General features: G+C 68.4%; 111 protein-coding genes and 1 tRNA gene (2 of these 112 running past the window's edge). 38 read left to right on the top strand and 74 right to left on the bottom strand.

Features of this window, described 5'->3' with window-relative positions; all coding sequences use genetic code 11:
* The 16 genes from OYT95_RS34110 to infC form a co-directional block, all read right to left on the bottom strand.
* A protein-coding gene (locus OYT95_RS34110) for an acyl-CoA synthetase (RefSeq protein ID WP_037237502.1) crosses the window boundary here: on the bottom strand, positions 1–37 show its 5' portion. It extends 2,924 nt beyond the left edge of the window; only the first 37 of its 2,961 coding nucleotides appear in the window; its start codon is at positions 35–37; its stop codon lies beyond the left edge, outside the window.
* A gap of 136 nt (positions 38–173) precedes the next feature.
* Positions 174–1,592: an argininosuccinate lyase gene (gene argH / locus OYT95_RS34105; RefSeq protein ID WP_037237325.1), complete on the bottom strand. Its 1,419-nt coding sequence runs from the start codon at positions 1,590–1,592 to the stop codon at positions 174–176.
* A 2-nt stretch (positions 1,593–1,594) separates the two neighbouring features.
* Positions 1,595–2,794, bottom strand: a complete 1,200-nt coding sequence (locus OYT95_RS34100; RefSeq protein ID WP_005247359.1) for an argininosuccinate synthase — start codon at positions 2,792–2,794, stop codon at positions 1,595–1,597.
* 47 nt (positions 2,795–2,841) lie between these two features.
* Positions 2,842–3,384 (bottom strand): arginine repressor, encoded by a 543-nt coding sequence (locus OYT95_RS34095; protein WP_037237329.1) that lies wholly within the window; start codon positions 3,382–3,384, stop codon positions 2,842–2,844.
* The gene (argF, locus tag OYT95_RS34090) at positions 3,381–4,328 is read right to left on the bottom strand and encodes an ornithine carbamoyltransferase (protein WP_112300733.1); all 948 of its coding nucleotides are present in this window, start codon (positions 4,326–4,328) and stop codon (positions 3,381–3,383) included. The genes OYT95_RS34095 and argF overlap by 4 nt, the downstream gene beginning before the upstream one ends.
* Positions 4,325–5,524 (bottom strand): acetylornithine transaminase, encoded by a 1,200-nt coding sequence (locus OYT95_RS34085; RefSeq protein WP_037237339.1) that lies wholly within the window; start codon positions 5,522–5,524, stop codon positions 4,325–4,327. The genes argF and OYT95_RS34085 overlap by 4 nt, the downstream gene beginning before the upstream one ends.
* The gene (gene argB / locus OYT95_RS34080; RefSeq protein WP_037237341.1) at positions 5,521–6,447 is read right to left on the bottom strand and encodes an acetylglutamate kinase; all 927 of its coding nucleotides are present in this window, start codon (positions 6,445–6,447) and stop codon (positions 5,521–5,523) included. Before argB ends, OYT95_RS34085 begins: the two co-directional genes overlap by 4 nt.
* Complete coding sequence (argJ, locus tag OYT95_RS34075; RefSeq protein WP_052033461.1) at positions 6,444–7,688, bottom strand: bifunctional glutamate N-acetyltransferase/amino-acid acetyltransferase ArgJ; 1,245 nt, start codon at positions 7,686–7,688, stop codon at positions 6,444–6,446. Before argJ ends, argB begins: the two co-directional genes overlap by 4 nt.
* Entirely contained in the window at positions 7,685–8,740 is a 1,056-nt protein-coding gene (gene argC, locus OYT95_RS34070; RefSeq protein WP_037237343.1) for an N-acetyl-gamma-glutamyl-phosphate reductase, read from the bottom strand. Before argC ends, argJ begins: the two co-directional genes overlap by 4 nt.
* 68 nt (positions 8,741–8,808) lie before the next feature.
* Positions 8,809–9,207: a hypothetical protein gene (locus OYT95_RS34065; RefSeq protein ID WP_037237345.1), complete on the bottom strand. Its 399-nt coding sequence runs from the start codon at positions 9,205–9,207 to the stop codon at positions 8,809–8,811.
* A gap of 44 nt (positions 9,208–9,251) precedes the next feature.
* Positions 9,252–11,738, bottom strand: coding sequence for a phenylalanine--tRNA ligase subunit beta (gene pheT, locus OYT95_RS34060; protein WP_268790145.1), 2,487 nt, complete (start codon positions 11,736–11,738; stop codon positions 9,252–9,254).
* A gap of 67 nt (positions 11,739–11,805) precedes the next feature.
* Entirely contained in the window at positions 11,806–12,891 is a 1,086-nt protein-coding gene (gene pheS / locus OYT95_RS34055; protein ID WP_037237508.1) for a phenylalanine--tRNA ligase subunit alpha, read from the bottom strand.
* A gap of 94 nt (positions 12,892–12,985) precedes the next feature.
* Positions 12,986–13,795: a TrmH family RNA methyltransferase gene (locus tag OYT95_RS34050; RefSeq protein WP_037237361.1), complete on the bottom strand. Its 810-nt coding sequence runs from the start codon at positions 13,793–13,795 to the stop codon at positions 12,986–12,988.
* Between the two features lie 41 nt (positions 13,796–13,836).
* A complete protein-coding gene (gene rplT / locus OYT95_RS34045; RefSeq protein WP_005247385.1) occupies positions 13,837–14,226 on the bottom strand; it encodes a 50S ribosomal protein L20 in 390 nt (129 codons plus the stop codon).
* 63 nt (positions 14,227–14,289) lie between these two features.
* A complete protein-coding gene (gene rpmI / locus OYT95_RS34040; RefSeq protein WP_005247390.1) occupies positions 14,290–14,484 on the bottom strand; it encodes a 50S ribosomal protein L35 in 195 nt (64 codons plus the stop codon).
* A 57-nt stretch (positions 14,485–14,541) separates the two neighbouring features.
* Positions 14,542–15,198, bottom strand: coding sequence for a translation initiation factor IF-3 (gene infC / locus OYT95_RS34035; RefSeq protein ID WP_081792551.1), 657 nt, complete (start codon positions 15,196–15,198; stop codon positions 14,542–14,544).
* A 377-nt stretch (positions 15,199–15,575) separates the two neighbouring features.
* Here infC and OYT95_RS34030 point away from each other — a divergent pair, with 377 nt between their 5' ends.
* On the top strand, positions 15,576–15,959 hold the full coding sequence (locus tag OYT95_RS34030; RefSeq protein ID WP_005247396.1) for a DUF1844 domain-containing protein: 384 nt from the start codon (positions 15,576–15,578) through the stop codon (positions 15,957–15,959).
* A 1-nt stretch (position 15,960) separates the two neighbouring features.
* Positions 15,961–16,374, top strand: a complete 414-nt coding sequence (locus OYT95_RS34025) for a DUF1801 domain-containing protein (RefSeq protein WP_037237365.1) — start codon at positions 15,961–15,963, stop codon at positions 16,372–16,374.
* A 7-nt stretch (positions 16,375–16,381) separates the two neighbouring features.
* Here the strand turns inward: OYT95_RS34025 and OYT95_RS34020 are convergent, their stop codons facing one another.
* The gene (locus OYT95_RS34020; protein ID WP_037237368.1) at positions 16,382–17,083 is read right to left on the bottom strand and encodes a helix-turn-helix transcriptional regulator; all 702 of its coding nucleotides are present in this window, start codon (positions 17,081–17,083) and stop codon (positions 16,382–16,384) included.
* Positions 17,084–17,202: 119 nt separating this feature from the next.
* Here OYT95_RS34020 and OYT95_RS34015 point away from each other — a divergent pair, with 119 nt between their 5' ends.
* Positions 17,203–17,949, top strand: a complete 747-nt coding sequence (locus OYT95_RS34015; RefSeq protein ID WP_037237376.1) for an alpha/beta fold hydrolase — start codon at positions 17,203–17,205, stop codon at positions 17,947–17,949.
* Between the two features lie 6 nt (positions 17,950–17,955).
* Here OYT95_RS34015 and uvrA read toward each other — a convergent pair whose 3' ends face one another.
* Positions 17,956–20,952, bottom strand: coding sequence for an excinuclease ABC subunit UvrA (uvrA, locus tag OYT95_RS34010; RefSeq protein WP_176572849.1), 2,997 nt, complete (start codon positions 20,950–20,952; stop codon positions 17,956–17,958).
* Between the two features lie 151 nt (positions 20,953–21,103).
* Between uvrA and OYT95_RS34005 the strand changes: the two genes are divergently transcribed.
* From OYT95_RS34005 to OYT95_RS33990, 4 genes are all read left to right on the top strand, one after another.
* Entirely contained in the window at positions 21,104–21,793 is a 690-nt protein-coding gene (locus OYT95_RS34005) for an MBL fold metallo-hydrolase (RefSeq protein ID WP_037237381.1), read from the top strand.
* Between the two features lie 168 nt (positions 21,794–21,961).
* Complete coding sequence (locus OYT95_RS34000; protein ID WP_037237383.1) at positions 21,962–22,924, top strand: DoxX family protein; 963 nt, start codon at positions 21,962–21,964, stop codon at positions 22,922–22,924.
* A gap of 159 nt (positions 22,925–23,083) precedes the next feature.
* Complete coding sequence (locus OYT95_RS33995; RefSeq protein WP_268790144.1) at positions 23,084–25,366, top strand: HelD family protein; 2,283 nt, start codon at positions 23,084–23,086, stop codon at positions 25,364–25,366.
* Positions 25,363–25,749: a DUF732 domain-containing protein gene (locus OYT95_RS33990; RefSeq protein WP_037237385.1), complete on the top strand. Its 387-nt coding sequence runs from the start codon at positions 25,363–25,365 to the stop codon at positions 25,747–25,749. Before OYT95_RS33995 ends, OYT95_RS33990 begins: the two co-directional genes overlap by 4 nt.
* Positions 25,750–25,761: 12 nt before the next feature.
* Here the strand turns inward: OYT95_RS33990 and OYT95_RS33985 are convergent, their stop codons facing one another.
* From OYT95_RS33985 to uvrB, 3 genes are all read right to left on the bottom strand, one after another.
* Entirely contained in the window at positions 25,762–26,214 is a 453-nt protein-coding gene (locus tag OYT95_RS33985; protein ID WP_005247414.1) for a universal stress protein, read from the bottom strand.
* A 188-nt stretch (positions 26,215–26,402) separates the two neighbouring features.
* On the bottom strand, positions 26,403–27,275 hold the full coding sequence (locus OYT95_RS33980) for an SCO6745 family protein (protein WP_037237386.1): 873 nt from the start codon (positions 27,273–27,275) through the stop codon (positions 26,403–26,405).
* Positions 27,276–27,305: 30 nt separating this feature from the next.
* Complete coding sequence (uvrB, locus tag OYT95_RS33975) at positions 27,306–29,468, bottom strand: excinuclease ABC subunit UvrB (RefSeq protein ID WP_005260403.1); 2,163 nt, start codon at positions 29,466–29,468, stop codon at positions 27,306–27,308.
* A 77-nt stretch (positions 29,469–29,545) separates the two neighbouring features.
* On the opposite strand from uvrB, the gene OYT95_RS33970 reads away from it, so the two are divergent.
* Positions 29,546–30,064: a DUF402 domain-containing protein gene (locus tag OYT95_RS33970; protein WP_037237387.1), complete on the top strand. Its 519-nt coding sequence runs from the start codon at positions 29,546–29,548 to the stop codon at positions 30,062–30,064.
* A gap of 1 nt (position 30,065) precedes the next feature.
* On the opposite strand, the gene coaE is transcribed toward OYT95_RS33970, so the two are convergent.
* Positions 30,066–31,280 carry a dephospho-CoA kinase gene (gene coaE, locus OYT95_RS33965; protein ID WP_268790143.1) on the bottom strand — a complete coding sequence of 405 codons (1,215 nt, stop codon included), beginning with the start codon at positions 31,278–31,280 and terminating at the stop codon, positions 30,066–30,068.
* A 170-nt stretch (positions 31,281–31,450) separates the two neighbouring features.
* Between coaE and OYT95_RS33960 the strand changes: the two genes are divergently transcribed.
* Positions 31,451–31,669: a hypothetical protein gene (locus OYT95_RS33960; protein ID WP_005260399.1), complete on the top strand. Its 219-nt coding sequence runs from the start codon at positions 31,451–31,453 to the stop codon at positions 31,667–31,669.
* Between the two features lie 146 nt (positions 31,670–31,815).
* Here the strand turns inward: OYT95_RS33960 and rpsA are convergent, their stop codons facing one another.
* Positions 31,816–33,300, bottom strand: coding sequence for a 30S ribosomal protein S1 (gene rpsA, locus OYT95_RS33955; protein ID WP_037237394.1), 1,485 nt, complete (start codon positions 33,298–33,300; stop codon positions 31,816–31,818).
* 250 nt (positions 33,301–33,550) lie between these two features.
* Between rpsA and OYT95_RS33950 the strand changes: the two genes are divergently transcribed.
* Entirely contained in the window at positions 33,551–34,444 is an 894-nt protein-coding gene (locus OYT95_RS33950; protein WP_037237397.1) for a class I SAM-dependent methyltransferase, read from the top strand.
* Between the two features lie 39 nt (positions 34,445–34,483).
* Here the strand turns inward: OYT95_RS33950 and OYT95_RS33945 are convergent, their stop codons facing one another.
* The 4 genes from OYT95_RS33945 to OYT95_RS33930 all read right to left on the bottom strand — a co-directional run bounded on the left by OYT95_RS33945 (position 34,484) and on the right by OYT95_RS33930 (position 38,418).
* Positions 34,484–35,245 carry an amino acid ABC transporter ATP-binding protein gene (locus tag OYT95_RS33945; RefSeq protein WP_037237400.1) on the bottom strand — a complete coding sequence of 254 codons (762 nt, stop codon included), beginning with the start codon at positions 35,243–35,245 and terminating at the stop codon, positions 34,484–34,486.
* Positions 35,242–36,225, bottom strand: a complete 984-nt coding sequence (locus OYT95_RS33940; protein WP_037237404.1) for an amino acid ABC transporter permease — start codon at positions 36,223–36,225, stop codon at positions 35,242–35,244. The genes OYT95_RS33945 and OYT95_RS33940 overlap by 4 nt, the downstream gene beginning before the upstream one ends.
* 20 nt (positions 36,226–36,245) lie before the next feature.
* Positions 36,246–37,175 carry an ABC transporter substrate-binding protein gene (locus OYT95_RS33935; RefSeq protein WP_052033462.1) on the bottom strand — a complete coding sequence of 310 codons (930 nt, stop codon included), beginning with the start codon at positions 37,173–37,175 and terminating at the stop codon, positions 36,246–36,248.
* Positions 37,176–37,323: 148 nt separating this feature from the next.
* Positions 37,324–38,418 (bottom strand): isocitrate/isopropylmalate dehydrogenase family protein, encoded by a 1,095-nt coding sequence (locus OYT95_RS33930; RefSeq protein ID WP_037237410.1) that lies wholly within the window; start codon positions 38,416–38,418, stop codon positions 37,324–37,326.
* Between the two features lie 19 nt (positions 38,419–38,437).
* Between OYT95_RS33930 and OYT95_RS33925 the strand changes: the two genes are divergently transcribed.
* Positions 38,438–38,959, top strand: coding sequence for a 2'-5' RNA ligase family protein (locus OYT95_RS33925; RefSeq protein ID WP_037237412.1), 522 nt, complete (start codon positions 38,438–38,440; stop codon positions 38,957–38,959).
* Here OYT95_RS33925 and OYT95_RS33920 read toward each other — a convergent pair whose 3' ends face one another.
* On the bottom strand, positions 38,960–39,865 hold the full coding sequence (locus OYT95_RS33920) for a DMT family transporter (RefSeq protein WP_037237414.1): 906 nt from the start codon (positions 39,863–39,865) through the stop codon (positions 38,960–38,962).
* Positions 39,866–40,059: 194 nt separating this feature from the next.
* On the opposite strand from OYT95_RS33920, the gene OYT95_RS33915 reads away from it, so the two are divergent.
* Positions 40,060–41,058 (top strand): helix-turn-helix domain-containing protein, encoded by a 999-nt coding sequence (locus OYT95_RS33915; protein ID WP_037237510.1) that lies wholly within the window; start codon positions 40,060–40,062, stop codon positions 41,056–41,058.
* A 73-nt stretch (positions 41,059–41,131) separates the two neighbouring features.
* On the top strand, positions 41,132–41,500 hold the full coding sequence (gene trxA / locus OYT95_RS33910) for a thioredoxin (protein ID WP_005247443.1): 369 nt from the start codon (positions 41,132–41,134) through the stop codon (positions 41,498–41,500).
* Positions 41,501–41,519: 19 nt separating this feature from the next.
* Here the strand turns inward: trxA and polA are convergent, their stop codons facing one another.
* Positions 41,520–44,264: a DNA polymerase I gene (gene polA / locus OYT95_RS33905; RefSeq protein WP_037237416.1), complete on the bottom strand. Its 2,745-nt coding sequence runs from the start codon at positions 44,262–44,264 to the stop codon at positions 41,520–41,522.
* Positions 44,265–44,490: 226 nt separating this feature from the next.
* Between polA and OYT95_RS33900 the strand changes: the two genes are divergently transcribed.
* The 4 genes from OYT95_RS33900 to OYT95_RS33885 are packed head-to-tail and all read left to right on the top strand — an operon-like array spanning position 44,491 to position 48,657.
* The gene (locus OYT95_RS33900; RefSeq protein WP_037237418.1) at positions 44,491–45,861 is read left to right on the top strand and encodes a branched-chain amino acid ABC transporter permease; all 1,371 of its coding nucleotides are present in this window, start codon (positions 44,491–44,493) and stop codon (positions 45,859–45,861) included.
* Between the two features lie 3 nt (positions 45,862–45,864).
* A complete protein-coding gene (locus OYT95_RS33895; protein ID WP_037237420.1) occupies positions 45,865–46,854 on the top strand; it encodes a branched-chain amino acid ABC transporter permease in 990 nt (329 codons plus the stop codon).
* Positions 46,847–47,866, top strand: a complete 1,020-nt coding sequence (locus OYT95_RS33890; RefSeq protein ID WP_037237424.1) for an ABC transporter ATP-binding protein — start codon at positions 46,847–46,849, stop codon at positions 47,864–47,866. The genes OYT95_RS33895 and OYT95_RS33890 overlap by 8 nt, the downstream gene beginning before the upstream one ends.
* The gene (locus tag OYT95_RS33885; protein WP_037237427.1) at positions 47,863–48,657 is read left to right on the top strand and encodes an ABC transporter ATP-binding protein; all 795 of its coding nucleotides are present in this window, start codon (positions 47,863–47,865) and stop codon (positions 48,655–48,657) included. The genes OYT95_RS33890 and OYT95_RS33885 overlap by 4 nt, the downstream gene beginning before the upstream one ends.
* A gap of 69 nt (positions 48,658–48,726) precedes the next feature.
* Here the strand turns inward: OYT95_RS33885 and OYT95_RS33880 are convergent, their stop codons facing one another.
* Together OYT95_RS33880 and OYT95_RS33875 are read right to left on the bottom strand one after the other, a co-directional pair.
* The gene (locus OYT95_RS33880) at positions 48,727–50,049 is read right to left on the bottom strand and encodes an ABC transporter substrate-binding protein (RefSeq protein ID WP_037237430.1); all 1,323 of its coding nucleotides are present in this window, start codon (positions 50,047–50,049) and stop codon (positions 48,727–48,729) included.
* Between the two features lie 166 nt (positions 50,050–50,215).
* Positions 50,216–50,776 (bottom strand): TetR family transcriptional regulator, encoded by a 561-nt coding sequence (locus tag OYT95_RS33875; protein ID WP_037237433.1) that lies wholly within the window; start codon positions 50,774–50,776, stop codon positions 50,216–50,218.
* Positions 50,777–50,888: 112 nt separating this feature from the next.
* On the opposite strand from OYT95_RS33875, the gene OYT95_RS33870 reads away from it, so the two are divergent.
* On the top strand, positions 50,889–51,728 hold the full coding sequence (locus tag OYT95_RS33870) for an oxidoreductase (protein WP_037237436.1): 840 nt from the start codon (positions 50,889–50,891) through the stop codon (positions 51,726–51,728).
* 38 nt (positions 51,729–51,766) lie between these two features.
* On the opposite strand, the gene OYT95_RS33865 is transcribed toward OYT95_RS33870, so the two are convergent.
* On the bottom strand, positions 51,767–52,396 hold the full coding sequence (locus OYT95_RS33865; protein ID WP_005260374.1) for an ANTAR domain-containing response regulator: 630 nt from the start codon (positions 52,394–52,396) through the stop codon (positions 51,767–51,769).
* A gap of 100 nt (positions 52,397–52,496) precedes the next feature.
* On the opposite strand from OYT95_RS33865, the gene OYT95_RS33860 reads away from it, so the two are divergent.
* Positions 52,497–52,570 (top strand) — tRNA-Leu (locus tag OYT95_RS33860).
* Between the two features lie 84 nt (positions 52,571–52,654).
* Here the strand turns inward: OYT95_RS33860 and OYT95_RS33855 are convergent.
* Positions 52,655–53,110: a carboxymuconolactone decarboxylase family protein gene (locus OYT95_RS33855; RefSeq protein WP_037237439.1), complete on the bottom strand. Its 456-nt coding sequence runs from the start codon at positions 53,108–53,110 to the stop codon at positions 52,655–52,657.
* A gap of 97 nt (positions 53,111–53,207) precedes the next feature.
* On the opposite strand from OYT95_RS33855, the gene OYT95_RS33850 reads away from it, so the two are divergent.
* From OYT95_RS33850 to OYT95_RS33840, 3 genes are all read left to right on the top strand, one after another.
* Positions 53,208–54,083, top strand: a complete 876-nt coding sequence (locus OYT95_RS33850; protein ID WP_037237443.1) for a sigma-70 family RNA polymerase sigma factor — start codon at positions 53,208–53,210, stop codon at positions 54,081–54,083.
* A 105-nt stretch (positions 54,084–54,188) separates the two neighbouring features.
* The gene (locus tag OYT95_RS33845) at positions 54,189–54,692 is read left to right on the top strand and encodes an SRPBCC family protein (RefSeq protein ID WP_005260370.1); all 504 of its coding nucleotides are present in this window, start codon (positions 54,189–54,191) and stop codon (positions 54,690–54,692) included.
* A gap of 25 nt (positions 54,693–54,717) precedes the next feature.
* Positions 54,718–55,743, top strand: coding sequence for a DUF4185 domain-containing protein (locus OYT95_RS33840; protein ID WP_037237446.1), 1,026 nt, complete (start codon positions 54,718–54,720; stop codon positions 55,741–55,743).
* A 1-nt stretch (position 55,744) separates the two neighbouring features.
* On the opposite strand, the gene OYT95_RS33835 is transcribed toward OYT95_RS33840, so the two are convergent.
* The 13 genes from OYT95_RS33835 to OYT95_RS33775 all read right to left on the bottom strand — a co-directional run bounded on the left by OYT95_RS33835 (position 55,745) and on the right by OYT95_RS33775 (position 74,023).
* The gene (locus OYT95_RS33835) at positions 55,745–57,532 is read right to left on the bottom strand and encodes an ABC transporter ATP-binding protein/permease (RefSeq protein ID WP_037237449.1); all 1,788 of its coding nucleotides are present in this window, start codon (positions 57,530–57,532) and stop codon (positions 55,745–55,747) included.
* 199 nt (positions 57,533–57,731) lie between these two features.
* Positions 57,732–57,980 (bottom strand): hypothetical protein, encoded by a 249-nt coding sequence (locus OYT95_RS33830; protein WP_037237452.1) that lies wholly within the window; start codon positions 57,978–57,980, stop codon positions 57,732–57,734.
* A 104-nt stretch (positions 57,981–58,084) separates the two neighbouring features.
* On the bottom strand, positions 58,085–58,963 hold the full coding sequence (locus tag OYT95_RS33825) for an acyl-CoA thioesterase (RefSeq protein WP_037237454.1): 879 nt from the start codon (positions 58,961–58,963) through the stop codon (positions 58,085–58,087).
* Positions 58,964–60,382, bottom strand: coding sequence for a pyruvate kinase (gene pyk / locus OYT95_RS33820; RefSeq protein WP_009473661.1), 1,419 nt, complete (start codon positions 60,380–60,382; stop codon positions 58,964–58,966). It lies immediately after the preceding gene.
* A gap of 37 nt (positions 60,383–60,419) precedes the next feature.
* Positions 60,420–61,922, bottom strand: coding sequence for a glutamate synthase subunit beta (locus tag OYT95_RS33815; protein ID WP_037237456.1), 1,503 nt, complete (start codon positions 61,920–61,922; stop codon positions 60,420–60,422).
* A complete protein-coding gene (gene gltB / locus OYT95_RS33810) occupies positions 61,915–66,498 on the bottom strand; it encodes a glutamate synthase large subunit (RefSeq protein ID WP_037237458.1) in 4,584 nt (1,527 codons plus the stop codon). Before gltB ends, OYT95_RS33815 begins: the two co-directional genes overlap by 8 nt.
* A 275-nt stretch (positions 66,499–66,773) precedes the next feature.
* A complete protein-coding gene (locus tag OYT95_RS33805) occupies positions 66,774–67,610 on the bottom strand; it encodes a TM2 domain-containing protein (protein WP_081792552.1) in 837 nt (278 codons plus the stop codon).
* Positions 67,603–68,661, bottom strand: a complete 1,059-nt coding sequence (gene lgt, locus OYT95_RS33800) for a prolipoprotein diacylglyceryl transferase (RefSeq protein ID WP_037237460.1) — start codon at positions 68,659–68,661, stop codon at positions 67,603–67,605. Before lgt ends, OYT95_RS33805 begins: the two co-directional genes overlap by 8 nt.
* Complete coding sequence (trpA, locus tag OYT95_RS33795) at positions 68,658–69,461, bottom strand: tryptophan synthase subunit alpha (RefSeq protein ID WP_005247486.1); 804 nt, start codon at positions 69,459–69,461, stop codon at positions 68,658–68,660. The genes lgt and trpA overlap by 4 nt, the downstream gene beginning before the upstream one ends.
* Positions 69,458–70,777: a tryptophan synthase subunit beta gene (gene trpB / locus OYT95_RS33790; protein WP_005247488.1), complete on the bottom strand. Its 1,320-nt coding sequence runs from the start codon at positions 70,775–70,777 to the stop codon at positions 69,458–69,460. Before trpB ends, trpA begins: the two co-directional genes overlap by 4 nt.
* 62 nt (positions 70,778–70,839) lie before the next feature.
* On the bottom strand, positions 70,840–71,649 hold the full coding sequence (trpC, locus tag OYT95_RS33785; RefSeq protein WP_005247490.1) for an indole-3-glycerol phosphate synthase TrpC: 810 nt from the start codon (positions 71,647–71,649) through the stop codon (positions 70,840–70,842).
* An 86-nt stretch (positions 71,650–71,735) separates the two neighbouring features.
* Complete coding sequence (locus OYT95_RS33780) at positions 71,736–72,440, bottom strand: TIGR02234 family membrane protein (RefSeq protein ID WP_037237462.1); 705 nt, start codon at positions 72,438–72,440, stop codon at positions 71,736–71,738.
* Positions 72,437–74,023 (bottom strand): anthranilate synthase component I, encoded by a 1,587-nt coding sequence (locus tag OYT95_RS33775; RefSeq protein WP_112300754.1) that lies wholly within the window; start codon positions 74,021–74,023, stop codon positions 72,437–72,439. Before OYT95_RS33775 ends, OYT95_RS33780 begins: the two co-directional genes overlap by 4 nt.
* A gap of 59 nt (positions 74,024–74,082) precedes the next feature.
* On the opposite strand from OYT95_RS33775, the gene OYT95_RS33770 reads away from it, so the two are divergent.
* Positions 74,083–74,547, top strand: a complete 465-nt coding sequence (locus OYT95_RS33770) for a peroxiredoxin (RefSeq protein WP_037237464.1) — start codon at positions 74,083–74,085, stop codon at positions 74,545–74,547.
* Here OYT95_RS33770 and OYT95_RS33765 read toward each other — a convergent pair.
* Positions 74,535–75,314 (bottom strand): dioxygenase family protein, encoded by a 780-nt coding sequence (locus OYT95_RS33765; RefSeq protein ID WP_037237466.1) that lies wholly within the window; start codon positions 75,312–75,314, stop codon positions 74,535–74,537. The genes OYT95_RS33770 and OYT95_RS33765 overlap by 13 nt on opposite strands.
* Positions 75,315–75,492: 178 nt before the next feature.
* Here OYT95_RS33765 and OYT95_RS33760 point away from each other — a divergent pair, with 178 nt between their 5' ends.
* Positions 75,493–76,002 carry a MarR family winged helix-turn-helix transcriptional regulator gene (locus OYT95_RS33760; RefSeq protein ID WP_037237468.1) on the top strand — a complete coding sequence of 170 codons (510 nt, stop codon included), beginning with the start codon at positions 75,493–75,495 and terminating at the stop codon, positions 76,000–76,002.
* A gap of 78 nt (positions 76,003–76,080) precedes the next feature.
* On the opposite strand, the gene OYT95_RS33755 is transcribed toward OYT95_RS33760, so the two are convergent.
* From OYT95_RS33755 to OYT95_RS33690, 14 genes are all read right to left on the bottom strand, one after another.
* Positions 76,081–76,260, bottom strand: coding sequence for a tautomerase family protein (locus OYT95_RS33755; RefSeq protein ID WP_005260336.1), 180 nt, complete (start codon positions 76,258–76,260; stop codon positions 76,081–76,083).
* 145 nt (positions 76,261–76,405) lie between these two features.
* Complete coding sequence (gene hisI / locus OYT95_RS33750; protein WP_037237471.1) at positions 76,406–76,750, bottom strand: phosphoribosyl-AMP cyclohydrolase; 345 nt, start codon at positions 76,748–76,750, stop codon at positions 76,406–76,408.
* Positions 76,747–77,520: an imidazole glycerol phosphate synthase subunit HisF gene (hisF, locus tag OYT95_RS33745; RefSeq protein WP_037237474.1), complete on the bottom strand. Its 774-nt coding sequence runs from the start codon at positions 77,518–77,520 to the stop codon at positions 76,747–76,749. The genes hisI and hisF overlap by 4 nt, the downstream gene beginning before the upstream one ends.
* Positions 77,517–78,350: an inositol monophosphatase family protein gene (locus tag OYT95_RS33740; protein ID WP_037237477.1), complete on the bottom strand. Its 834-nt coding sequence runs from the start codon at positions 78,348–78,350 to the stop codon at positions 77,517–77,519. The genes hisF and OYT95_RS33740 overlap by 4 nt, the downstream gene beginning before the upstream one ends.
* A 9-nt stretch (positions 78,351–78,359) precedes the next feature.
* Positions 78,360–79,094: a bifunctional 1-(5-phosphoribosyl)-5-((5-phosphoribosylamino)methylideneamino)imidazole-4-carboxamide isomerase/phosphoribosylanthranilate isomerase PriA gene (gene priA, locus OYT95_RS33735; protein ID WP_005247511.1), complete on the bottom strand. Its 735-nt coding sequence runs from the start codon at positions 79,092–79,094 to the stop codon at positions 78,360–78,362.
* Positions 79,095–79,113: 19 nt separating this feature from the next.
* Positions 79,114–79,371, bottom strand: a complete 258-nt coding sequence (locus OYT95_RS33730; protein ID WP_005247513.1) for a membrane protein — start codon at positions 79,369–79,371, stop codon at positions 79,114–79,116.
* Positions 79,368–80,003 (bottom strand): imidazole glycerol phosphate synthase subunit HisH, encoded by a 636-nt coding sequence (hisH, locus tag OYT95_RS33725; RefSeq protein ID WP_037237479.1) that lies wholly within the window; start codon positions 80,001–80,003, stop codon positions 79,368–79,370. Before hisH ends, OYT95_RS33730 begins: the two co-directional genes overlap by 4 nt.
* A 9-nt stretch (positions 80,004–80,012) precedes the next feature.
* Positions 80,013–81,194, bottom strand: a complete 1,182-nt coding sequence (locus OYT95_RS33720; protein WP_037237483.1) for an MFS transporter — start codon at positions 81,192–81,194, stop codon at positions 80,013–80,015.
* Entirely contained in the window at positions 81,194–81,346 is a 153-nt protein-coding gene (locus tag OYT95_RS33715) for a hypothetical protein (RefSeq protein WP_007297398.1), read from the bottom strand. Before OYT95_RS33715 ends, OYT95_RS33720 begins: the two co-directional genes overlap by 1 nt.
* Before the next feature lie 13 nt (positions 81,347–81,359).
* A complete protein-coding gene (hisB, locus tag OYT95_RS33710) occupies positions 81,360–81,974 on the bottom strand; it encodes an imidazoleglycerol-phosphate dehydratase HisB (protein ID WP_005247522.1) in 615 nt (204 codons plus the stop codon).
* Entirely contained in the window at positions 81,971–83,113 is a 1,143-nt protein-coding gene (locus tag OYT95_RS33705; protein ID WP_037237486.1) for a histidinol-phosphate transaminase, read from the bottom strand. Before OYT95_RS33705 ends, hisB begins: the two co-directional genes overlap by 4 nt.
* Positions 83,110–84,432, bottom strand: coding sequence for a histidinol dehydrogenase (hisD, locus tag OYT95_RS33700; protein WP_037237488.1), 1,323 nt, complete (start codon positions 84,430–84,432; stop codon positions 83,110–83,112). Before hisD ends, OYT95_RS33705 begins: the two co-directional genes overlap by 4 nt.
* Positions 84,433–84,538: 106 nt before the next feature.
* The gene (locus tag OYT95_RS33695) at positions 84,539–85,600 is read right to left on the bottom strand and encodes a zinc-binding metallopeptidase family protein (protein ID WP_037237490.1); all 1,062 of its coding nucleotides are present in this window, start codon (positions 85,598–85,600) and stop codon (positions 84,539–84,541) included.
* 111 nt (positions 85,601–85,711) lie between these two features.
* Entirely contained in the window at positions 85,712–87,655 is a 1,944-nt protein-coding gene (locus tag OYT95_RS33690; RefSeq protein ID WP_037237492.1) for an acyl-CoA dehydrogenase family protein, read from the bottom strand.
* 87 nt (positions 87,656–87,742) lie between these two features.
* Here OYT95_RS33690 and OYT95_RS33685 point away from each other — a divergent pair, with 87 nt between their 5' ends.
* The 3 genes from OYT95_RS33685 to OYT95_RS33675 all read left to right on the top strand — a co-directional run bounded on the left by OYT95_RS33685 (position 87,743) and on the right by OYT95_RS33675 (position 90,957).
* On the top strand, positions 87,743–89,020 hold the full coding sequence (locus OYT95_RS33685; RefSeq protein ID WP_037237494.1) for a glycoside hydrolase family 1 protein: 1,278 nt from the start codon (positions 87,743–87,745) through the stop codon (positions 89,018–89,020).
* 37 nt (positions 89,021–89,057) lie between these two features.
* Positions 89,058–89,687: a LysE family transporter gene (locus tag OYT95_RS33680; protein WP_037237520.1), complete on the top strand. Its 630-nt coding sequence runs from the start codon at positions 89,058–89,060 to the stop codon at positions 89,685–89,687.
* Between the two features lie 133 nt (positions 89,688–89,820).
* Positions 89,821–90,957: an IS481 family transposase gene (locus tag OYT95_RS33675; RefSeq protein ID WP_037246031.1), complete on the top strand. Its 1,137-nt coding sequence runs from the start codon at positions 89,821–89,823 to the stop codon at positions 90,955–90,957.
* A 70-nt stretch (positions 90,958–91,027) separates the two neighbouring features.
* Here OYT95_RS33675 and nadC read toward each other — a convergent pair whose 3' ends face one another.
* The 3 genes from nadC to nadA are packed head-to-tail and all read right to left on the bottom strand — an operon-like array spanning position 91,028 to position 94,499.
* Entirely contained in the window at positions 91,028–91,897 is an 870-nt protein-coding gene (gene nadC / locus OYT95_RS33670) for a carboxylating nicotinate-nucleotide diphosphorylase (RefSeq protein ID WP_037240780.1), read from the bottom strand.
* Entirely contained in the window at positions 91,897–93,465 is a 1,569-nt protein-coding gene (locus OYT95_RS33665; RefSeq protein ID WP_037240778.1) for an L-aspartate oxidase, read from the bottom strand. The genes nadC and OYT95_RS33665 overlap by 1 nt, the downstream gene beginning before the upstream one ends.
* Positions 93,462–94,499: a quinolinate synthase NadA gene (gene nadA / locus OYT95_RS33660; protein ID WP_005247541.1), complete on the bottom strand. Its 1,038-nt coding sequence runs from the start codon at positions 94,497–94,499 to the stop codon at positions 93,462–93,464. The genes OYT95_RS33665 and nadA overlap by 4 nt, the downstream gene beginning before the upstream one ends.
* Before the next feature lie 78 nt (positions 94,500–94,577).
* Here nadA and OYT95_RS33655 point away from each other — a divergent pair, with 78 nt between their 5' ends.
* Positions 94,578–95,303, top strand: a complete 726-nt coding sequence (locus OYT95_RS33655) for an NUDIX hydrolase (protein ID WP_037240775.1) — start codon at positions 94,578–94,580, stop codon at positions 95,301–95,303.
* A 19-nt stretch (positions 95,304–95,322) separates the two neighbouring features.
* Here OYT95_RS33655 and OYT95_RS33650 read toward each other — a convergent pair whose 3' ends face one another.
* Positions 95,323–95,922 (bottom strand): TetR/AcrR family transcriptional regulator, encoded by a 600-nt coding sequence (locus OYT95_RS33650; protein WP_037240771.1) that lies wholly within the window; start codon positions 95,920–95,922, stop codon positions 95,323–95,325.
* 83 nt (positions 95,923–96,005) lie between these two features.
* Here OYT95_RS33650 and OYT95_RS33645 point away from each other — a divergent pair, with 83 nt between their 5' ends.
* Positions 96,006–96,818 carry an SDR family NAD(P)-dependent oxidoreductase gene (locus OYT95_RS33645; RefSeq protein ID WP_037240768.1) on the top strand — a complete coding sequence of 271 codons (813 nt, stop codon included), beginning with the start codon at positions 96,006–96,008 and terminating at the stop codon, positions 96,816–96,818.
* Here the strand turns inward: OYT95_RS33645 and OYT95_RS33640 are convergent.
* From OYT95_RS33640 to bioB, 3 genes are read right to left on the bottom strand one after another with little or no spacing between them, the layout of a single operon-like run.
* Positions 96,808–97,365, bottom strand: a complete 558-nt coding sequence (locus tag OYT95_RS33640) for a DUF2567 domain-containing protein (RefSeq protein ID WP_037240765.1) — start codon at positions 97,363–97,365, stop codon at positions 96,808–96,810. The two genes, OYT95_RS33645 and OYT95_RS33640, sit on opposite strands and share 11 nt — an antisense overlap.
* Positions 97,366–97,375: 10 nt before the next feature.
* Complete coding sequence (gene bsaP, locus OYT95_RS33635) at positions 97,376–97,621, bottom strand: biotin synthase auxiliary protein BsaP (RefSeq protein WP_409372239.1); 246 nt, start codon at positions 97,619–97,621, stop codon at positions 97,376–97,378.
* On the bottom strand, positions 97,618–98,631 hold the full coding sequence (bioB, locus tag OYT95_RS33630) for a biotin synthase BioB (protein ID WP_037240763.1): 1,014 nt from the start codon (positions 98,629–98,631) through the stop codon (positions 97,618–97,620). Before bioB ends, bsaP begins: the two co-directional genes overlap by 4 nt.
* 154 nt (positions 98,632–98,785) lie before the next feature.
* On the opposite strand from bioB, the gene OYT95_RS33625 reads away from it, so the two are divergent.
* From OYT95_RS33625 to OYT95_RS33610, 4 genes are all read left to right on the top strand, one after another.
* A complete protein-coding gene (locus OYT95_RS33625; protein WP_005260290.1) occupies positions 98,786–99,415 on the top strand; it encodes a TetR/AcrR family transcriptional regulator C-terminal domain-containing protein in 630 nt (209 codons plus the stop codon).
* Between the two features lie 77 nt (positions 99,416–99,492).
* Positions 99,493–100,623: a lipase family protein gene (locus OYT95_RS33620; RefSeq protein WP_037240761.1), complete on the top strand. Its 1,131-nt coding sequence runs from the start codon at positions 99,493–99,495 to the stop codon at positions 100,621–100,623.
* A 59-nt stretch (positions 100,624–100,682) separates the two neighbouring features.
* Entirely contained in the window at positions 100,683–101,420 is a 738-nt protein-coding gene (locus OYT95_RS33615; RefSeq protein WP_081792676.1) for a FadR/GntR family transcriptional regulator, read from the top strand.
* Positions 101,417–102,088 carry a sterol desaturase family protein gene (locus OYT95_RS33610; RefSeq protein ID WP_037240757.1) on the top strand — a complete coding sequence of 224 codons (672 nt, stop codon included), beginning with the start codon at positions 101,417–101,419 and terminating at the stop codon, positions 102,086–102,088. The genes OYT95_RS33615 and OYT95_RS33610 overlap by 4 nt, the downstream gene beginning before the upstream one ends.
* A 43-nt stretch (positions 102,089–102,131) precedes the next feature.
* On the opposite strand, the gene OYT95_RS33605 is transcribed toward OYT95_RS33610, so the two are convergent.
* Genes OYT95_RS33605 through OYT95_RS33590 form a run of 4 tightly spaced genes read right to left on the bottom strand, consistent with a single transcriptional unit; the run spans position 102,132 to position 105,947 of the window.
* Positions 102,132–102,884, bottom strand: a complete 753-nt coding sequence (locus tag OYT95_RS33605; protein WP_037240754.1) for a succinate dehydrogenase/fumarate reductase iron-sulfur subunit — start codon at positions 102,882–102,884, stop codon at positions 102,132–102,134.
* 1 nt (position 102,885) lies between these two features.
* Positions 102,886–104,820 carry a fumarate reductase/succinate dehydrogenase flavoprotein subunit gene (locus OYT95_RS33600; protein ID WP_037240751.1) on the bottom strand — a complete coding sequence of 645 codons (1,935 nt, stop codon included), beginning with the start codon at positions 104,818–104,820 and terminating at the stop codon, positions 102,886–102,888.
* A gap of 21 nt (positions 104,821–104,841) precedes the next feature.
* Positions 104,842–105,666: a hypothetical protein gene (locus tag OYT95_RS33595; RefSeq protein WP_037240749.1), complete on the bottom strand. Its 825-nt coding sequence runs from the start codon at positions 105,664–105,666 to the stop codon at positions 104,842–104,844.
* Positions 105,663–105,947, bottom strand: coding sequence for a hypothetical protein (locus tag OYT95_RS33590; protein ID WP_037240747.1), 285 nt, complete (start codon positions 105,945–105,947; stop codon positions 105,663–105,665). Before OYT95_RS33590 ends, OYT95_RS33595 begins: the two co-directional genes overlap by 4 nt.
* Before the next feature lie 171 nt (positions 105,948–106,118).
* Here OYT95_RS33590 and OYT95_RS33585 point away from each other — a divergent pair, with 171 nt between their 5' ends.
* Entirely contained in the window at positions 106,119–106,505 is a 387-nt protein-coding gene (locus OYT95_RS33585) for a VOC family protein (protein ID WP_037240744.1), read from the top strand.
* A 22-nt stretch (positions 106,506–106,527) separates the two neighbouring features.
* Positions 106,528–106,902, top strand: a complete 375-nt coding sequence (locus OYT95_RS33580) for a VOC family protein (RefSeq protein ID WP_037240741.1) — start codon at positions 106,528–106,530, stop codon at positions 106,900–106,902.
* 7 nt (positions 106,903–106,909) lie between these two features.
* Here OYT95_RS33580 and bioD read toward each other — a convergent pair whose 3' ends face one another.
* Both bioD and OYT95_RS33570 read right to left on the bottom strand, forming a co-directional pair.
* A complete protein-coding gene (gene bioD, locus OYT95_RS33575) occupies positions 106,910–107,605 on the bottom strand; it encodes a dethiobiotin synthase (protein WP_037240738.1) in 696 nt (231 codons plus the stop codon).
* On the bottom strand, positions 107,602–108,756 hold the full coding sequence (locus tag OYT95_RS33570; RefSeq protein WP_037240736.1) for an 8-amino-7-oxononanoate synthase: 1,155 nt from the start codon (positions 108,754–108,756) through the stop codon (positions 107,602–107,604). Before OYT95_RS33570 ends, bioD begins: the two co-directional genes overlap by 4 nt.
* A 65-nt stretch (positions 108,757–108,821) precedes the next feature.
* Here OYT95_RS33570 and OYT95_RS33565 point away from each other — a divergent pair, with 65 nt between their 5' ends.
* The 3 genes in view from OYT95_RS33565 to treY are tightly spaced (at most 51 nt apart) and all read left to right on the top strand, a layout consistent with a single transcriptional unit that may run on beyond the window.
* Positions 108,822–110,117, top strand: coding sequence for an adenosylmethionine--8-amino-7-oxononanoate transaminase (locus tag OYT95_RS33565; protein WP_037240733.1), 1,296 nt, complete (start codon positions 108,822–108,824; stop codon positions 110,115–110,117).
* Positions 110,118–110,168: 51 nt separating this feature from the next.
* Positions 110,169–112,424, top strand: a complete 2,256-nt coding sequence (gene glgX, locus OYT95_RS33560) for a glycogen debranching protein GlgX (protein ID WP_037240730.1) — start codon at positions 110,169–110,171, stop codon at positions 112,422–112,424.
* A gap of 13 nt (positions 112,425–112,437) precedes the next feature.
* Positions 112,438–114,410 carry the 5' portion of a malto-oligosyltrehalose synthase gene (gene treY, locus OYT95_RS33555; RefSeq protein ID WP_037240728.1) on the top strand. Its footprint extends 385 nt past the window's final position, so the window shows 1,973 of its 2,358 coding nt (coding positions 1–1,973); the start codon lies at positions 112,438–112,440; its stop codon lies beyond the right edge, outside the window.

Here is a 114,410-nt window from a genome sequence, read left to right as displayed (position 1 = left end):
TCTGCGCCGTCGCCACCACGCGACGGATCGGGCCCATCACCGTTTCGGTATTCAGTCCCACGAACACTCTCCCAGACTCTCGAACCGTGACGCACGTCTCGCTGCCGCCCGCCCTCACCCTACTGCGCTCGACGCGTCACACAGCCCCTAATCCGGGGCGTCCGACGCCGGCGTCATCGACACCACTCACGCAGCGACTCGGACAGCTGACGGACCCCGCCCAACTGTTCGGCCACACGGATACCGGCCGTACCGCCGCGGGCGTTACGCGAGGCGATCGAGCCCTCGACGGTGAGCACCTCCCGCACGTCCGGAGTGAGCGCCGCGTCGACCCCGGCGAGTTCGTCGTCGGTGAGATCCTCGAGTCCGACGCCCCGCGCCTCGGCAACGCGGACGCACGCCCCCGCCGCCTCGTGCGCGACCCGGAACGGGACACCCTGACGAACGAGCCACTCGGCGATGTCGGTGGCCAGCGTGAATCCCGCCGGCGCCAGTTCCGCCATTCGGTCCGTGTGGAATTCGAGAGTGGCCACCAGTCCGGTGATCGCGGGGAGCAGCAACTCGAGCTGCGCGACCGAATCGAAGACCGGCTCCTTGTCCTCCTGCAGATCACGGTTGTACGCGAGCGGCTGCGCCTTCAGGGTGGCCAGCAGGCCGGTCAGGTTGCCGATCAGCCGACCGGACTTGCCGCGGGTGAGCTCGGACACGTCCGGGTTCTTCTTCTGCGGCATGATCGACGAGCCGGTCGACCAGGCGTCGGCAAGCGTGATGTAGCCGAATTCCGGAGTGCTCCAGAGAATGACCTCCTCGGCCATCCGCGACAGGTCGACGCCGATCATCGCGAGCACGAACGCCGCCTCGGCCGCGAAATCCCGCGACGACGTGGCGTCGATGGAGTTCTCGGCGGACGAATCGAAGGCGAGTTCCGCGGCGATCGCCTCGGGATCGAGTCCGAGTGACGAGCCGGCCAGCGCTCCGGAACCGTACGGCGACACGGCCGCCCGCACGTCGAAGTCCCGCAGCCGCTGAACGTCACGAAGCAACGGGTGCGTATGTGCCAGCAGATGGTGCGCGAGCAGCACCGGCTGCGCGGCCTGCAGGTGGGTCTTGCCCGGCATCACCGCGGAGGGGTGCGCGGCGGCCTGCGTCGCGAGGGCGTCGACGATGTCGAGCACACCCGCGGCCACCCGGCGGACGGCGTCCCGCAGCCACATCCGGAACAGCGTCGCCACCTGATCGTTGCGCGAACGCCCGGCGCGCAGGCGCCCCCCGACCTCGGGACCGACCCGATCGATCAGACCGCGCTCGAGCGCCCCGTGCACGTCCTCGTCGGATTCGCTCGGGACGAACTCGCCGCTCGCGACGTCGGCCGCGAGCCTGCCGAGACCGTCGAGCATCGCCGCCAGGTCTTCGTCACCGAGCAGGCCCGCCTTGTGCAGCACCCGGGCGTGCGCCTGGGACGCGCGCACGTCGTACGGGGCGAGCACCCAGTCGAAGTGGGTGGACTTGCTCAGCGCCGCCATGGCGGCGGCCGGTCCGGACTCGAACCGGCCGCCCCAGAGGGCTCCTTCGTTGGTGCCGTGAGCACTCATACCTAGAGACCCAGATCGCGCTTCGCCGCGACCTTCGAGGACAGTCCGTGGATCTGCACGAACCCCTTGGCGTAGGACTGGTCGAACGTGTCGCCCTCGTCGTAGGTGGCCAGGTTGAAGTCGTACAGGGACTGGTTGCTGCGGCGGCCGTTGACGATGATCGCACCGCCGTGCAGCACCAGCCGGATGTCGCCGGAGACGCGTTCCTGCGTCTTCTCGATGAACGTGTCCAACGCGACCTTGAGCGGCGAGAACCAGAGGCCGTCGTACACCAGCTCACTCCAGCGCTGCTCGGTCTGCCGCTTGTAGCGGCCGAGTTCGCGTTCCTGCGTGACGTGCTCGAGTTCCTGGTGGGCGTTGATGAGCACCATGGCTCCGGGAGCCTCGTAGATCTCACGGCTCTTGATGCCGACGAGACGGTCCTCGACGACGTCGAGGCGGCCGACGCCCTGAGCGCCGGCGCGGCGGTTGAGCTCCTGGATCGCTTCGAGGACGCTGACCGGCTTGCCGTCGATCGCGACGGGGCGGCCGGCCTCGAAGCTGATGATCAGCTCGTCGGGGGCCTGCCAGTTGACGGTCGGATCCTGCGTGTAGTCGTAGACGTCCTTGGTCGGCGCGTTCCACAGGTCCTCGAGGAACCCGGTCTCGACGGCGCGGCCCCACACGTTCTGGTCGATCGAGAACGGCGACTTCTTGGAGACGTTGATCGGGATCTCGTTCTCCTCGGCGAACGCGATCGCCTTCTCACGGGTCCACGCGTAGTCGCGGACCGGTGCGATCACGTCGAGGTCGGGAGCGAGCGATCCGAAGCCGACCTCGAACCGGACCTGGTCGTTGCCCTTGCCGGTGCAGCCGTGCGCGACCGTGGTGCCGCCGTGGGCACGCGCGGCCTCGACGAGGTGCTTGACGATCAGCGGGCGGCTGATGGCCGACACGAGCGGGTAGCGGTCCATGTAGAGGGCGTTGGCCTGAATGGTCGGCAGGCAGTATTCGTCGGCGAACTCGTCGCGCGCATCCACCACGACCGACTCGACCGCACCGCAGTCGAGTGCACGCTGACGCACGACCTCCATGTCCTCGCCGCCCTGGCCGAGATCGATGGCGACAGCAACAACTTCCTTGCCCGTCTCCTTGCCGATCCAGCTGATGGCGACTGAGGTGTCCAGCCCGCCCGAGTAGGCGAGTACGACGCGATCGGCCATGGTCCTTGTGCTCCTTAGGTTGAAGATCTGTAGAGATGATTCAGTTGTCAGGCGAGGGATTCGATCTTGGCCGCGAGTTCCGCCCCGCTCAACGGCTCCCGTGCCACCACGAGAATGGTGTCATCCCCCGCGATGGTTCCCACGACGTCAGGTAATGATGCCCGATCGAGTGCACTCGCCAGATAGTGCGCTGCCCCCGGGGGAGTTCGCAGCACCGCCATGTTGCCACTGGCATCGGTCGACACCAGTAACTCCCCCAGCAACCGCGACAGCCGGTCGGTTCCGCCGGAGACGCCGCGGACGGGATTTCCGTCCTCGGGCACCACGTACACCCCGGCGCCGCCGTCTGCGGCGCGAAGCTTCACGGCACCCAGTTCCTCGAGGTCTCGCGACAGCGTCGCCTGGGTGGCGTCGATGCCCTCCGCCGCGAGCAGCGCCGCGAGTTCGGTCTGGCTGCGAACCGGGTTGTTCGACAGGATCGCGACGATGCGCGCCTGGCGTCCCGCCCGTGTCGGTGCCGTCGCCGCGTTGGCGGCGCGCTGCGGCGGTGCCGCACCCGCACCTGCACGCTGCGGAGGGGCCGCACTCACGGACGGTCCCCGGTTCGCTGCGCGAGCAGCCACACGAGCAGTGCCTTCTGCGCGTGCAGCCGATTCTCGGCCTCGTCCCAGACGACGCTCTGCGGTCCGTCGAGGACCTCGTCGGTGATCTCCTCCCCGCGGTGGGCGGGCAGGCAGTGCAGGACCACCGCGTCGGCGTCGGCCTTCGCGAGCAGCGCCTCGTTGATCTGGAAGGGGCGGAACGGACCGACCCGGTCGAGCCCGTCGTTCTCCTGGCCCATCGACGTCCAGGTGTCGGTGACGAGTGCGTCCGCGCCGACGACCGCTGCCTGCGGGTCACCGGAGAGGGTGATGGTCGCGCCGGTCTCGGCGGCCCGCGCCCGCGCCGCCTCGACCACCCACGGCAGGGGTGCGAACCCCTCGGGGCTGGCAATGGTCACGTCGACGCCTGCGGTCACACCGCCCAGCATCAGCGAGTGCGCCATGTTGTTGGCGCCGTCGCCGAGGTAGGTGAGCTTCAGTCCTTTCAGCGAACCCTTGCGCTCCGCGAGGGTCTGCAGGTCGGCGAGGACCTGGCACGGGTGGAACTCGTCGGACAGCGCGTTGACGATCGGGACGTCGGCACCCGACGCCATCGCCTCGAGCCGCTTCTGCCCGAACGTGCGCCACACCACGGCGTCGACGTACCGCGACAGGACGCGGCCCGTGTCCTGCAGCGTCTCCTCGCGGCCGAGCTGGGTGCTGCGCCCGTCGACGACGATCGCGTGACCGCCGAGTTGCGCGATGCCCATCTCGAACGAGAACCGGGTACGCGTCGAATTCTTCTCGAAGATCACGCCGACCCCGCGGGGACCTTCGAGCGGGCGCTCGGCGAACGGGGCCTTCTTCAGCCTGGCGGCGAGCTCGAGGACCTCGGCCTGCTGCGCAGGGGTGAGGTCGTCGTCCCGGAGAAAGTGTTTCACCACGGTCGTCACTGCTTTCCCGGCTGAGAAGCCGATTGCGCGTCGTCGAGAATCGCGGGCAGCGCCGCGACGAATCCTTCGGCCTGATCGTCCGTGAGGACCAGGGGCGGAGCCAGCCGGACGACACCCGGCTGCGCGGCGTTGATCAGGTATCCGGCCTCGCGCGCGGAGTTCTCCACGGCGGCGGCCACGTCCTGGGTCAGGACGATGCCGAGCAGCAGTCCGGCGCCGCGGACGTGGTCGATCAACGGATGTCCGAGACCTTCGATGCCGGCGGAGAGCGACTTGCCGAGCGTGTCGGCGCGGGAGATGAGGTCGTCCTCGGCGATCGTCCGCAGCACGGCGAGCGCCGCCGATGCGCAGACGGGGTTCCCCCCGAACGTCGTGCCGTGCTTGCCCGGCCCGAACAGGTCCGCGGCCGCGCCGGTCGCGATGCACGCGCCGATCGGCATCCCGCCACCGAGACCCTTCGCGAGGGTCATGACATCGGGCACGATCCCGACCGCCTGGTGTGCGTAGAACCATCCCGTGCGGCCGATCCCGGTCTGCACTTCGTCGAGCACGAGCAGGGCGCCGCGATCGGCGGTGATCTGCCGTGCGCCCGCGAGGTACCCCTCCGGCGGGACGACGACTCCGCCCTCGCCCATCATCGGCTCCAGGAACACGGCCGCGGTGTCGGCGTCGACGGCGCGATCGAGTGCGTCGAGATCGCCGTACGGCACGTGCACGACACCCGGAGGCATCGGCTCGAACGGCGCCCGCTTGGCGGCCTGCCCGGTGAGCGCGAGAGCACCCATCGTCCGGCCGTGGAAGGAGTTCTCGGCGGCGATGATCTTCGATCGTCCGGTGGCCCGCGCGAGCTTGAACGCCGCCTCGTTGGCCTCCGTCCCGGAATTACACAGGAAGACACGCCCGGGGGCGCCCAGGTGGGAGAGCAGCTTCTCGGCCAGTTCGATCGCCGGCTCGCTGGCGTACAGGTTCGACACGTGCCCGAGGGTCGACAGCTGCGTCGTGACGGCCTCGATGATCGCCGGGTGTGCGTGCCCGAGGATGTTGACGGCGATGCCGGCGAGGAAATCGACGTACTCCTTGCCGTCGGCGTCGGTCAGCACCGCTCCCTGACCGCGCGTGAGTGCCACCCGGGGGACGCCGTACGTGTTCATCAGAGCGCCGGACCAGCGCTGCTGGAGTTCCGGGGTTCCGGTCATGAGGCAACTCCCTCGGTAGGTGACGTCGGGCCGGGCGTGACCATCGTGCCGATGCCCTCGCCGGTGAACAGTTCGAGCAGAACGGAATGCGCGACGCGGCCGTCGATGACGTGCGCGGTGGGCACACCACCGCGGACCGCGCGCAGGCAGGCCTCCATCTTGGGCACCATGCCGGCGTCGAGGCTGGGCAGCAGTTGCGCGAGCGCGTCCACGTCGATCTCGGTGGCCAGCGAATCGCGGTCCGGCCAGTTCGTGTACAGCCCTTCGACATCCGTGAGGACCACGAGCTTCTCGGCGCCGATGGCCTCGGCGAGTGCGGCGGCAGCAGTGTCCGCGTTGATGTTGTGCACCACACCGTCCGCGTCGGGGGCGATGGTGGACACCACGGGAATCCGGCCCGCTCGGATGAGATCCAGGACGGCCTCCGGGTTCACCGTCGTGACGTCGCCGACGAGGCCGATGTCGGTCGGCCTGCCCTCGACCATCACGGTGCGCTTGGTGGCGGTGAACAGGTGCGCGTCCTCGCCGGAGATGCCGACGGCGTACGGGCCGTGCGCGTTGATCAGTCCGACCAGTTCGCGGCCGACCTGGCCGAACAACACCATCCGGACGACGTCCATCACCTCGGGGGTGGTGACGCGGAATCCTCCCTTGAATTCACCTGTCATGCCGAGCTTTCCGAGCATGGCATTGATCTGGGGGCCGCCGCCGTGCACGACGACCGGCTGGATTCCGACCGTCCGCAGGAACGCCATGTCGGCGGCGAATGCCGTCTTCAGCGCGTCGTCGACCATGGCGTTGCCGCCGTACTTCACGACGACGACCTTGTCGCGGAACTGCTGCAGCCACGGCAGCGCCTCCGCCAGGACGTGGGCCTTCTGGTGATCGGTGATGCCGCTGAGGGCTTCGCTGGTCGCTGTCATGACGAGTACGCCGAGTTCTCTTCGACGTACGCGTGTGAGAGGTCGGTGGTGCGGATGCTCACCGCGTGCTCGCCCAGACCGAGGTCGATGTCGAGGGCGATGTCGATGTCGCTCAGGTCCACGTCCCGCGCACCCGGTGCGCCGACGCCGTCGATGCAGACGGGGGCGCCGTTGAACGACACCGAGATCTTGTCGGGGTCCAGTTCGATCGGCGCGATGCCGATCGCCGCGAGCACCCGGCCCCAGTTGGGGTCGGAGCCGAACAGCGCCGTCTTGACCAGGCTGTCCCGCGCCACCGTCCGGGCGCCGATCAGGGCGTCGTCCTCACTGACCGCGCCGCGGACCGTGACCCGCACCCGCTTGGTGACGCCCTCCGCGTCGGCCATCATCTGATCTGCCAGATCGTCGCAGACGGCCGTCACCGCGGCGTTCAGCTCTTCCTGGGTCGGTGTCACGTTGCTCGCACCGGACGCCAGCAGCAGCACAGTGTCGTTGGTCGACGTGGCACCGTCGACGTCCAGCCGATCGAACGTCACCCGGGTGGCCGCCCGCAGCGCGGCGTCGAGTTGCGCGGCGGTCGCGACGGCGTCGGTCGTCACCACGCACAGCATCGTCGCCAGCGCGGGGGCCAGCATGCCTGCGCCCTTCGCCATCCCGCCCACGTTCCACTTGTCCGCATGATGCAGGGCGGCCTGCTTCGGCACCGTGTCGGTGGTCATGATGGCGTACGCGGCGTCGGTGCCACCCGAGATTCCCCCGGCGAGTTCGTGCACGGCCTCCGTGACCCCGGCCAGGACCTTGTCCATGGGCAGGCGGTCGCCGATCAGACCGGTGGAACACACCGCGACCTCGACGGCGCCGGTCTCGGTTCCCCAGTTGCTCAGCGCGGACGCCACTTCCTCGGCCGTCTTGTGCGCGTCCTGGAACCCGCCCGCACCCGTGCACGCGTTGGCCCCACCGGAATTGAGCACGACGGCGCGCAGCCTGCCCGTGGTGAGCACCTGCTGCGACCACAGCACCGGGGCGGCCTTGACCTTGTTCGCGGTGAAGACTCCCGCGGCTGCGAGTTCGGGTCCCTCGTTGACGACGAGAGCCAGGTCGGCGTTGCCGCTCGCCTTGATACCCGCCTTGATCCCGGATGCGCGGAAGCCCGCTGGGCCCGAGACTCCCTGGGTTCGGACCAGGGCGCCGCCGGCGACCTCCCGGGTCGGGTGCGGATCGATCGTGCTGTCACTGCTCACGGGGCAACTCCCACTGTCGAGAGACCGGCGGTCTCGGGTAGTCCAAGCGCAAGATTCATCGATTGCACGGCTCCCCCGGCGGTGCCCTTCGCAAGGTTGTCGATCACCGCGACCACGACGATCTGACCGGCGTCGGCGTCGACCGTCACCGCGATCTGGACGGCGTTCGATCCGACGACCGCACCGGTCTGCGGCAGCACGCCCTGGGGCAGCACGTGCACGAACGGTTCGTCCGCGTAAGCCTTTTCGTAGATCGCGCGCACCTCGTCCTCGGACGCCGTGGTGGCCGCGGTGCACGTGGCGAGGATGCCGCGCGGCATCGGCGCCAGCACGGGGGTAAACGACACGGTGACACGCTCACCGGCGAGTTCGGAGAGGTTCTGGATGATCTCCGGGGTGTGGCGGTGCACGCCGCCGACACCGTAGGCACGGACCGAACCCATTACCTCGGAGCCGAGCAGATCGGCCTTGGGTGCGCGTCCCGCGCCGGAGGCACCGGTGACGGCGACGATCGTGACCCGCGGTTCGACGACACCCGCGGCGACCGCCGGGGCCATCGCCAGGCTCGACACCGTCGGGAAGCACCCGGGGACGGCGATGCGTGTGGCGCCGGCCAGCTTCTCGCGGGCACCCGGGAGTTCCGGAAGTCCGTAGGGCCAGCTACCCGCGTGCGGGCTCTTGTAGTACCGCTCCCAGTCCTCGGCGTTCGTCAGCCGGAAGTCGGCGCCGCAGTCGATGATGACCGTGGACTCGGGCAGCGCCTTCGCGTACTGCGCCGAATTGCCGTGCGGCAGACCGAGAAACACCACGTCGTGTCCGGCGAGCGTCTCGACGGTGGTGTCCTCGAGCACTCTGTCTGCGAGGGGAAGCAGGTGCGGATGGTGCGAGCCCAGAGTCGATCCGGCGTTGCCGCCTGCTGTGAGCGCGCCGATGACGAGCGAACCGTCCGCATACGACGGGTGCCCCAGCAGCAGACGCAGCACTTCGCCACCGGCGTATCCGCTCGCGCCGGCGACGGCAATCCTGATCGGTTTTCCCGCGTGCTCAGTCATACGATTGATTATGCATCATCATGCAAGCTAATACACACCGCGGTCTCTCGGCGGGACGGAAACCGTGGTCACTGCTTGCCGAGCGACCGCCGAATCTCGTCGAGTTTGGCCTTTCCCGCCTTCTCCCGCTTCTCCCACGCCTCGTCGAGCGACTGCCCCGAGGGGCTGTCGTGCGCGAGTTCGGAGGAGCCAATCGCCGTCCCGAACCGTCCCTCGATCCGCTCACGTACGCGGTCGAACGTCGGGACACCCCCCGGCGTGTAGTCCGGCTCGGGCACCCCGGGCGCGATGTGGGACACAACCTCCGCGGTCACCGGATCCTCGGCCGGGATCGCCGCCCCCACGTCCACCGCCGCGAGCAACGCCCCGAGGCCCGGTCGACCCGCGGCCACCGCACGCACCACCTCGAGGAACTCGGCGTCGGTCAACTGACTCGCCGCCGCCACGACGTCGCGCACTTCGGTCATCGCACCGCTCCTCACCGTCCCGGGCCCTCCACCCAGGCTACGGCTCAGCTGCGCAGTTCGGCACCCACGGCAGCGGACGCCGCGGCCACGGCGGCGTCGCGGGCGGCGCTTGCCTCGTCCTCGGTCAGGGTGCGGTCGACGCCTCGGAATCGCAGCGCGAACGCCAGCGACTTCCGGCCCTCCCCGACCTGCTCACCTTCGAACACGTCGAACAGCCGGATGTCCTCGAGGAGCTCCCCTCCACCCGACCGCAGGGCGGCCTGGACCTCGGCGGCGGGTACCGCGGTGTCGACCACGACCGCCACGTCCTGGAGGACCGCGGGGAAGGGCGAGACCTTCGGCGCGGGCAGGTTCTCCACCAGCGGCAGGGCGTCCAGATCGATCTCGACGGCACTCGTCCGCGGGGGAAGCCCGGCGCGCTCGAGCACGGCGGGATGCAACTCGCCCGCATGTCCGACGACGACACCGTCGACGATCAGCTCCGCGCCGCGCCCCGGGTGCCACGGCAGGTACTGCGTCGCGCGGAATTCGACCTCGACCCCGGCCGCGGCAGCGACCGTCCGGGCGGCGGCGAACGCGTCGGTGGCGTCCGCTGCGCGGCCCGAACCCCACGGACCGCTCGGCTCACGCTGCCCCGTGAGGACCGCCGCCACGTGCACCGGCTGGTCCGGCAACGACTGGAGCAGTGCCGTGATCTGTTCGTCGGTCGGGCGCCGGTCCACCGGGAGCGCCTCGACCGGCTTGGTGTCGGCGCCGGGCAACACGACCTGCGCGATACCGAACAGCGACAGGTCGCGCTGACCGCGGGAGACGTTGCGGGCGAGGACCTCGAGAAGTCCGGGCAGCAACGTGGTGGCCAGTTCCGGCCGATCCGATTCGAGCGGGTTGAGCACCGTGCTGGTGTTCCTGCGCGGATCCTCGGGTCCGAGCCCCCACGTGTCGAAGATCGCGGTGGGCAGGAAGACGGGGGGAAGGATCTCGACGTATCCCGAGAACGCCAGTGCACGGCCGACGGCGCGTTTGCGGCGCTGCGCAGGAGTCAGCCCACGACCCGCGGGGGCTGCGGGCAGCACCGACGGAATCTTCTCGAGCCCCTCGAGGCGCAGCACCTCCTCCACCAGGTCGGCGGGCTGCACCAGGTCGGGCCGCCACGACGGCGGGCCGGCAACGAGCTGGCCGTGGCCGCTGTCGCTGACCCCGACCTCGACGTTGCAGCCGATCTGCGTCAGCCGGCGCGCAGCGGTGCCGTTGGGGTAGTCGACCCCCGCCACGCGGTCGGGGAGGTCGATGTCCATGTGGATGGGCTCGTGCGGGGTGACCTCACCGATGTCGGTGAGCGCCGGCTCGACCCGCCCGCCGGCGATGTCGACGAGCAGCGCGGCCGCCCGGTCCAGTGCCGCGACCGGGATCTCGGGGTCGACCACGCGCTCGAAACGCTTGCCGGCCTCGCTCGACAGCTTGTGCCTGCGCGCGGTCTTGAACACCGCAAGCGGATCCCATGTGGCCGCCTCGAGCAGGATGTCGGTGGTTTCCGACCCGACCTCGGTGGACGCGCCACCCATGATCCCGGCCAGCGACACGACGCCCGAATCGTCGGCGATCACGACGTCCTCGGGGTCGAGGACGCGCTCGGTCTCGTCGAGCGTCGTCAGCTTCTCCCCCGCCACCGCGCGGCGCACGACGAGTTCGCCGCTGATCTTCGCGGCATCGAACGCGTGCAGCGGCTGGCCCAGTTCGAGCAGAACGTAATTGGTGACGTCGACGGCCGGCGAGATCGGGCGGACCCCCGACAGCAGCAACCGGCGCTGCAGCCACCACGGGCTGACCGCTTTCGGATCGATACCCGTCACCCGGCGAGCGGCGAATCGCGTCGCCTTGGATTCCGGTTCGACGCGGATCGGCCACGCCTCCCCCTCCGCCGGGTACGGCGCCACCGACGCCGGGTCGGCGAAGTCGAGGTCGAACCCGCACGCCAGTTCACGGGTGAGCCCGCGGACGGAGAAGCAGTAGCCGCGGTCCGGGGTGATGTTGAGTTCGATGACGGTGTCGTGCAGGCCCATCAACTCGTTGGCGTCCGCGCCGGGGAGCGCGGTGCCCGGCTCGAGGACGAGGATGCCCGAGTGGTCCTTGCCGATGCCGAGTTCGGCCACCGAGCAGATCATCCCGTCGGAGACCTGCCCGTACGTCTTGCGGGACGCGATGGCGAAACCACCGGGAAGGACTGCGCCGGGGAGTGCGACCACCACGAGGTCGCCTTCGGCGAAGTTCCGGGCGCCGCACACGATGCCCTGCGGCTCCGCCGCCCCCACATCCACCTTGCAGAAGCGGATCGGCTTCTTGAACTCGGTGAGCTCGGTGATCTCGAGAACCTTGCCGACCACGAGGGGGCCGTCGACGGGCTCGAGCCGGTCGACTTCCTCGACCTCGAGCCCGACCCGGACGAAACCTGCGTCGAGTTCCTCGGCGGTGACGTCCCAGTCCGGGGTGGCACGCTGCAGGATCTCGGTCAGCCAGGATTGCGCTACTCGCACGTCTGCTCAGCTCTCTCGTTCGTGAAAATGTCGTGACTGTGGTGGACGGGATTCGGGTGACGCGGGGTCAGCCCTGGACACCGAAGGGCAGCGTGAAACGCACGTCGCCCTCGACGATGTCGCGCATGTCCGGGATCCCGTTCCGGAACTGGAGTGTGCGCTCGAGCCCCATGCCGAACGCGAACCCGGTGTACACGTCGGGGTCGATTCCGGAGGCGCGCAGCACATTCGGGTTGACCATTCCGCAGCCACCCCACTCGACCCAGCCCGCGCCGCCCTTCTTGTTCGGGAACCAGACGTCGACCTCCGCGGACGGTTCCGTGAACGGGAAGTAGTTCGGGCGCATCCGGGTGCGGGTCTCGGGACCGAACAGTGCGCGGGCGAACGCGTCGAGCGTGCCGCGCAGGTGGGCCATGGTGAGGCCCTTGTCGACGGCGAGTCCCTCCACCTGAGAGAACACCGGGGTGTGGGTCGCGTCGAGTTCGTCGGTACGGAACGTCCGCCCCGGGCACACCACGTAGATCGGCACCTCGCGGGAAAGCATCGTGCGCACCTGAACCGGCGACGTGTGCGTGCGGAGCACCTGGCGCGAGCCCTCCGGTGCGATGTGGAACGTGTCCTGCATGGTCCGCGCGGGGTGATCGGGCAGGAAGTTCAGGGCATCGAAGTTGAAGTGCTCGGTCTCCACCTCCGGCCCCTCGGCGACCTCCCAGCCCATCGCGACGAACACGTCCTCGACCTGCTCGGAGATGATGCTGATCGGGTGGCGGGCTCCCACCGGCTGACGCTGCGACGGCAGCGTCACGTCGATGGCCTCGGCCACGAGGACGGCCGCGTCGCGCTCGGCGAGCAGGACGGCGCGGCGCTCGTCGAACGCCGCACTGATCCGGGTGCGGGCGACGTTCACGCGCTTGCCTGCGTCGGCTTTCTCCTTGCCCGGCAGGGCTCCGAGTCCGCGGCGGGCGAGGGCGATCGGCGACCTGTCACCCATGTGCTCGACCTTGACCTTCGCCAGGTCGTCGAGATCCGCCGCCGATGCGAACGCCTTTTCCGCGCTCTCGGCTGCCGCAGTCAGAGCGTCTTCGGTGAGCGCACTCGCATCGACCGCGCCGCCTTCGACCCCCGTGGAGGCAGCGCCCTCTTTTTTAGCCACGACCGGTGCCACTCCTTAAGTTCTTTCAGTCAACACTCTCGACGAAACCGAAACAGCTCGCCGTCAAATCCTATGCGATCCGATTTTCGCCGTTTCAGCTGTCGGTTCGCTTGCGGTTCTGGACCCGCGCGCTCGAGTACAGGCAGATCGACGCCGCCGTCGCCAGGTTGAGGCTCTCGGCTCGGCCGTGGATCGGAATCCGCACCCGGTGATCGGCTCGCGCCGAGGTCGCTGCGTCGAGGCCGTGGGCCTCGTTGCCGAACAGCCACGCCGTGGGGCGGGCCAGCAGCTCGTCGGCATCGTCCAGATCGACTTCGCCGTCGGCCGCCGTGGCGAGCAACTGAATCCCCGCCGCGCTGATGCTGTCGAGGACCGCCGCGGTGTCCCGCTCACGCACCACCGGGAGGTGGAAGAGGCTTCCAGCGGACGCACGGACGCATTTGCCGTTGTGCGGGTCGACGCTGTCGCCCGCGAGAATCGCCGCGTCCGCGCCCACCGCGTCGGCTACCCGGATGACGGTGCCCGCGTTGCCGGGCTCCGCGACCGCGACCGGAACCGCGAGCAAACGAGTTCCGGGGCCTATCGCCTCCGCCAGCGGAACGTCGAGGAGGTCGCACACCGCGACGAGACCCGGCGGGGTCACCGTGTCGCTGAGCGCTCGAACCGCACGGTCCGTCACCAGCGACGTCCGGACGCCAACAGAATGCGCCCGGTCGATCAGTGTCGAGTACCGCTGCTCCGCATCCTCGGTGTAGAAGAGGTCGTGCACGGGGCGGGTGCCGAGTGCCTCGCCGACGGAGTTCTCGCCCTCCACCAGGAAGCGCCCGACCTTGCGGCGTTCCGCGGTGCGGAGCAGCTTGACAGCAGAAACGACCCGTGGGGTGCGCTCGGTGAGCGGGTCCACGGGTCGTTTCCGAGGCTCTGAAGGCCGGGGTGCTGCGAGACTCAGGCTGCTTCTCCGGCCGGAGCGTTCACGTCGGCCGGGAGCGCCGCCTTGGCGAGGGCCACGAGGCCGGCGAATGCCGCCGCGTCGGAAACGGCCAGCTCGGCGAGGTTCTTGCGGTCGACCTCGATCTCGGCCAGACGCAGACCCTGGATCAGGCGGTTGTACGTGATGTCGTTCGCCCGTGCAGCAGCGTTGATACGCGTGATCCACAGCTTGCGGAAGTCGCCCTTGCGCGCGCGGCGGTCACGGTAGGCGTAGGTCAGCGAGTGGAGCTGCTGTTCCTTCGCCTTGCGGTACAGGCGCGAGCGCTGTCCGCGGTAGCCGCTGGAGGCTTCGAGAATCGAACGACGCTTCTTCTGGGCGTTTACCGCCCTCTTTACGCGTGCCACTGAAAAATCCTGTCAATCTTGGGGCGGTGAGCTGCCCCGGGTGGTCAGTAAAAGGGTGTCGACTCAGATGTCGAGCAGGCGCTTGATGCGAGGAGTGTCAGCCTTGCTGACGACTGCCACGCCATCGAGGCGACGGGTCACCTTCGTGGCCTTGTGCTCGAGCAGGTGGCGGCGACCGGCCTTCTGGCGCAGGATCTTTCCGCTGCCGGACACCTTGAATCGCTTCGCGGTGCCGCTGTGGGTCTTCGACTTGGGCATGGAGTCCTCAGTTCTCTGTATCCGGACCGTGATCCGGGTCGTGCTGGTGTAGTCGGACTAGCTGGTCGGCGCTTCGCCGGGCGCACTGTCGCCCGCCTGCTCCGCAGGTGTCGCCGGAGCCTGTGCCGGTGCGGCCGGCGCGGGAGTTGCACGCTGCGCCGGCGGCGCGGCGGCGCTTTCCTGCGCCTTCACACGGGTCTTCGCGCCCTTGTGCGGAGCGAGCACCATCGTCATGTTTCGACCGTCCTGCTTGGCGGACGTCTCCACGAACCCGAGATCCGCGACGTCTGCACCGAGACGCTGCAGCAACCGGAATCCGAGCTCCGGACGCGACTGCTCACGTCCGCGGAACATGATCGTGACCTTGACCTTGGATCCGGCTTCGAGGAAGCGCACGACGTTGCGCTTCTTCGTCTCGTAGTCGTGATCGTCGATCTTGGGGCGGAGCTTCTGCTCCTTGATGACCGTGAGCTGCTGGTTCTTGCGCGACTCACGCGCCTTCTGCGCGGCCTCGTACTTGAACTTGCCGTAGTCCATGATCTTGCAGACCGGCGGGCGAGCGTCGGGGGCCACCTCGACCAGGTCGAGATCGGCCTCGAGGGCCAAGCGGAGTGCATCTTCAACACGCACGATGCCAACCTGTTCACCTCCGGGTCCGACGAGGCGGACCTCGGGAACTCGGATGCGATCGTTGATGCGGGTCTCAGTGCTGATGGGGCCTCCTAGGTTGAACGGTCTTGTCTCGAGACCGCCAGCAGCCCGTACGCCCGGATTCCCAACAAAAAAGCCCCGCTGCGGTGAATGACTCTCACCATGCGGGGCCCGATGTCGACCGATCAGACGAACTCACGGCTCACGCCGATCCCTCATCTCCTCACACTCGAGGAACTCGAACCGAGTAACCTCGGACCGAGCGACCGGACCACTGAACTGCAGTTTTACCTGCCGCGCAGAGGTGGGAGTCGGACTCCACTTGCTGCCCCCGACAAATCCGAAGGCGGTCGTTGGGTCAAGAGTAACATTTGCGCACGTCGTGAGCTAATCGATACCGGGACGTTGCGCCGGCGGACGCTGGTGGAATCCTCTAAGGCATGACGGACAACATCGATGACACCCCGAACGACGGCACCCTGACCGGCGGTGACCAGAATACCGACGTCCGGGAACTGGCCGACGTTCCCTCGGTCGAGGTCATCAGCCGCGCCGCGGTCATGCTCATGAGTTCGGCAGCCGAGAAACTCGGCCTCTCCGACGCCGACCCCGACTCCAGCCCCCACCGCGACCTCGACGAGGCCCGCCGGGTCATCACCGCCCTCGCCGGCCTGGTAACCGCGTCCATCGAGTACCTCGGACCGCACGCGGGACCGATCCGGGAAGGCCTCCAGGCGCTGCAGCGCGCCTTCCGCGAAGCGTCCTCGCACCCGGACGAACCGGGCAAGGGTCCGGGCGAGAAGTACACCGGCCCCGTGTACTGACATGGCGAGCCGCAACAAGACCGCGCAGACGCCCGCCGACGTCGACGAGTTCCTCGCCACGATCGCCGACCCGGTGAAGCGCGCCGACAGCACACACCTGGTGGAACTGCTCACCGCCGCGAGCGGGGAGCCCGCCGCGATGTGGGGCACCAGCATCGTCGGGTTCGGCTCGCGCCACTACAGGCATGCCAGCGGACACGAGGGCGATACCGCACTGATCGGCTTCTCGCCCCGGGCCGCGGCACTCACCCTGTACCTCTCGCTCGACTTTTCCGAGCACGAGGCCGAACTCGCCGCGCTCGGCAAGCACACACTCGGCAAGGGCTGCCTGTACGTCAGGAAGCTCGCCGACGTCGACGAGTCGGTTCTCGTCTCGTTGCTGAACCGATCCGTGGCCGCCGCCCGCGCGCTCTGATCGAATCTCAGCGCTCGAACACGCTGCGCGCGTCGGCCGGCGGTTCGCCGAAGAGACTCGGATCGCGCGGGACGAACGACCGGCCGGTGAGGGTGGCGTCGGACACCCGGTCCAGCCGGAACCACCGCACACCCGCGCGGCTCAGGCACCACGCGACGAGGAACCACGATCCCCTCGTGTGAGCGAGAAGGTGCGGTTCGACGACGCGGTCGGTGCGCTCACCGTCCCGGTCCACATATCGGAGCGACACCAGCAGTTCGCGCTGCACTGCGTCTTCGACGACGCGGCGGATGCGTGGTTCCGCGCTCGCCGTGTCGTCGTCTCGCCGGATCCACACCTTCGCGCCGAGTCGGTGCACCCGCTCCCTCGACTCGGCATCCATCACGTCGAGCAGCTTGGCCAGCGCGGCGCGGCCGTCGGTCGCGAACGGCGCATCGCGAAACGCCGTGAGGGCCAGGGCCACCGAGACCGCTTGCGCGGGCGTGAAATTCACGGGCGGCAACGTGCCGTTCCCGATGATCCCGTATCCCCCACCCGGCCCGGCAGTGGCCCAGATCGGGGCACCCGAGGACTGCAGCACGGCGATGTCCCGCTTGATCGTCCGGGTGGTCACCTCGAACTGCGCCGCCAACTGCTCCGCGGTCCGGCCCCGGTCACCCGCACGGCGCAGTTCTTCGGTCAGGGCGTGGAGGCGAGCGGCGCGGTCCATGAGGGCAGTCTGCCGAACGACCCCGGCAAAGTCCCGATTCTGACCGACCGATTCCGTTATGCGACTGTGACACATACGGTGACACGCAGATGTCACCGTTACGGGTTCACTCTTGTCTCATGACCCAGACAAGCGAAGCACACGACAGCACAGACACTCACATCATCCTGGCTCCCGGATTCTGGCTCGGCGCATGGGCTTGGGAGGCAGTGGCTTCCGACCTGGTCCGGCGAGGACACCACGTCACCGCGGTGACGTTGCCCGGACTCGGCTCCGCGGACAGCGACCGCGCCGGCATCCGACTGGACGATCACATCTCCGCAATCGGTGACGTCGTCGCGAACACACCGTCGTCGGAGCGGATTGTGCTCGTCGCGCACAGCGGTGCGGGACCGGTGGCCTACGCGGCGAGCGATCGGGTGCACGGCCGACTGGCCCGCATCGTCTACGTCGACTCGGGACCACTGCAGAACGGCACCGCACTCCGTGAGGATCTCGATCCTTCGGTCGCCGAGATCCCGCTTCCGTCGTGGTCCGAACTTGAGGCCGACGGCAGCAGTCTCGACGGACTCGACGACGTCATGCTCGAGACGTTCCGTAACCGCGCAGTGCCCGAACCGGCCGGTCCCGCGAGGGACAGGCTCGAACTCCGCGACAGCGGCCGGCTGGACGTGCCGACCACGGTGATCTGCACCAGCTTCCCGTCGGAGGTCATTCAGCAGATGGCAGGCGCGGGCCATCCGATGGCCGCCGAACTCGCGCAGATCGCGAAGGTCGAGTACGTCGATCTGCCGACCGGTCACTGGCCGATGTGGTCGCGGCCCGCAGACCTCGCGACCGCGATCGACGCGGCCGCGAGGGACTGACCGAACTCAGCTGACTGCCGCGGCCTTCTTCGGCGCCCGCTTACGCGGTGTCGCCGTGGCGGCCGCGGCAGTCTTCTTCGTCGAAGCGGACTTCCGTGTCGCCGACGACTTGGCCGCCTTCGATTTCGCCGCAGCGGGAGCCGCCGGCACCTCGAGGACGTTTTCCAGGAACCGACCCGTGTAACTCTCCGGAACCTGCGCCACCTCCTCCGGAGTGCCCTGCGCGACGACGGTTCCACCGCCGGACCCGCCCTCGGGCCCCATGTCGACCACCCAGTCGGAGGTCTTGATCACGTCGAGGTTGTGCTCGATCACGATCACCGTGTTGCCCTTGTCGACCAACCCGTTGACGACACCGAGCAGCTTACGGATGTCCTCGAAGTGCAGACCCGTCGTGGGCTCGTCGAGGATGTACACCGTGCGGCCGGTCGAACGTTTCTGCAGTTCGGCAGCAAGTTTCACGCGCTGCGCCTCACCACCGGACAACGTCGGCGCGGGCTGACCGAGCCGCACGTACCCGAGTCCGACCTCGACCAGGGTCTTGAGGTAGCGGTGGATCGAGGTGATGGGCTCGAAGAACTCCGCGGCCTCCTCGATCGGCATGTCCAGGACCTCGGCGATGGTCTTGCCCTTGTAGTGGACCTCGAGAGTCTCGCGGTTGTACCGGGCGCCGTGGCAGACCTCGCACGGCACGTACACGTCGGGCAGGAAGTTCATCTCGATCTTCAGCGTGCCGTCGCCCGAGCAGGCCTCGCACCGGCCGCCCTTGACGTTGAACGAGAACCGGCCCGGCTGGTAGCCGCGCACCTTCGACTCCGTGGTGGCGGCGAACAGGGTGCGGATCTTGTCGAACACCCCGGTGTAGGTGGCCGCATTGGACCGCGGGGTGCGGCCGATCGGCGACTGGTCGACCTGCACGAGCTTGTCCAGCTGGTCGAGCCCGTTGATGCGGGTGTGCCGGCCCGGCACCTGGCGGGCGCCGTTGAGTTTGTTCGCCATCACCGTCGCGAGGATGTCGTTGACGAGCGTCGACTTACCGGACCCGGACACGCCGGTGACCGACGTGAGCACACCCAGCGGGAAACTGACGTCGATACCCCCGAGGTTGTGTTCGCGCGCGCCGATCACCGTGACCTGCCGCTTGCGATCGACCGGTCGGCGGATGGCCGGAATCTCGATGTGACTGCGCCCCGACAGGTACGCGCCGGTGAGGGATTCCTCGCAGTCGAGCAGTTCCTCGTACGGCCCGCTGTGGACGACCTTGCCTCCGTGCTCGCCTGCGAGCGGTCCGATGTCGACCACCCAGTCGGACGTCCGGATGGTGTCTTCGTCGTGTTCGACCACGATGAGTGTGTTCCCGAGGTCGCGAAGACGCGTCAGGGTCTCGATGAGACGCCGGTTGTCGCGCTGATGCAGACCGATCGACGGCTCGTCGAGGACGTACAGGACGCCCACCAGGCCCGAGCCGATCTGGGTGGCGAGGCGAATACGCTGCGCCTCACCGCCGGACAGGGTGCCTGCGGCGCGGGCGAGCGACAGGTATTCGAGGCCGACGTCGAGCAGGAAGCCGAGACGTGCCTGGACCTCCTTGAGCACCTGACCGGCGATGGCCTCCTCGCGACTGCCCAGCGTGAGGCTGTTCAGGAAGTCGGCGCAATCGGAGATCGACAGTTCACAGACCTCGGCGATCGACTTCATGCCGAACTTCTCGTTCGCGATCGTGACCGACAGGATCTCGGGGCGCAGACGCGCACCGCCACACGCGGGACAGGGGGTGTCTCGCATGTAGCCGTCGTAGCGTTCCTTCATCTGGTCCGACTCGGTCTGCTCGAGCCGGCGGTGCAGGAACGGCATGACGCCCTCGAACTCGGCGTAGTAGGAACGGGTACGCCCGTACCGGTTCTTGTATCGGACGTGGACCTGTTCCTCGCTGCCCTCCAGGATCGCGCGGCGTGCCTTCGCGGGCAGCTTGTTCCACGGCGTCTTCATGTCGAAGCCGAGAATGTCGCCGAGCCCGGACAGCAGGCGGCCGAAGTATTCGGAACTCTGCCCCATCGACCACGGTGCGATCGCTCCGTCCTCGAGGGACAGCTCGGGATCGGGGACCACGAGGTCGGGGTCGACCTCCTTGCGGATGCCGAGGCCGGTGCACTCGGGGCACGCGCCGTACGGGGAGTTGAACGAGAACGACCGGGGTTCGAGGTCGTCGATGGAGAGCGCGTGTCCGTTCGGGCACGCGAGCTTCTCCGAGAACCGGCGTTCCCGGTCTGCGGCGTTCTCTTCGCGGTCGACGAAGTCGAGGACGACGATGCCCTCCGCCAACCGCAGCGCGGTCTCGACGGAATCGGTGAGCCGCTGCTTGGAGCTGGCCTTGACGGTGAGGCGGTCGACGACGACCTCGATGTCGTGCTTCTCCTGCTTCTTGAGCTTGGGCGGATCGGACAGCGGATGCACGACGCCGTCGACCCGCACACGTGAGTAGCCCTGCATGTTGAGCTGGTCGAACAGGTCGACGAATTCACCCTTGCGGGTCCGCACGACGGGAGCGAGCACCTGGAAGCGGGTGCCTTCCTCCATGTCGAGGACCTGGTCGACGATCTGCTGCGGCGTCTGCCGCGCGATCTGCTCACCACACACCGGGCAGTGGGCGGTGCCGGCGCGGGCGTACAGCAGACGGAGGTAGTCGTAGACCTCCGTGATGGTGCCGACCGTCGACCGCGGGTTGCGGTTGGTCGACTTCTGGTCGATGGACACCGCAGGCGACAGACCTTCGATGAAGTCGACGTCGGGCTTGTCCATCTGACCGAGGAACTGGCGCGCGTACGCCGACAGCGACTCGACGTAGCGTCGCTGACCCTCGGCGAAGATCGTGTCGAACGCCAGACTCGACTTGCCCGAGCCCGACAGCCCGGTGAACACGATCAGGCTGTCGCGGGGCAGATCGAGATCGACCCCTCGCAGATTGTGCTCACGGGCACCCCGCACGATAAGGCGATCCGCCACTCCAAGTCCCTTCATTGTTCGACAGCCGAGGACACGCATGAACGCTGGGCCCTCTGGCCGTGCCATGGTAAGCCGGGGCACCGACAGGTTCTGTGGGACGGATGGCCGCCCTGCCACTCACCTGCCTGTATTCGACGGTAGCCTCCCCATCATGACCGAGCAGCCCATGGTGATAGAAGACTCGTACACCGGCCACGTCTCCCCCGGGTCGGCGCCGCAGCGCCGCACGGTTCCGGGAGCCACGATCACGAAGATGTCCGTCGGCCCCATGGACAACAACGTGTACCTGGTCGTCTGTTCCACAACCGGAAAATCCGTCCTCATCGACGCCGCCAACGAGGCGGACCGCGTCAACCAACTGATCGGCGAACACGCTCCGTCCCTCGAGCTGATCGTCACCACACACCAGCACGGCGACCACTGGCTGGCGCTCGAGGACGTCGCGGCCGCCACCCGCGTGGACACCGCCGCCCATCCGCTCGACGCCGACGCACTGCCCGTCCGGCCCGACCGTCTCCTCGAGGACGGTGACACGGTCACCGTCGGCGACGTCACCCTCGACGTGATCCACCTCGCCGGCCACACCCCCGGCTCCGTCGCACTCGCGCTCACCGAGGCCGGCGGCGGACGCACCCATCTCTTCACCGGCGACTCCCTCTTCCCCGGCGGCGTCGGTAAGACCGCCGACGCCGGCAAGTTCGCATCGCTGCTCTCCGACGTCGAAACCAAGCTCTTCGACCGCTACGGCGACGACACGGTCGTCTACCCCGGCCACGGTGACGACACCACCCTCGGGGCCGAGCGCCCCCACCTCGGGGAGTGGCGCGAGCGCGGCTGGTGACCCCACCCGATCGCCGATTGCGCACCGAACGGTCCGCGATTGGCGATCGGCCTCCCTGGGTACTGGTGAATGGGCAGCACGTCGGTTCGGCAACTCAGTCGTACGCCGACGGCTGCCCAGAACTCTCGTTAGTGTGAGACGGGAGAACTCGAGATTGGGAGGCCAGGAATGCTTGTCCGTCGTATCGCTCGCCCACTGCTGTCCGCAGTCTTCATCAGCGGAGGGATCGATGCACTTCGAAATCCGGCGCAGAGAGCACAGGCCGCCGCACCACTGATCGACAAGTCCACCGAGGCGCTTCCCGGGTCCGTCACGCAGAAGATCCCGTCCGACCCGGAGACGTTGGTCAAGATCAACGCCGCCGTGCAGATCGGCGGCGGAATTCTTCTCGCCACCGGGAAGGCGCCGCGACTCGCGTCCCTCGCGCTTGCCGGCAGCCTCGTGCCCACTACCGTTGTGGGGCACGACTTCTGGAACGAGACCGACCCCGCCAAGAAGGCGGCGCAGCGCACTCAGTTCCTCAAGAACGTCAGCCTGCTCGGCGGACTGCTGATCGCCGCCGTCGACACCGAGGGCAAGCCGTCCCTCGGCTGGCGTGGCCGTCGCGCCGCCCGGCACGCACAGGAGACCGTGGCAGCGGCTCTGCCGCTCGGATCGGGTCACGACCATCACGGTCCCGAGATCGCGGAGGCGTTGGCTGCGGCGTCGGAGCGCGCACGCATCCTGTCCGGTGAGGCCGCCGAGCGCGGGTCCGGGCTCCTCGAGATCGCGAAAGACCGTGGCGCCGAATTCGCGAAGGTCGCGGCGGACCGCGGCCCCGAGTGGGCGGACGTCGCGAAGGAACACGGCTCCGAGTGGGCCGAAATCGCCAAGGAACACGGCTCCGAGTGGGCCGAGGTCGCCAAGGAGCGCGGCGCGGAACTCGTCGAACTGGCAAAGGAACGCGGAGCGGAACTCGTCGACGTCGCCAAAGAGCGCGGCCCGGAATTGGCCGAGGTCGCCCGCGAGAAGAGCGGCGAATGGGCAGGCACCGCCGCGGAACGCAGTGAGGTGCTGAGCAAGCGGGCCCGCAAGCAAGCGGAAACCGCGCTCGAGAAGGCCCGAGCGAAGCGGGACGAACTGTCCCACTGACCCGATCCGCGGCGCCGACCGGCGCCGGATATTCGATCTGATCGGCCCCGGAGATCGCCCCTGACCTGCACTGTCAGCGGGCCGCCTCCGGGGCCGACTAGACTGTCCAGGCACTTTTGCAGCCGATCCGGTTGCAGCCGAACCAGTCAAGGAGACCTCTTGCCCGACGAGGACACGTCACGCGACGAGCGCGAGCTCGAGCAGCAGTACGTGACGATGCTCTACACCCGACTGGACGGCCTTCGCCAGTACGCGGCGAACCGGCTGAGCCGTGTTCTGCTCGAAACCGGCGGGACCCCGCAAGCCCGCAGCGAGCGGGAGTCGTTCAACCAGCTCTACACCGAAGACCTCGCCAAATACGACGCCGCCGAGAACGGTCTGTGCTTCGGGCGAATCGATCTCGACGGCGAGCACCGCTACATCGGCCGACTCGGCATCCTCGACGAGGAGAACGACTACGAGACGATGCTCCTCGATTGGCGTGCGCCCCTTGCCCGCCCGTTCTACCTCGCCACCCCCGCCGCCCCCGACGGCGTCTCCCGTCGACGGCACATCCGGACGCGAAGCCGCCGGGTGACGGCCGTCAACGACGAGTATCTGGATCTGGCGGCGGCGGAGGCCGCGGGCACGGTCACCGGCTCGGACGGCGTCGCGGGTGAGAGTGCGCTGCTCGCGGCCCTCAACGCGGCCCGCACGGGTCAAATGAACGACATCGTCGAGACGATCCAGGGTGAACAGGACGCCATCATCCGGTCGGAACACAAGAGTGTGCTGGTGGTCCAGGGCGGACCCGGAACCGGCAAGACCGCGGTCGCTCTGCACCGCGCCGCCTACCTGCTGTACACCTACCGTCAGCAGCTCGCCAAGGCCGGTGTCCTCATCATCGGCCCCAACGCCACGTTCCTCGACTACATCGGTCAGGTGCTGCCGTCGCTCGGCGAGACCGGTGTGCTGCTCTCGACCATCGGCGACCTCTACCCCGGCGTCCGCGCCACCGTCGAGGACGGCCTCGACGCCGGCGAGATCAAGGGCTCGCTCGACATGCTCGACGTCCTCAAGAAGGCGGTCCGGGACCGGCAGGAGGTGCCGTCGCGTCCCGTCGAGCTGACGTTCGACACCTACCGGATCACCCTCGACCGCAAGGTCGTCACCCGCGCTCGTGGCCGGGCGAGGTCGTCGCGACGCCCGCACAACCTGGCCCGTCCCATCTTCGTCTCGTCGGTCATCGAGGCACTCGCCCAGCAACTCGCGGACACACTGGGCGCCAACGTCGTCGACGGCGGCAACCTGCTGAGCCGGGACGACATCGCCGATATGCGGGACGAGATGCGCGAAGACCCGGAGATCATGACGGCGATCAGTGCGCTGTGGCCGGAACTGTCACCGCAGCAGGTCCTCGCCGAACTGTATGCCTCGCCGAAGCGACTGGCCGACGCCGCGCCGAATCTGACCGAAGCGCAACGTGAGTCGCTGCGACGCCCCGTCATGCGCGGCTTCAGTGCCGCCGACGCACCCCTGCTCGACGAATTGGCGGAACTGCTCGGCGTCGACGACGCCGCCGAACGGGAGCGCGCCCGCCGCCAGTGGCGCGCCCAGATCGCGGATGCCCAGGGCGCTCTGGACATCCTGACCGGTTCGGCGCCACAGGATCTCGAGGACGAGCTGGACCCGGAAATTCTGATGGCCTACGACCTGATCGACGCCAGTCAGCTGGCCGAACGCCACGACGTGGGACAGCACCAGACGACCGCGGAGCGCGCAGCGGGCGACCGAACCTGGACCTACGGCCACGTGATCGTCGACGAGGCGCAGGAGCTCTCGGAGATGGCCTGGCGAATGCTGATGCGGCGCATACCGAATCGCTGGATGACGCTCGTCGGCGACACCGCGCAGACCGGCGACCCGGCGGGAACGTCGTCGTGGCAACGGATCCTCGAGCCGTACGTGGCCACACGGTGGAAGCTGACGGAACTGACCGTCAACTACCGCACTCCGGCGGAGATCATGACGACGGCACGGCGGGTTCTCGCCGAGATCGACGCCGAACAGACAGTGCCGCGGTCGGTGCGCGAATCCGGTTTCGCTCCGTGGGCACTGCAGGTGTCCGAAGGCGAACTCGCAGACACCGTGCGCACCTGCGTGTCCCGGGAAACCGGACCGGGCACCACTGTCGTGATCGGGGGCCACGACCTCGTCGCCGCACTCTCCGACCTGAGGTCGGACACCGTCAGCGTCCTGACGGTTCGGGACGTCAAGGGGTTGGAGTTCGACTCGGTGCTCATCGCCGAACCCCAGGACATTCTCGACGAGTCGCCGCGGGGAATGAACGACCTCTACGTCGCCCTGACCCGCGCGACGCAACGACTCGGTGTGGTGCACACCAAGACCTTGCCCTCGGTGCTGTCCGAACTCGGTCCGGCCGAGGTCGGGATTCTGTCGTGACACCGGGCGGCCGCGGTCGGCTGATGGGGTGTGGGCTCGTCCTCACCGCGATCGTGCTGACCGCGTGTTCGGAGGCCACCGCCTCCGATCCGCCGTCAACGGCCTCGGTTGTGTCCACGACAGCCGCGTCACACCTGGACGCCCGTGGCCTGCGCTACAAGGAGTCGCTGATCGGAGCCGGCATACCGGCGCTGCCCGACGACACGGTCATGGCACTCGCCAACGGGATTTGCGGTCAGCTGTCCGGGGGCACCGACGAGGCGACGATCCTCGCGCATCTGACCCCGATAGCGCAGTTCGCCTCGGCGACGTCGGATATCGGCCTCACCACCGAACAGGTGGCGCAGGTCTATCTCGATGCCGCCGAGGCGAATTACTGCTGATCGAGTCGTGCGTCAGCGCACCGTGTGGACGATGAGGACGTCGGACGTCGACTTGCGTGCGGCATCCGACGGAACCGAGCCGAGGAGACGCCCGGTAAGGGTGTTGAGTCCCCGGTTGCCGATCACCAGGAGACCGGCCTCGACCTCGTCGACCAGGTTCAGCAGCGATTCGACGGGGGCGCCGACGACGGCGCGTTCCACGACCTCCTTGGCGCCGGCGGCGTGGGCGCGCTCCTTCGCGGTGCGGAGGATCTCGTACGTCGGGGCAGAACCGGTGATCTGGTAGGCCTCGTCACCGAGCGCGTCGGCGGCCTGCCCGACGTCCTTCGGATCGGCCGGGTAGTACGCGCAGGCGATGATCAGCTTGGCGCCGGCGTCCCCCGCGATGGCGGCAGCCTTCTCGACGGCCAGAAACGACGACTCGGAGCCATCGGTTCCGACGACAACGGTCCGGTAGGCGCTCATTCATTCCTCCATGTCTGCGGTGGTCAATTGGCCGGGGTCCGGACATCCGTCATGCCTGGACCCAGCAGCCACTGCGCTGACCCTAGCTGTATCGGTGCCCGCATAGGTGCATTTGCAACACATGCCACAGGGGATATCCCCAGTGCATGACGGATCACATTCCGGACGCGCCCGGGCTGTGATCAGCGTCAACGTGACGTGCCGACCTTGGGACCGAACACGCCGGCCGGGAACACCCCCGCCGCGACGATCGCGTCACGCCACGGGGTCGCGAGTTCGACGAGCCGGGCCGCCCCGTCCTCCCCCAGCGCGGCCCACGGGGCCAGCGCGAGATCGTCGGTGAGATCCTCGACCAGTTCGCGCAGTTCCTTGCCGTCTGCGGTGAGTTCACCCCGCGCATCCAGGATCTCGCGGTCGCGCAGACTGTCGCTCGCCGAGTCCCACTGGTCCTGAGTCCAGGCGCGGCGGGTGATCGCGAACTTCTTCTGGAATCCGAATCCGGTCGCGGTGTGCGTGATCAGAGATTCGAGTCCGCTGAGCCCCGCCGTCTGCAGGGCGGCGACGTGACCGTCGCCGCGGTACTCCCGCAACAACGTGAGGGCATGCCAGAAGGCGAGGTGCGGTGCGTCCGGCCACTCCACCTCCGCATAACCCGCGTATAGGGGCCTACCCTCGACACCCTGGATCCCCCGGGCGGCGATCGACGCGAGTTCGGCGGCCTCGGCCATCTCCGGAGAATTCGTCACCGATTCGCCGAGAAGTCGCACATACGCCTCCCCGACTGCCCGGTATCGCGCCGCGACGATTGCCGCGGGCGTGGCCAGACCCCAGGCACGCGGAATGACCGACTCGATCACGGCCGGACTGAAGTTGAAGAAGGTCGCAGTGACGACGCCCGCACCGACCGCGCCCAACGCCGCGGAGCGGCCCGCGAAGTAGCCCATCCGACCCGGCTCGAGACCCGCCTCGACCAGACGATCCTCGACCTCGGGAACGAAATAGCTGAGGGAATGAAGCAACTCCAAGGACCGGGCGGTACTACCTGCGCTGTGTGCATCCATGCTTCAGACCGTACTGCCTCGACGCCGCCGCTATTTCAGGCCCGCGGCGTCCATGCCGCGCAGCTCCTTCTTCAGGTCGGCGATCTCGTCGCGCAGTCGCCCGGCGAGTTCGAACTGCAGATCGCGGGCGGCGTTCATCATCTGATCGGTCAATTCCTTGACCAGGTCCGCCAACTCCGCCCTGGGCATCGACTTCGTGTCGCGACCCTCGTAGACCCCGGCGCTGACCGAGCGTCCGGCCTCGCCCTGCGCGCGGCGCCCGCGGGTGGCGTTGCGTCCGGAACCGCCGACGTCGACCCCGCTGGCCGTGTCCTCGGCTTCCTCGTAGACCTGGTCGAGGATGTCCGCGATCTTCTTCCGCAGCGGCTGCGGATCGACGCCCATCTTCTCGTTGTAGGCGATCTGCTTCTCACGCCGCCGCTCGGTCTCCTCGATCGCGTGCTGCATCGAGTCGGTGATCTTGTCGGCGTACATGTGGACCTGGCCGGAGACGTTACGAGCTGCACGGCCGATGGTCTGGATGAGGCTGGTCGAGCTCCGGAGGAACCCCTCCTTGTCGGCGTCGAGGATGGCCACCAACGACACCTCGGGAAGGTCGAGGCCCTCACGCAGCAGGTTGATACCCACCAGAACGTCGTACTCCCCGAGCCGAAGCTGCCGGAGCAGCTCGACCCGTCGCAGGGTGTCGATGTCCGAGTGCAGGTACCGCACCCGGATCCCGAGTTCGAGGAGGTAGTCGGTGAGGTCTTCCGCCATCTTCTTCGTCAACGTGGTGACGAGGACGCGCTCGTCGCGGTCCGCGCGTTCGCGGATCTCGTGCACGAGGTCGTCGATCTGCCCCTTGGTCGGTTTGACGACCACCTGGGGGTCGACGAGACCGGTGGGGCGGATGACCTGCTCGACGAACTCCCCGCCTGCCTGTCCGAGCTCGTACTTGCCGGGTGTGGCCGACAGGTACACCGTCTGCCCGATGCGCTGGGTGAATTCCTCCCAGGTCAGCGGGCGGTTGTCGGTGGCGGACGGCAACCGGAACCCGAACTCGACGAGGTTCCGCTTACGCGACATGTCACCCTCGTACATCGCGCCGATCTGCGGGACCGTCACGTGGGACTCGTCGATGACGAGGAGGAAGTCCTCCGGGAAGTAGTCGATCAGTGTGGCGGGCGCGGTGCCCGGCCCACGACCGTCGATGTGACGCGAGTAGTTCTCGATGCCGGAGCAGAACCCGACCTGCTTGATCATCTCGAGGTCGTACTGTGTGCGCATCCGCAGCCGCTGCGCCTCGAGCAGCTTGCCCTTGTTCTCGAGGTCGGCGAGCCGTTCCTCGAGTTCGGCTTCGATGTCCTTGACGGCGCGTTCCATCCGCTCGGGACCCGCGACGTAATGCGTCGCCGGGAAGATGCGCACCGAGTCGACCTTCCGCACCACGTCCCCGGTGAGGGGGTGCAGGTAGTACAGCGCCTCGATCTCGTCGCCGAAGAACTCGATCCGCACCGCCAGCTCCTCGTAGGAGGGAATGATCTCGACGGTGTCGCCGCGCACCCGGAAGGATCCGCGGGTGAACGCCAGATCGTTGCGGGTGTACTGCACATCGACCAGCAGCCGCAGCAGCGCATCGCGCGGAACCTCCACACCGACCTCGAGCTGCACCGACCGGTCGAGGTACGACTGCGGGGTGCCGAGGCCGTAGATGCACGACACGGACGCCACCACGACCACGTCCCGCCGCGAGAGCAGGCTCGACGTCGCGGAGTGGCGCAGTCGCTCGACGTCGTCGTTGATCGACGAGTCCTTCTCGATGTAGGTGTCGGTCTGCGCGATGTACGCCTCGGGCTGGTAGTAGTCGTAGTACGAGACGAAGTACTCGACGGAGTTGTTGGGCAGCATGTCGCGAAGCTCGTTGGCCAACTGCGCGGCGAGCGTCTTGTTGGGCGCCATCACCAGGGTGGGCCGCTGCACCTTCTCGATCAACCACGCCGTGGTCGCGGACTTACCCGTACCGGTGGCGCCGAGCAGGACCACGTCCTTCTCGCCGGCGTTGATGCGGCGTTCCAGATCGGCGATCGCGGTGGGCTGGTCGCCGGCCGGCTTGTGGTCGCTGACGACCTCGAACCGCGCTTCCGACCGCTCGATATCCCCGATGGGACGGAACTCGGAATGTGCCACCACGGGGTGCTCGGATGCAAACGCCATGCAACCAGGGTAGGCGCAGGTACCGACAAACTCCCCGACGATCTCCGTGGGCTGAAAAACCCGGTAGGTTCCCCACCATGGCAGGCGCGAGTCACGACATCCACCCACCGAAGGTCGAGTACTTCGACCTACGAGATCACACCAACACCGACCCCAAGGGGTTCGTCCGCCACGTCGATCACTACCGCGTCGAGCCGTGGGGGCTGTACATGGCGCGCACCTCCGACCACCGGCAGTTCCACTACCTGGAGTCGTGGCTGCTCCCCGACCTCGGTCTGCGCGCGTCGATCTTCCACTACCACCCCTACCACCAGCGCGATCAGGACCACTACGTCGACATCGGCACCTTCACCCGAGGTGACGACGTGTGGAAGTCGGAGGACCACTACCTGGACCTGGTCGTCCGCACCGGCCGGGACACCGAACTCCTCGACGTCGACGAGTTGATGGAGGCGCACAGCACCGGACTGCTCGACACCGCGACGGTCGAGCAGGCGATCCTCACCGCCACCACGGCGATCGACGGAATTGCCGCGCACGGCCACGACCTCGGCCGGTGGCTGGCCTCGATCGGGATGCCGATCGACTGGCGGTGACCTACGCGCGCCAGCCGGTCCGCTCGGCCCATTCCCACGCCCGGTGATAGGCGCGGTCGAACCACGGGGACTTCGCGTCGACGTAGGCGGTGATCGCGTCGCGGTAGTCCGTGTGACCGGCAGCCTTCTCCGCCGCACCTTCCTTGACCGCGAGGTACTCGGTGCGGGCGTCGGTGTCGGCGCGCAGCCAGTCGCGGAACACGAGCGCGAACTGCTGCCCGGGCCACCCGTCGACACGAAGATGGATGTTGACGGGCCGTCCCGGGTCGGCACCGCCGTGGATTCGCTTGCCCCACAGCGCCGGGTCGGTCTCTCCGCCCTGGTACGAGGGCTTCGGGTCGTCGGCGGTGATGTGCTCGATGCGGGGGAACCCGGCGTCGGCGAGTGATTCGGCGAGGTCGTCCGCCGTTTCGAGGTTCGCGACCGTCACCTGCACGTCGAGGACGTCCTTGGCGGGCAATCCCTCGACGGCCGTCGACCCGATGTGGTCGACCCGGACAGCGCGGTCACCGCACACCAGTCGCAACCGAGCGATCAGCCGGTCCGCCTGCGCCGGCCACTGCGGGTTCGGCGGGGCGAGTTCGGGCAGGAAACGGACGACGGTCCGGGTGCGGATATTGGACTCGAACGGCACGAGACGCTCCGACCACAGCGCCCGGATCTCCGGCTCGAGTGCGCCCGGGGCGCCGCTGTTGTCGAGCCAGACGTCGGCCGCCGCCCGCCGCTGATCGTCGTCGGCCTGGGCTGCGATCCGCGCCCGCGCATCGGTCTCGGGCATCCCCCGCGATCCGACGAGCCGCTGCACCCGCTCCTCGGCATCGACGAACACAACGACGACCAGGTGGAAGGCAGCGCCCATTCCGCCCTCGACCAGCAGCGGAATGTCCTGGACGAGGATCGCGTCCTTGGGCGCCGATTCGATGGTCTCGGTGGTGCGCGCCCCGACGAGCGGGTGAACGATGGCATTCAGCGCGAGCCGCGATTCGTCGTCGGCAAAGGCGCGGGCGGCCAGGGCGGGCCGGTCGAGCGCGCCGTCCTCCGTCAGGATCTCTTCGCCGAACCGATCGACGAGGGCCGCGAGGCCGGGTGTTCCGGGTTCGACGACCTCCCGCGCAATCAGATCGGCATCGACGATCACGGCCCCGAGTTCGGCGAGGACCTTCGACACGGTGGACTTACCGGCTCCTATGCCTCCAGTGAGGCCGATTCTCAACACGCCCCCCAGTGTTGCACCCGCCGTGCACCGAGTACGCACGTCCCTCGCCGATCTCCACCCTCTTCCCTCCCTGCAGACTCACCTGCCCCAAATACCACAGATGTCCGACACGGTCGGTTATGTTCTAGCGAACGCACCCGACCTGCACCTTCTCGAAGAAGAGGAACGCCATGCGCGATCACCGCAACCAGTTCGGTCGGCACCGCCTCGGCATTGCGGGCGGGGTGCATTGCATCGAGATCCCCGAGGTGGCCTCCGCGCTCGCCGAACATCGCCGGACCTGGCTCACGGCACTCATCGGCCAGGGCAGGCACAGCTTCGCAACGATGCGCAAGCGCGCCGAGGTGCAGTCGTCGTCCGGTTACTGGATTCCCGCCACCGCGAACTGAGCGCCCGCCTCACCCGACACCACTGTGGCCCAACCTCCGAAGAGGTTGGGCCACAGTCATGTTCGGACGTCCTGCAACGACGAGACCCCGCCCCTGCAATGCAGGAGCGGGGTCTTCGGCTTTGCCTGACGAGTCAGGCGGACTTACTAGGCGTTGCCCGACAGCTTCTCGCGCAGTGCGGCGAGCTGTGCGTCGCTGGCGAGCGATCCGCCGGCAGACTCGGACGACGAGGCGCTGGAGGACGCTGCGGCGTCGGCGTCGCCGGCACCCGACTCGGAGGAGTAGCCGGCAGCAGCGGTGGCAGCCTCGGCGGCCTCGTCTGCAGCGGTCTTCTCCATCTGAGCGGTGTGCATCTTGTGACGACGCTCAGCCTCGGCGTAGCGGTTCTCCCACTCTTCACGCTGCTTGTCGAAGCCCTCGAGCCATTCGTTGGTCTCGGGATCGAAGCCCTCGGGGAAGATGTAGTTGCCCTGCTCGTCGTAGCTGTCCGCCATGCCGTACTTGGACGGATCGAACTCGGCGTTGTAGTCCTCGTTGGCCTGCTTCAGCGACAGCGAGATGCGACGACGCTCGAGGTCGATGTCGATGACCTTGACGAGTGCATCGTCGTTGACGCCGACAACCTGGTCCGGGACCTCCACGTGGCGCTCGGCCAGCTCGGAGATGTGGACGAGGCCTTCGATTCCCTCTTCGACGCGCACGAAGGCACCGAACGGAACCAGCTTCGTGACCTTGCCGGGCACGATCTGGCCGATGGCGTGCGTACGGGCGAACTGACGCCACGGGTCTTCCTGGGTGGCCTTGAGCGACAGGGAGACGCGCTCGCGGTCCAGGTCGACGTCGAGAACCTCGACGGTGACCTCGGTGCCGACCTCGACAACCTCGGACGGGTGGTCGATGTGCTTCCAGGACAGCTCGGAAACGTGCACCAGGCCGTCGACGCCGCCCAGGTCCACGAAGGCACCGAAGTTGACGATGGAGGACACGACGCCCTTGCGGACCTGGCCCTTCTGCAGCTGGTGCAGGAACTCGCTGCGAACCTCGGACTGCGTCTGCTCGAGCCATGCGCGGCGCGAGAGGACGACGTTGTTGCGGTTCTTGTCGAGCTCGATGATCTTGGCCTCGATCTCCTTGCCGACGTACGGCTGGAGATCGCGGACACGGCGCATCTCGACGAGCGAAGCGGGGAGGAAGCCACGCAGGCCGATGTCGAGGATCAGGCCGCCCTTGACGACCTCGATGACGGTGCCCTTGACGGCCTCGTCCTTCTCCTTGAGCTCCTCGATGGTGCCCCAGGCACGCTCGTACTGAGCGCGCTTCTTCGACAGGATCAGTCGGCCTTCCTTGTCCTCCTTGGTGAGGACGAGAGCTTCGACCTCATCGCCCACGGAGACGACCTCGTTGGGGTCGACGTCGTGCTTGATGGAGAGCTCACGGGAAGGGATGACGCCTTCGGTCTTGTAACCGATGTCGAGCAGGACCTCGTCACGATCGACCTTGACGATGGTGCCTTCGACGATGTCGCCATCGTTGAAGTACTTGATCGTTGCGTCGATGGCGGCGAGGAAGTCCTCGGCGGAGCCGATGTCGTTGACGGCTACCTGCGGCGAGGTCACGGTGGTGGAGGGCATGTGTTGAGTTGCTCCGGACGGGTTGTGGTCGGTTGATGGTGTTCTGTCGGACAAGCAACCTGAACCGACGGAACATTCCCGCCGAATCAGATCACCGCAAGCGCAGTGAACGACACCCGACTGGAACCGAACAAACTCGAACTGAACCGAATCCGATGCCGCACACATAGACACTCGCGTGCAATAGGCTACGCGCCCGTGGGCAAGCTGGGCAAACCCGGGCACGTTCCCACGCTCTACTCTGTTGCCCATGCCCGATCCTCGCCCCTCCGATTCCCCTCTCTCCCCCGAAGACGACCGTCACGGCACCGCCAACAGCGTGCTCGGAACGTCCGGGGTGAGCAGGGTCCGTGTCGATTCCGAGTCCAGCGAACGCGCGAGCCGCGCCTGGTGGGACGCCGATGCGGACGACTACCACCGCACCCACGGCGAGTTCCTCGGCGTGGACTCGTCCGAGGGCGAGTTCGTCTGGTGTCCGGAGGGACTCCACGAGGGCGATTACCACCTGCTCGGTGACGTGGCGGGCAAGGACGTCCTCGAGGTGGGCTGCGGTTCCGCGCCCTGTGCGCGATGGCTCGCCGGCCGGGGCGCCCGGGCGGTCGGGCTCGATCTGTCCATGTCGATGCTGACCCGCGGGGTCGAGGCCATGCGGGCGGGCGGCGCGACTGTGCCGCTCGTTCATGCGGGAGCCGAGCACCTCCCCTTCTCCGACGCGAGTTTCGACATCGCATGTTCGGCTTTTGGTGCAGTTCCGTTCGTGGCGGACTCACAGCGGGTGATGAGTGAGGTGGCCCGAGTTCTCCGCCCGGGCGGGCTGTGGGTGTTCGCCGTGAACCATCCGATCCGCTGGATCTTCCCGGACGATCCGGGCCCGCGCGGGCTCACCGCGTCGCTCCCCTACTTCGACCGCACGCCCTACGTGGAGGTCGACGGCGACGGCGTCCCCACCTACGTCGAGCACCACCGGACCATCGGCGACCGGGTTCGCGAGATCGTGGCGGCAGGCCTGGAGGTACGCGACATCATCGAGCCGGAGTGGCCCGAGTGGCTCGACCGCGAATGGGGGCAGTGGAGCCCACTGCGTGGACAGATCTTCCCCGGCACCGCCATCTTCAGCTGCCGCAAACCCGTGAGTACTTCTTAACCGCCCGCGGTTGAGAAGTACTCACGGGGCCGGAGGCCACTACAGCAGCTTCGACAGGAACAACTTGGTGCGGTCGTGCTGCGGATTGGCGAGCAGCTCGCGGGGGTTCCCCGATTCGACGACGACGCCGGCGTCCATGAACACGAGCTGGTCGGCCACCTCGCGTGCGAAGCCCATCTCGTGCGTGACGACGACCATCGTCATGCCGCCTGCCGCGAGATCCTTCATCACGGTCAGCACCTCCCCGACCAGCTCCGGGTCGAGCGCGGACGTCGGCTCGTCGAACAGCATCAGCTTGGGGTCCATCGCCAGCGCGCGGGCGATGGCGACGCGCTGCTGCTGCCCACCCGACAGTTGCGCCGGGTACGCGTCCGCCTTCTCGCTCAAGCCCACCTGCTCGAGGAGATCCCGTCCCCGCTCGAGCGCCTTCTTCTTGTTCAGCCTCTTCACCTGGATGGGCGCCTCGATGATGTTCTCGAGTGCCGTCCGGTGCGGGAAGAGGTTGAAGTGCTGGAAGACCATCCCGATGTCGCGGCGCTGCTTCGCGGCAGCCCTGGGATGGAGTTCGTAGAGCTTGCCGCCCCGCTCGGAGTACCCGACGATCTCGCCGTCGACGTACAGCCGCCCGGCATTGACCTGCTCGAGGTGGTTGATGCACCGCAGGAACGTCGACTTCCCCGAGCCCGAGGGCCCGACCAGGCACAGGACCTGGCCGGCGTCGATCTCCAGCGACACACCCTTGAGTACCTTCAGCGCCCCGAAGTTCTTGCAGACCCGGTCCGCCTTGACCATCGGCGTCATCGTCGTTCCCCTCCGGGTGTGTCGGGCAAGGTCTCCGGCCCGGGCTCGATCACGAGCGGCTTGCCCTGCGCGTCGGCGAGCGCCTGCAGTTGCCGCGGGGTGAGCTTGCGGGACGCACCCTTCGAGTAGTACCGCTCCAGGTAGAACTGGCCGATCATGAGCAGGCTGGTGATGGCGAGGTACCAGGTGGCGGCCACCATCAGCAGCGGGATGGGCTGGAAGTTCGCGCCCGAGATGTCTCTGGCACGTCCGTACAACTCCAGGCTGTACGGCACCGCGGTGACCAGCGACGTCGTCTTCAGCATGCTGATCAGCTCGTTGCCCGTGGGCGGGATGATCACCCGCATGGCCTGCGGCAGGACCGTGCGGCGCATGGTCTGCGACCACGTCATGCCGAGTGCCACCGACGCCTCGGTCTGCCCCTCGGCGACCGAGTTCACGCCGGCCCGGACGATCTCGGCCATGTACGCGGCCTCGTTGAGTCCCAGCCCGATCACCGCGAACAGGAACGCCGCGTTGATTCCCTGCAGGTCGATGTGCACGAACTGGTGGACGAACGGGATTCCCAGATCCAGCTGCTTGTAGATCGACGGGAACAGCCCCCAGAACACCAACTGCACGTAGACCGGGGTCCCGCGGAAGATCCACAGGTACCCCCACGACGCCGCCTTCAGCACCGGGTTCGGCGACAACCGCATGACGGCGAGGACGACACCCAGGATGATGGCGATCGCCATCGACAGGATCGTCAGCTGGATGGTGTTCCACGCCGCGGCCGAGATCCGTGCGTCGAACAGATAGCGGGCGTAGATGTCCCACCGGTACGCCTCGTTGGTGCGCGCACCGTTGACGAACAGCGCCAGCAGCAGACCGACGACGATCGCGGCGATCCAGCGGCCGGGCCGCCGCAGCGGGATCGCCTTGATCGGTTCCGGTTCCTGCCCCGTCTCGGTGCCGGACCGGTCCGGAGCCTTCTCCACGTCAGACACTCGTCAACCGCTCAGCTCGTGGCGCCGTTGATCTGGGACGTGGTGATGACGCCCGCCTCGACACCCCAGTTCTCCGCGATCGTCCGGTAGGTGCCGTCGTCGATGAGGTGCTGCAGCGCCTGCTGGAGGGTCTGCGCGAGCGGCGAACCCTTCGCGACGGGCCAGCCGTACGGCGCGGCGTCGAAGACCTCGCCCGCGGCCTCGATCTTGCCGTCGCTCTGCTTGATCGCGTACGCGGTGACGGGCGAGTCGGCGGACATCGCGTCGACCTTGCCGAGGGCGACGGCGTTGGCCGCGTCGTCCTGGCTGTCGAACTTCACGATCTCGATGGGCGGCTTACCGGCCGCGACGCACGCCGCGCTCTTGGCGGGCACCTCCTCGAGATCCTCGATGGTGGTGGTCTGCACGCCGACCCGCAGGCCGCACGCGTTGGTGGGATCGACGGACTTCCCGGCGGGCTGCGCCCACTGCACTCCGGCGCTGAAGTAGGTGGTGAAGTCGACCGACTGCTCGCGTTCCTTGGTGTCGGTGAACGACGACATACCCATGTCGTAGCTGCCGGCCTGGATCGACGGGATGATCTTGTCGAAGTCCGCCTCGGTGTACTCCGGTGTCACGCCGAGCACCTTGCCCACGGCGTCCACGAGGTCGACGTCGAAGCCGACGATCTTGCCGCTCGGATCCTTGAACTCGTTGGGCGAGTAGGGAATATTGACACCGACGATGATCTTGCCGGACGAGGCGATCTTCTCGGGCAGTGTCGCCGCGATGGCATCCACCTTGTCGACTTCCACGGCGACGGTCTCTTCTCCGGAGGGCGTACCACCGCCCTCGGTGTTGCTGGCGCAGCCGGCGAGCAGCAGAGCACTGCCACCCGCCAGTGCACAGATGGTGCGGGCCACTCGGCCTCGCGCGAAGACGGATCGACCAGACACTGGCATGTCCTCCAAGGAAATCGTGGTACACCGAGCGAGCTACGGCGACGGAGAACTCGCGAACTCCGAATAGTCGAACGGTAGGTTACGGCACCCGCATCTGCGGGCGTCGTTACCGAACATTAACGGCCTGTCCCGGCCCGTGGCGGCGGTTTCAGCGACGGAGTGTCCGGGCGAGGACCGTCTCGGTGAATTCACTGGTCGATGCGAGTCCACCCAGGTCAGCCGTGGCGACTCCGGATGCGATCGTCGCACGGACCGCGTCGCGGATCCGGTGGGCCGCGCCGCCGAGATGCCGGTCCGCGCGGCGGTCCCCGAGCCACTCGAGCATCATCGCGGCCGACAGCATCAGCGCCGTGGGATTGGCCCGGTTGTGGCCCGCGATGTCGGGGGCGGCTCCGTGCGCCGCCTGCGCCATCACCTTGGTCTCGGAACTGTTGATCGACGGGGCCGTGCCGAGCGAGCCGGACAACTCACCCGTCAGGTCCGACAGGATGTCGCCGAACATGTTCTCCGTCACCACGACGTCGAAGTCGCGTCCCCTGCGGACGAGGTGCGCGGTCATGGCGTCGACGTGCTCGTCGTCGATCCGCACGTCCGGGTAGTCGCGCTCCCCCACCTCCCTGCAGACGTCGCGGAACAGTCCGGTCGTCATCGACAGCACGTTGGCCTTGTGCACGATCGTGACGTGGCGGCCGCGCGTGCGCGCCAGCGCGAATGCGGTGTGCGCGATGCGCTCACACGCCTTCCTCGTCACGACGCCGACCGCCAGTGCCACGTCGGGAGTCGGCATGAACTCGCCGCTGCCTGCGAACATGTTCCGATCCGCGTACAACCCTTCGGTGTTCTCCCGGACGATCACCAGGTCCATGTCCGGGACCGTCGAGGCGACGCCCTCGAGCGAGCGGGCGGGGCGGATGTTCGCGAAGAGGTCGAATCTCTTGCGCACCACCCCGCCGGGGGTCAACCGGCCGCGGAACGGTTCCGGGTAGGCGGCGCTGTCGTGCGGGCCCAGGATCCACGCGTCGAGTTCGTCCAGCGCGGAGAGCGTGGAGTCGGGGATCGGCGTTCCGTGCGACTCGATGGCGCCCAGGCCGAGGGGCAGATCCACCCAGTCGACGTCGCCTCCCGCCGCGGTCACCGCGGCCGAGACCACCCGCTGGGTGGCCGGGACGATCTCGTGACCGATGCCGTCGCCGAGGAGCACCCCGATCCGGGTATCGGAAATGTTTGCCGTAGCACCGCTCATGAGGCCATCATTGCCTACCATGGTCCAGTCGGTGGAACTGCTGTTCGACGAAGCGACCGACGTTGCCGTGCGCGCGGAGTGGCAACGCCTGTGGGATGCCGGGATGCCCAGCCGCACTCGCGTTCGCGCCGAATCGAATCGGCCCCACATCACCCTGTTCGTGGCACGCCACATCCCACCCGAGATCGACGAATTGCTGGGCCGCCGGATCGCGACGCCCTCGTTCCACATCCGGCTGGGCGGGCTCGTGATGTTCGGCGGCAGGCATGTCACGCTGTCCCGGTTGGTGGTGCCGTCGAAGGCGCTGCTGTCCCTGCACCGCAGCGTGTTCGATCTCGCGGCGCACGCCACGGAGTTCACGCCGCACATCCGCCCGGGCGAGTGGACGCCGCACGTGACCCTCGCGCGGCGACTCCCGGCCGATCAGATCGCGGAGGCCGCGCGACTGCTCGACGGCGGCGACATCATCGGCCGGGCGTCGGTGGTGCGCCGGTGGGACGGGGACGCCAAACGCGAGTGGGTGGTCACGGCACCGCCGTGATCACGGTGCGTCCGCGGCGACCGTCTCGGCGGCCTTGCGCGAAGACCGTTGGGTGACGACGATTCCCGCGATCACCGCGAGCGCCCCGACGGGCTGGTTCCAGGAGATGTGCTCGTCGAGTGCGACCGCGCCGAGCACGACGCCGACCACCGGTGTCAGGTAGGTGACGGTGGAGGCCGCGGTGGGCCCCCAGCCGCGGACCACGTTCGTGTTCCACACGAACGCCAGCCCGGTGCCGAACGCCCCGAGCCCGATCATGGACGCGACGATCGCGGGGGTCAGGTGCATCGACGTGCTCGCGACCCACGGGGCGGCGAGGAGCATGGCGGCTGCCGCGATCGACACCTGCATGAACGCGATGGTGGGCGTGCCGACGCCTCGCGGAAGGATGAACCGCCTCAGGTAGACGAGTGCCACGCCGTACGACGCGGTGGCGCCGAGGCACGCGAGCTGGGCGGGGACGCTGCCGATGATCCCCGCCTGCCACGGCGCCAGCACCACGACCACCCCCGTGAATCCGAGCAGGAGGCCGAACAGCTTTGCGTCCGTGAGCTTCTCCCCCGGCAGGAACGCCAGGGCCACCGACATCGTCATGAGTGGTGTGGTCGCGTTGTAGATGCTGGCCAGGCCCGAACTGATGCTCTGCTCGGCCCAGCTGAACAGCAACCACGGCACCACGCACTGGGCGACCGCCAGTACCGACAGGTGCGCCCACGTCGCCGCTTCGCGCGGCAACCGTGTTCGGGTGAGTCCGAGGACGGCACCGAGGGTCACCGCCCCGAACACGAGTCGCCACAGCACGACCTGCGTGAAGGACAGGCCCTCGAGACCGACCTTGATGAAGAGGAAACTCGCGCCCCAGGCGAGCGCCGTGCCCGCGTACTGGAGCGCCAGGTTCCCTCTCAAAACCGGAAGTCCCCGTGCTGGATGACTTCGTTGTGCGTGTCGGGCGTGCGGCCGGCGAGCGCCAGCGCGTCGAGCGCCAGGAACACGAGGAGTACCACGACCAGGATTGTCATGTCTTCAGCCTGGTTCCATCGGCCCCTCAGAAAAAGTGGCAGAAACGACATTGTTGACCGTATTTCTGCCATACTGGGGTGGTGCTGAAAAAGGTCGTCGTACCGCTCATGCCGCTCACCGAAGCGTTCGAGCTCGGAGTCGCCTGCGAGGTGTTCGGTTTCGACCGGTCCGACGACGGACTCCCCACCTACGACTTCTCGCTCGTCGCCGGCTCACCGGAACCGATCCGCACCCGCTTCGGTTACGGCATCGACGTCCCGTACGACCTCGACCGGCTCGACGACGCCGACCTCATCGTCGTTCCCGCGGGCGGAACCTACGCCGAGGCGGACGGCACCTTCGTCTGCGCGAAGCTGCCCGACCCGTGCATGGATCCCCTGCTCGACAAACTCCGGGCCGCGGTGGACCGGGGCGCCAAGGTCGCCAGCCTCTGCAGCGGCGCCTTCGTGCTCGGTGCGGCCGGACTGCTGGACGGACGCACATGCACCACCCACTGGCGGCACGCCCAGCGGCTCGCCGACCTCCATCCGGCGGCCACCGTCGACCCGAACGTCCTGTACGTCGACGACGATCCCGTCCTGACCAGCGCGGGCACCGCCGCGGGTATCGACCTGTGCCTGCACATCGTGCGGAAGGAACAGGGCAGCCGGGTGGCCAACGGGATCGCGCGGCGGATGGTGGTCCCGCCGCACCGGGACGGCGGCCAGGCGCAGTACGTGGCGATGCCGCTGCCGTCGACGACGATCGATACGCTCGGGCCGCTGCTCGACTGGATGACCGAGCACCTCGCCCTCGACCTGTCGGTGACCGCGGTGGCGGCCAAGGCGAACATGTCGCCCCGCACGTTCGCGCGGCGGTTCCAGGCCGAGACCGGGACCACACCGGCCCGATGGCTCAGCGACCAGCGGGTGCTGGCCGCGCAGCACCTGCTCGAGAACTCGGACCTCTCGGTGGACGTGATCGCCGAACGGGTCGGCTTCGGTGGCGGCGCCGTCCTTCGGCAGCATTTCCTGCGGCTGCGTCACACCACCCCGCAGGCGTACCGCCGCACGTTCCGGGACACGGAGCGCACCGGCTGAGCAAGCCGCAGGGAAGAATCGGCGGCGACGCGGCGTTGCACACGCACAGCAGTAACCGAACGAAAGGACCCTCGTGGCCACCAAGACTCTGACTCAGCAGAACTTCGACGAGACCGTGACCGGCAACGACGTCGTTCTGGTCGACTTCTGGGCATCGTGGTGCGGACCGTGCCGCTCCTTCGCCCCCACCTTCGAGGCCTCGTCGGAGCAGCACCCCGACGTCGTACACGCCAAGGTCGACACCGAAGCGGAACAGGGCATCGCCGCCGCCGCGAACATCCGGTCGATCCCGACCATCATGGCGTTCCGCGAGGGTGTGCTGGTGTTCAGCCAGCCGGGTGCGCTGCCGCCCGCGGCGCTCGAGGATCTGGTCACGCAGGTCAAGGCCCTCGACATGGACGAGGTGCGCAAACAGATCGCCGAGCAGGCGCCGGCCGAATAGGGCGGAGGACCGCCGCCGCCTAGTGTGCGGCGGCGTCCCAACTGCGGCCGGTGCCGACGGACACGTCCAGCGGCACCGACAGCTCGATGGCCGAGGACATCTTGTCGCGGACCAGCTGTTCGACCTGTTCCCGTTCCGAATCGACGACCTCGAGCACGAGTTCGTCGTGGACCTGGAGCAGCATCCGCGACTTCAGACCCGCCTCGCGCAGTGAGCGCTGCACGTTGATCATCGCGACCTTGATGATGTCGGCGGCCGTGCCCTGGATGGGGGCGTTGAGCGCGGCGCGCTCGGCGACCTCGCGACGCTGACGGTTGTCGCTGGTGAGGTCGGGAAGGTAGCGGCGGCGCCCGTACAGCGTCGACGTGTAGCCGTCCTTGCGGGCCTGTTCCACGACCTCGTGCAGGTAGTCGCGTACCCCGCCGAACCGGGCGAAGTACGCCTCCATCTGCGATTTGGCCTCCTCGGTCGAGATCTTGAGCTGCGCAGCCAGACCGAACGCGCTCAGCCCGTACGCCAGCCCGTAGGACATCGCCTTCACGCGGCGGCGCAGCTCCGGCGTGACCTCCTCGATCGGCACGCCGAACGCGCGCGCCCCGACGAAGCTGTGCAGGTCTTCTCCGGTGTTGAACGCCTCGATCAGCCCCTCGTCTCCGGACACGTGGGCCATGATCCGCATCTCGATCTGGCTGTAGTCGGCCGTGAGCAGGGAGTCGTAGCCCTCGCCGACGACGAAACCGTCCCGGATCTGCCGGCCCGCATCCGTGCGCACCGGGATGTTCTGCAGGTTGGGCTCGGTGGACGACAGCCGGCCGGTGGCCGCGACGGTCTGGTTGAACGTCGTGTGAATGCGGCCGTCCTCGGCGACCGTCTTCAGCAGGCCGTCGACCGTCACCTTCAGCCGCGTCGCGTCGCGGTGCGCGAGCAGGTGCTCGAGGAACGGGTGCGACGTCTTCTCGAACAGGTTCTGCAACGCCTCGGCGTCCGTGGTGTACCCGGTCTTCGTCTTCTTCGTCTTGGGCATCTCCAGCTCGTCGAACAGCACGACCTGCAACTGCTTGGGTGACCCGAGGTTGATCTGCTTGCCGATGACCCCGTAGGCCGCCTCCGCCGCCTCGGACACCTCGGCCGCGAACCGGCTCTGCAGGTCGTGCAGGTGGGTGCCGTCGACGGCGATACCGGACGCCTCGATGACGGCCAGCACCTCCAGCAGCGGCAGCTCCATCTCCGACAGCAGAGCCGTCGATTCGATGTTGTCGAGTTCGGTGTCGAGCGCGGCCGCGAGGTCGAGGACGGCGCGGGCGCTGAGAATTTCGGTCTCGGCGGCTTCCGCGTCGACCTGGTCGGCGTCGTCGAGCAGCGACAGCTGCTCCTGGCCGGTCTCCTCCACCCGCAGCTCCCTGCGCAGGTACCGCAACGACAGGTCGTCGAGGTTGAAGGTCCGCTGGCCGGGGCGCACCAGGTAGGCCGCCAGCGCGGTGTCGCTGGTGAGACCACCGAGCACCCAGCCGCGTCCGCGCAGCGCGTGCATCGCCCACTTGGCCTCGTGCAGGGCCTTCGGCTGATCCGCGTCCGCGAGCCAGTCGCCGAGCGCCTTCTCGTCCTCCGGGGTGGCGGAAGCGGTGGCGATATAGGCGCCCTCGCCGTCGGCGGTCGCGAGGGCGATCGCCGTCACGTCACCGCCGTACGGGGTGCGGGTGCCGACCACCGAAACACCGGAACGCTCGCCCGTCGACGCGTGCGCCGCCAGCCAGTCCGCGACCGCACCGGGATCGAGCGCGCCCCCGCGCACCTCGAAGCCCTCCTCTGCCTCCGCTTCGACCGGGGCCAATGTGGCGAACAGCCGGTCGCGCAGCACCTTGAACTCGAGGTCGTCGAACAGCGCGTGGATCTTCTCCCGATCCCACTGCGCGAGCATCAGCTGGTCCGGGGTGTACGGCAGCGGGACGTCGCGCACCATCTCGGTCAGTTCCCGGTTGAGCAGGACGTTCGGCAGGTTCTCCCGCAGCGCGTCACCGACCTTGCCGCGGACCTTGTCGACGTTGTCGACCAGGCCGACGAGATCGCCGTACTCCTTGATCCACTTGGTGGCGGTCTTCTCCCCCACCCCCGGGATGCCCGGCAGGTTGTCGCTCGGGTCGCCGCGCAGCGCCGCGAAGTCGGGGTACTGCGCAGGTGTGAGCCCGTACTTCTCCTCGACGGCCGCCGGCGTGAACCGGGTGAGGTCCGAGACGCCCTTCTTCGGGTAGAGCACCGTCACCCCGTCGGTGACCAGTTGGAGCGAGTCCCGGTCGCCGGTCACCACGAGGACGCGGTAGCCGAGCGCCTCGGCCTGGGTGGTGAGCGTGGCGATGATGTCGTCGGCCTCGAAGCCTTCCTCGGCCATCACCGGGATACCGAGCGCTCCGAGGACGTCCTTGGTGATCTCGACCTGACCCTTGAACTCGTCCGGAGCCTTGCTGCGATTGGCCTTGTACTCGGGGAACTTCTCCGCCCGGAACGTCTGCCTGGACACGTCGAACGCCGCCGCCACGTGGCTGGGCTGTTCGTCGCGCAGCAGGTTGATCAACATCGACGTGAACCCGTAGACGGCGTTGGTGACCTGACCGCTGTGTGTCTTGAAGTTCTCGGCGGGCAGGGCGTAGAACGCACGAAAGGCCAGCGAGTGGCCATCGAGCAGCATCAGGGTGGGGCGATCGTCGGACGACGCTGCTGCGCCGGACGTCGGGGACGTGGTGGACCGGGGGGTGGTTGCAGGGCTCACGGTTGCCCAGTCTAGGGAGCGGATCCGACACCGATCAGCCGGATGGTTCGATACCCAACCGAAACGTGCCGGAAATCCGAGAACCCCATTTCGCGCGACCGGAGCCGTTAGAGTCCGGAAATTGCGGCACGGGCGGTAGTCGGGTCCGTCGCCGCATGTTCCTGACCGATCTACACGTCCCCGGAGGACCTGCGTGGCCCCAACCGTGAGGAAGCGACTCCCAGCAGTGAGTACGCGACCGAAATCCGCGAGGAAACGCACGAGGCGAGGGTCGGTCACCCGGCAACTCGGCCGTGCGTTCGTCCTCGTCCTGCTCGGCCTCGTCGCGGCGATCGCTTTCGGCGGTCCCGCGGCGGCGCAGGAACCCACCCCGCCGCCCCCACCGCCCGCGACGAGCGCACAACCGGCGCCCCCGGAGAACGCGGTGCGGGTCAGCGGCAATCTGAACAACGCAGGCGAACGGCTCGCGGACGTCGAGGTACGCGCACTCGATTCGTCGGGCAACGAGGTGGCGAAGGCGACGTCGGAGGCGAACGGCCGCTGGGAACTCCAGGTCGCGCCCGGCACGTACACATTCGAGATCGTGGCGGACTCGCTTCCCGACGACGTCAGCGTGCAGGCCACGGTGCAGCGGGAAGTGGTGGCCGGTCGCACCAACACGGTGATCTTCTCGTTCGGCGAGGCCCGCACCGGTTCCGCGGTCCCGTTCTACGAGAAGCTGATTCGCCAGACCATCGACGGACTCCGGTTCGGTCTCGTCATCGCCATCGCCGGTGTCGGGCTGAGCCTGATCTACGGCACCACCGGCCTGACGAACTTCGCGCACGGCGAACTCGTCACCCTCGGCGCGGTCGCGGCGTGGGTGATCAACGTGACGTTCGGCGTGCAGCTCATCCCGGCCACGATCCTCGCGGTCTTCGTGGGAATCCTGATCGGACTGCTGAACAACGCCGGGATCTGGAAACCGCTGCGAAAACGCAAGACCGGCCTGATCGCGCAGCTGGTGGTGTCGATCGGGCTCGCGATCTCCCTGCGCTACCTGATCCTGATCTTCTTCTCCGATCGCGCGGAGCCGTTCGTCGACTACCAGGCCCAGGTGGAGAGGCACTGGGGTCCGATCGCGATCACCGACGCCAACCTCGTGAGCATCGCCATCAGTCTCGTCGTTCTCGTCGGAGTGGCCCTGCTACTGCAGAAGACGCGCATCGGCAAGGCCATGCGCGCGGTGTCCGACAACCGCGACCTGGCCGCGTCGTCCGGCATCGACGTCGAACGGGTGATCCGCTTCGTGTGGGGTCTCGGCGGCGGTCTCGCCGCGCTCGGCGGCGTCCTGTTCGGCATCTCCGAACTCGGCGGCCGTGTGCAGTGGGAGATGGGCTTCAAGCTCCTGCTGCTGATGTTCGCCGGCATCACGCTCGGCGGACTCGGCACCGCGTACGGCGCCCTGCTCGGCTGCGTGATCGTCGGTCTGCTCGTCCAGCTGTCGACGCTGGTGATCAACCCCGACCTCAAGTACATCGGAGGACTGCTCATCTTGATCGTCATCCTGGTCGTTCGGCCTCAGGGCATTCTCGGCAGCCGGCAAAGGATCGGGTGAGGCATGGACATCACAGGAGCACTCCAGGTCTCGCTCGCCCAGCTGATCGGCCCGTCCGCGATCTTCTACGCGCTACTGGCGATCGGCCTCAACCTGCACTTCGGCTATGCCGGACTGCTGAACTTCGGTCAGATCGGCTTCGCACTCCTCGGCGGCTACGGCGTCGGGATCATGACCGTCACCTACCAGCAGCCGCTGTGGGTCGGCATCCTCGTCGGTCTGGCCGCGGCCGGACTGCTGGCCGTCGTCCTCGGTATCCCGACGCTGCGGTTGCGGGCCGACTACCTCGCCATCGTCACGATCGCCGCGTCGGAGATCCTGCGGCTGATATTCCGCTCCACCGCTTCGGATTCCATCACCGGATCCACCAACGGCCTGTTCGGCTTCGCCGACCCGTTCACCACGCTCAGCCCGTTCGACTCGGGCAAGCAGTACAACATCCTCGGCGTGAAGTTCTACGGCGACGACCTCTGGTCGATGGTCGTCGGATGGACTCTCGTCCTGGTGCTGTGCGGGTTCGTGTACCTCCTGACGCACAGTCCGTGGGGCCGCGTCCTCAAGGCCGTCCGGGAGGACGAGGACGCAGCACGCGCACTCGGCAAGAACGTCTTCGTCTACAAGATGCAAGCGCTGGTCCTCGGCGGCATGATCGGCGGGCTCGGCGGCGTGTTCAACGCGTTGCAGACCAAGTCGATCAACCCCGACTTCTACTCCACCGCGCAGACATTCTTCGCGTTCGGCGCCCTCATCCTCGGCGGCGCGGCCACAGTCTTCGGACCGGTGGTCGGCGCGATGCTGTTCTGGTTCCTGCTGGCCATCCCCGACGCCTTGTTGCGGCAGGCCATCTCCGGGCCGGAGCCGCTGCTGCCGCTGACCGAACAGCAGGTCGGGGCCATGCGGTTCGTCCTGCTCGGCATCATGATCGCGGTGCTGATGGTCTTCCGGCCGCAGGGCATACTGGGCAACAAGCGGGAGGTGCAGCTCAATGCCTGACCACAGACTGCCGGATCATCTGCAGACCGACACCGTGCTCACCGCCGAGGAACGGGCCTCGATCTTCACGGGCGTCCCGCACTCCCCCGGCGCACCGAAACCCGACCCGATCATGGTGGTCGACAACGTGTCCCGGACGTTCGGCGGGCTCAAGGCCGTCGACGTGGCGCATCTGGAGATCCAGCGCGGCTGCATCACCGGACTGATCGGTCCGAACGGTGCAGGCAAGACCACCCTGTTCAACCTGCTCACCGGATTCGACCGGCCGGACAGCGGCACATGGTCGATGGATGGCCAGTCCCTCGGCCGGATGTATCCGCACCAGGTGGCCCGCCGCGGCGTCGTCCGCACGTTCCAGCTCACCAAGGCGCTGTCGAAGCTGACGGTGCTCGACAACGTGCGGCTCGGCGCCACCGGGCAACGCGGCGAGCGGATCTTCAACACGCTTCTGCCGTGGACGTGGAAGGCGCAGGAACGGGCCGTCACCGAACGAGCCAACGAACTGCTCGCGCGGTTCAAACTCGACACCAAGTCCGACGATCTCGCCGGCTCGCTGTCCGGCGGACAGCGCAAGCTGCTCGAGATGGCGCGGGCGCTGATGACCGAGCCGACCGTGGTGATGCTCGACGAGCCGATGGCCGGTGTGAACCCGGCGCTCACCCAGAGCCTGCTCGGGCACATCAAATCGCTGCGGGACGAGGGCATGACCGTCGTGTTCGTCGAACACGACATGGACGTCATCCGCGACATCAGTGACTGGGTGGTGGTGATGGCGCAGGGCAGTGTGATCGCCGAATCCACACCGGAACACCTCTCGTCCAACAACGCGGTGGTCGACGCCTATCTGGGCAGCCACCACGATCAGGCACTCGAGTTCGACGACGAGGGGAATCCGGTGGGCGCGACGGCCGTTCTGGCCGAGGCGCTCGAGAACGCCGAGGCCGAAACCCTCGAGACCGGCGGCGACCTCTCCGAACCCGACATCACCGAGCTGAGGCGTGAGAACCCATGACCGAACTGACCCCAGCGGAATTCGCGGCCACACCCGAGGAACATGCCCGGCTCGCCGAGGGTGCCCTCGTCCGCGCGGACGGCGTGGTGGCCGGCTACATCCCCGGCGTCAACATCCTCCGCGAATGCAATTTCTTCCTGCGCGAGGGTGAGATCGTCGGCATCATCGGCCCCAACGGCGCCGGGAAGTCCACGCTCCTGAAGTCGCTGTTCGGGCTGATACCGGTGCGTGAGGGATCGGTGACCCTGCGCGGTGAGGACATCACGTCCAAACCCGCCCACGTTCTCGTGCAGAAGGGTGTCGGCTACGTCCCGCAGACGCAGAACGTCTTTCCGTCGCTCACCATCGAGGAGAACCTCGAGATGGGGATGTATCTGCGGCCCAAGCTCTTCGCGGAGAGATTCGCGTTCGTCGGCGATCTCTTCCCGCTGCTCGTCGAGCGGAAGAAGGTGAAGGCGGGCGCCCTGTCCGGCGGTGAACGGCAGATGGTCGCCATGGGGCGGGCACTGATGATGGATCCGTCCGTGCTGCTGCTCGACGAGCCGTCCGCCGGACTGTCCCCGATGTTCCAGGACGAGGTGTTCATCCGCTGCAAGCGGATCAACGCGGCGGGCGTCTCGGTGATCATGGTCGAGCAGAACGCTCGCCGGTGCCTGCAGATCTGCGATCGCGGCTACGTCCTGGACCAGGGCCGCAACGCCTACACCGACTCCGGACCCAACCTGATGCACGACCCGAAGGTGATCGAGCTGTACCTCGGGACCCTCGCGGGAAGCCAGGAGAAGAAGTAGGCCCGGCGGTTCCGGACACGACTGTGGGCCAGGTTTCCCTGGCCCACAGTCCGTTTCAGGTGAGTGCGATCACCCGCCGACGACGATGTACCCGTCCGTCGTCAGCTTGTTGTCGGCACCGAACTTCAGCTTGCCGTACGAACCGATCGACGGCTCGCCCGCAGCGGCGAAGTCGAGCTTGCCGGTGATGCCGTTGTAGTCGACGTCCGTGCCGGCCTGCACGAGCGGCAGGCACTCCTGGTACGACGTGCACGGTGTTCCGCCCTCGGTGACGGCGTTGATGTTCGCGGCGATGTCGCGACCGGCCGTCGACTTCGCGGCTTCCGCGGCGAGCGCGGAAACGACTACGGCGTCGTAGGACTCACCGGCGTAGTTGAAGTCGATCAGCCCCGGGTTGATGCCCTTGAGACGATCCTGGAAGGCCGGACCGACGTCCGTGAGGGGCGTGGTGCCCTGCATGCCGTCGAGCAGCGGTGCGGCCACCGACTCGCCGAGCGCGTTACCCATGTTGCCGTCGACGCCGTATACCTTCATGCCGTCGGACGGGCCGATGCCGACCTCGTGCATACGGGTGATGATCTTCGCCGACTCCTCGAATCCGACCACCGCGACGGCGTCGGGGGCGAAGTCCTTGACCTGGTCCACCTCGGAGTTGAAGGACTGCGCGTTGGGGTCGTAGATGATCTTCTGGATCTGATCCTCGGGGATGCCCGCGTCGACGAGGTTCTTCTGGATGTTGTCGGCGAGCCCGGTTCCGTACGGGTCGTTGAGGGCCAGGATGGACACGCGCTGGCCGCCGTCGTCCGAGATGAGTTGCGACACAGCCTGAGCCTGCAACACGTCGGTGGGGGCGGTGCGGAAGTACTGGCCCTTGTCCGGGTAGCAGACGAACTGGTCGGACGTGTTGGCCGGGGAGAACATCACGACGCCGGCGCTGGACACCTTGTCGATGACCTTCAGCGACACCGAGGACGACGCCGCGCCGATGATCACCTGGGTGCCCGCGGCCAGTTCCCGGTCCACGGTGGTGTTCGCCGTGTCGGTGGTGGTGTCGCCCGAGTCGCCGGGGATCAGTTGAACGGGCTGGCCGAGAACTCCACCGGCCGCATTGACGTCGTTGACACCGAGCTGGGTGCCCGCCACCATCGGCGGTCCGAGGAAGGAGAGGCTTCCCGTGTCGGGGAGCAGGGTTCCGATCTTCAGCGGCGCAGTGGACGGGGCACCCGCTGCCGCCGCCTCTTCGGGCGTGCAGTCGGTGGAAACCGTGGTGGCCGAGGCAGAGCTGTCACTCCCACTCGCGGAGTCGTCGCCACTGTCCGAACTACAACCTGCCAGTGCGAGTGATGCCGCGCCGAGAACCGCGGCCGCCCGCACGAGGGTCCGTTTAGCCATCCAAACTCTCCTTAGATCACCTGAGTGCGGGCGCCACCCGAGTTGGCGTCCGCTGTCGGATCAGACGCTAGCCGCCCGGCGGCATTCGCGATCCGTCCAGAAAGGCTCGTGACCTTACTGTGATCTGAATACGACGAGTGTTTACGCGGTCGTAGCGTGGCGAGCCTCAGGTGCCGACGAGAAGGCGCACGGAGTCGACGACCACCTGCCGTCGGCGGGCCCGGTCCGCGGGGGCCGAGGCGCCGAGTTCCGGTGTCTGCGTATGCCACGACATCGCCACGGACCTGACGACCGCGAGCAGTTCCACGGGCTCGAATCGGGTTGGCAGCACGCCACTTCTCTGCGCTCGCTCGATGTCGGCGAGCTTGGACCGGTTGGACGCGACCACCACCTGGAGCGGGTCACCGTCGGGCCGCTCGAGCTGGTACCAGGTGGCGAGCCGGAGCGTCGCCGGGTTGTCCTCGTACAGGTCGAACGAGCGCCCCGCGTAGCCCGGGAGGTCGGTGGCGTCGAACCGCACCTGCTCGGTGAAGGCCACCACGTGGGCGGCGAATACCGCGTCGAACAACTGCCCCTTGTCGCCGAAGTACGCGTAGATCATCGACTTGTTCGCCTTCGCGGCCAGGGCGATGCGGTCGACCCGCGCGCCGGCGATGCCGAATTCGGCGAACTCGGCTGCCGCCGCGTCGAGTAGTCGTTTCTTCGTTGCCTCTGCATCGCGCACCATGCGACCAGGTTATCAACCAAATAGTTGGTTGACAGCACCTCCTCGCCGGTGTTTCATGGAATCCATTCAGCAACCAACCAGTCAGTTGCAAGAGTGTGGGATGGAGTACAGCATGTCGAAGACCTGGCTCGTCACCGGAACCTCACGTGGTTTCGGCAGGGAACTCGCGACCGCGATCCTGGGCAGCGGCGACAACCTCGTCGCCACCGCCCGCCGGCCCGAACAGCTGACCGACCTGGTCGACACGTACGGCGACCGCGTTCGGGCGGTCGCCCTGGACGTCACGGACGCCGAGGCCGCCCGTACCGCGGTCGCCACTGCCGTCGACGAGTTCGGGGGCCTCGACGTGGTGGTGAACAACGCCGGCTACGCCAACAGCGTCCCGATCGAGGAAATGGACGACGAGGACTTCCGGCAGCAGATCGAAGCCAACTTCTTCGGCGTCGTCAACGTCACCCGGGCGGCACTGCCGATTCTGCGCGAGCAGCGCAGCGGCTGCTTCGTGCAGTTCTCCTCCGTCGGGGGTCGCGTCGGTGGCACGCCGGGGCTGAGCGCCTATCAGGCAGCGAAGTTCGCCGTCGAGGGTTTCTCCGAAGTCCTGGCGGCCGAGGTGAAACCGTTCGGCGTGAAGGTGCTCATCGTCGAACCGGGCGCGTTCCGCACCGACTGGCAGGGTTCGTCGATGCGACGCAGCTCGGTCGGCCCCGACTACGAGGCGACGGTCGGCGCGATGAACCGCTACCGGCGAGACACCGACGGCACCCAGCCCGGAGACCCCGCCCGGGCCGCTCGGATCATCCTGGATGTGGTTGCCGCCGAGGACGCCCCGTTGCGTCTGCTACTCGGGGCCGGCGCCGTCGACATGACCGAGAAGTCTTCCCGCGAACGCGCCGCCGAGGCCCACCGGTGGGCCGACGTCAGCCGATCCGCGGACTTCCCCGCCGGCACCTGACGCTTCGAAAGCGCATCGGCTGTCGCCGATCTCGCGGGTCAGCTGGTGGGGGCTTCCCCACCGAGGGTCTCGAGCACCACCTGCGCGACCGCCTTCATCGTCGACCGGCGGTCCATCGCCGCCCGCTGGATCCACTTGAACGCTTCGGGCTCGGTCAGGGACTGCTTCTCCATCAGGACGCCCTTGGCCCGCTCGACGATCTTGCGGGTCTCCAGACGCTCGGACAGATCGGAGATCTCCCGCTCGAGCGCGGTCACCTCCTTGAACCGGCTGGCCGCCAACTCGACCGCAGGAACCAGGTCGGCTGTGGAGAACGGCTTGACGAGATACGCCATCGCCCCGGCGTCGCGGGCGCGCTCCACCAGCTCGCGCTGACTGAACGCTGTGAGAATGACCACGGGCGCAATACGTTTCGCCGCGATCTCGGAGGCCGCATCGATGCCGTCGCGACGGGGCATCTTCACATCCATGATCACGAGGTCGGGTTTGAGCTCCACCGCCAGGTCGACGGCGGCCTGCCCGTCGCCCGCCTCACCGACCACGTCGTAGCCTTCTTCCCGCAGCATCTCGACCAGATCGAGCCTGATCAGCGCCTCGTCCTCGGCCACCACGACCCGTCGCGGCTGCGACGGCACACCTTGCTGCTGGGGAGCGTTCATGGCCACCATTCTCCTCTGCTCGGACGACCCCGGCGCGGGGAGCGAACGTTAGAAGGGTACCGGTGGTTGACTCCCGACGGCGATCTTCTACAGTGGTACAGCGCAACACGCCCTCGTATCCCAATTGGCAGAGGAAACGGATTCAAAACCCGTCCAGTGTGAGTTCGAGTCTCACCGAGGGCACTGCCAGGATTTCTCCGCGAATCGCAGGTCAGATACTTTCTCTGACCTGCGATTCGCGTCTCGTTCCCCGTCAGGGTGTGTGCGTCACCACTGTCCGCCCGCGACCTGCCGGGTGGCGGCGTTGAGACGGTTCCACAGGTTCACGGTGGCGATCGACAGGACCAGCGACGCGAGGGCCTGCTCGTCGTAGTGCCGGGCGGCCTCGTTCCACACGTCGTCGGGGACCGGGTCCGAACGATCGCTCAACCGGGTCATCGACTCGGCCAGCGCCAGGGCCGCGCGTTCGGCGTCGCTGAAGTACGGAGCCTCCCGCCACGCCGCCACCGCGAAGATCCGCTCGTTGGTCTCCCCTTCCTTCTCCAACTCACGCGAATGCATGTCCACGCACACGCTGCAGCCGTTGATCTGGCTAGACCGCAGATGGACGAGTGCGTGGGTCACCGGCGGCACGTCCGCCTTCGTCGCTGCCTTTCCCAGAGCCAGCAGAGACTTCATGGCGTCGGGAACGATCATCGCGGGGTTGGTCATCCGGGCTTTCATGATTGCCTGCCTCCAAAGGTATTCGGGTGATCTGAAGTCACACCGGCTGATCTTCGTTCTCACTGACATGACGAACCACGACGGCAGAATGTGACAGATGAACGACAACGAAGTTCTGGCGCACCGCTTCGAGGAGAACCGGACGCATCTGTCGGCGGTCGCCTATCGGATGCTCGGCTCGATCAGCGAAGCGGAGGACGCCGTGCAGGAGGGCTGGCTCCGGCTCAGCCGTGCCGAGACGTCGGATGTGGAGAACCTGCCGGGTTGGCTGACGACGGTCGTCGCCCGGGTCTGCCTCGACATGCTCCGCTCACGGAAGACTCGCCGCGAGGAGCCCCTGGATGTCCATGTGCCGGATCCGATCGTGAGCGAATTGGACGGGGCCGACCCCGAGCACGAGGCGGTGCTGGGCGACTCCGTCGGACTCGCGCTGCTGGTCGTTCTCGACACGCTGACACCCGCCGAGCGGCTCGCATTCGTGTTGCACGACATGTTCGCCCTGTCCTTCGACGAGATCGCCGCGATCGCCGGACGCACCCCCGCCGCAGCCCGCCAGCTCGCGAGCCGCGCGCGCCGCCGCGTCCAGGGGTCGGGACCCGCCCCGGATACCGATCTGGCCCGGCAGCGGGAGATTGTCGAGGCCTTCATGGCCGCCTCGCGGGGTGGCCGGTTCGATGACCTCCTCGCTCTGCTCGACCCGGACATCGTCCTGCGGGCCGACCGCGGCGCGGAGGGATCCGACGTGGTGCGCGGAGCCCGCGCCGTCAGCGAGCAGGCCCTCACCTTCTCGCGCTTCGCTCCTTTCGCCCGGCTCGCCCTGGTGAACGGCGCAGCCGGGGTCGTGACCGCACCCGGGGGAAAGACCTTCTCGGTCATGGCCTTCACCGTCTCAGGTGGGAAGATCGCCCGGATCGACATCCTCGCCGACCCGCACCGCCTGCAGCGTCTGAGGCTCGCCCACGCCGGCGACTGACGACCCCGCAGGTAGCGGCGGTTTTTTGTGCCGGATCCTGGGGATCTGCGCCGTCCTGCCAGTACCATGGTGGGACAGGTACGCCCTCGAGCACGGAGGTCACCCATGGAGCTCGGCACCGTCACTTTCACCTACGACGGGCGGGTAGCCCTTCGATTCCAGCAGGCGCTCTCGCACTCGCCGGAGAAGGTGTGGCGTGTTCTCACCGACCCGCAGTACCTGAAGGCCTGGTTTCCCGCCGACGTCGAGTTCGACCTCACTCCGGGCGCCGAGCTCGTCTTCCGGGTGACGCCGGAGCAGGTGCGCCGATTCGGATTGCCCGCAGATCAGACCACCACTGGGACGGTCATCTCGGTGCATCCCGCCCACATCCTCGAGTACCTGTGGGACGCCGAGACGCTGCACTGGGAACTCGTCCCCGACGGCAGCGGAGGCTGCTGGCTGACGCTCACCCACACCGTGGAAGAAGAAGAATCCGCCTACGCCCACGCCGCCGGCTGGCACGCGGGACTCGAGGTGGTCGAAGCGCAACTGGACGGCCGCGAGGTCGACTGGTCCCCGTGGGATCGGGCCGACGAACTCGCCGCGTCCTATCGCAAGACGTCCTGACGACCGGATTCACCGACTGCCAGGAGTGCGTATCGCGGGCAGCAAGACCACACCGGCAGCGACCTTCGTGAAGGAGGTCACCGGAGGGGCGACGCGACGATGGGGTGTGCGCGGCACCGACCTCGGCTGTCCCACGCGCCTGGCCGACGGCAGGGTCGCGTTCTTCTTCGGCGACACGTTCAGCTCACGCGGCCGACACGGCAGGCGGTGGCGCAGCCCAGTCATGTTGCGCTCCACCACAACAGATCTGCGCGGCGGCGTCGAGTTCGAATCCGCGGCCGGCGGCCGGACGGCGAGGGAGATCCTGCCGAACGCGCACGACGTCCGCGAACTCCCCGACCGCGAGTCGGCGGGCACCGAGTTCACCGTCGTGCCCGCAGACGCCGTCACGATCGGTGATCGGACGTATCTGTCCGTCGTCAGTGTGCACTCGTGGAGGTCACGGGCGTGGCCGACGAACTTCACGTACCTCGCCTGGTCCGACGACGGCGGCGACAACTGGCACCGCTCACCCGCCCGTTGGGACAACCTCGGCGGGTCGCTCGATCAGCTGTGGACGATGGAACGGCACGACGGCTACGTCTACGTCGTCTCGAGCGCGTTCGACCGCACCCATCCGGGTGGGATGATCCTCCGGCGGGTCCCCGAATCGTGCATCCTCGAGCCCGCAGCCTACGAACACTGGGGCTGGGACCGCGGCACGGGATGGGCGTGGGGGCGGCCCGCGACCCCGATCCTGCCGGGCCCCGTCGGGGAGATGTGCCTGCGACGAATCGACGGCACCTGGGTCCTCGCGTACTTCGATCCCACCGCGTACGCGATCGTCACTCGCACGGCGGCGCGTATCGACGGACTGTGGTCGGAACCGACCGTGCAGATCGCCGGGGGCGACTGGGGAGCGACGGACGGCACGTGGGCGCAGATCTACGGCGGATTCATCCATCCGGCGTCCACGCTGGACGAGCTGCATCTGTTTGTGTCGCAATGGAACACGACGACCGGGGACCCCTACCGCGTCCTGCAGTTCGCGACCCGGCTGGACGCCGGGTAGCTCACCCGACGAGTTCCGACTCCGTCCACCGCCCCTCCCCTTCGAGTTCCACACCGCGGGAATGGAATTGGTTGAGGGTGCTGCGGTGGCCGACACTCACCACGATGCTGTCCGGGAGTTCGGTCCTGAGCAGGGTGTAGAGCGTGTATTCGAGCCCCTCGTCGATGGCCGACGTGGCCTCGTCGAGGAAGATCACCGCGGGGCGCGCGATCAGCACCCGCGCGAACGCGAGACGCTGCTGCTCACCCGGCGACAGGATCCGCGTCCAGTCGGCGGTCTCGTCGAGCCGATCCCCCAGATTGCCGAGCGACACCTTCGACAGCGCACCACGCACGACGTCGTCGGCCGCCGTCGGCTCCTTCGGGTATGCCAGTGCGGTCCGCAGCGAACCGAGCGGCAGGTACGGCCGCTGGGACAGGAAGATCGCCTCCCCCGCCGGCCGCGACACCGTGCCGTCTGCGTACGGCCACAGATCGGCGAGCGTGCGGAGCAGGGTGGTCTTGCCCGAGCCCGACGGGCCCTTGACCAGCAACGACTGTCCGGGGGTCACGGTCAGCTCGAGCCCCTCGATGAGGGTCTGCCCCGTCGGGATGCGCACGTCCAGCTTCTCGACCTGGAGGTCGTCGCCCGACTTGCCGGTCTTCAGGACCGGAAGTTCGGCGGCGTGCTGGTTGTCGTTGGCCAGACCGTTGAGTCGGATCAGGGTGGCGCGGAAACTCGCGAAGTCGGCGTACGACTCACGGAAGAAGGACAGGGAGTCGTGGACCTGACCGAACGCCTGCGACGTCTGCATCACGTCACCGAGCGACACCTGACCGGTGAACAGTCGCGGACCCTGCACGAGGAACGGGAAGATGACGGCCGTCTGGTTGACGGTGAGGTTCCATCCGCTGAATTTCAACGTCCGGAACACGATCTGCCACATGTTCCGGATGACGTCCGCGAACCGCCCGGCAAGGGTGCGGCGCTCGACGTTCTCGCCGCGGTAGAACGCGATGCTCTCGCCGTACTCCCGCACCCGGATCAGCGCGTAGCGGAAGTTGGCGCCCAGTTTCTCGTTGAGGAAGTTCAGCTTGATGAGGGGCTTGCCGATCCAGAACGCCACCACCGTGGTCACCAGCACGTAGATGTAGACGAGGAAGATCATCGCCCGCGAGATCTCGACGCCGAACACCGTCATCGGGCCGGACAGATCCCACAGGATTCCCGTGAAGGACACGATCGACAGCACGGCGGTCACCGCGCCCATCGACAGCGAGCGGGACGTGGTCACGAAGTTGGTGATGTCGGCCTGGACGCGCTGGTCCGGGTTGTCGATCGCGTCGTCCAGGAACCGGTCGCGGTAGTAGGCGCGGCTGTCGAGCCAGTCGTCGACGAGATGGTGGTTGAGCCACGTCCGCCAGTCGATGTCGAGGGTCTGCCCGATCAGGTACTCGATCAGGGCCCGCACCACGTGGACCGTCGCCAGAATGGCGAATACGCGGAGGAAGTGCCAGAAAGCCGACTCGTCCAGGTTCTGGATCGAATCGTAGAAGTCGTTGTACCAGTAGGAGAACAGCACCGTCATCCGCACCGCGAAGACCGTCGACAGCAGCAGCACCGCCAGGATGGTCAACGGCTTGAGGCTGCGCCGCGGATCGAAGTACGGCGCGGCGAAGCGCCAGAACTGCCTGCCCCATTTGGTGAACCGCGCGAGCAGTATCACTACGACGACGAACGCGACGACAGTCATGACGTAGGCCTTGAGCAGCCACATCGAGCTGTCCCAGACGACGTTGTTCCAGTCCACGACCCATATCCCCGATCACGAGGTGAAACTCACCAGAAAAGATGGAGAAGTGTAACCCCGGACCTCGGTCATCGGCGAGAGATACGCGCAGGACACGCATCGATGCTCACCCACACGTCGCCCGATGTCCCATTTGCGCGGTTTCGACCACACGGGCGGGGCATCCGGGCAGGGAGAACGGGCCCCGCCGACGGGGAGTCTACGAGTCCTTGTCGGGCTCAGGCTTTTTCAGGTTGCCTTCGTCGTCGACGTAGTCGTCGAACGCGGTACCCGACACGGTGCCGTCGGAGCCGGGTAGGACGACCGTCTCCCGGGCGCCCGGCTCGTAGCGGGCGTCGATCTCCTCCACCTTCTTCTTGGCTTCGGCGAGCGCCTCGTCGTCGGGAAGGGGAACTTCGCTCTCGGCCTGCCGGCCGGTGTTCTTCTGCTCGGGTGCGTCTGCGCTCATTGTGCACGTCCGTTCCGTTTCGGAGATTCCAGACCGACCATACGCCGCGGCCCCCAGTTGAACTACCGTTCAAAACCGTTCGGTGGCAAAGGAATGGCGGGGCGCTACTTCCGCGGCGGGAAGTGCCGGATGAGACCCTCCTGGACCACGGTGGCCAGCAGCTCGCCCTCCAGGGAGAAGAACCGCCCCGTCGCGAGGCCGCGGGACCCCGCCGCGACCGGCGATTCCGTGGCATAGAGCGTCCAGTCGTCGAACCGGAACGGCCGGTGGAACCAGATGGAATGGTTGACGGTGGCCGCGACGATCCGGTCCAGCCCCCACGACAATCCGTGGGTGGTGATGATGGAATCCAGGACGGTGGTGTCCGACGAGTAGCCCATGACGGCCACGTGGATCAGCGGGTCGTCCGGAAGGTCGCCGTCCGATTTCATCCAGACCCGGTTGTGGGTGAGCTTCTCCCCCGTGCCCTTCATGATCCACGACGGGTCGTTCGCGTACCGCATGTCGATCGGCTTGAGGGCGTCGACGAACATCTTCAGTCGATCCTCGTAACCCAGGAAGTGGTCGCCCAGTGGCGGCAGCGTGTCCGGGAACGGGACGTCGGGCACCTCGACCGCGTGCTCGAGACCCTTACCCCAGTCCTGGAACGCCGCCAGCATGACGAACAGTTCCTCACCATTCTGCAGCGCCGTGACCTGGCGGTTCGCGAAGGCCCGGCCGTCACGGTGCCGCTCGACGCGGTATTCGATGGGTTCCTTGACATTGCCGCCGCGGATGAAGTGGGCGTTGATCGCGTGCACGGCGCGTTCGCCGCTCACGGTGCGGCCGGCGGCGACCAGTGCCTGGGAAATCAACTGGCCGCCGAACGTCCGGCTCCCCACCTGCGCGGGATGCCGACCTCGGTACGTATCCTCCCCGGTCCTCTCGAGATCGAGAAGTTCGAGCAGGGTCTGGAGATCGGTCTTCGCCGCGACTTCGCTCACCTAGTGGTCCTCTTCGCCGATTCTGTGGACGTGGATCAGGTTGGTCGAGCCTACGGTGCCGGGCGGCGACCCGGCCACGATGACCACCAGTTCACCCTTCTGGTACCGGCCCAACCCGAGCAGCGCGTGGTCGACCTGCCGCACCATCGCGTCGGTGCTCTCGACCGGGTCGACGATGAACGTCTCGGTGCCCCACGTCAGCGACAACTGGCTGCGCACCTCCGGCAGCGGGGTGAACGCCAGCAACGGCAGCGGCGTGTGCAGACGCGCCAGGCGGCGCACCGTGTCCCCGGACTGGGTGAACGCGACCAGCGCCTTCGCGTCCAGCCGCTCCCCGATGTCGCGGGCGGCGTACGAGATGACACCGCGCTTGGTGCGCGGCACGTGGGTCAGCGGCGGCACCTGGGTGGACTCGTTCTCCACGGCCTCGACGATCCGCGCCATCGTGCGCACCGTCTCCATCACGTACTTACCGACCGACGTCTCACCGGACAGCATGACCGCGTCCGCACCGTCGAGCACGGCGTTGGCGACGTCGGACGCCTCGGCGCGGGTGGGCCGCGAGTTCTCGATCATCGACTCGAGCATCTGGGTGGCCACGATGACCGGCTTCGCGTTCTCCCGGGCGATCTGGATCGCCCGCTTCTGCACCAGCGGCACCTGCTCGAGCGGCAACTCCACACCCAGGTCACCGCGGGCGACCATCACCGCGTCGAACGCCAGCACGATCGCCTCGAGGTTGTCGATCGCCTCCGGCTTCTCCAGCTTCGCGATCACCGGGATCCGGCGACCGACCCGATCCATCACGGCGTGAACCAGTTCCACATCGGCAGGCGACCGCACGAACGACAGGGCGATGAAGTCGACGCCTAGGCCGAGCGCGAACTCGAGGTCCGCGATGTCCTTCTCCGACAGCGCCGGCACCGACACGTTCATCCCCGGCAGGGAGACACCCTTGTTGTTGCTGACCGGGCCGCCCTCGGTGACCCGGCAGATCACGTCGTTGCCGTCCACACCGGAGACGACGAGACCGACCTTGCCGTCGTCGACGAGCAGGCGGTCACCGGCCTTGGCGTCCTCGGCGAGCTGCTTGTAGGTGGTGGACACGCGGTCGTGGGTGCCCTCGACCTCGTCGACGGTGATCCGCACTTCCTCACCGTTGGCCCACGTGGTGCGCCCCTCGGCGAACCGGCCGAGCCGGATCTTCGGGCCCTGGAGGTCGGCGAGGACACCGACCGCCTTCCCTGTCGCGTCCGAGGCCGCCCGGACGCGTTTGTAGTTCTCCTCGTGGTCGGCGTGTTCGCCGTGGCTGAAATTCAGCCGCGCCACGTCCATACCGCTTTCGACGAGCTCGCGAATACGGTCACCGGTGGCGGTAGCAGGTCCAAGTGTGCATACGATCTTCGTGCGTCGGTTCACGGCCTCGAGCCTAGTCGTCCCGCGCGCCCTTCTCCATTTAGACGACTGCCAGCGGGAGCGCCGTCGGATGCACCGGCGACGGGAGGTCCGACGCCCCGGTCAGATACACGTCGACGGCGTGCGCCGCGGACCTGCCCTCCGCGATCGCCCACACCACGAGCGACGCGCCGCGGTGCGCGTCCCCGCAGACGAAGACCCCGGGCGCGGTGGTCTGCCAGTCCGGTCCGCAGGAGAGCGATCCGCGCCGGGTGGGCGACAGTCCGTAGTCGTCGAGCAGCGGGCCGAGATCGACACCCTCGAATCCGATCGCGAAAAGCGCTAGTTCGCAGGGCAATTCGATTTCCTCGCCGACCGGCGTGATGATGCGTTTGCCGTCCTCGCGGGTGACCCGGACCTCGGCGAGCACCATGGATCGGACGTTCCCGTTCTCGTCACCGAGGAAGCGCTGCACCGCGACCTGGTATCGGCGGACACCGCCCTCGGCGTGCGCGGGTGACGTGCGCAGCACCATCGGCCACGCGGGCCACGGCGTCGCGGCCTCGTCCCGTTCCGCCGGCAACTCCGGGTTGTAGTCCAGCTGGGTCACCGACAGCGCGCCCTGGCGGTGCGCCGTTCCCAGGCAGTCGGCCCCGGTGTCGCCGCCGCCGATGATGACGACGTGTTTGCCCTTGGCGGTGATGGTCGCGGGACCGTCACCCTCGCATTCCTTGTTCGAGGTGACGAGGTGTTCCATCGCGAGGTGGATCCCGTTCAGCTCCCGGCCCTCGACGGTGGTGTTGTCGCGGCCCCGGAGCGCGCCGATCGCGAGCACGACGGCGTCGAAGTTCTCGCGCATCTGCTCCACGGTGAGGTCGACGCCGACCTCGCAGTCGGTGACGAAGTGCGTTCCCTCGGCGCGCATCTGCATGAGGCGCTGATCGAGGATCGCCTTCTCCATCTTGAATTCCGGGATGCCGTACCGCAGCAGACCCCCGAGCCGGTCGTCGCGCTCGTAGACGGTGACGTCGTGCCCCGCCCGGGTCAGCTGCTGCGCCGCCGCGAGGCCGGCCGGACCGGAACCGACCACCGCGACCTTGCGTCCCGTGGCGATCATCGGCGGCTTGGGCACCACCGTGCCGGACTCCCACGCGACGTCGGCGATGGCCTGCTCGATCCGCTTGATGGTGACGCTGCCCGTCGTGTGTGTGTCGGCGAGCGAGAGCACACACGCCGACTCGCACGGCGCCGGGCACACCCGCCCCGTGAACTCCGGGAAGTTGTTGGTGGCGTGCAACCGCTCACTGGCCGCCGACCAGCGGCCGCGCCGCACCAGGTCGTTCCATTCCGGGATCAGGTTGCCCAGCGGGCAGCCCGCACTTCCCGAGTGGCAGAACGGGATTCCGCAGTCCATGCACCGGGCGGCCTGCTCGGACACCTCGGTGGCCCGGTCCGCCGGACTCTGCGGCGCGTACACCTCGTGCCAGTCGTGCACCCGCTCCGCGACCGGACGCTTGCGCGCCTCCTTCTTGACGATGTGCAGAAATCCCTGTGGATCAGCCACGTGCCGCCTCCATGATCGCAGTGTCGACGTCGAGTCCCTCGGCCTTGGCCATCCGGGTCGCGTCCAGCACCCGCTGGTAGTCCACCGGCATCACCTTGGTGAACAGTGCGGAGCGGCGGGGCCAGTCGGCGAGCACCGACGCCGCCACCGCGGAACCGGTCCACCGGTGGTGCCGGGTGACCGCGCCGCACAACCAGTCGAGGTCGTCCGGGTCGGGTTGCAGGAGCTTCACCATCGCCGGGTTCACGTCCTCGGGGTCCAGGTCGAGGACGTACGCGATGCCGCCGGACATTCCGGCCGCCATGTTCCGGCCGGTCGGTCCGAGGATCACGACCCGTCCGCCCGTCATGTACTCGCAGGCGTGGTCGCCGACGCCCTCCACGACGGCCGACGCGCCGGAGTTGCGCACCGAGAAGCGTTCGCCGACGCGGCCCCGGAGATACAGCTCCCCCGAGGTGGCACCGTAGAGCAGGGTGTTGCCCGCGATCACCTGGGTTTCCGGGACGAACAGGACGTCGTCGGCGGGACGGACCACGATCCGCCCGCCGGACAATCCCTTGCCGACGTAGTCGTTGGCGTCACCGGTCAGGTCGATGGTGATTCCCGGCGGCAGGAACGCGCCGAGCGACTGCCCGGCCGAACCCGTGAACGTGAGCCGGATCGTGTCGTCCGGCAGCCCGGCGGCGCCGTACCGGCGGGTGACCTCCGCGCCGAGCAGTGTGCCGACGGTCCGGTTGACGTTGCGCACCGGCATCTCGATCTCCACGGCGTGCGCGTCCTCGAGTGCGCCCTCGGCCAGCTGGATGAGCGTGCGATCCAGCGCCCGGTCCAGTCCGTGGTCCTGGTCGCGGTCCCGGCGCCGCTGTGGCAGCGGCGTCCCGTCCGGCCCAGTGGGCATTGCGAAGATCGGGGTGAGGTCGAGTCCGCGGTTCTTCCAGTGGGCGATCCCCTGCGCGGTCTCCAGGACGTCGGCGTGACCGACGGCCTCGTCGATGCTGCGGAACCCGAGGTTCGCCAGGTACTGGCGCACGTCCTCGGCGACGAAGCGGAAGAACTCCTCCACGAACTCCGGTTTGCCGGTGTACCGCTTGCGCAGCTCCGGGTTCTGGGTGGCGACACCGACCGGGCAGGTGTCGAGGTGGCAGACCCGCATCATGATGCAGCCCGCCACGATCAGCGGGGCCGTCGAGAACCCGAACTCCTCTGCACCCAGCAGCGCCGCGACCACGACGTCCCGCGCGGTACGCATCCCTCCGTCGCACTGCACGGTGATGCGGTCGCGGAGACCGTTGAGGACCAGCGTCTGCTGGGCGTCGGCCAGCCCGATCTCCCACGGCGCCCCGGCATGCTTCATCGACGTCAGCGGGGTGGCGCCGGTTCCGCCGTCGTTCCCGGAGATCAGGACCACGTCGGCGTGCGCCTTGCTGACGCCGGCGGCGACCGTTCCCACACCCACCGAGCTGACCAGCTTCACGTGGACCCGGGCCCGGTCGTTGGCGTTCTTCAGGTCGTGGATCAGCTGGGCGAGATCCTCGATCGAGTAGATGTCGTGGTGCGGCGGCGGCGAGATCAGCCCGACCCCCGGCGTCGAGTGCCGGGTCTCCGCGACCCACGGGTACACCTTGTACGCCGGCAGCTGGCCGCCCTCACCGGGCTTCGCCCCCTGCGCCATCTTGATCTGGATGTCGCTCGCGTTGATCAGGTAGTCGCTGGTGACGCCGAACCGCCCGCTCGCCACCTGCTTGACGGCGCTGCGGCGCGACGGATCGTAGAGACGGTCGACGTTCTCGCCGCCCTCGCCCGTATTGGAGCGTCCGCCGAGGTTGTTCATCGCGACGGCCATCGTCTCGTGGGCCTCCGCGGAGATCGAGCCGTAGCTCATCGCACCGGTGTTGAACCGGGTGACGATCCGCTCGACCGGTTCCACCTCGTCCAGCGGCACCGGCGGGCGCACGCCCTCGCGGAACGTGAACAGGCCGCGCAGTGCGCCACCGGCCTCGGCGAGCCGGTTCACCTCCTCGCTGTACTTCGCGAACACCTCGTGCTGACCGGTGCGGGTGGCGTGCTGCAGCAGGAACACCGTCTCCGGGGTGAACAGGTGCAGTTCGCCGTCGCGGCGGAACTGGTACTCGCCGCCGTCCTCGAGCCGCCGGTGGGCGAACTCGGCCGGGTTGTCCGGGTACGCCTGCCGGTGGCGGACGGTGACCTCCCGGGCGATCTCGTCGAGACCGGCGCCGCCCAGCTTGCTGACGGTGCCCTTGAAGTACTCGTGGACGAGGTCGCGGTCCAGGCCGATCGCCTCGAACACCTGCGCCGCGGTGTACGAGCCGACAGTGGAGATGCCCATCTTCGACATCACCTTGAGAACACCCTTGCCGAGAGCGGTGAGGTAGTTCCGCACAGCGATCGTGTGCTCGACGCCGGTGAGTTCGCCCTCGGACACTAGGTCCTCGATCGACTCCATCGCGAGGTACGGGTTGACGGCCGCGGCGCCGTACCCGATGAGCAACGCCAAGTGGTGGACCTCGCGGGCGTCGCCGGATTCGACGACCAGCGCCACCTTGGTGCGCTCCTTGGTCCGCACCAGGTGATGGTGCACCGCGGCCACCGCGAGCAGCGACGGGATCGGCGCGCGGGTGTGATCGGAGTCGCGGTCCGAGATCACCAGCGTCCGGTAGCCCTCCGCGATCGCGGCGCTCGCCTGGGCCCGCAATTCCTCGATCGCCTCGGCCATCCCCGCGCCGCCGCGCTCCACGTCGTACAGCGCGCGCAGCACCGTCGCGGCCAGCCCCGGATGGTTGCCGTCCGCGTTCACGTTGATGATCTTGTTCAGCTCTTCGTTGTCGAGCACCGGCCACGGCAGCACGATCTGCCTGCACGACGCCGCGGTCGGCTCGAGCAGGTTCTGCTCCGGGCCCATGACCCGCGACAGCGACGTCACGATCTCTTCGCGGATCGCGTCGAGCGGCGGGTTCGTGACCTGCGCGAACAGTTCGACGAAGTAGTCGTAGAGCAGCCGCGAACGCTGCGACATGACGGCGATCGGCGTGTCCGTCCCCATCGAGCCGAGGGGCTCGCCGCCGGACGCGGCCATCGGCGCGAGCAGGATGCGCAGATCCTCCTCGGTGTACCCGAACGCCACCTGCCGTCGCACCACCGACTCGTGGTTGTGCTGCGCGTGCGGACGATCCGGCAGCGTCTTCAGTTCGAGCAGGCCGGCATACAGCCACTCGGCGTACGGCCGCTCCGCCGCGAGCCGCATCTTGATCTCCTCGTCGGGCACGATCCGGCCCTCGGACGTGTCGACCAGGAACATCTGCCCCGGTTCCAGGCGGCCCTTGGCCACGACCTCCGCCTGCGGGACGTCGAGGACACCGCTCTCGCTCGCGAGGACCACCCGCCCGTCGACGGTCTGCCACCAGCGCCCCGGACGCAGGCCGTTGCGGTCCAGCACGGCGCCGACCGCGGTCCCGTCGGTGAACGTCACACACGCCGGTCCGTCCCACGCCTCCATCAGCGACGCGTGGAACTGGTAGAACGCCCGCCGGTCGGGGCACATCGACGTGTCGTTCTCCCACGCCTCCGGCACCATCATCATCACCGCGTGCGCCACACTGCGGCCTGCGAGGTGCAGCAATTCGAGTACCTCGTCGAACGACGCCGAATCCGACGCGTCGGGGGTGCAGATCGGATACAACCTGCGCAGATCGCCCGGGATCACCGAACTCGACAGCAATGCCTCGCGGGCGCGCATGCGGTTCCGGTTGCCGCGGACCGTGTTGATCTCGCCGTTGTGCGCGACGAACCGGAACGGATGCGCGAGCGGCCAGGACGGGAACGTGTTGGTCGAGAACCGGCTGTGCACGATGGCGATCGCACTCGCGATCCGCGGGTCGCGCAGGTCCGGGAAGTACCGCGACAGCTGGGACGTGGTCAGCATGCCCTTGTAGACGACGGTCCGGCTCGACAGGGACGGGAAGTACACGCCGCTGCCCTCGGACTCGACCTCGGGAGTGACCTGCTCGGCCCGCTTGCGCAGTGGGTAGACCAGGCGGTCGAGTGCCAGGCCGCCGGGCCGGATCCCGCCGACGGCGGGGGCGGTGACGAACAACTGGCTCATGTGCGGTTCGCAGGCCCGGGCGGTGGAGCCGACGTCCGCGCCATCGGGGTCGACGGGCACCCGGCGCCAGCCGAGGATCTCGAGCCCTTCCTCGGCCGCGAGGTCGGACACGCGCCGTTGCGCGGCCGCCCGCGCCTGCGGGTCCTGCGGGAGGAAGCAGATGCCCGCCGCGTACGTGCTGCTGCCGTCGTCGAGCGGTGCGGGGAGATCGAAGTCGACGACGCCCCCGAAGAATTCGGCGGGGAGCTGGAGAAGGATGCCGGCGCCGTCTCCGCTGTTCGGTTCCGATCCTGCCGCACCGCGGTGCTGGAGATTCTCGAGGGCGAGGAGTCCGTCGGAGACGATGGAGTGTGAGCGGCGGCCGTGCACGTCCGCAACCATGGCGACGCCACAGGAATCGACTTCCTGGTCCGGGTCGTACAAGCCCTGGGGACCGGGCAACTGAGAGAACAGCACCGATATACCTCCACATCGGCCAGGAAGACCACCAGTGTGTGCGCTCCGCACGTGCTGTCGGCGGCCTCCGCTAGCGGGGTCGCCACGACGGGCGCTAACTGCTTTTCGGGGGTCTACCGGGACAGCTTCGGCCCGTGAAGGTTGTTACCGGACATACACCCGGCGCGCTCAGCTTACCAGGACCGATACCCCGCGAGATATGCCGAATCCGGCCCCGGAAAGCACTGTGGCCCGTGTCGCATCAGCAACACGGGCCACAGTTCGGTCGGGGATCGTCACTGCTCCCGCAGGGGTCGTCCGTACTTGTCCTTCACGCTCCCGGTCAGCATCATGATGCCGTCGACCAGCGGCCAGATTCCCCCGATTCCACAGGTGAGCCACGTGACGGCGATCTGAGCCACGGCGATGCCGGGCTGGTTCAGGTAGAACCGCCCGACTCCGAAACCGCCGAGGAAGATCTGCAGCAGGCCTGCGGTCAGCTTGGACTTGTCCGAGTACGGCTCACCCGTCAGCGGATGCCTGCCGAACGGCGCCGACGGATCGGCGTACGCGTTGTAGCCGGCGGGGGCGTATCCGGGCGGCGGGAACCCCTGCTGGGGGTAACCCTGCTGCTGCCCGTACCCCGGCTGCTGATACCCGGGCTGCTGGTAGTCCTGCGGCGACTGCGGAGCCGCCCCGTACTGCGCGCCGTAGTTGGGGTCGGGTGCGCCGTAGGTGGGACCGTCCGGTTGCTGCTGGGGCTTCTCGTAGCCGGTGTAGGGCGCGGTCGGCTCGCCGACGTTCGGGAGCGGGGCCGTCGGCTCGGTTCCACTCGGCGACGGGTAGATGGGCGTCGACCCCCAGCCCGGGCCGTTACCGACACCGGAGTAGGTGTCCCAGCCCGGTCCGGTGCCGGACGAACCCGGTGACGGCGTCGCGTCCGACGTGGCCGGCGGCTGGGACAGCGAGGCCTCGGCGGTGGCGTCGTAATCGAAGGGTGAGCCGAACTCGGGCGGCGGGCTCGACTCGGTGCTGTTCTCGGTGCCGTCGCTGCTCTTCCCCAGATCGACCTTGTGTGCGTCCTCGGATGCACCCTTGCCGGAATCGTCGGATGCTTTCCCCGGTTCAGTCATTCGCGTCATCCTTCTTGCTGTCGATGGGCTTCGTGCCCGCCTCGCCGCCGGCACTCGCAGTACTCGCGGCCTTGTCGTCCGATACCGGCTCCGACGCGCCCTCGTCCTTGCCCTCGTTCCCGTCCTCGACGTTCTTCTCGGGCTCCTTCTCCGTGGTCTCGCTGTCGACCGGTTCGCCGTCTGCAGGCCGCAATTCGGCCGGGTCCTCACGGCCCTTCGTCGCGGCGAAGAAGTACACCAGGGCCGCGACGAACACCAGGGCGGACGTGAACGAGTTCACGCGGACACCGGCGATGAGGCTCGCGTGATCGCTGCGCATCAGTTCGATCCAGAAGCGGCCGGCGCAGTAACCGGCCACGTACAGGGCGAAGAGTCGGCCGTGACCGATGCGGAAGCGGCGATCGACCCACACGAGCAGGAGGACGATCAGCACGTTCCACAGCGCCTCGTACAGGAACGTCGGATGCACCACGAACGCGACCTCGCCGGTGGACACCCCGTCGATCAGCTGCGGTGACACCTGGCCCAGGTCGTTGCGCCGCTCGAAGATCTCGAGCCCCCACGGCACGTCGGTCTCGCGACCGTAGAGTTCCTGGTTGAAGTAGTTTCCGAGCCGGCCGATCGCCTGCGCCAGCAGGATCGCGGGCGCGACCGCGTCGCCGAGCGCAGGCAGCGGGATGCCGCGGCGACGACAACCGATCCAGGCTCCGACGCCGCCGAGCGCCACGGCGCCCCAGATGCCGAGGCCGCCCTGCCACACCTTCAGGGCGTCGACGGGGTCGCCGCCTTCCCCGAAGTACGTCGGCCAGTCGGTCATCACGTGGTAGAGACGGCCGCCGATCAGGCCGAACGGCACCGCCCAGATGGCGATGTCGAGGACCGTGCCCTTCTCGCCGCCGCGGGCGACCCAGCGACGGTCACCCCACACGATCGCGACGACGATCCCGACGATGATGAACAGCGCGTACGCGCGCAGGGCCACCGGTCCGACATACCAGACACCTTGGGGTGGACTCGGAATGTAGGCCAGTACGTCCACAGTGGAAGTCACGACGCCACGGTAGCGGAGCGAACGCCCTCGGCGAGTTCCTTCGTGAGCGAGCGCACGGCGTCCAGACCGCTCTCCGCGGCCGTGACCAGCGCGGATCCGACGATGACCGCATCGGCGTACGCGGCGATCTCGGCGGCCTGCGCGCCGGAGCGGACACCCAGTCCGACACCCACCGGAATGTCCGAGTGGGCGCGGATGCGGGCCGTCAGCTCGGGTGCCATCGACGACACCGCGTCACGGGCGCCGGTGACACCCATCGTGGACGCGGCGTACACGAAGCCGCTGCTGGCGTCGAGTGTCATCGCGAGGCGTTCCTCGGTCGACGACGGCGCCACGAGGAAGATCCGGTCGAGGTCGTGTTCCTTCGACGCGGCGATCCACTCGCCGGCCTCCTCCGGGATGAGGTTGGGCGTGATCAGCCCGAGGCCGCCCGCGCTCGCCAGGTCGCGGGAGAACTTGTCGACCCCGTACTGCAGGACCGGATTCCAGTAGGTCATCACGACGGCCTTGCCGCCGACGGAGGCGATCGCCTCGACGACGGTGAACACGTCACGCACCCGGACACCGTTCCGCAGCGCCGTCTCGGCCGCCGCCTGGATGGTGGGTCCGTCCATCACCGGGTCGGAGTAGGCGATGCCGACCTCGACGATGTCGCAACCGGATTCGACCATCGCCTTGAACACGTCGATGGACTCCTGCACGGTCGGGAAACCGGCGGGGAGGTACCCGACGAGCGCGGCGCGCTTCTCCTCGCGGCACTGCGCGAACGTCGGGGCGAGGCGCGAGAGTCGTTCGCTCACTTGGCCGAACCTTCCTTGTCAGTCGTGGTGGTCTCGGTCGAGTCGTCGGGATCGAACAGTCCGAACCACTTGGCGGCGGTGTCCATGTCCTTGTCGCCGCGCCCGGACAGGCTGATGACGATGATCGCGCCCTCCCCCAGTTCGCGGCCCAGTCGCAGCGACCCGGCGACGGCGTGGGCGGACTCGATGGCCGGGATGATGCCCTCCCGCTCGGACAGCAGACGCAGCGCGTCCATGGCCTCCGTGTCGGTGACCGGCTCGTAGGTGGCGCGGCCGATGTCCTTGAGGAGTGCGTGCTCCGGTCCGACACCGGGGTAGTCGAGGCCCGCGGAGATCGAGTGCGACTCGATGGTCTGGCCGTCCTCGTCCTGCAGCAGGTACGAGTACGCGCCCTGGAACGCGCCCGGGGTGCCCGCCGCGAACGTGGCGGCGTGCCGCCCGGTCTCGACGCCGTCACCGGCGGCCTCGTAGCCGACCAGCCGCACGGCCGGGTCGTCGAGGAACGCGTGGAAGATGCCGATGGCGTTGGAACCGCCGCCGACGCACGCCGTCACCGCGTCGGGCAGCCGACCCGTCAGCGCCTGCACCTGGGCGCGCGCCTCCAGACCGACGACGCGCTGGAAGTCGCGGACGATGGTCGGGAACGGGTGCGGTCCGGCAGCGGTGCCGAAGCAGTAGTACGTGTTGTGGGCGTTGGTGACCCAGTCGCGCAGCGCCTCGTTGATGGCGTCCTTCAGGGTCCTCGACCCCGACTCGACCGACACCACCGAGGAACCCAGCAACCGCATGCGGGCGACGTTCAGCGCCTGCCGCTCGGTGTCGACGGCACCCATGTAGATGACGCATTCGAGGCCGAGGAGCGCACAGGCGGTCGCGGTCGCCACACCGTGCTGGCCGGCGCCGGTCTCCGCGATGATGCGGGTCTTGCCCATGCGCTTGGCGAGCAGCACCTGACCGAGCACATTGTTGATCTTGTGCGAGCCGGTGTGGTTGAGGTCTTCGCGCTTGAGGATGAGCCGCGCCCCACCGGCGAACTCGCTCATCCGTTTCGCCTCGAAGATCGGGGACGGACGGCCGGTGTAGTCGCGCTGGAGACGATCGAGTTCGTTCAGGAACGCGTCGTCGGCGCGGGCCTTCTCGTACTCGGCGGTGACCTCCTCGATCACTGCCATCAGGGCCTCGGGCACGTGCCGTCCGCCGTACACGCCGAAGTGTCCTCCGGCGTCGGGGTCGTGCGTCGTGCGCTCGGCGATTCCGGCGCTGGCAGTCGGCAGATTGCCACCCTTGAAGACGGTTTCCTGATTACGTGAAGTCACAGGACCAGTCTGCCCCAACGCCGGGTTCCGCCGCCGTCCGGGTCAGCTCCGCCGACGCAGCGTCAGCGTGACGGCTTGGGGCAGGACGGGTGAGCGCCGGCGTTGACCAGATCGGCGACCGCCTTGCGCGGATCCCCGCTGGTGACGAGGCCTTCGCCGACCAGCACCGCGTCGGCTCCCGCACCGGCGTAGGCCAGCAGGTCGGCCGTGCCGCGCACACCGGACTCGGCGATCTTGATGATCTCGGTGGGCAGCCCGGGAGCGATCTCGCCGAACGTGTTCTTGTCGACCTCGAGCGTCTTGAGGTTGCGGGCGTTGACACCGATCACCTTGGCGCCCGCCTCGAGCGCCCGGTTGGCCTCTTCCTCGGTGTGGACCTCGACGAGGGCCGTCATGCCCAGCGACTCCGTGCGGTCGATCAGCGACGCGAGCGCGTCCTGTTCGAGGGCGGCGACGATGAGCAGCACGACGTCGGCGCCGTGCGCGCGGGCCTCGTGGATCTGATACGGCCCGACGATGAAGTCCTTGCGGAGGATCGGGATGCTCACCGCGCGGCGGACGGCGTCGAGGTCCGCGAGGGACCCCTGGAACCGCCGCTCCTCGGTGAGCACGCTGATCACGCGGGCCCCACCGGCCTGGTACGCGGCGGCCAACTCGGCGGGGTCGGTGATGTCGGCGAGCGCGCCCTTCGAGGGACTCGCGCGCTTGACCTCGGCGATGACTCCGATGCCCGGCTCGAGCAGGGCGGCCGCGGCATCGAGGGCCGGCGGTGCGGCGGCGGCGGCAGCCTTGACTGCGGCGAAGTCAAGGACGGCTTCGCGGGCGGCGACGTCGGCGCGCACCCCGTCGAGAATCGAGTCGAGAACGGTCATCGTGGCCCGAGTCCTTTCTGGGCAGAAACCCGATGTGAGGAACATCATCAGGGGTGAAGTCAGCCTAGATGGCACTCTGATTCTGTTTACGTTCGGGTCCCCGGGTCTTTGTCCGGTCCGTCAACTTGGTCGACAGGTTCGGCTTTCTTGTCTTCCACCGTCGGGTCCTCCCCGGCGTCCAGGGCATCCCAGAGCATGCGCTGGGTGACGGGACCCTCAGCCGAATCGGCGCCGGTCTTCTTCGCCGCATCACGTCGCGCACCGGGGCTGTCGTACTTGGAGGAGAGCCCGGCCCGCACGCGCGGACGGCGGACGAGTTCCACCGCGGCAGCGAGCGCCGCCAACGCGCCCACCAGCGCGAGAACGGCGGGGCCGACGTGCACGGACACCGACTGGACCTCGGCGCGGCCCGGCAACTCGGCCAGCCGGCCCGCCTCGTCGTCGGAGGCGCCGGACACGATCAACCCCACGGCGGGGACCGCGGCCGCGACGGCCACGACCGCGACGAGCACACCGAGCACCCGCAGCGCCCAGCCCTTCACGGCGAACGACGCGGCGATCGCGGCGACCAGGGTCAGCGCCAGCGGCGTGAGCGCCGCGGCCCACGTGCCGCCGACGAGCGCGGACGTGCGCTCCTCGCCGAGCCCGTCGGAGGAGGTGACCTCCACCCACGTCATCCGGGAGGCACCCCACAGGCACAGCGCGGCGACGGCGAGCAGCAGCACCGAGATCATCGACCGGCGACGTCCCGCCCGCCCGGGTTCCCGGGCCGTCTCCGACGCGTCACTCACTGCGTGTCGCCTCCCAGGGTCTTCAGCGTGTGTGCCGCCGCGATCGCGCTGAGCACCGCCATCGCCTTGTTCCGCGCCTCGGTGTCCTCGTATTCGGGGTTCGAGTCGGCGACGACGCCCGCACCCGCCTGGACGTACCCGATGCCGTCCTTGATCAGCGCCGTCCGGATCGCGATGGCCGTGTCGGCGTCGCCGGCGAAGTCGAGGTACCCGATGATGCCGCCGTAGATGCCCCGGCGCGTGGGCTCGAGTTCCTCGATCAGCTGCATCGCCCGGACCTTCGGCGCGCCCGACAGGGTGCCCGCCGGGAAGCACGCGGTGACGGCGTCCAGGGCCTGCTTGCCGTCCGCGAGGTGACCGGTGACGGTGGAGACGAGATGCATCACGTGGCTGTACCGCTCGATGTGGCGGTAGTCGTGAACCTTCACGGTGCCCGGTTCGCACACGCGCCCGAGGTCGTTGCGGCCCAGATCCACGAGCATCAGGTGCTCCGCGTTCTCCTTCTCGTCGGCGAGCAGGTCCTTCTCGAGCAGGATGTCCTCCTCCTCGGTGTGCCCGCGCCACCGGGTTCCCGCGATCGGGTGCGTGGTGGCGACGCCTTCCGACACGGTCACCAGGGCCTCCGGGCTCGAACCGACGATCGAGAACGCGGTCTCGCCGTCGCCGTTCGGCACGTTGAGCAGGTACATGTACGGGCTGGGATTGGAGGCGCGCAGCATCCGGTAGACGTCGATCGGGTCCGCCGTGCAGTCGATCTCGAAGCGCTGCGACAGCACGACCTGAAACGCCTCGCCCGCCTCGATGTCTCCCACGAGCTTCTGCACGTCGGCGCCGAAACCTTCGGTGGTGCGCTGACGCCGGTAGTCGGGGGCGGGCTTCGCGAACGTGGACACGGTGGACGACGCCGGGGCCGACAGGGCGTGCGTCATCCGGTCCAGCCGCTCGACCGCGGAGTCGTAGGCTTCGTCGACGCGTTCGTCCGTGCCGTCCCAGTTCACGGCGTTGGCGATCAGCGTGATGGCGCCCTCGTGGTGGTCGACGGCAGCGAGGTCCGTCGCCAGCAACATGACCATCTCGGGGATCTGCAGATCGTCGGTGGCGTGCTCGCCGATCCGCTCGATCCGGCGCACCGCGTCGTATCCGAGGAAGCCGACCATGCCGCCGGTCAGCGGCGGCAGGTCGGGCAGCCGCTCGGTGCGGAGCAGTTCCAGCGTCTGGCCGAGGGCCGCGATCGGATCGCCGCCGGACGGGACACCCGCGGGGACGTTGCCGTACCACGCGGCCTCACCGTCGACGACGGTGAGCGCGGCGGGGCTGCCCGCGCCGATGAACGACCATCGCGACCACGATCGGCCGTTCTCCGCCGACTCGAGCAGGAAGGTCCCCGGCCGGTTCGCCGCCAGCTTGGTGTACGCCGACAGCGGAGTTTCCGCGTCAGCCAGCACCTTGCGCGTCACCGGGACCACCCGGTGTTCGGCGGCGAGAGCGTGGAACTGCTCGCGCGTGGTGGTCGAGTCGGACCCGCCGTCGGCCGGGGTGGCGGCGGACTCGGGTGCGGAAATCGTGGTGGGCTCGCCGTGCATGCCGACCATCATCCCAGGCGCACTCGTCGTGTCTGCGTGCGCGGGTAGCCTCGGCTCTCATGAAGCCAGGTCAGCTCGCACCGGAATTCACCCTGCCCGATCAGGACGGCATCGCGCGATCGCTGTCGAGCCTCCTCGAGGACGGCCCTCTGGTGCTGTTCTTCTACCCTGCGGCGTCGACGCCGGTCTGCACCGCCGAGGCCTGCCATTTCCGTGACCTCGGCATCGAGTTCTCCGCGGTGGGCGCGTCCCGCGCCGGGATCAGCACCGACGCGGTGGAGAAGCAGGCGTCATTCGCGCAGGCGCAGTCGTTCGACTACCCGCTGCTGTCGGACACCGACGGAGCCGTCGCGGAGAAGTTCGGGGTCCGCCGCGGACTGCTCGGCAAGCTCGCCCCCGTCAAGCGGTCGACGTTCGTCATCGACACCGACCGCACCGTGCTCGAGGTCATCTCGAGCGAGTTCCGCGCCAACACACACGGCGATCAGGCGCTCGCCTTCCTCCGGACGCGTCAGTCCACCTGAATCGACCGTTTGGCCAGCCCCATCCAGAAACCGTCGACCACCTGCCGGGGAATCTGCTCGGGATCGCTCGAGGCGCCCAGCGTGACGAACAGCGGCGCGAAGTGCTCGATCGTCGGGTGGGCGTACGGCATGCCCGGCGCGAGCGAGCGGAAGTCGACGAGCGAATCGACGTCGCCCGCGGCGAGCCGCTCGTCCGCCCAGGCGTCGAACTCCGACGACCAGCCGGGTGCCTTCGCGTCGGGTGACGGGTCGCGCAGGAACGGCAGCCCGTGGGTGGTGAATCCGGAACCGACGATCAGCACACCCTGCTCGCGCAGGGGACGCAGCCGCTCACCGAGGTGCAGCAGTCGCTGCGGGTCGAGCGTGGGCAGCGAGATCTGGAGGACCGGGATGTCGGCGTCGGGGTACATGACCGTCAACGGCACGTAGGCGCCGTGGTCGAGGCCGCGGTGCGGCTGATGCGACACGGTCTCGTCGTCCGGCATCAGGGCCGCGACCTGCGCCGCGAGTCCGGGGGCGCCGGGCGACTCGTACGTGGTCCGGTAGAAGCGTTCGGGGAAGCCCCCGAAGTCGTAGACCAGGGGCGTGCCGGTGGTGGTGGATCCGATCGTGAGCGGCGCGGATTCCCAGTGTGCCGACACCATCAGGATGGCCTTCGGCCGCGGCAGGTCGCCCGCCCACTTCGCCAGCTGCGCGACCCACAGTTCACTGTCGACCAGCGGAGGCGCACCATGGCTGAGGAACAGTGCGGGCATGGTGGCGGTCATCGCGACTCCTTCGGATCGAGATCCAGCATTGAACTCTCAATGTTGAACCTTCAAGTTACTATAGGAGTCAACCCGGGGGCGCGGCAACTATTCCCCGGACACGATCCGGTCCGCGACGTGCTAACTATGTTGGACACGCTGCACGCGTGGATCGACGTACGGATGGAGGACACCACTGATGAGTGGTAACGACGAAGGCAAGTCGGCCGAGCCCGGCACCCGATGGCTCGACGCAGAGCAGCAGGAGGCCTGGCTCACCCTCATCGCCCTGGTCACCCGGCTCCCCGCCGCACTCGACACCCAGCTCCAACGCGACTCAGCACTCACCCACTTCGAGTACTTCGTCCTCGCCTCACTGTCCGGCGAAGCGAACCGGCGCCTGCAACTGTCCCTGCTCGCCCAGCGCGCCAACGCGTCACTGTCCCGGCTGTCCCACGTCGTCACCAAGATGGAAAAAGCCGGCTGGGTACGCCGCGAGAGCATCCGCGGCAGCCGCGGCTCCGACGCCGTCCTCACGGACGAAGGCATGGCCAAGGTCGTCGAGGCCGCACCCCCGCACGTCGAATCCGTCCGGTCCCTGATCTTCGACGGACTGTCCGCCGAACAGGTCCGTCAGCTGTCCGAACTGTCCGGCGCCATGCTCACCCAACTCGACAAGAGCATCGCGTCGGGAACCGGCCGAGCCTGACAGCACTCACCCCAGCGGCGTCCCGGCAGCTCACCCCAGCGGCGTCCCGGCAGCTCACCCCAGCGGCGTCCCGGCAGCTCACCCCAGCGGCGTCCCGCCGACACCCCAGCTGTCGCGCGGGACCTCGGTGATCGTCACCCACACCTTCGCGGGATCCTTGCCCGTCGCATCGGCGTAAGCCTGCGTGACGGCCTCGATCGTGGCGCGCTTCTGCTCCGCGGTGAGCCCCGGTGTCTGACTGATCTGAATCAATGGCATGCGGGCATTCTGCCCGAGGGCATGCGGGCATTCCGCCCGAGGGCATGCGGGCATTCCGCCCGAGGGCATGCGGGCATTCCGCCCGAGGGCATGCGGGCATTCCGCCCGAGGGCATGCGGGCATTCCGCCCGTGCGTCGAGGTGCGTTACTCGGTGGCGAGGAGCACGTCGGAGTCGAAGCAGGTGTGCGTGCCCGTGTGGCACGCCGCCCCCTCCTGATCGACGACGAGCAGCACGGTGTCGCCGTCGCAGTCGAGCCGCACCTCGTGGACGTACTGCGTGTGGCCGGACGTCTCGCCCTTCACCCAGTACTGCTGACGGGACCGGGAGTAGTACGTGCCCTTGCGGGTGTCGATGGTGCGCGCGAGGGCCTCGTCGTCCATCCACGCCACCATCAGGACGTCGCCCGTCGACCGCTCCTGCGCGACGGCACTGAACAGTCCCGCCTCGTTGCGCTTGAGGCGGGACGCGATGGCGGGGTCGAGACTCATCGGACGGTGATCCCTTCTTCACGCATGGACTTCTTCACGTCGCCGATCGTCATGTCGCCGAAGTGGAAGACACTGGCTGCCAGGACGGCGTCCGCGCCGGCGCCGACCGCGGGCGCGAAGTGCTCGACTGCGCCCGCTCCCCCGCTGGCGATCACCGGCACGTGCACGGCGGCGCGCACCGCCCGGATCATCGGCAGGTCGAAACCGGCCTTCGTGCCGTCCGCGTCCATCGAGTTGAGCAGGATCTCCCCGACGCCCAGTTCGGCGCCGCGGACCGCCCACTCCACCGCGTCGATACCGGTGCCACGCTTGCCGCCGTGAGTCGTGACCTCCCACCCCGACGGGGTGTCCGGCTGCCCCTGCGACACGGTGCGCGCATCGACCGACAGCACGATGCACTGGGAGCCGAAGCGTTCGCTGAGTTCGCGGAGCAACTCGGGCCGGGCGATCGCCGCGGTGTTGACGCTCACCTTGTCGGCGCCGGCGCGCAGCAACCGGTCGACGTCCTCGACGGTGCGGACACCGCCGCCGACCGTGAGCGGGATGAAGACCTGTTCCGCTGTCCGGCTCACCACGTCGAGCATGGTGCCCCGGTCCGCGGTGGACGCGGTGACGTCGAGGAACGTGAGCTCGTCGGCTCCCTGGGCGTCGTATGCGGCAGCCAGCTCGACGGGGTCACCCGCGTCCCGCAGGTTCTCGAAGTTGACGCCCTTGACGACGCGTCCCGCATCGACGTCCAGACACGGGATCACTCGAACCGCCAGAGTCATTGCGTACGCCCTCCTGAAGGCTCGGAACGAGGATCACCCAGTGATCCGAGGATATCGAGAATTTCGCCGTGCACTCCGGGCGCTCCGGCGAGCACCGAGTCGGACGTGACGGTCCAGGGCTTGCCGCCCAGATCCGTCACCACACCGCCCGCGGCGCGTACCAGCGCGACACCGGCGGCGTTGTCCCACGCATTGTGGCCGAACACGACCGCGCCACCGAGTATTCCGGCCGCGGTGAACGCGAGGTCGACGCCGGTGGACCCGTGGATCCGGATCCGCGAGGACACCCGGCTGAGCTGCGCGAGGACCTGCAGCCGGTACGCGCCGGGGATGCGCCCGCGACTGTCGATGTTCAGTGCGCCCAGGCCCACGATCGACGACGCCAGCGACGTGCGACCGAGCGCAGGCAGCGGCGTGCCACCTTCGAGCAGCGGGCCGTCCGCGACGGCCGCATACCGCCGCCCGACGAGCGGCAGCCACGTGAGACCGAGAACGGGGACCCCGTCGTCGAGGAGCGCGAGCAGCGTGCCCGCCGTGGGCAGGCCGGCCGAGTAGTTGAACGTGCCGTCGATGGGGTCGAGCACCCAGACGGGTCCGCTGCCCAGATCGGGGCCGCCGAACTCCTCGCCGTGGACGTCGATGCCGGTGCGGTCGCGCAATTCGCCGGTCAGCCGCTTCTCGAGTTCGAGGTCGACGGCGGTCGCGAAGTCGTCGGGACCCTTGTGGACGGCGCTGGGGGCACCCACGCCCGAGACGAACCGGTCGTGCACTCCGTCGAGCAGATCACTGGCGACGGCGAGGAGCTCCCGGGGATCACGGGACAGGGTCATGGCGGGAACTCAGCCCGAGACCGCGGCGAGCGCCTCGGGGAGGGTGAACCGCCCCGCGTACAGCGCCTTGCCGACGATGGATCCCTCTACCCCCTGATCGACGAGTCCGGCGATCGCCCGGAGGTCGTCGATGGTGGACACGCCGCCCGAGGCCACAACGGGGGCGTCGGTGGCCGCGCAGACCTGCGCGAGGAGTTCGAGATTGGGGCCGGTCAGGGTGCCGTCCTTGCTCACGTCGGTGACGACGTACCGTGAGCAGCCGTCCTTGTCGAGCCGGGCGAGGGTCTCCCACAGGTTTCCGCCCTCGGTTACCCAGCCGCGCCCGCGGAGCTGGTATTCACCGTCGACGAGGCGCACGTCGAGACCGACGGCGATCTTCTCGCCGTACTTGGCGATGGCGCGGGCACACCACTCGGGATTCTCGATGGCTGCGGTACCGAGGTTGACGCGGCCGCAGCCCGTGGCCAGTGCGGCCTCGAGCGACGCGTCGTCGCGGATCCCACCGGACAGTTCCACCTGGACGTCGAGCTCGCCCACCACGTCGGCGAGGAGTTCACGGTTCGAGCCGCGACCGAATGCGGCGTCGAGGTCGACGATGTGGACCCACTCGGCGCCGTCGTTCTGCCATGCGAGGGCGGCATCACGAGGCGAGCCGTATCCGGTCTCGCTTCCCGCCTCCCCCTGGACGAGGCGAACAGCTTCACCGTTGACGACATCTACAGCAGGCAAAAGAACCAGGCTCACGTGCGACAACCCTAGTCGCTCAGCGGTCGGAACCCGGCTCCGGGTCCTCGGGATCGGGACCGTAGGCGTTGCGGGTCATGCGTTTCGACACGTAGCCCATGGCCGCGATCGCGCCTGCGACACCGAGCAGTCCGACGATCAGCCCGAGGACGGGGCCCGGTTTCACCACCAGAATGATCGCGGTGGCGAGTACCAGCACCGCCGTGGCGGCGCCCATCGCGTACACCGCGAGCCTGCCGATCGACAGGTCGCCGCGCCCGTCCCCGGGTTCGGTCACAGACTGTTTACCCAGTTCCGGAGCAGCTCCGCGCCCGCGTCGCCCGACTTCTCGGGGTGGAACTGGGTGGCGGACAGCGCGCCGTTCTCGACGGCGGCGAGGAACTTGCCGCCGTGGTCGGCCCACGTGAGCAGCGGAGGCGCGAGCCGCTCGGACGGCGGCATGTCCCAGCTCTGGGCCGCGTACGAGTGGACGAAGTAGAACCGGGTGCCGGGATCGATGCCCGCGAACAGCGTGCTGCCCGCCGGAGCCTCGACGGTGTTCCAGCCCATGTGCGGCAGCACCTCGGCCTGGAGCCGTTCGACGGTGCCGGGCCATTCGCCGCAGCCTTCCGCCTCGACGCCGAACTCGACTCCGCGGTCGAAGAGGATCTGCATGCCGACGCAGATCCCGAGGACCGGTCGTCCGCCGGCCAGACGCTGACCGATGATCCGCTCGCCCCGGACTGCGCGGAGTCCCTCCATGCACGCGGCGAAGGCTCCGACGCCGGGAACGACCAGACCGTCGGCCGCGAGTGCGACCTTGTGATCGGATGTGACCTCGACGCGCGCGCCGGTCCGGGCCAGAGCGCGGGTGGCCGAATGCAGGTTGCCGGAGCCGTAGTCGAGGACGGCAATCGTGGAGACGGTCATGCCACAACCTTATCCGGCGGCTGCACGACGCCCGAGGGCGCGGCCGACGACCATCCCGGCGGCCGGGACCACCGCGACCGCGGTCGCCGCGACCGCGAACACCCAGGAGTACCCGGCCGCCGACGCGACGGCTCCGAGCGCGAGGGAACCGAAACCGGTTCCGGCGTCGAACCCGATGTTCCATCCGGCGCTCGCCGAGCCGAATCGGGCCGGTCCCGCGGCGGTGAAGATCATGACGAGGGATTCGTTCTGCACCGCGCCGAAGCCGAATCCGAAGGCCAGGGCCGCACCCACCAGCAGCGGCACCGGCGCACTCGTCGCCGCGGCGACGGCGAACAACACCAGGCCGAGGCACACGAACGCCAGGGCGGGAACCAGGGCGCGACCCACGCCCAGCCGGTCGGAGACCGTTCCGGCGGCGTATCGCCCGATCAGCGTCGCACCGCTCGAGACGGCGAGGATCACCCCGGCGAGCGAGGCCCGTTCCGAGATCGCGATCGGCAGCAGGCTGGAGAGGCCGCCGAATGCGGCTGCGGAGATCGCGATCGCGAGCCACGGCGTGAGTAGGACGGCGAGCGGGATGCGGCCCTGCGACGTGCGGTCCGCGGGAGCGTGGATCGCGGGGAGCCGCGTGATCGCAAGCACCGCGAGGGCGGGAATGAGGGCACCGATCACGAAGACGGGGGTCGCGGACCAGTGCTGCATTATCGCGAGCCCCGCGGGCAGACCGACCATCTGCGCGGCGGCCACCGCGATTCCCTGCGCACCCGTCGCCCGGCCGAGCATCTCGCGGGGAACGAGTTCGGCGACCAGCGCACTACTGGCGACGGTGAGCATGCCGAAGCCCGATCCCCGGACGGCCGACACGGCCAGCACCGGGATCGCCTCGGTCGACAGGAGGAGGAGCAGCGACGGCGGACCGAGCAGCGTGCAGCCGGCGGCGAGCACCCAGCGATGCCCCCACCTGCGCAGGAGCCGGGGCACACCGAGTTGGGTGACGACGGTCGCGGCCATGAACACGGCCGTCACGCTGCCGGCGAGCGTGTCCGAGCCACCGGACAGCGAGACGATCAGCGGCACCACGGGCAGCAGCACCGCCCAGCCGCCGAACGCCGCCGCGCCCATCACCATCGCGGCGGGCATGCCGCGGGTGCGGAGCAGGCCGCGGCGCGGCTCCACAGCGACGGGCACTACATCAACCTGAGAACGCCCGCCACGGCTGCCAGCACCGCCAGTGCCAGCAGCACGCCCGAGGCCAGTTTGTTGAACTTCCACATGGAGTACGCCCCGCCCGCCGCGATCCCCGCGGCGATGAACAGGACGTAGACGAGGACGACACTCACGAATCCGCCCGGATCACAGGCTGCCCTTGGTGGACGGCACACCCGTGACGCGGGGATCCGGTTCGACGGCCTCGCGCAGTGCCCGGGCGACGGCCTTGAACTCGGCCTCGGTGATGTGGTGCTGATCGCGCCCGTAGAGGACGCGCACGTGCAGGGCGATGCGCGCGTTGAGCGCGATCGACTCGAACACGTGCCGGTTGATCACCGTCGCGTACGGCACGCCCGGGTAGCCGCCGATGACGGCGTGCAGCAGGTGTTCCGGTTCGCCGGTGTGAACGCAGTACGGGCGCCCGGACACGTCGACCGACGCGTGCGCGAGCGTCTCGTCCATGGGGATGAACGCGTCACCGAACCGGCGGATGCCCTTCTTGTCGCCGAGCGCCTGACCGAGCGCCTGACCGAGCACGATCGACGTGTCCTCCACCGTGTGGTGCGCCTCGATCTCGATGTCGCCCTTCGCGTGTACGGTGAGGTCGAAACTCGCGTGGGAGCCGAGCGCGGTCAGCATGTGATCGAAGAACGGGACCCCGGTGGAGACGTCGACGATGCCGGTGCCGTCGAGGTTCAGTTCGACGGTGATGCTGGATTCCTTGGTGGTGCGCTCCACGCGGGCGATGCGGTCGGTCATCCTCGGTCTCCTGAGCTGGTGAGTTCGGTGGCGGCGATGTCGTCGCTCGCCACGATGAAGGCGTCGTTCTCGGAGGCCAGCCCGACGGTGGCGCGCAGGTAGCCGGGGATCCCGACGTCCCGGATGAGCACTCCGCGGTCGAGGTAGGCCTGCCAAGCGCGGGCACTGTCGGTGAACTCACCGAACAGGATGAAGTTCGCGTCACTGGGGATGACGCGGAAACCCGTGTCAGCCAACGCCTTCGACACCCGCACCCGCTCGGCGGCGAGTGCGTGCACGCTGGCGAGCGTCTCGTTCGCGTGCCGCAGCGCCGCGCGGGCAGCGGCCTGCGTGACCACCGACAGGTGGTACGGCAGCCGGACCAGGAGCAGCGCCTCGATGAATGCCGGTGCGGCCGCGAGGTATCCGAGCCGGCCGCCGGCGAATGCGAACGCCTTGCTCATCGTCCGCGACACCACCAGCTTCGACGGGTATTCGTCGATCAACGTCAGAGCGCTCGGCGCGTCGGAGAATTCGGCGTACGCCTCGTCGACGATCACGATGCCCGGTGCGGCGTCGAGGACCCGCCGCAGTTCCGCGATGCCGACGCTGTGCCCGGTCGGGTTGTTGGGGCTGGTGACGAACACGACGTCGGGCCTGCGCTCGGCGATCGCCGCGGTCGCGGCGTCCACGTCGAGCGCGAAGTCGGCGCGCCGGAAGATCGGCAGCCACTCGGTTTCGGTGCCGTCCGCGATGATCGGGTGCATCGAATACGACGGCACGAAGCCCATCGCACTGCGACCGGGACCGCCGAACGCCTGCAGCAACTGCTGCAGGATCTCGTTGGAGCCGTTGGCCGCCCACACATTGTCGACCGTCACCGGCACCCCCGTCTGGCGGACGAGGTAGGCGGCGAGGTCGGTGCGCAGCGCCACCGCGTCACGGTCCGGGTAACGGTGCAGTTCCCGCGCGGCCTCCCGCACGGACTCCGCGACGTCGTCGACGAGCGCCTTCGTGGGCGGGTGCGGGTTCTCGTTGGTGTTCAGCTGAACCGGGACGGTCAGCTGCGGCGCCCCGTACGCCGATTTGCCGCGCAGATTCTCCCGGATCGGCAGGGCATCCACCCCGATCGACGAGCCCGGCACGTTCGCCGCGGTCACCGCAGCGCCTCGAACCGCAGCCGCACGGCCTCACCGTGGGCGGGCAGGTCCTCGGCGTTCGCGAGGGTGATGACGTGGCCGGAGACCTCCTTCAGCGCGGATTCGGAGTAGTCGACCACGTGGATGCCGCGCAGGAACGTCTGCACGCTCAGCCCCGAGGAGTGCCGGGCGCAACCCGCCGTGGGCAGGACGTGGTTGGACCCGGCGCAGTAGTCGCCGAGGCTGACCGGCGCCCACGGGCCGACGAACACCGCGCCCGCACTGGTCACCTTCGCGGCGACGGCGGTGGCGTTCTCGGTCTGGATCTCGAGGTGCTCGGCGGCATACGCGTTGACCACCCGCAGTCCGGCCTCGACGTCGGAGACGAGGACGGTGCCCGACTGCGTGCCGGACAGCGCGGCGGTGACGCGCTCCTTGTGCTTGGTGATCTCGAGCTGCGCGGCCAGCGCCGTGTCGACGGCGTCGGCGAGTTCGACGCTGGACGTGACGAGCACGCTCGCGGCCATCACGTCGTGCTCGGCCTGGCTGATCATGTCCGCCGCGACGTGCACCGGGTCGGCCGTGTGGTCGGCGAGGATCGCGATCTCGGTGGGGCCCGCCTCGGCGTCGATGCCGACGAGGCCGCGGCAGAGGCGCTTGGCGGCAGTGACGTAGATGTTGCCGGGGCCGGTGATGAGGTCGACGGGGGCGAGTTCGGCGCCATTCGTGTCGGTGCCGCCGTAGGTGAGGAGAGCGACGGCCTGACCGCCGCCGACGGCCCACACCTCCTCGACGCCCAGCAGGGCCGCTGCGGCGAGGATCGTCGGGTGCGGCAGACCACCGAACTCGGACTGCGGCGGCGACGCCACCACGAGCGACCGGACACCGGCGGCCTGCGCGGGCACCACGTTCATCACGACGCTGGACGGGTAGACGGCGTTGCCGCCGGGAACGTACAGCCCGACGCGGTCGACGGGCACCCACCGTTCGGTGACAGTGCCGCCCGGGACGACCTCGGTGGTGGTGTCGGTGCGACGCTGGTCGGCGTGGACCTTGCGGGTCCGTTCGATCGCAACCTCGAGGGCGGCGCGGACGGCCGGATCGAGTTCGCCGAGCGCGCGGTCCAACTCGGACTGCGGCACCCGCACCTGCGCGGGACGGACGCCGTCGAACTTCTCGCTGAATTCGAGCGCCGCGTCGGCGCCGCGCTCACGGACCGCCTCCACGACGGGGCGAACCTGATGCAGGACCGCGTCCACATCCACTCCACCTCGAGGAAGTGCGGCGCGAAGTTCGGCCGTGGAAGGGGTACGACCACGAAGGTCGGTGCGGGCGAGCATGAGAGGTCCTCTCTGCGACTGTCGGGACACGGTGTCTCGGACGAGCGGCCCGTTCTGTGGAGAACAGGGCTCGACACCGATTATCCAGGATAGGCGCACCCCGTTTTCACCGGTCGGCGGCCGACCGGGTTTCCGTCGACGCGAGTGCCGGCTCGTCCCACACCGGGGCGGGCTGGATCAGCGAGTGGATGAACCGCATCTTCTCCAGCACCGCGGCGGGAAGCACGAACGGATACAGGTCGTGGTGGCCCATCGACCTGTTCATCTGGTTCAGCGCCCACGACAGCGGCAGCCACCAGTCGATGATCTGGTCGAACCCCACGTCACCACTGAGTTCGCTGCTCGTCGTCGCTCCGGCGGGCGCCATCGCGAAGGCTGCCGCGGTGTCGAGGGCGTCGCGGATGTGGAGGTAGTGCGCGAAGGTCTCCGCCCAGTCCTCGGCGGGGTGCATCGTGGCGTAGGACGACACGTAGAGCCGGCCCCAGCCCTTTGGCGCGCCCTCGCTGTAGTGACGTCTCAGCGCGGCCTGGTAGTCGAGGGCCGGATCCCCGAACAGGTCCTCGAAGCGGGCGCGCTCGGCGTCGCCCCGGATCAGCATCAACTGGTAGTAGTGCCCGATCTCGTGCCGGAAATGGCCGACGAGCGTGCGATAGGGCTCGTCCATCTCGACGCGCAGCTGCTCCCGGTGCACGTCGTCGCCCTCGGCCAGGTCGAGGGTGATCACCCCGCCGGCGTGCCCGGTCACCACCGGGGTCCGCGCGCTCGACAGCAGGTCGAAGGCCAGCCCGGCGCCCGGGTCCTCGAACTCGGGGACGATCGGGAGACCGAGCTCGTCGAGTTCGAGAACGACCCGCCTCTTGTTGGTCTCGGCGGTCGCGAACGCGGCCATGCCCTGGTCGTCGCCGTCCGCGGGACGCGTCCGCGTCAACCGGCACGACGTGCACAGGTTCTGGACGTCGTCTTTCCGGACGAGCCAGTTGCACTTCGCCGCGGCGGCATTCGCGCACCGCACCCAGGTCTCGCCGTCCACCACCGCGCGGTCCGGGCCGTCGAGGACGACGATGGACCGGCTCGGCAGGTGGAATCCCAGAGCGCTGTCACATTTCAGGCAGAGACTGTTCTCGAACGACAGTCGTTGGCCGCATTTACGACACATGAAGCTGCGCACTGGTGTTCCCTCGGCTCGTCCCGCCCGCGTCCGAGAACGCAGGCGGGTGCCACGCTGGTGTGCGCGTCTCCTCGGAGGGTACCGCCGAGGAGACGCGGGGAACCGGACGGCCTAGAGGCGGGTGGAGTGCAGGAACCTCCTCGCCAGGTTCTCCTCGGTGGACGCGCCGGGGGTCCACTCGGTGATCCACGGACCGGTGCCTTCACTGGGGTCGACCACGCCACGCTCCAGCCACGCATACCGCCCCTCGAGGATCGAGTGCGCGACCTGCTTGTCCACGTCGTCGGTGTTGTGCCACAGACCGTCGAACAGCTTCTCGACGCGCAGGGCCGCCTGCCGGCAGAACACGTCGGCGAGTTCGTAGGCGGCCGCGCCCTCGGCCTCGTTCTCCTCGCGCTGCATCTCCGCCTTGACACACGTCGCGGACATCGCGAACAGTTCGGCGCCGATGTCCACGACCCGGCCGAGGAAGCCCTGCTGCTTCTCCAGCGCCGCCTGCCACCGGGCCATCCCGTAGAACGTGGAGCGGGCCAGCTTGCGGGAGTGCCGTTCGACGAACCGCAGGTGCTTGGCCAGGACGCCGAATTCGCTGTACGACGTCGGCACCTGCCCCTTGCCTGCCACGAGTTGCGGCAGCCACTTCGCGTAGAAACCGCTCGCCTTGGCGGCCGCGCGCGCCTTCGCACCGGTGTCGGCGTGCGGGTCCGCGAGATCGCCCGCCGCCGTGAGGTGCGCGTCCACGGCCTCGCGGGCGACGAGCAGGCGCATGATCTCGCTCGAACCCTCGAAAATCCGGTTGATGCGCAGGTCGCGGTCCAGCTGCTCCACCGGCACCGCGCGTTCACCGCGGGCGGCCAGCGACGCCGCCGTCTCGTATCCGCGACCGCCGCGGACCTGGATCAGCTCGTCCGAGATGACGCAGGCCATCTCGGACGACCACAGCTTGGCGAGCGCGGCCTCGATCCGGATGTCGTTGCGGCCCTCGTCGTTCATCTGCGCCGACAGGTCCACCACCGCTTCGAGGGCATAGGTGGTCGCGGCCATGAACGACAGCTTGTTGGCGACGGCCGTGTGCTCGGCGATGGGCTTGCCCCACTGGACGCGTACCCCGGACCATTCGCGGGCGATCTTCAGCGACCACTTCCCCGCCCCGGCGCACATCGCCGGGATCGCCAGCCTGCCGGCGTTGAGGGTGGTGAGCGCGATCTTGAGTCCGTCGCCCTCCCGGCCGATCAGGTTCTCGCGGGGAACGCGGACCTTGTACATGCGGGTGACGCCGTTCTCGATCCCCCGCAGCCCCATGAACGCGTTGCGCCGTTCGACGGTGATGCCCGGGGTGTCCGCCTCGACGACGAACGCGGAGATGCCGCCGCGGTGGCCTTCGCTCTTGGGTACCCGGGCCATGACGACGAGCAGTTCCGCGACGACGCCGTTGGTCGTCCACAGCTTCACGCCGTCCAGTTCGTAGGCGGCACCGCCCTCGATGGGGGTCGCGGAGGACGCCAGCCGCGCGGGGTCGGAACCGACGTCGGGTTCGGTGAGGAGAAACGCCGAGATGGCGCCGCGGGCACAGCGCGGCAGGAACTCCCGCTTCTGCTCGGGGGTGCCGGCCAGCTTGAGCGGTTCGGGGACGCCGATCGACTGGTGAGCCGACAGCAGCGCGCCCAGGCTCGGATGCACCGACGCGACGAGCATCAAGGCCCGGTTGTACGCGACCTGCGAGAGTCCCAGGCCGCCGTACTCCTCCGAGATCTTCAGGCCGAAGCAGCCGAGGTCGGCGAGGCCGCGGACGTATTCGTCGGGAATGCGCGACTGGGATTCGATGACGCTGCCGTCCATCTCCTCGCAGTAGGCGCGGAGGCGAATGAGGAATTCCTCGGCCTTGGCGGCGTCCTCCGTAGCCGGGCGGGGGAAGGGATGAACCAGATCCAGCCGGAACCGTCCCAGAAACAGTTCTTTCGCGAACGAGGGTTTGTCCCAGCCGGATTCCCTCGCCTCCTCCGCGACCGCTCGTGCTTCTTCCTCGGTGACCTTCGGAGCTGAGGTGTCGACCATGACGCGCCTCCTACTGGCGGGTAGTCCTACTCACCAGTATCACCCAATCGGCGCACTCGGGACAGCGTTTCCGCTACTCTTCGGCCGATGCGGACTCCCTCGCGACTCCTGGGCGCCGGCGCGGTCCTCCTCTGCTTGCTGGCGCCCGCCACCGGCGCGCAGGCCGCCCCACTCCCCGACGACTTCCTGTGGGGTGTGGCGACGTCCGGCTTCCAATCGGAGGGCTCCTCGCCCGACAGCAACTGGCGGCGGCATTCCGACTCCGGACGGACCCACGACGCGATCGGCAACTCCGTCGACTTCCGTCACCGGTACACCGAGGACATCACCCGCGCCGCGGACCTGGGTGTCGACGTCTTCCGGTTCGGCGTCGAATGGGCCCGCCTGCAGCCGACCCCGGGCGTGTGGGACGAGACCGAGCTGCGGTACTACGACGACGTCGTCCACGAGATCACCAGCCGCGGGATGACCCCGATGATCACGCTCGACCACTGGGTGTATCCGGGGTGGGTCGCCGATCAGGGTGGCTGGGCCAACCCGGACACCGTCGACGACTGGCTCGCAAACGCGCAGAAGGTGATCGAACGCTACTCGGGTCTCGGCGCGCTCTGGATCACGATCAACGAGCCGACCGTGTACGTGCAGAAGGAGCTGACGTTCGGCGGCATCGGCCCCGACCGGGCCCCGCAGATGCTCGACCGGCTCGTCGAGGTCCACCGCCGCGCCTACGATCTCATCCACGAGAACGATCCGGGCGCCCGGGTGAGCAGCAACCTCGCGTACGTCCCGGCCGCCATGGACGCGCTCGACGCCACCTTCGTCGACCGGGTCCGCGACAAGCTCGACTTCCTCGGCGTCGACTACTACTACGGCCTCTCCCCCGACAACCTCACCGCCGTACACGCGATCACCGACGACTTCTACGACATCAACCCCCAACCGGACGGCATCTACCACGCCCTGATGCGGTACACCCGCGAGTTTCCGGGACTGCCGCTGTACGTCGTGGAGAACGGCATGCCCACCGACGACGGGAAACCGCGAGCGGACGGCTACACCCGGTCCGATCACCTCCGCGACCACGTCTACTGGATGGAACGGGCGCGGGCGGACGGCGCCCCGGTGATCGGATACAACTACTGGTCGATCACCGACAACTACGAGTGGGGCACGTTCCGTCCCCGGTTCGGTTTGTTCACCGTCGACGCGCTGACCGATCCCGCCCTCACCCGGCGACCGACCGATGCGGTGACCACCTACCGGGACCTCGTCGCGAACGGGCTGCCGCCCGGCTACGAACCCGAACGCCGTGCCGGTGCCTGTTCCCTCGTGAATCCTCCGCTCAGCTGCACCGATCCCCCGTAGCAGGGTGTGCTGCCGCGGCGCGTCGTACCATCACCTGGTGTCGTGGCAGATGTGGTGTGCAGTGCTCGGGGCCTCGTGCGTGATCAGCCTGTCCCCGGGGGCCGGCGCGATCGCGTCGATGGCCACGGGGATGAGGTTCGGACTCCGGCGCGGCTACTGGAACATCGCGGGTCTCCAGCTGGGGTTGCTGCTGCAGATCGCGGTGGTCGCCGCCGGACTCGGGGCGCTGCTCGCGAACTCGACACTCGCGTTCACGGTGATCAAGTGGTTCGGCGTCGCGTACCTGGTGTATCTCGGCATCCGCCAGTGGCGGGCGAGCGCGACCGATGTGTCCGGCGTCGACGGCGAGGTCGCCGAGACCAGCGGTCCGGTGATGACGTTGCGCGGCTTCCTGGTCAATGCCAGCAACCCGAAGGCCGTCGTCTTCATGCTGGCCGTGCTGCCGCAGTTCATCACCCCGTCGGCGCCACTGCTCCCCCAATACCTGATCATCGCCGCCACCATGGTCGCGGTCGACGTCGCCGTCATGACCGGCTACACCGGCCTGGCGTCGAAGGTTCTGCGGCTGATGCGCTCGCCACGCCAGCAACGCGCCACCAACCGCACGTTCTCCGGATTGTTCTTCGTGGCGGCCACATTCCTGGCGACGGTGCGCCGCGCCGTCTGACCCGTGAGTACTTGTTAACCGCGGGCGGTTGTGTCTGAGTTCAGGACATGCAGGACAGTTGATGTCTCAGGACATCGAGGACACTGACGACCCGTGCCCGTGACAATCGGGCATGGGTGGAAAAGGGTTTTCGATGAATCCGGACATCGTGGCCACGGTCTCGGCGGTCGCAGGCGGGGCACGGGTGAACGTGTCCCGCCTGTGCCGAGAGCAGGGCATCTCCCGCAATACCTTCTACGTCCTGGTGGGCAGGTTCCGCACCGAGGGCGCCGCAGCGTTCACCACCCGCTCGACCCGGCCACACCACAGCCCGACCCGTACCGGACCCGAGGTGTGTGAGGCCATCGTCCGTGCCCGCAAGGAACTCGACGACGAGGGCTTCGACAACGGCCCGATCTCGATCGTGTGGCGCCTCGAGGCCCAGGGACTCGACCCGACCCCGTCGCGCTCAACGGTGTACCGGGTACTGAGGGAGTGCGGACAGATCGTTCCTCAGCCACGCAAGAAACCCCGTTCACGCCGCAGTTTCGAGTACTCCGCCCCCAACGGGTGCTGGCAGATCGACGGCCTCGAGCATTATCTCGCCGACGGCACCGTGGTGTGCATCCTGCAGATTCTCGACGACCACTCGCGTCTGGACGTGTGCTCGTATGCCGCCCGGGCCGAAACCTCCGCCGACGCGTGGGCGGCACTGCAACGGGCGATGGACGGGCACGGGGTGCCGGTACACCTACTCTCCGACAACGGGCTCGCCTTCTCCGGGAAACGCCGGGGCGGGATGTCCGAGGTCGAACGCAACCTCGCCGCCCTCGGGACCGTGACGATCGCGTCCTCGGTCCGGCACCCGCAGACCTGCGGCAAGAACGAACGCGCCCATCAGACCTTGCGGAAATGGTTGGCCAAGCAGCCACCGGCGGCGACCCTGACCGAGCTGCAATCCCAACTCGACACCTACCGGCAGCTCTACAACAACAGGCGCCACCAGGGCATCGACGGTATGACCCCGAACCAACGCTGGGACGCAACACATCCGGCCCAGCCGACGCCCGGGCCGGCGGCACGATCGGGATGCACCACCCGCCCCGTCTCGACTACCGGCGTGATCCAGTTCGACGGACTCTCGATCATCCTCGGCCGCCGACACAAGAACACCACCGCGACCGTCTACTGGCAGGGCGATCGTGTCGTCGTGATGATCGGCGACACGACCGTCCGCACACTTACACTCGACAGGACCACGCGTTACCAGAAACTGTCCTCAAAGTCCTGAGACAGATCTGTCCTCCAAGTCCTGAGACATGACATAACCGCGGGCGGTTGACAAGTACTCACGGGTGGTGTCACATGTCGAGGCCGAGATCCAGCACGGTGACGGAATGGGTGAGCGCACCGACCGCGAGGTAGTCGACCCCGGTGCCGGCGTACTCGGCCGCGACGTCCAGCGTGAGACCGCCCGACGACTCCAGCTTGGTGCCGGGGGCGTTCGCGTCACGGCGTTGCACGGCGATCTGCGTCTGCCACAGCGGGAAGTTGTCGAGCAGCACCAGTTCGACGTTCTCGGCCAGCACCTCGTCTAGCTGCTCGAGGCTGTCGACCTCCACCTCGCACTCGATGTCCGGTGCCGCCGCGCGCACGGCCCGCAGCGCCGCCACCACGGAACCGGCGGCCGCGACGTGGTTGTCCTTGATCAGTGCCGCGTCGCCGAGGCCCATCCGGTGATTGACGCCGCCGCCCACCCGGACGGCGTACTTCTGCAGGCCGCGAAGTCCCGGCAGTGTCTTGCGACTGTCGCGGATCTTCGCCCCGGTGCCGTCGACCGCGTCCACCCAGGCGGACGTCGCGGTGGCGATGCCGGACAGGTGGCACACCAGGTTGAGCATCGTCCGCTCCGCGGTGAGCAGCCCCTGCGTCGGCGCGGTCACCGTCAGGACGGCCTGGCCGGGCGCGACCCGGGTGCCGTCGGCGACCCGGTCGAGAACCTGGTAGCGGCCCGCGCCGATCACCTCGTCGAGCACCAGCAGTCCCACGTCGAGGCCGGCGACGGTCCCGTGCGCACGGGAGACCACGGACGCCTTGGCCACCGCGTCGGCCGGGACCGTGGACGACGACGTCACGTCCGGTCCGTACCGCAGGTCCTCGTCCAGGGCGAGACGCACGAGCGCACGCACCTCGTCCGCGTCCAGACCGGGGGGAAGGACATGGTCGGACATCACCGCACTCCTGTCAGTTGGGGTTCGAGAAGCTCGAGTTCACCGTCGCGCAGGCGAACGTGCGTGCTGCGACGCCACTCGTCGGACGTCTGCGGATAGTCGCTGCGGGTGTGGCATCCGCGACTTTCGGTCCGCGCAGCTGCCGCCAGTACCAGCGCGGACGCCGTCAGGGTCAGCGCGGCGTCTTCGAGCGCGGTCTCCCCCTCGGGCACCGTGCGCGGTGCGCCGGACAGGGCGGCGGCCGCCGCCTCGAGGCCGGCACCGTCCCGGACGACGGAGGCGTTGCCGGTCATCAACTGCTGCAGCAAGTCCCGCGGTGCGGACGGCAGCGCCCGCCGCTCGGGGTCGGTCGCCTCGACGCGGAGGCCGGCGCGTTCGGCGGCCGCGGCGCCGACCCGCTCGCCGACCACCAGGCCCTCGAGGAGACTGTTGGAGGCCAGCCGGTTCGCTCCGTGCAGCCCGGTGCGGGCCACCTCCCCCGCGGCGTAGAGGCCGGGGACGGCGGTGCGTCCGTCGACGTCGGTGGCCACTCCGCCGCACGAGTAGTGCGCGGCGGGTGCGACCGGGATCAGCTGTTCGCGCGGATCGATTCCGGCTTCCAGGCAGGATGCCGTCACGGTCGGGAACCGCTGCGCGAACCCGGACAGGTGACGCGCGTCGAGGTAGACGTGGTCGTGACCCAGTTCCCGAAGCCTCGACGCGATCGCCCGCGACACGACGTCACGGGGGGCGAGGTCACCGCGCGGATGCACGCCGGCGGTCACCGAATCGCCGTTCGCGTCGACGAGAATCGCGCCCTCGCCGCGGACGGCCTCGCTGATCAGCGGGCGCCGTCCGAGACCGCCGGGGGTGAACAGGACGGTCGGGTGGAACTGCACGAACTCGAGATCGGCGACGGCCGCGCCCGCGTCCAGCGCGAGAGCGATGCCGTCCGCGGTGGCTCCGGGCGGGTTGGTACTGCAGGCGTACAGCTGCCCGAGTCCGCCGGTTGCCAGGAGGACGGCCGGTGTGTGGACGACGCCGAGTCCGCGCGGCGAGTCCACGAGCACGCCGGTGACGCCGCGCGCATCGGTGAGCACGCGTACGGCGCAACTGTCGAACAGGACGGGAAGCCCGGCGGCACCCAGGGCGCGCTGCACCTCCGCACCCGTGGCGTCCCCGCCGGCATGGATGATCCGCCGGGTGCTGTGCCCGCCCTCACGGGTGCGCGAGACGGCGCCGTCGCGGCCGCGGTCGAACACCGCACCCAGATCGGTCAACGCGGCCACGGCATCACGGCCGCCCGCCACGATCGACCGGACGGCGTCCTCGTCGCACAGACCCACCCCGGCCTCGCAGGTGTCGGCGACGTGTGACTCCACCGAATCGGTGACGGCGTCACCCACCACCGCGATACCGCCCTGCGCGTACTGCGTCGCGGTGTCCGTCGCCCCACCCTTGCTGACGGTGAGCACGGTCAGTCCGCGCAGCGAGGCGGTGCGTGCGGCCGTCAGTCCGGCCACACCACCGCCCACGACCACGAGGTCGGCGTGCTCTTCCCAGGAAATCCCCCGGGCCGGGCTGCTCACTCGCCGCCGCCCGGGTTTCCGATCTCGATCATGCGCTGCACCGACTTGCGGGCACGCTCCGCGGTCGCGAGATCGACGTGAACCTCGTCCTTGCCCTCGAGCAGGCATCGGAGCAGGGCCGCGGGGGTGATCATCTTCATGTACGGGCACGACGCGCGGTCGTTGACGGCCTGGAAGTCGACCTCCGGCGCCGCCTTGCGCAGCTGGTGCAGCATTCCGACCTCGGTGGCCACGAGAACCTGCTTCGCCCCGGTCGCGCGGGCGGCGTCGAGCATGCCGCCGGTCGAGAGGATCTTCACCTTGTCCTCGGGCACGAACCCTTCGCCGGCCAGGTAGAGAGCCGAGGTGGCGCAGCCGCATTCGGGGTGCACGAACAGTTCGGCACCGGGGTGCGCCTTGGCCTGCGCGGTGAGCTCGTCGCCGTTGATGCCGGCGTGGACGTGGCACTCACCCGCCCAGATCTGCATGTTCTTGCGGCCGGTGACGCGCTTGACGTGGGCGCCGAGGAACTGGTCGGGCAGGAACAGGACCTCACGGTCGGGGTCGATCGACGCGACCACGTCGACGGCGTTGGACGACGTGCAGCAGATGTCCGTCAGCCCCTTCACCTCGGCGGTGGTGTTGACGTACGACACGACGACGGCGTCGGGGAACTCCGCCTTCCACTCACGAAGCTGATCGGCGTTGATCGAGTCGGCCAGCGAGCAGCCGGCGCGCTCGTCCGGGATCAGCACGGTCTTGGCGGGGCTGAGGATCTTCGCGGTCTCGGCCATGAAGTGCACGCCGCAGAACACGATGGTGTCCTCGGGGGCCTCGGCCGCGATGCGCGAGAGTGCCAGGGAGTCGCCGACGTGGTCGGCCACATCCTGGATGGCGGGCAACTGATAGTTGTGCGCAAGGAGGGTCGCTCCCCGCTCACGTGCCAGCCGTTTGATCTCGGCAGCCCACTCTTCGCTCGCCTCGACGCCCGCGTAACCGCCGGGACCGTCCTGAATCTGCGGGTTGGTACCCGCCCACAACGTCGTGGTCGTCATGGCTTGCTCCTTCACCGTGAACTCGGGCGGGCTGGCCCGAATTTCCGCAATCGAGGTTTTCGACTTAGGATCGAAAACATGCCCAATAGTAACACCACGCATGAAGTGCTTACCGCGGTGTTCCAGGTTCGCCACTTCCCCGACCACATCACCGCAGGTCAAAGCGGTGATGCGCGTCACGCCGGTGAGCTCGCCGTGCTGCTGTGGCAACGGGCCCTCGATCCCCAGGCGGGCGCCTGGTCACTGCCCGGCGGATTGCTCCACGAGGACGAGGACCTCACCACGTCCGCGCGACGCCAGCTGGCCGAGAAGGTGGACGTGCAGGAGGTCTCCCACCTCGAGCAGCTGTCGGTGTTCAGCGATCCGCATCGAGTGCCCGGTCCGCGCACCATCGCGTCGACCTTCCTCGGGCTCGTCCCGCTCCCCGCCGATCCGCAACTGCCGCCGGACACCGCGTGGCATCCGGTGTCCGCGCTGCCCGAGACGGCGTTCGATCACGGCACCGTCGTCCGGCACGCCCGGACCCGCCTCGCAGCCAAGCTCTCCTACACCAACATCGCGTTCGGCTTGGCCCCCGACGAGTTCTCCATGTCGACGCTGCGTGAAATCTACTGCGCCGCACTCGGGTACCAGGTGGATGCGACCAACCTCCAGCGCGTCCTCGGACGACGTGGGGTGCTGACTCCCACCGGGAACACGGCGCCGTCGGGCCGCACCGGCGGGCGTCCGGCGGCCCTCTACCGGTTCACCGACTCCACCCTGCGGGTGACGGACGAGTTCGCGGCACTTCGACCACCGAGCTGACTCCGCACGTCGGGCCGCCTCACCCCTGGGCGAGACCCCGCCAGAACGTGTCCGATGCGGCGGTGACGACCTCGTCCACGGGCGCGCCGTCGAGCATCCCGCCTGCGGCGAGGGTCGCGATCCCGTGGAACGTCGCGAACGCGACGAGGGCGATGCGCGAGGCGTCCCCGGGTCCGATGTCGCCCGCGGCCTGGGCTTCGGTGACGATCCGGACCGTCAGGTCCATCGAGGCGTGGCCGGCCTCCACCACCTGGGAGGCGGCTCCGGGCGCGTGTTTGTTGCCGTACATCAGGGCCAGCAACTCCCGATGTGCGAGTGCGAAGCTCACGTAGGCACCGGCGAGCGCGGCGAAGCGGGCCCGGGCGTGCGGTTCCGCCTCCTCGACCGCGCGTTCGAGGGCGGCGGTGAGGCGCAGGAAGCCGGACTCCGCGAGTGCGTCGAGCAGCGCCTGACGGTCCCGGAAGTGCTTGCTGGGTGCGGCGTGGCTGACCCCGGCCTCGCGGGCGAGCTGCCGCAGGGAGAGTCCGTCGACGCCGTCCTTCTCGAGCGTGCTCTCGGCGCGCGCGAGCAGCACCCGGCGGAGACTCCCGTGGTGGTAGGGCTGTTCGGCGACGGGCATGCCGCCAGCCTAGCAAGATGTTGTCATTGACTACATAGATGGCACTGACTACATTCGAGGACACCCCACCGCTAGGAGCAGACATGTCCTTCGACGTATCCGGAACCACCGTCCTCATCACCGGCGCCAGCGCGGGCCTCGGTGTCGAATTCGCCCGCCGGTTCGCCGGGCGGGGTGCAGATCTCGTCCTCGTCGCCCGCCGCGCCGACCGGCTCGAACAACTCGCCACCGAACTCCGCGCCGCGCACCACGTGTCGGTCACCGTGCTGCCGTTCGACCTCGCGCTCCCCGGCGCCGGGGAGCGGTTGCGCGGCGAACTCACCGCCCGCGACATCGGCGTCGACTCGCTGATCAACAATGCGGGGTTCGGGACACACGGAGATTTCGCGTCCGCCGACCTGGAGCGCCTCACCTCCGAGATCCAGCTCAACGTCACCACCCTCGTCGAGCTGTCGCACACGTTCCTGCCCGACCTGCTCCGGGGACGCGGCGCACTCGTGAACGTGGCGAGCACCGCCGCGTTCCAGCCGACTCCCGGCATGGCCGTCTACGGGGCGACCAAGGCGTTCGTCCTCAACTTCACGGAGGCGCTGTGGGCCGAGGCGCGGGGCACCGACCTCACCGTGCTCGCCGTCTGCCCGGGCCCCACCCGCACCGAGTTCTTCGACGTCGTCGGTTCCGAGGACGCCGCCGTCGGCCGCATGCAGACCGCGGATCAGGTGGTGTCGACAGCGCTGCGGGCCCTGGACCGGCGCAGCACCCCGCCGAGTGTCGTCTCCGGGCTGATGAACTGGGTGTCGTCGGTCAGTACCCGGTTCGCGACGCGCCGCATCGGCGCTCTCGCCAGCGGGCGCCTCCTCGGGGACGTGCGGATGCGGACGTCGGTCACGAGGTAAGGGTCGCGTCGCGCTCTTCCGGCTCGTCGAGTTCGACCGGGGGATCGCTGACGCCGAGATCGTCGTACGGGTTGAGCGCGGCGAGCACCAACGTCACCGCGCAGGCGACGAGGGGCTGGAAGATCAGCACCAGTGGGGTCCCGATTCCCGGCGCGACCGCCACGACGGTGCCTGCGGTCGAGGTGTCGGGGTCGGGGAACCGCAGCGCGGCCACGCCGATTCCACCGAGCGCCATCACCCCGGCCCCGACCACACTGCCTGCCAGGACCGCGCCCAGCGCGACCGGGCCGCGACTTGTCCGCGCCGTCCACGCCGCGACCGCGGTGAGGATGCCGACCACCAGGCCCGCACACGCGAACATCCCGATCGCGTCGAACCGGTGCACGCTCTCACCCGTCAGCGACACCCCGCGGGCGGGGGCGACCACCAGCAGGTGCTCGGGCGGCGCGAGGACCCCCCACAACACCCCGGCGAGCGCGCTCGCCACCACCGTCCCGCAGAAGATTCCGGCGGCAGATCGAAGCCTGAAGCGCGGGAGCGTGGTCACGCGTCCGACGCTACCGCCGTCCGCCGCAGATCGAGTCGAACACACCGTGGCGGGAACATTTCGCCCACCAGCCGTCCGGGCTGATCTGCACCACCATCCGGCGGCCGCACGCCTCACAGAAGCGGGGCGGTTCGAGTCCGAGCTGTGCGGCGGTGGGGACGGTGTCGTCCACCCCGGCCACCACGCGGCGGCCGGTGTACGGGTTGTAGCGCTCCCCGGGGCTGTCGCCCACCGTGGTCTCCGCCATGATCGTCACAGGGTGTCGTTGAGGGCTTTGATCGGCATCTGCAGATCGACGAGCAGGTCGAGATCCTGCTCGGCCGGGCGGCCGAGGGTCGTCAGGTAGTTGCCGACGATGACGGCGTTGATGCCGCCGAGGATTCCCTGTTTGGCCCCGAGGTCACCGAGCGTGATCTCGCGACCGCCCGCGAAGCGGAGGATGGTGCGGGGCAGCGCGAGGCGGAACGCGGCCACCGACTTGAGGGCCTCGCTCGCGGGCAGGACCTCGAGGTCGCCGAACGGGGTTCCGGGGCGCGGGTTAAGGAAGTTCAGCGGCACCTCGTCGGGTTCGAGTTCGGCCAGGTTGGCCGCGAACTCGGCGCGCTGCTCGAGGCTCTCACCCATGCCGAGGATGCCGCCGCAGCACACCTCCATGCCCGCTTCGCGGACCATGCGGAGGGTGTTCCAGCGCTCGTCCCACGTGTGCGTGGTGACGACGTTCGGGAAGTGGGACTTCGACGTCTCCAGGTTGTGGTTGTAGCGGTGCACACCCATCGCGGCGAGTTGGTCGACCTGCTCCTGGGTGAGCATGCCCAGCGAGCAGGCGATCTGGATGTCGACCTCGTTGCGGATCGCCTCGATGCCGGCAGCGACCTGGGCGAGCAGCCGCTCGTCGGGGCCGCGGACGGCGGCGACGATGCAGAATTCGCTGGCGCCGGACTTGGCGGTCTGCTTCGCGGCCTCGACGAGCGACGGGATGTCGAGCCACGCCGCGCGCACCGGCGACTGGAACAGGCCGGACTGCGAGCAGAAGTGGCAGTCCTCGGGGCAGCCACCGGTCTTGAGGCTGATGATGCCCTCGACCTCGACCTCGGGACCGCACCACTTCATGCGCACGTCGTGCGCGACGGCGAGCAGTTCCTCGAGCCGGTCGTCGGGGAGTTGCAGGACCTCGAGCACCTGGCTCTCGTTCAGCGCCTCACCGCGCTCGAGAACCTGCTCACGCGCGAGGGCGAGGATGTCTGTCTGTACCGGGGCCGATGTCACACGTATCTCCTGGAAAACGGGCCGATCACGTGTCGTGGATCGACGGAACCGAAAAATTGAACACCGTACAAGTTGAACGGTGTTCACGTTAGATCCGTGGTGGAATACTGTCAAAGCCGAAGCCGGCTTTCCGACGAGATTGGGAGATCACACAGTGCAATTGCGACGCGGCGACGTACTCGACGGCGCAATGGCCATCCTCGACGAGTTCGGCCTCGCCGACCTCACGATGCGCAGGCTCGCGACCGCTCTCGGCGTGCAGCCGGGCGCCCTGTACTGGCATTTCCCCAACAAGCAGACCCTGCTCGGCGCGCTCGCCGACAAGATCCTCGAAGACGTCGACGCCCCGGTCACGGCCCCCGGCTGGGACGCCGAATTCACCGAACTCGCCCACCGACTCCGCACCGCGCTACTCGCCCATCGCGACGGCGCCGAACTGGTCTCGGCCACGTACGCGTCCCGCATGACCAACTCCCGGGTCCGGGAGAGCTTCGCCGCCGTCGGTCTGCGGTCCGGACTGTCCCGCGAACACGCGGAACTGTCGTCCTACTCGCTGCTGTACTACGTCCTCGGCCACACGGTCGACGAGCAGTCGCGGGCGCAGATGGAGTCGGCAGGCGCCCTCACCCGGGCCGCCCTCTCCCCCGATGCGCCGCAGTCGCCGATCGCGGCGTACGACGAGGACCTCCTCGACGGCGATCCTGCTGTCCGGTTCGACTTCGGCCTGTCGCTGTTCGTCGACGGAATTCGCGCACGCCTGAAAGACTCCGCCCACCGCCCCTGAGCGCGCACAATTGAGTCGACGCCGCGTCGGCCACTCGAGGACCGCGCGGCGCCTCCGACGGCCCAGGGACGGACGCGATGACGTCTTCGCTCGGCCGCCGCACCGGAATGGTTCTCGCGGCGGCCCTCGCACTGTCGCTCCTCGGCGCGCCCACCCCGGCGGCAGCACAGACTGCGGGCGGCGATCCGGGTGCCGTCGTCGTCGCGACACCGGTGGCGCCGGACGCGCGACCACCGGGCGTCGCCGACGCCACGTACGTCACCTACTGGACGACGGGGCCGATGAACGAACCCGCGCTCAGCACCGGCGCGGTCCTGCTGCCCCCCGGTGCGGCGCCGCCCGGCGGGTGGCCCGTCGTGTCCTGGGCCCACGGAACGGTCGGCATCGCCGACGCGTGCGCGCCCACGGTCACGGGAAAACTCGTCGGACCGTACGTCCAGTACTGGCTCGACCAGGGCTACGCCGTCGTCGCAACGGATTACGTCGGCCTCGGCACACCCGGGGTGCACCCGTACCTGGACGGCCCGACGGAGGCGCACAGTGTGATCGACATGGTGCGCGCGGCGCGGACCGTCACGCCGTCCCTGTCGAACCGGTGGGTCGCCCTCGGTCAATCGCAGGGCGGCCATGCCGCTCTCGTCGCCGCGTCGATGGCCACCACGTACGCACCGGATCTCGACTTCCGCGGCACGGTCGCCACCGGCGCCCCGTCCAATCTCGAAAACCTGGCCCCCCTCGTCGGCCCGGGTTTCCCGGAGGTCCCCCTCACCGGGAGCACGGTGTTCGTGGCGTACGCACTCGCCGGACTGCGTGCGTCGCGGCCCGACCTCGACATCGACAGCTACCTCACACCACTCGGCGTCGACGTCCTGAATCGCGTCGAATCGCTCTGCTACGAGGAGGCGGCCCCGCAACTCGACGGCATCTCGATCGGACAGTTGATGTCCCGCCCCCTCGGCGACCCGGCGGTCCTGGCGGCGCTGCGCACCACCCTCGGAGTTCCCGTGCGGGGCTACGACCGGCCGCTGTTCATCGGACAGGGACTGTTCGACGACGTCGTCCCCATCCCCCTCACCTGGAAACTCACGTCCGACCTCGCCGCGAACGGGCAGCAGTTCGTATTCCGGACGTATCCCACGGGCCATCTCTACACCATGCCCGCGTCCCTGCCCGACACCAGCGCGTTCGTCCGGAGCCTATTCGGATAGTCGCGATCCACTGGTAAGACCACTTGACCTCTTACCTATCGCCGCCTTAGTGTCGTGTCATGATGTTCGAGCCGATCGCGCGGAAATCCGCGTCCACCGAAGTCTTCGACCAGATCACCGCGCGTGTGCTCGGCGGCGACCTCGCCGCCGGCGACGCCCTGCCGAGCGAACGACGACTGGCCGAAGCCTTCGGGGTGTCCCGGCCCGCGGTCCGGGAAGCGATCCAGAAGCTTGCCCAGGCCGGACTCGTCGAGGTCAGGCAAGGCGATGCCACCTCGGTCCGCGACTTCCGGCAGCACGGCGGGCCCGAACTGCTGTCCCAGCTGCTGGTCCGCGACGGCGTACCCGATTGGGCGGTGGTCCGAAGCGTTCTCGAGGCCCGGCGGATGATCGGCGTGCAGGTCGCCCGCCTCGCCGCGGGACGGGCGACCGGCGAGTCGTGTGCCGCCCTCCGCGACGCCGTGGATCACCTCGCCTCGGACAGCGACCCGGTCGCGCAGCAGGTCGGCGCCCTGGCCTTCTGGGAGCGCGTCGTCGACGCGGCCGATTCCCTCGCGTTCCGGCTCATCTTCAACAGCCTCCGCAACGCGTACGAACCGACCATGACGGCGATGGCCGCCGTCATGGTCGCAGAAGTCGGCCGCACCGACCTGTATTACCAGCTGGCAGAAGCGATCTCCGCTCACGACGAAGACACCGCGGGCCAGACCGCCACAACACTTCTCGACCTCGGAACGGCGGCCGTCACCGCCGTGATCGACACCCTGCACCACCACGATTCGGAGAAGGACACATGACCACGAACCCTCCCGCAGATCGCCGCCAACGCAGGTCGATCACCCTCCGCGACGCCGCGGACCAGTTCCGCCGCCATCCCTCCCCGTGGATGATCGGCGGCATGCTGGTCGCCGCGGTGGCCGCCCGCCTCGTCGTCGGTGACTGGAAGCTGACCGACGCCGTCCTTCCGCTGGTGATGCTGGCCGTGTTCCCGTTCGCCGAGTGGGTCATCCACGTGTGCATTCTGCACTGGAAGCCCCGAAAGGTTCTGGGCCTGACCGTCGATTCGCTGCTCGCCCGGAAGCATCGCGAGCACCACGTCGATCCCCGCGACGTGCCACTGGTCTTCATCCCGTGGCAGACGCTGACGTGGCTGATCCCGGTTCTCGTCGCCATCTCGCTGCTCGCGTTCCCGCGCACCGGACTCGGACTCACGTTCCTGGTGGTGCTGAGCGTCCTGGGTGTCCTCTACGAATGGACGCACTACCTCATCCACAGCGACTACAAGCCGAACTCCCGCCTGTACCGCGCGATCTGGCGCAACCATCGCCATCACCACTACAAGAACGAGCATTACTGGTTCACCGTCACCACCTCGGGAACCGCCGACCGGATCCTGGGCACCGACCCCGACCCCGAATCGGTCGAGAAGTCGCCCACCGCCCGCAACCTCCACTCGGTGCGCTGACGCGCCTGTGAGTACTTCTCAACCGCCCGCGGTTAACAAGTACTCACGGGCGGCGACGCCGCAGCTTGTTGCCCAACCAGACGATGGGGTCGTATCGGCGGTCGACCACCCTTTCCTTCATCGGGATGATGGCGTTGTCGGTGATCTTTATCCCTTCGGGGCACACCTCGGTGCAGCATTTGGTGATGTTGCAGAGCCCGAGACCGAATTCTTCCTGCGCCGCGTCACGTCGGTCGGCCGTGTCGAGTGGATGCATCTCCAGTTCGGCGACACGGATGAAGAAGCGGGGGCCGGAGAACGCCGGCTTGTTGTCGTCGTGATCGCGGATGACGTGGCAGGTGTTCTGGCAGAGGAAGCACTCGATGCACTTGCGGAATTCCTGCGACCGTTCGACGTCGACCTGCTGCATCCGGTACTCGCCCGGCCCGAGCCCTGGCGGCGGGGTGAACGACGGGATCTCCCGCGCCTTCGCGTAGTTGAACGACACGTCGGTGACGAGATCCCGGATGACCGGGAACGCTCGCAGCGGCGTGACCGTCACGACCTCGTCTTCGGTGAACGTCGACATCCGCGTCATGCACAGCAGCCGTGGCTGGCCGTTGATCTCGGCGGAACACGACCCGCACTTGCCCGCCTTGCAGTTCCATCGCACCGCCAGGTCCGGGGTCTGCGTCGCCTGCAACCGGTGGATGATGTCGAGCACCACCTCACCTTCGTTGACGGGGATGGAGTAGTCCTGGAGTGCTCCGCCGTCGGCGTCGCCGCGCCAGACCCGGAACTGCGCGTCGTAACCCATCTCAGGCCTTCCTTCCCGGGTGTTCCGCGAGTTCGGCGTCGGTGTAGTACTTGGCCAGTTCGTCGATGTCGAAGAGTTCCAACAGCTCTGCGCGCATCGGGAGCTGGGGCTCGCGGGTGACGGTGACGTCCGGCACCACCGAATCGGGATGCGCGGACATGTCGCCGACCACGCTGCACACCAGCAGGGTGTTGCGCCACTCCGCCTCCATGCTCGGGTGGTCGTCGCGGGTGTGCCCGCCGCGACTTTCCGTGCGCAGCAAGGCCGCCTGCGCGACGCATTCGCTGACCAGCACCATGTTCCGCAGGTCCACGGCGAGGTGCCATCCCGGGTTGAACTGGCGGTGCCCCTCCACCTCCACGCCCCCGATCCGGCCCTTGATCTCCGTGAGTTTCTCCAGAGCGCGGACGATCTCGTCTTCCTTCCGGATGATGCCGACGAGGTCGTTCATGGTCTGCTGCAGTTCGGTGTGGAGCGTGTACGGATTCTCGGTGGTGCCGCCCTCCCCGACCGGGGGATCGAACGGCGACAACAACATCCGTGCCGCAGCATCGACGGCGTCCGCGGAGACGACCGGCCGCTCCTGCAGCGACTTCACGTACTCCGCCGCCCCCAGTCCGGCGCGACGCCCGAACACGAGAAGGTCGGAGAGGGAGTTGCCGCCGAGCCGGTTGGAACCGTGCATCCCGCCCGAACACTCCCCCGCGGCGAACAGACCCGCGACGCTGGACGATCCGCTGTCGGGATCGACTTCGATGCCCCCCATCACGTAATGGCAGGTGGGCCCGACCTCCATCTGCTCCTTCGTGATGTCGACGTCGGCGAGTTCCTTGAACTGGTGGTACATCGAGGGCAGCCGCCGGACGATCTCGTCGGCGGGCATCCGTGAGGCGATGTCGAGGTACACGCCGCCGTGCGGGGTCTGCCGTCCGGCCTTGACCTCGGAGTTGATGGCCCGGGCCACCTCGTCGCGGGGCAGCAGATCCGGTGTGCGGCGGTTGTTGTCGGAATCCTTGTACCAGCCGTCTGCTTCTTCCTCGGTCTCCGCGTACTGGCCTTTGAAGACCGGCGGGATGTACGAGAACATGAACCGTTCGCCCTCGGAGTTCTTCAGGACCCCGCCGTCGCCTCGAACGCCTTCCGTCACGAGGATGCCCTTGACGCTCGGCGGCCACACCATGCCGGTGGGGTGGAACTGCACGAACTCCATGTTGATGAGGTTGGCGCCCGCGCGCAGGGCGAGGGCGTGACCGTCGCCGGTGTACTCCCACGAGTTCGACGTCACCTTGAACGACTTGCCGATCCCGCCGGTGGCCATCACGACCGCCGGCGCCTCGAACAGGACGAAACGTCCACTCTCGCGCCAGTATCCGAATGCACCAGAGATCCGGTCGCCGTCCTTGGTCAGCTCGGAGATGGTGCACTCGGCGAAGATCTTGATCCGGGCCTCGTAGTCGCCGGTGGCGGCGAAATCTTCCTGCTGCAGCGACACGATCTTCTGCTGCATGGTGCGGATCAGTTCGAGTCCGGTGCGATCACCGACGTGCGCGAGCCGCGGATACGTGTGACCGCCGAAGTTGCGCTGGCTGATCCGGCCGTCGGGGGTCCGGTCGAACAGGGCGCCGTACGTTTCGAGTTCCCATACCCGGTCGGGAGCCTCACGGGCGTGCAGTTCGGCCATTCGCCAGTTGTTGAGGAATTTGCCGCCGCGCATCGTGTCCTGGAAATGGGTCTGCCAGGTGTCCTTCTCGTTGGCGTTTCCCATTGCGGCGGCGCAGCCGCCCTCCGCCATGACCGTGTGTGCCTTGCCGAACAGTGACTTGCAGACGACGGCGACGGACAGACCCTGTTCGCGGGCCTCGATGACCGCTCGCAGTCCGGCGCCGCCGGCACCGATGACCACGACGTCGTACTGGTGCCGTTCGACTTCCGTCATTCCACTCCCTCTTCGATGAAGTCAGTTGATCAGGCGCAGGTCGGAGATGGTGCCGCTGGCCACGAGCATCACGTAGAAGTCGGTGATGATCAGTGTGGCGAGGGTGGTCCAGGCGAGCTGCATGTGCCGGGTGTTCAGTGTGCTGACCCAGGTCCAGAGCCGGTACCGGATCGGGTGCTTGGAGAAGTGGGTGAGTCTGCCACCCATGACGTGCCTGCAGGAATGGCAGGAGACGGTGTACGCCCAGAGCAGGATCACGTTGCAGACCATGATGAGTGTGCCGAGCCCGATTCCGAATCCGCCGTCGGCGCCGTGGAACGCGCGGATCGCGTCGTACGTGTTGATCAGCGAGACGACGAGTGCGACGTAGAAGAAGTAGCGGTGTGCGTTCTGGACGATCAGCGGCAGGCGCGTCTCACCCGTGTAGGTGCCATGGGGCTCCGCGACCGCGCACGCGGGCGGCGAGAACCACACCGACCGGTAATAGGCCTTGCGGTAGTAGTAACAGGTGAGCCGGAATCCGAGCAGGAACGGCAGCACCAGGAACCCGAGCGGGATGATCATCGGCAACTCGCCGATGGGTGTCCCGAAGTCGCTCGAACCGGGCACACAAGAATCGCTCAGGCACGGCGAGTAGAACGGCGTCAGGTAGTGATAGTCCTCGACGAAGTACGCGGTGCGGACCCACGAGCGGACCGATGCATACACCACGAAGACGGACAGGCCGAGCACCGTCAGCAGCGGGGCCAGCCACCACCGGTCGGTGCGGAGCGTGCGTTCCGCTATCCGGGCACGCGTCGGCGCCCCCACACCGGCACTTTCGGGCTTCTTCGGCGGCGCGCTCATCCGCGCTCGTAGTGGAGCCCGCCCAGCCCCTCGTCGTCGACGCCGAGCCACATCGACGCGTCGTACGGGGTGTCCGACACCTTGATTCGCTCCACCGGCTCGCGGTGGACGACGTTCGGCGGCGATGCGTCGAGGTCGCGCGCGTCGATCTCGAGCCGTTCCAGATCGTTGGTCAGTCGCCGCACGGATGCGGCGTCGCCGTACATCGAATGCAACGACCCGACAGCGCGCCGGAGACGGTCGATGGTGCGATTCAATTCGAGCATTTCGGAGGTCGACATGTGACCCCTCCCAACCCAGCCGGATGTAGCCGTGACACGAATCACACTACCGACATTCCGGGAACCCGGGGCAGCTTTCGGCCCCCGGCAACGCCGTGGCGATGAATTTCGCCGGGCAGCCGAGTCCATACCTGTAGGACAACCGAAACCGAACCCCACCGGGAGGAAATCATGGCCGACGCCACGATCGGAAGCATCCTGCTCGCCAGCACGCGCCCCGAGCGATTGCGGGACTGGTACACGGCCGCATTCTCGCCGAAGGTCGAACGCACCCCCGGCGAACCCGGCTACGACGTCCTCGATTTCGACGGCTTCTACATCATGCTCGACCGCCGCGACGACGTCGGCGACACGAATCCCGAACCCGGCCGCGTACTCCTCAACGTCGAGGTCACCGACGCCCGCGCCGCAGCAGGCCGGATCGACGAACTCGGTGCGACGTGGCTGTCCCCGCTCGAGGATCGTGACGGCAGCTGGTTCGGCACCGCCGTCGACCCCGACGGCAACTACGTCCAGATCATCCAGCTCAGCGCGCAGGCGCGGGCCGAGATGTCCTGACCGGCAGAGAAAGAGAACAGACATGTTGAACAATGCGAGAGCATTCAGCGGATTCGCCGTCGACGACATCGCCGCGGCCAAGTCCTTCTATACCGACGCCCTGGGCCTCGAGGTCACCGAGGAGGAGATGGGCCTGCTGGGCCTGCATCTCCCGAAGGGGCCCGTGGTGCTGATCTACCCCAAGCCCGACCACACGCCGGCGACGTTCACCATCCTCAACTTCGCCGTCGAGGACGTCGAGAAAGCCGTCGACGCGCTCACCGAACGCGGGATCCAGTTCCTGCGGTACGACGGTTTCGATCAGGACGACAAGGGAATCATGCGCGGCAACGGTCCCGACATCGCGTGGTTCACCGACCCGGCCGGCAACGTGCTGTCGGTGCTGGCGGAATCCTGACGGCCGCTCAGCGGGCTGTCAGCGTCGCCTTCAGCCAGGTGCCGTCGAACCACGTGGACGCGGCCGCACCGAACGACGCGGAGTCGAGGCGTCCGCTGCCCGCAGGCACCGAGCCGACGACGTCGACCCCCGTGACGGCGGGCAGGTCGTCGAGATTGCACCGCTCGGCCAGGCCGGGCTCGTCCGGCCACGACCCGATCACCGTTCCGGCGCACGCGAGACCGGCCGCCGACAGTGCCCGGATCGTGAGCTCGGTGTGGTTGAGCGTGCCGAGGCCTGCCGCGGCGACCACGACAGCCGGTGCGTCGAGGGCGCGCGCGAGATCGACGAGCGTGAAGCCCTCGGCGCCCAATCGCACCAGCAGGCCGCCCGCTCCCTCGACGAGCACCAGATCGTGCCGGTCGTCGAGAGCGCGGACCGTCTCGACGACGTCGGCGCACCGCAGCATCGGCAGGCCGCTGCGCCGGGCAGCGGTGTCGGGGGCGAGGGGTTCGGGGTAGCGGGCGAGTTCCACCACCGCCGTGACACCGGACAATCTGGTCACGTCGGCCAGATCGCCCGGTTCTCCCGGGGCGACGCCGGTCTGCGCGGGCTTGCACACCGCCACGGACAGGCCGGCCTCGCGTGCAGCCGCCGCGAGCGCCGCCGTGACCACCGTCTTGCCGACGTCCGTCGACGTGCCGGTGACCACCAGGATGCTCACGCCGACGCTCCCGTCAGGACGTCGGTCAGCACGGTTTCGATCCGCGCCAGCTCGTCCGCGTCGAGCGTCGCACGCGCGGTGAGCCGCAGACGCGACGTCCCCTCCGGCACCGACGGCGGCCGGAAGCAGCCGACGTGCAGTCCCTGTTCCCGGCAGGCGGCGGCGGCGTCGACGGCGCGTTGCGGGTCGCCGAGGATCACGGAGACCACGGCGGACTCCGGTGTCCCGGCGCCGGTGAACCGCGCGAGATCCCGTGCGCGATCGAGTACGGATTCGGCACGGTCCGGTTCACGCCGCAGGACGGCGAGCGCCGCCCGCGCCGCGCCGACGGCCGCCGGGGCCAGTCCGGTGTCGAAGATGAACGTGCGCGCGGCGTCGACGAGATGCGCGCGCACCTTCTCCGACGCCAGCACCGCACCGCCCTGACTGGCCAGCGACTTCGACAGTGTGGCCGTGACGACGATGTCGGGTTCGCCGGCGAGCCCCACCTCGTGCACGAGTCCGCGGCCCCCTGCGCCGCGGACTCCGACACCGTGCGCCTCGTCCACGACGAGGAACGCGCCGTGGTCGCGGCACACCCGATGGAGGTCGACGAGGGGTGCGAGATCACCGTCCGCGCTGAACACCGAGTCGGTGACGACCAGCGCCCGCTCCTCCGGCCGGGTGGCCAGTGCGCTGCGGACGAAGTCGAGATCGGAGTGCGGTGCGACGGCCACGCGGGCCCGGGACAGCCGGCATGCGTCGACCAGCGACGCGTGGCTGCCCGCGTCGGAGACGATCAGCGATCCGGCACCGGACAGTGCGGTGACGGCACCGAGATTCGCCGTGTACCCGGAGGAGAACACCAGCCCGGCCTCGGCGCCGACGAACTCGGCCAGTTCCGTTTCGAGGAGTTCGTGTTCGGTGGTCGATCCCGTGACCAGACGGGAACCGGTGGCCCCCGCACCCCAGCGGCGCAGCGCTGTCATCGCGCCGTGCAGCACCTCGGGGTGCCGTACGAGTCCGAGATAATCGTTGGACGCCAGGTCGATGAGCGCGTTGCCGGGCGTGCGTGGCCGCAACTCGCGGCGCAGTCCCGCGGCACGCCGCCGGTCCTCGACGTCGTCGAGCCAGGTGGTGAAGGTGCGGTCGATACTCACCCCCGGCACCATACGCGACTTGAACGGTGTTCAACCCGGGTGGGCCCGGTTTTCCTCGGGTGGCTAGGGTCGAGACCGTGACCACCCCGAGCCTGTCCGTCGACGACATCACGTCCCTCGATGCCTCCCTGCTCTGGCATCCGTACGGCGCCTTCCCCGCCTCGACCACCCCGCTCGTGGTGGCGGAGGCGAGCGGGACGCGCCTCACTCTCGCCGACGGACGCGAACTCGTCGACGGCATGAGTTCGTGGTGGGCCGCGGTCCACGGGTACCGGCATCCCGTCCTCGACGCGGCGGCGACGGCGCAGCTCGGGCGGATGAGCCACGTGATGTTCGGCGGGCTCACCCACGAACCGGCCGCGCGGCTCGCCCAGCTGCTCGTCGAGATCACCCCGAACGGACTCGACAAGGTCTTTCTCGCCGATTCCGGGTCGGTGTCCGTCGAGGTCGCCGTCAAGATGTGCCTGCAGTACTGGCGCAGCCGCGGCAGGCCGGAGCGACATCGGCTACTCACCTGGCGCGGCGGGTACCACGGCGACACGTTCGCCCCGATGAGCGTCTGCGACCCGGACGGTGGCATGCACTCCCTGTGGACGGACGTCCTGGCACGGCAGGTCTTCGCGGGACCGCCGCCCCGCGAGTTCGACCCGCAGTACGTCGCGGAGTTCGAGCGCCTGGTGGCGTCGCACACCGACGAACTGGCGGCCGTCATCGTGGAACCGGTGGTGCAGGGCGCCGGTGGCATGCGCTTCCACGACCCCCGGTACCTGTCGGAGCTGCGGCGGATCTGCGACGAGCACGGGCTGCTGCTGGTGTTCGACGAGATCGCGACCGGTTTCGGCCGCACCGGCGAGCTGTTCGCCGCGGACCACGCCGGTGTCCGGCCCGACATCATGTGCGTCGGCAAGGCCCTCACCGGCGGGTACCTGACGCTCGCGGCGACGCTCTGTTCCACCGACGTCGCCGAGACCATCAGCGCCGGGGACGCCGGCGGGCTGATGCACGGTCCCACGTTCATGGCCAATCCGCTCGCCTGCGCCGTCGCGGTGGCGTCGATCGAACTCCTGCTGTCGCGCGACTGGCGAGGCGAGGTCGAGGCCGTGCGCCGCGAGCTCGAATCGGGACTCGCGCCGGCGCGGGAACTGCCCGGCGTCCGCGAGGTCCGGGTGCTCGGCGCGATCGGTGTGATCGAACTCGCCGAACCCGTCGACATGCGGGCCGCCACCGACGCCGCGGTGGCCGCCGGGGTCTGGTTGCGGCCGTTCCGGAACCTGATCTACGCGATGCCGCCGTACGTGTGCACCACCGAGGACGTGCGGAAGATCACAGCCGGAATGCTTGCTGCCGCACGGAGCTCCACCCCGGGCCGCTAGCCCGCTCTCGTCGAGCTGAGAGCGACGCCGACGCGGGCTAGTGTTCTCGATATGGAAGCAAGCGAGTCGACCGGCACCACGCCCATTCCCGTGTGGCCCGGCAGCGCCTACCCCCTGGGTGCCACCTACGACGGGGCCGGGACGAACTTCTCCTTGTTCTCCGAGGTCGCCGAGGCGGTCGATCTCTGCCTCATCGCGAAGGACGGCACGGAGACGCGGGTGCGCCTCGACGAGGTCGACGGCTACGTGTGGCACGCGTACCTGCCGACCGTCGTTCCCGGTCAGCGCTACGGGTACCGGATCCACGGGCCCTGGGATCCCGCGGCCGGGCACCGCTGCGACCCCAGCAAGCTTCTCCTCGACCCCTACGGCAAGGCGTTCGACGGCGAGTTCGACGGAGACCGGTCGCTGTTCTCCTACGACATCGACGCGCCCGACGAGCCCGCCTCCGAGGACTCGGAGGACGTCATCGCGATCGTCGACACGGACGACGACATCGAGGCCGAGGACGACGCCGAACTCGCAGCCGAACCCGAGGACACCTCGGTGCCGGGACTGCCAGGACACGACTCGCTCGGCCACACGATGACGACGGTGGTGATCAACCCGTTCTTCGACTGGGCCGCCGACCGCGCGCCGAAACACCCCTACCACGACACCGTGATCTACGAGGCCCACGTCAAGGGCATGACGGCGACGCACCCCGGCGTGCCGGAGGAGCTTCGCGGCACGTATGCGGGCCTCGCGCATCCGGTGATCATCGACCACCTCGTCGACCTCGGGGTCACCGCGATCGAACTGATGCCGGTGCATCAGTTCATGCACGATCAGACGCTGCTCGACAAGGGGTTGCGGAACTACTGGGGCTACAACACGTTCGGGTTCCTCGCCCCGCACACCGGGTATTCGTCGGCGGAGAAGCCGGGCGCCGCGGTGTCGGAGTTCAAGGCGATGGTCCGCTCGTTCCACGAGGCGGGCATCGAGGTCATCCTCGACGTCGTCTACAACCACACCGCCGAGGGCAACCACCTCGGTCCGACCATCTCGTTCCGCGGCATCGACAACGCCGCCTACTACCGGCTCGTCGACGGCGACGCCGAGCATTACATGGACTACACGGGCACCGGGAACAGTCTCAACGCCCGGCACCCGCACACGCTGCAACTGATCATGGACTCGCTGCGGTACTGGGTCACCGAAATGCACGTCGACGGATTCCGGTTCGACCTCGCGTCCACGCTGGCCCGTGAACTGCACGACGTCGATCGGCTCTCCGCGTTCTTCGACCTCGTCCAGCAGGATCCGATCGTCAGCCAGGTCAAGCTCATCGCCGAGCCGTGGGACATCGGCGAGGGCGGCTACCAGGTGGGCAACTTCCCGGGCCTGTGGACGGAGTGGAACGGCAAGTACCGGGACACGGTGCGCGACTACTGGCGCGGCGAACCCGCGACGCTCGGCGAATTCGCGTCCCGGCTCACCGGCTCCTCCGACCTGTACGAGGCGACCGGGCGCCGTCCCGGCGCGAGCATCAACTTCGTCATCGCCCACGACGGGTTCACCCTGCACGACCTGGTGTCGTACAACGAGAAGCACAACGAGGCGAACGGCGAGGGCAACAACGACGGCGAGAGCCACAACCGGTCCTGGAACTGCGGTGTCGAGGGACCGACGGACGATCCGGAGATCCTCGACCTGCGCGGGCGGCAGAGCCGCAACATCCTGGCCACCCTGCTGCTCAGCCAGGGGACCCCGATGCTGGCGCACGGCGACGAGATGGGCCGCACCCAGCAGGGCAACAACAACGTGTACTGCCAGGACTCGGAACTGTCGTGGATGGACTGGTCGCTGGCGGACTCCAACGCCGACCTGGTCGAGTTCACCAAACGGGTGATCGCACTGCGGATGAAGAATCCGGTGTTCCGTCGTCGCCGGTTCTTCGAGGGCACCCCCATCCGCAGCGGTGATCAGACCCGCGACATCGCGTGGCTCACCCCGGCCGGTGAGGAGATGACCCCCGAGGACTGGGACAGCGGTTTCGGGAAGTCGCTCGCGGTCTTCCTCAACGGAGAGGGCATCCCCGAACCCAACCACCGAGGCGAGCGGGTGGTCGGCGACTCGTTCCTGCTGTGTTTCAACGCGCACGACGAGGAGATCGAGTTCTCCACGCCGAACTCCGATTACGCCGACGAATGGGCGGTCGTGCTCGACACCGCCGTCCCGACGGGGGCGAAGGAAGCGGTGATCAAGGCCGGGAATCCGCTGCTGGTCGAGGCCCGGTCGCTGGTCGTGCTGCGCCGGACCGCCTGAGCCGGGGACGACGATGTCGATCACGGCCACCTACCGGCTGCAACTGCGCGGTGACTGCTTCACCCTGGCGGACGCCGCCGCCGTCGCCGACTACCTGGACGACCTCGGGATCTCCCACGTCTATCTGTCGCCGATCCTGACGGCCACCACCGGGTCGACCCACGGCTACGACGTCACCGACGTGACCCGCGTGTCCCCCGCACTCGGCGGGCGGGAGGCGCTGGCCGCGCTGGCCCAGGAGTTGCAGGGCCGCGGCATGGGCCTGGTCGTCGATCTCGTCCCCAACCATGTGGGTGTCGCGAATCCGCGTGAGAACGCGTGGTGGTGGGACGTGCTCACGCACGGTCGCCGCTCCGAGTACGTCGGGTACTTCGACATCGACTGGAGCGACGACAACGGCGCAGGCGGGCGGCTCGCGCTGCCCGTCCTCGGATCGGACGCCGATCTCGAGTCGCTGACCGTCGACCGCTCGGGACCCGAGCCGTTGCTCGCGTTCTACGAGCACCGTTTCCCGATCACCCCCGGCACCGACGCCACCGAGCCGACGGCGGTGCACGACGCGCAGTCCTACCGTCTGGTCCCGTGGGACTCCGGGCTCATCGGGTACCGCCGGTTCTTCGCGGTCAGCGAACTGGCCGGCGTCCGTCAGGAAGACCCGCGGGTATTCGAGGCCTCGCACCGCGAACTGCGGAGCTGGGTGGCGGACGAGTTGATCGACGGAGTGCGCATCGACCACCCCGACGGGTTGTCCGATCCGGCCGAGTACCTCGACCGGCTGCGCGACGTGATCGGCGCTGACCGGTGGCTCGTGATCGAGAAGATCCTCGGCCACACCGAACCACTGGACGACCACCTGCCGATCGCGGGCACCACCGGCTACGACGCACTGGCCGAACTCGGCGGCGTCTTCGTCGACGCGTCGGGAGCGCCCGCGCTCACTGCCCTGTCGGCGGCCCGCACGGGCGACCGGGGTGACGCGACGTGGATCCACGATCACGAAACGGCGATCAAACGCGACGTCGCCGGAACCATCCTCGCCCCGGAGGTCCGGCGCCTCGTCCGCGCGATCCGCGCGGAGACCGGCACCGACAGCAGCGATGCGGACCTGCGCGACGCCGTCGTGGACGCCGTCGCGGCCATGCCCGTGTACCGGTCCGACTACAGTCCGCTGGCCGGGCTGGCGAAGCGCGTGATCGGTGACGTCCTGCGGCGGGAACCGCAACGGTCCGACGCGCTGTCCGCCCTCGCCGCCGCCCTGATCGCCGGCGGTGAGGCAGCCAGCCGCTTCCAGCAGGTGTGTGGCGCGGTGATGGCGAAATCCGTGGAGGACTGCCTGTTCTACCGCACCGCCCGGCTCGTGTCGCTGCAGGAAGTGGGTGGCAATCCGGCGAACGTCGGCGTCTCCCCCGCCGAATTCCACCTGGCCGCAGCCGAGCGAGCCACCCGGTGGCCGCAGGCGATGACGACGCTCTCGACGCACGACACGAAGCGCGGGGAGGACGTCCGGTCCCGGATCGGCATCCTGTCGCAGGTGCCGGATCTGTGGGCGGAATGCGTCGATCAGTGGGAACGCATCGCACCCAGCCCGGATCCCGTCACCGGACTGTTCCTGTGGCAGAACCTGTTCGGGGTGTGGCCGGTCGACGGCCGGGCCGCGGGCGACGTGCCCGACTTCCGGGACCGCGTCCACGCGTACGCGCAGAAAGCGGTCCGTGAGGCCGGGACCCGGACGTCGTGGCACGACGTGAACGAGGACTTCGAAACAGACCTCCACCGTTGGCTGGACACGGTGATCGACGGCACCGTCGGCAGGGCGCTCGGTTCGCTGTGCACCCAGCTGGCCCCGCACGCCTGGTCGGACTCGCTCGGTCAGAAGCTCCTGCAGCTGTGCGGGCCGGGGATCCCGGACGTGTACCAGGGAACCGAGCTGTGGGAGGACTCGCTCGTCGACCCGGACAATCGCCGTCCCGTCGACTACGGCGTGCG

The organism is Rhodococcus sp. JS3073 (genome assembly GCF_026810085.1).
Classification (GTDB): domain Bacteria; phylum Actinomycetota; class Actinomycetes; order Mycobacteriales; family Mycobacteriaceae; genus Rhodococcus_F; species Rhodococcus_F wratislaviensis.
The sequence above is the reverse complement of the archived record's forward strand: the minus strand, read 5'-3'. Positions and strand labels throughout refer to the sequence as shown.

What these genes read in the sequence shown, in the direction of transcription:
- argH (WP_037237325.1), bottom strand. Translation starts at nt 1,592, where the DNA reads ATGAGTGCTCACGGCACCAACGAAGGAGCCCTCTGGGGCGGCCGGTTC.
- OYT95_RS34100 (WP_005247359.1), bottom strand. Translation starts at nt 2,794, where the DNA reads ATGGCCGATCGCGTCGTACTCGCCTACTCGGGCGGGCTGGACACCTCA.
- OYT95_RS34085 (WP_037237339.1), bottom strand. Translation starts at nt 5,524, where the DNA reads ATGACCGGAACCCCGGAACTCCAGCAGCGCTGGTCCGGCGCTCTGATG.
- argB (WP_037237341.1), bottom strand. Translation starts at nt 6,447, where the DNA reads ATGACAGCGACCAGCGAAGCCCTCAGCGGCATCACCGATCACCAGAAG.
- argC (WP_037237343.1), bottom strand. Translation starts at nt 8,740, where the DNA reads ATGACTGAGCACGCGGGAAAACCGATCAGGATTGCCGTCGCCGGCGCG.
- OYT95_RS34065 (WP_037237345.1), bottom strand. Translation starts at nt 9,207, where the DNA reads ATGACCGAAGTGCGCGACGTCGTGGCGGCGGCGAGTCAGTTGACCGAC.
- rpmI (WP_005247390.1), bottom strand. Translation starts at nt 14,484, where the DNA reads ATGCCCAAGTCGAAGACCCACAGCGGCACCGCGAAGCGATTCAAGGTG.
- OYT95_RS34030 (WP_005247396.1), top strand. Translation starts at nt 15,576, where the DNA reads ATGACGGACAACATCGATGACACCCCGAACGACGGCACCCTGACCGGC.
- OYT95_RS34025 (WP_037237365.1), top strand. Translation starts at nt 15,961, where the DNA reads ATGGCGAGCCGCAACAAGACCGCGCAGACGCCCGCCGACGTCGACGAG.
- OYT95_RS34020 (WP_037237368.1), bottom strand. Translation starts at nt 17,083, where the DNA reads ATGGACCGCGCCGCTCGCCTCCACGCCCTGACCGAAGAACTGCGCCGT.
- OYT95_RS34015 (WP_037237376.1), top strand. Translation starts at nt 17,203, where the DNA reads ATGACCCAGACAAGCGAAGCACACGACAGCACAGACACTCACATCATC.
- OYT95_RS34005 (WP_037237381.1), top strand. Translation starts at nt 21,104, where the DNA reads ATGACCGAGCAGCCCATGGTGATAGAAGACTCGTACACCGGCCACGTC.
- OYT95_RS34000 (WP_037237383.1), top strand. Translation starts at nt 21,962, where the DNA reads ATGCTTGTCCGTCGTATCGCTCGCCCACTGCTGTCCGCAGTCTTCATC.
- OYT95_RS33985 (WP_005247414.1), bottom strand. Translation starts at nt 26,214, where the DNA reads ATGAGCGCCTACCGGACCGTTGTCGTCGGAACCGATGGCTCCGAGTCG.
- OYT95_RS33980 (WP_037237386.1), bottom strand. Translation starts at nt 27,275, where the DNA reads ATGGATGCACACAGCGCAGGTAGTACCGCCCGGTCCTTGGAGTTGCTT.
- uvrB (WP_005260403.1), bottom strand. Translation starts at nt 29,468, where the DNA reads ATGGCGTTTGCATCCGAGCACCCCGTGGTGGCACATTCCGAGTTCCGT.
- OYT95_RS33970 (WP_037237387.1), top strand. Translation starts at nt 29,546, where the DNA reads ATGGCAGGCGCGAGTCACGACATCCACCCACCGAAGGTCGAGTACTTC.
- OYT95_RS33960 (WP_005260399.1), top strand. Translation starts at nt 31,451, where the DNA reads ATGCGCGATCACCGCAACCAGTTCGGTCGGCACCGCCTCGGCATTGCG.
- rpsA (WP_037237394.1), bottom strand. Translation starts at nt 33,300, where the DNA reads ATGCCCTCCACCACCGTGACCTCGCCGCAGGTAGCCGTCAACGACATC.
- OYT95_RS33950 (WP_037237397.1), top strand. Translation starts at nt 33,551, where the DNA reads ATGCCCGATCCTCGCCCCTCCGATTCCCCTCTCTCCCCCGAAGACGAC.
- OYT95_RS33945 (WP_037237400.1), bottom strand. Translation starts at nt 35,245, where the DNA reads ATGACGCCGATGGTCAAGGCGGACCGGGTCTGCAAGAACTTCGGGGCG.
- OYT95_RS33935 (WP_052033462.1), bottom strand. Translation starts at nt 37,175, where the DNA reads ATGCCAGTGTCTGGTCGATCCGTCTTCGCGCGAGGCCGAGTGGCCCGC.
- OYT95_RS33930 (WP_037237410.1), bottom strand. Translation starts at nt 38,418, where the DNA reads ATGAGCGGTGCTACGGCAAACATTTCCGATACCCGGATCGGGGTGCTC.
- OYT95_RS33925 (WP_037237412.1), top strand. Translation starts at nt 38,438, where the DNA reads ATGGTCCAGTCGGTGGAACTGCTGTTCGACGAAGCGACCGACGTTGCC.
- OYT95_RS33895 (WP_037237420.1), top strand. Translation starts at nt 45,865, where the DNA reads ATGGACATCACAGGAGCACTCCAGGTCTCGCTCGCCCAGCTGATCGGC.
- OYT95_RS33890 (WP_037237424.1), top strand. Translation starts at nt 46,847, where the DNA reads ATGCCTGACCACAGACTGCCGGATCATCTGCAGACCGACACCGTGCTC.
- OYT95_RS33885 (WP_037237427.1), top strand. Translation starts at nt 47,863, where the DNA reads ATGACCGAACTGACCCCAGCGGAATTCGCGGCCACACCCGAGGAACAT.
- OYT95_RS33880 (WP_037237430.1), bottom strand. Translation starts at nt 50,049, where the DNA reads ATGGCTAAACGGACCCTCGTGCGGGCGGCCGCGGTTCTCGGCGCGGCA.
- OYT95_RS33875 (WP_037237433.1), bottom strand. Translation starts at nt 50,776, where the DNA reads ATGGTGCGCGATGCAGAGGCAACGAAGAAACGACTACTCGACGCGGCG.
- OYT95_RS33870 (WP_037237436.1), top strand. Translation starts at nt 50,889, where the DNA reads ATGTCGAAGACCTGGCTCGTCACCGGAACCTCACGTGGTTTCGGCAGG.
- OYT95_RS33865 (WP_005260374.1), bottom strand. Translation starts at nt 52,396, where the DNA reads ATGGTGGCCATGAACGCTCCCCAGCAGCAAGGTGTGCCGTCGCAGCCG.
- OYT95_RS33855 (WP_037237439.1), bottom strand. Translation starts at nt 53,110, where the DNA reads ATGAAAGCCCGGATGACCAACCCCGCGATGATCGTTCCCGACGCCATG.
- OYT95_RS33850 (WP_037237443.1), top strand. Translation starts at nt 53,208, where the DNA reads ATGAACGACAACGAAGTTCTGGCGCACCGCTTCGAGGAGAACCGGACG.
- OYT95_RS33845 (WP_005260370.1), top strand. Translation starts at nt 54,189, where the DNA reads ATGGAGCTCGGCACCGTCACTTTCACCTACGACGGGCGGGTAGCCCTT.
- OYT95_RS33830 (WP_037237452.1), bottom strand. Translation starts at nt 57,980, where the DNA reads ATGAGCGCAGACGCACCCGAGCAGAAGAACACCGGCCGGCAGGCCGAG.
- OYT95_RS33805 (WP_081792552.1), bottom strand. Translation starts at nt 67,610, where the DNA reads ATGACTGAACCGGGGAAAGCATCCGACGATTCCGGCAAGGGTGCATCC.
- trpC (WP_005247490.1), bottom strand. Translation starts at nt 71,649, where the DNA reads ATGACCGTTCTCGACTCGATTCTCGACGGGGTGCGCGCCGACGTCGCC.
- OYT95_RS33775 (WP_112300754.1), bottom strand. Translation starts at nt 74,023, where the DNA reads ATGCACGGCGAGCCCACCACGATTTCCGCACCCGAGTCCGCCGCCACC.
- OYT95_RS33770 (WP_037237464.1), top strand. Translation starts at nt 74,083, where the DNA reads ATGAAGCCAGGTCAGCTCGCACCGGAATTCACCCTGCCCGATCAGGAC.
- OYT95_RS33765 (WP_037237466.1), bottom strand. Translation starts at nt 75,314, where the DNA reads ATGACCGCCACCATGCCCGCACTGTTCCTCAGCCATGGTGCGCCTCCG.
- OYT95_RS33760 (WP_037237468.1), top strand. Translation starts at nt 75,493, where the DNA reads ATGAGTGGTAACGACGAAGGCAAGTCGGCCGAGCCCGGCACCCGATGG.
- OYT95_RS33755 (WP_005260336.1), bottom strand. Translation starts at nt 76,260, where the DNA reads ATGCCATTGATTCAGATCAGTCAGACACCGGGGCTCACCGCGGAGCAG.
- hisI (WP_037237471.1), bottom strand. Translation starts at nt 76,750, where the DNA reads ATGAGTCTCGACCCCGCCATCGCGTCCCGCCTCAAGCGCAACGAGGCG.
- hisF (WP_037237474.1), bottom strand. Translation starts at nt 77,520, where the DNA reads ATGACTCTGGCGGTTCGAGTGATCCCGTGTCTGGACGTCGATGCGGGA.
- OYT95_RS33740 (WP_037237477.1), bottom strand. Translation starts at nt 78,350, where the DNA reads ATGACCCTGTCCCGTGATCCCCGGGAGCTCCTCGCCGTCGCCAGTGAT.
- hisH (WP_037237479.1), bottom strand. Translation starts at nt 80,003, where the DNA reads ATGACCGTCTCCACGATTGCCGTCCTCGACTACGGCTCCGGCAACCTG.
- hisB (WP_005247522.1), bottom strand. Translation starts at nt 81,974, where the DNA reads ATGACCGACCGCATCGCCCGCGTGGAGCGCACCACCAAGGAATCCAGC.
- hisD (WP_037237488.1), bottom strand. Translation starts at nt 84,432, where the DNA reads ATGCTCGCCCGCACCGACCTTCGTGGTCGTACCCCTTCCACGGCCGAA.
- OYT95_RS33690 (WP_037237492.1), bottom strand. Translation starts at nt 87,655, where the DNA reads ATGGTCGACACCTCAGCTCCGAAGGTCACCGAGGAAGAAGCACGAGCG.
- OYT95_RS33685 (WP_037237494.1), top strand. Translation starts at nt 87,743, where the DNA reads ATGCGGACTCCCTCGCGACTCCTGGGCGCCGGCGCGGTCCTCCTCTGC.
- OYT95_RS33675 (WP_037246031.1), top strand. Translation starts at nt 89,821, where the DNA reads ATGAATCCGGACATCGTGGCCACGGTCTCGGCGGTCGCAGGCGGGGCA.
- nadC (WP_037240780.1), bottom strand. Translation starts at nt 91,897, where the DNA reads ATGTCCGACCATGTCCTTCCCCCCGGTCTGGACGCGGACGAGGTGCGT.
- nadA (WP_005247541.1), bottom strand. Translation starts at nt 94,499, where the DNA reads ATGACGACCACGACGTTGTGGGCGGGTACCAACCCGCAGATTCAGGAC.
- OYT95_RS33655 (WP_037240775.1), top strand. Translation starts at nt 94,578, where the DNA reads ATGCCCAATAGTAACACCACGCATGAAGTGCTTACCGCGGTGTTCCAG.
- OYT95_RS33650 (WP_037240771.1), bottom strand. Translation starts at nt 95,922, where the DNA reads ATGCCCGTCGCCGAACAGCCCTACCACCACGGGAGTCTCCGCCGGGTG.
- OYT95_RS33645 (WP_037240768.1), top strand. Translation starts at nt 96,006, where the DNA reads ATGTCCTTCGACGTATCCGGAACCACCGTCCTCATCACCGGCGCCAGC.
- OYT95_RS33620 (WP_037240761.1), top strand. Translation starts at nt 99,493, where the DNA reads ATGACGTCTTCGCTCGGCCGCCGCACCGGAATGGTTCTCGCGGCGGCC.
- OYT95_RS33615 (WP_081792676.1), top strand. Translation starts at nt 100,683, where the DNA reads ATGATGTTCGAGCCGATCGCGCGGAAATCCGCGTCCACCGAAGTCTTC.
- OYT95_RS33610 (WP_037240757.1), top strand. Translation starts at nt 101,417, where the DNA reads ATGACCACGAACCCTCCCGCAGATCGCCGCCAACGCAGGTCGATCACC.
- OYT95_RS33605 (WP_037240754.1), bottom strand. Translation starts at nt 102,884, where the DNA reads ATGGGTTACGACGCGCAGTTCCGGGTCTGGCGCGGCGACGCCGACGGC.
- OYT95_RS33600 (WP_037240751.1), bottom strand. Translation starts at nt 104,820, where the DNA reads ATGACGGAAGTCGAACGGCACCAGTACGACGTCGTGGTCATCGGTGCC.
- OYT95_RS33595 (WP_037240749.1), bottom strand. Translation starts at nt 105,666, where the DNA reads ATGAGCGCGCCGCCGAAGAAGCCCGAAAGTGCCGGTGTGGGGGCGCCG.
- OYT95_RS33590 (WP_037240747.1), bottom strand. Translation starts at nt 105,947, where the DNA reads ATGTCGACCTCCGAAATGCTCGAATTGAATCGCACCATCGACCGTCTC.
- OYT95_RS33585 (WP_037240744.1), top strand. Translation starts at nt 106,119, where the DNA reads ATGGCCGACGCCACGATCGGAAGCATCCTGCTCGCCAGCACGCGCCCC.
- OYT95_RS33580 (WP_037240741.1), top strand. Translation starts at nt 106,528, where the DNA reads ATGTTGAACAATGCGAGAGCATTCAGCGGATTCGCCGTCGACGACATC.
- OYT95_RS33570 (WP_037240736.1), bottom strand. Translation starts at nt 108,756, where the DNA reads ATGGTGCCGGGGGTGAGTATCGACCGCACCTTCACCACCTGGCTCGAC.
- glgX (WP_037240730.1), top strand. Translation starts at nt 110,169, where the DNA reads ATGGAAGCAAGCGAGTCGACCGGCACCACGCCCATTCCCGTGTGGCCC.